The sequence below is a fragment of the Bradyrhizobium sp. 61 genome, from assembly GCF_023073075.1.
In the GTDB taxonomy this organism is placed as follows: Bacteria; Pseudomonadota; Alphaproteobacteria; order Rhizobiales; family Xanthobacteraceae; genus Bradyrhizobium; species Bradyrhizobium barranii.
This window is the reverse complement of sequence record NZ_JADPIU010000067.1, coordinates 341,757-442,777: the sequence shown is the minus strand read 5'-3', so window position 1 is coordinate 442,777 and position 101,021 is coordinate 341,757. Positions and strand designations below refer to the sequence as shown.

Genomic DNA, 101,021 nt, shown 5'->3' with positions numbered 1-101,021 from the left:
CTCCGTCCTCGAAATCGTCATACCACTTCTCCTAGGATTACCCCTAGGACCTGCAGCTATAACGTTCGTCAAACAAGGCGGCCTTCAATGGAGGGATACGGAAAAGGGCAGGATCGACATCCTGTACGCAAGCGCCGGCACGGGCGAAGCCGTCCCACTGAGCGAGATTACCGAGCAGCATTTCGATGCGGCCTTCGGCCTGAATACGCGCGGCACGCTGTTCACGGTTCAGAAGGCGTTGCCGCTGTTCAGCGATGGCGGATCGATCTTCATGACGGGGTCAGTTGCGTCGGTGAAAGGTTTTCCTGGGTACGGCGTGTATGCGGCGAGCAAGGCGGCGTTGCGCTCATTCGCACGCACGTGGCTCAACGAACTGAAGGGCAGGAATATCCGGGTGAACGTGCTGAGCCCGGGGCCGATCGCCACACCGATGCAGGACCAGGTTCTCACCGAGGAGGCGAAGCGGATGTTCGAATCCCTGATCCCGCGGGGAAAGATGGGACGTCCTGAGGAAATTGCGGCGGTCGCGCTGTTTCTTGCTTCAGACGATTCGAGCTTCGTGAATGGGGTGGAGTTGTCTGTCGACGGTGGCTTCTCGGCCATTTGAAAAACGGAGACGCATGATGAGCTACGCGATTATAGGATTCGGCAAGGTAGGCCAGGCCCTCGCCCATGCCTTCGCCCGCAAGAACATCGACGTGACAGTCGCGAGCCGCCGGCCGCCCGAGGTGTTGGCGCCACAGGCTCGGGCGATCGGACCCTCGGTCGTCGCCAAGTCGCTGCGGGAAGCACTCGAGGCCGACACGATCATCCTGGCGGTCCCGTTCGGGGAGCATCGCGAGGTTGCGAAGGCCCTGCCGAGCTGGGAAGGCAAGACCGTCATCGACGCGATGAACGCGTTGGTTCCCCCTGAGGAGCTGGACGGTCTCCCGTCCTCCGCCTTCGCCGCGAAGGCGTTCACCGGCGCCAGGCTCGTGAAAGCTTTCAATCATCTGGTTGCGGCCACCCTGGCTGCCGATCCGGTCGTCGAGGGCGGCCACCGGGTGGTCTTCCTGTCTGGTGACGACGAGGACGCGACCGCTCCCGTGGTGGCCTTGGCCAAACAACTCGGCTTCGCACCCGTCAAGCTGGGAAAGCTCAACGAAGGTGGCGCGCTGGTGCACGCACGCGGCCGCATCTGGGGCCAGCTCATCTTCCAGGATTTGTTCAAGAAGGAGCAGTAATTGATCTACGACCGTATGATTTGGCCCGAGGAGTAAAATCCTAAAACGTCGAGTTGCGGTGACAGTGCATTCGACTCGCAAGCTTTGGCGAACGATAGTTAAATGCACTTTCACCGTAATCCCTAGCAGTCAGTGATTGCGCTGGACACGAAGGCAAGCGCCAGAGAGGAACGCGGACCTCGTGCCATGGGGCAACGCGCACCTACCTCAATGCACTGTCTGGCACGCGCCCCGGAGCCGACAATCGTTGAGTTAGCCAAGAGATTGCTTCAGGATGCAACAGTCCGGAAATAAATATCGAATTCCAGTTGTTCTTGCTGCCATGCAATTCATCAAATGCTTGGCGTTCTTTGTGCAAGATTGCCTCGACCTCTCCTTCCTCTGACACATTCTTCTCTAACGCGCGAACTACCAAACTTGGCTTCAGAAAGAATTTACTCCAGCGCGCAGCCAAGTATCTTCTGATCGCCGATCGCTCGATAATCGTCTTCACATGGAAGGCAATAGCCGAATACTGCGGATGCGTATCTGGAACCATTAGCGCGATCGAGACGCGCGGAACATCTCCGAGATCGCCGAACTGCGCTCCAATGAGTCTCTCATCCAAACACGCATCGAAGTACGGGTGCAGCACGCGCTCGTTCGCGTCAGCACCCATTACGACTTCTCCGCGTCTGGTGTTGCACTTACACGCTGGAACAAGATTCTTTGAGAAGATTGCAAAGACCGGAAACGGCTCCTTCGGCAAATAATGATCAAGAGTGCCACTATGCATCGATCCACACATAGGACACACCAAGTGCTCGGACGATTCCCGCATCTTCGCAAGATGGGCTAAATCCTGTGGCGGGGACGCGTAGTGCCCCTTCAGTAACTTCGCGACAGCAGGGCTTACCGCCCAATTATGGACTAGCCCAGGCTGCCCGCCCACGGCTGCGTATTGCTCGTAGCCAGCCTGAACATCGGGCACCAGAGGTTGGAGGTGCGGATAACTTCGTAAACGCACGTTGTTCGACAGCGCGAGAAACGCCTCCGCATCATCAAAATCGGGCAATGGCAGCCTATTCACTTGCTTCCACGCCCTCAATCGCGGCTCGTAGAGAGTTGAGCATTTCTAGCGAGAGCTCATCCTTAAACCTCTCATAAATTTCTGCCCATGACGACTTTGTCGCAATTATTGCGCGCTCCACCTCAGACGCCAGCTTCGAGAATTCATCTTCCCCGAACACGAAGTACGAGATTGCCCCGACATCGGCGCCGAACGTTCGTAGAGTGGGTCTTTGCGCCAATACGACTCCGTCGTTATCGCTAAGAATCGTAACTTGCTCGCGGAATACCTCGCGAACGAAATAAGCGGAGTGAGTTGCGATGATCGCTGCGGACCCCGTAGCCTCCAGAAGATGATTCAAAAGTGCGACGAAGCGACTGATAAAATTAGGATGCAGATGAGTTTCTGGTTCATCGAGGAGCAATAGCGATCCGTTCTCAATGTGTAGACTCGCTTGGGCAGCAAATTTCAGAAATGAGAGCTCTCCACTGCTGAGCGGATAACCATCACCATCGATAAGGCGCACGGGCTCAGCTCGAACATTAATTGAGGCGAGCTTCTCTAGGACACTCTTTTCCGACCCTCGACTGAGACTAGACAGACGCACGTAGGGCTCGAAGGACAGAGAGCTCTCCAGATGAAGCTGCCTAGGTGCAGCAATTGCATCTAACGCCCCTAGAAATATCTCCCAGCGCGACTGCGACGCGATCGTTTGCGTTGAACGCGCGACTTGGATGATCAGATCCGACACGTATTCGTTCCGCCTCGAGCGGCGCGAGCGGTTCAATGAATAGCGCCGATACCATATACGAGGCCACTTCCTTTTATCAGACGGAAATACGGACTCGGCTTCATTTGTTGGCGCGAATGCCAACAGGCGATTGATGAGGGGCCGTCCACCGGGCACACCATCCGTCAGCAAATCCGAGCCTTCAATTGCCGCTCTAGCAATGCGATTTAAGGTTTGGCTCTTCCCAACTCCGTTCTTTCCGATAACGACCGCAATACGCTTTGGCAGCTCACCTTCATGGGCGAACCGAAACGCTAGCTCGTGCTCATTTTTACGTCCCGGCAGTTGAAATCGAATCGCCAACGTTGGCGACAGAATTCCCGTCTGCTCATTAGACAGGCCGCGGAGAATTGGACCCGCATTGTTGAAAGCAAAAAACGTGTCGGAACTGCGCATAAACGACAGAGAGAATACTTCCGTTTGCACGGCTCGCTTCAAAAGCTCGGACGCTCCTTTAAACTCGGAAAGAGCTACTAGATCATTTACGGCGATCAGAGCTTGGGCGGCGATGTCCGGCCCCAGTTCCTGCACCAAGGATCGATAGGCCTCGAGGCTTGGCAGCATCGTGAAGAACTGATCTTTATAATCAGCATCGACGGTAGATTGCCCCGCAGCTTGGACCAACTGGTCCAGCAAACTCCTATCGTTTCTACCGCTTTTGGGGGCGATAAAGCCAATCAGACCGCTTACTTCGGCGGGTCGACTTTCTGCGCGCGAACGAATTTGATAATCGACGCGCGTATAGTGACCAAAATCGTTCCAATTGTCAGCTGCCGCTATTAGGTAGACTGAATTCTGGGGGGTCTCCGACGGGTCGAAACGCCGACCGAACAGCACTCGCCAAGTGGGCTCCCTCTCCTCTGTTGGCTGTTTCTCCACCATGTGAGCCTACTCACCTCCAACTAGTGCGCAATCGGCCTTTCAACGCCCCGTCCTGCTCAGTGGCCACGTGGGTGAGGTCAACGGCTTTGACAACTACGTACCGCTTTGACGTGCTCGGAAGGCCTGAGCGGATGCTCTAACCTCAAGATTGATATCTAGCTCCAATCGCAGCAACAAGTGCCTAAGAGCGCCACCTCCTTTTGCTAGCCAGTCGCCTATCGTTCGAGCACGCAAGCTTTCGACGTCGGTCGAGGCCATCCTCACTTGCCAGGTCTTTTCACCGACATCACCAAGAAATGCAGGAAGGTGCGGACTCATTTGGCAGTATGCTCCGGCAGCAAGATCAGCCACCGCTGCAAGATCTTCGGACCAATAAGGAGCATCAGGCGTTTCAGTAGTCCCGAATATGTGGTTGGCGGGACACCTCCAACCAGTGACGCCAAACGTAAGATACGTCGACAGGCGCCCGAATAGCTCACGCTTCTCGTAGCTATCCAACGCCTCATCGTGGTCGCTTATCCAAAAAGACAATTGGTCTTCGCGACGGAATCCCGAGAGAATCATAGAAACGAAGCTTGCAAGGCGAAGCATCTTTTCGATCGTTCCGGCGCCAGCATTTGCGGGGAAGCAGTCAACAAATGCTTCTTTAGCGACACTAGGGCCGCCCAACATAAAGCTTCCGACGCGGCGATCGACCAAGATTGTGATGAGATTTCCTTCTAGATTGCCCGCCAGATCAAGAAACGACGGCAGCGCTCGCCAGCGAACGGGCTCATTAAGTTTCTTGAAGGAAATCCGGCGACCATCCGGCAGCCATCGATCACGAAACACCTTTAGCGAAGGGAGCCACGCGTTCAAGGCACCGTCCGTCGTAACGACAAACGAATAAGCCTCGTGGGTGGCTTCCTTGTGCTGACCAGAATAATCGCTGGCCACGATCATGCTGCCGCTACTTACAGCCACCAACAGATCAGGATGCCTAGCCTCTACGACAGCGATTGAATCGCTGAGGTCGAAGAGATAACCCGCACGCTGTTCACCGATGCGTCGCCATACGCTCATTTGACGAAGCAATCTTCTTACCCCCTACTCCCATTCAATCGTCCCCGGCGGCTTGCTCGTCACGTCATACACCACCCTATTCACGCCCTTCACCTCGTTGATGATGCGCGTGGCGGTCTCCCCTAAGAACTTCATGTCGAACTGGTAGAAGTCCGCGGTCATGCCGTCGGTCGAGGTGACGGCGCGCAGGCCCACGACGTAGTCGTAGGTGCGGCCGTCGCCCATGACGCCGACGGTCTTCACCGGGAGCAGCACGGCGAAGGCCTGCCAGATGTCGTCGTAGAGGCCGTGCTTGCGGATCTGGTCGATGTAGACGGCATCGGCCTTGCGGAGGATATCGAGCTTGTCCCTGGTGATGTCGCCGGGGCAGCGGATGGCGAGGCCGGGGCCCGGGAACGGGTGGCGGCCGACGAAGATTTCGGGAAGGCCGAGCTCGCGACCGAGCTTGCGCACCTCGTCCTTGAACAGCTCGCGCAGCGGCTCGACGAGCTTCATGTTCATGCGCTCAGGCAGACCGCCGACATTGTGGTGCGACTTGATCGTCACCGAGGGGCCGCCGGTGAAGGAGACGCTCTCGATCACATCGGGATAGAGCGTGCCCTGCGCCAGGAAGTCGGCGCCGCCGATCTTCTTGGCCTCCGCCTCGAACACCTCGATGAAGAGGCGGCCGATGGTCTTGCGCTTGGTTTCGGGATCGGTGACGCCTTCGAGCTCGCCCAGGAACTGCTTGGAGGCATCCACGTGCACGAGCGGGATGTTGTAGTGGTGGCGGAACAGGTCGACCACCGTCTTGGCTTCGTCGAGGCGGAGCATGCCGTGGTCGACGAAGACGCAAGTCAGCTGGTCGCCGATGGCTTCGTGGATCAAGACGGCCGCGACCGCAGAATCGACGCCACCGGAGAGGCCGCAGAGCACCTTGCGCTTGCCGACCTGGGCGCGGATCTTGGCGATCTCTTCCTCGCGGAAGGCACGCATGGTCCAGTCGCCCGAGAGGCCGGCGATCTTGCGGACGAAATTGCGGATCAGCTTGGTGCCGTCGGGCGTGTGCACCACTTCGGGGTGGAACATCAGGCCGTAGTACTTGCGCGTCTCGTCCTGGATGATCGCGAACGGCGCGTTCGGCGAGGTGCCGGCCACCGAGAAGCCCGGCGGCATTTTTGTGATGCGATCGCCATGGCTCATCCAGACCTGGTTCTTGCCGCCCGGCGACCAGACGTCCTCGAACAGCTTGCTCGGCGCCTTCACCTCGACATCGGCGCGGCCGAACTCGCGGTGATGGCCGCCCTCGACGGTGCCGCCGAGCTGCTCCGCCATGGTCATCTGACCGTAGCAGATACCGAGCACTGGCACGCCGGAGGCGAAGATCAGTTGCGGAGCGCGGGGCGAGCCGGCCTCATGCACCGACTCAGGTCCGCCGGAGAGGATCACCGCTTTCGGCTTCATCTCCTTGAAGGCCTCTTCGGCCTTGTTGAACGGGACGATCTCGCAATAGACGCCGTCCTCGCGCACGCGACGCGCGATCAGCTGCGTCACCTGGCTGCCGAAGTCGACGATGAGAATCTTGTCGTGCGCCGAGGCCACGGAGGGCGTCGACGCGGAGCGGTCGTTCTGTGCTGCTGTCATGGCCAGCAAATACGCGACCGTGCCCCTGCCCGCAACCGCGCGATGCGCGCGCCCACATTCTTCTTTGGGCATGGACAAATGGATATAGGTCAGTATTATTGACCTAATATGCCCTCACGCCAAACAAGGGGCAATCAGGGGAGAACGCCATGCCACAGCACCATCAGCCATCGACGCTCGCCGCGCTCGGCCGGACCTGGGTCGAGGCCTGGAACGCGCGGGATCTCGAGCGCGTGCTGACGCTCTACGCCGAGGACACCGTGATGACCTCGGACCGCATCCCCGCGATGGGGTTCGATGCCAGCGGCACCGTGCGCGGCAAGGACGCGTTGCGGGCGTATTGGGGCAAGGCGCTCGCCCTGCTGCCGGAGCTGCATTTTACACTGATCGACCTGTTCGTCAGCCCTGACAGCGTTGTGGTGTTTTACGAGAACGAGCGGGGGAAGAAGATCTGCGAGTATCTGCGGGTGAATGCAGCGGGGCTGATTTTGCAGGGGTCGGCGAACCATTTGGCGCAGTGACGCTTGCGCGCATTGCTGTCGGCCACGCGCTTATCGTGTGCAGACGGTGCCGCCCCACCCACCGCTGTCATTCCCCGCGCCAGCGGGGAATCCAGTACGCCGCGGCTTTTCCGCATCACGGCGCGGCCTCTGGAATACTGGATCGCCCGATCAAGTCGGGCGATGACACCGAGTATCGCCCGCAATGACGGAGACTGCCGGACGCGCGTGCGCTAACACTGCGTCCGCCGGCTCTGAGACAGGATCACCACCGATGAAACTCCCCGCCTCCCCCTTCACCGTCACCGACTGGAGCAAGGTCGAGGCCACGACGCATCCCGGCGAGACCGGGCAAGCCAAGTGGCGGACGCTCAACATCGGCGATCTCCGGGTGCGGATGGTCGAGTATTCGCCGGGCTATCTCGCCGACCATTGGTGCGACCGCGGCCACGTGCTCTACGTGCTCAAGGGCGAGCTCGACTCGGAGCTGCGCGACGGCCGCAAGTTCAAGCTGACGGCGGGGATGAGCTACCAGGTCTCGGACTTCGGCGACGCCGCGCACCGGTCCTCGACGGCCACGGGGGCGACGCTTTTCATCGTGGATTGAGGGCTGTCGGGCGGCTCATTTGCACCGCAAAATAGCAAAGCCGCGCCACATGCCGGCCCACGGGTGGTGCCTTGAAGTAGCCCCAAATTCTCGCTATATTGTGATCATCGATACTTGGCCGAACGACTGGGCCGCTTCGCTTCGTTGCAGACGGGCGCGCACGCTTCAGATGACTTCCCCAAACATCGACTGAACAGGATCATGGGCGCAATTTCGCGTACCGGTCCACGTGCGTATCCTCTCTAACTAACTAAAGGAAATTCCCATGGCTATGGGCACCGTGAAGTGGTTCAACACCCAAAAGGGTTATGGTTTCATCCAGCCGGATGACGGCCAGAAGGACGTGTTCGTTCACATCAGCGCCGTCGAGCGCGCTGGCCTCTCCTCCCTCAACGAGGGTCAGAAGGTCTCGTTCGACATCGTCGCCGACCGCCGCAGCGGCAAGTCGTCGGCTGACAATCTCCGCGTCGGCTAACGCCCACGCACCGTTCTGACCACGGACGTACCGGCAGAACGTCGAGTTAGAAAGCCCCGCGAGCTTCGGTTCGCGGGGTTTTTGTTTTGGGATGCAACCGGACCGCGGCACACGCGGTACCGTAGGGTGGATTAGCGTAGCGTAATCCACCAACGCCTGCTTCAGCGGACGGAGAAGCGGTGGATTACGCCGCGGACCGCGCTTCGCGCAGCCGCGGGCTAATCCACCCTACGAACCTACGTCTTCTTCAACACCGAGACAAAGAACCCGTCCGTCCCCGTTCGGCGCGGCGTCATCAGCCAGCCTTCATCCGACTGCAGCGCGGCCTTTGCGAAATCCTCCGCCTTGTCCCAGAGCACGCTTGCGGTCTGCTCCGGCGGCACGACCGCGAATTCGGGATGGCGCCCCACGAACGCCCTCACCTGCTCGCCGTTCTCTTCCGCCAGCACCGAACAGGTGATGTAGGCGATGCGGCCGCCGGCCTTGACCAGCGGCACGGCGCGCTCCAGCACCTCGGCCTGATCACGCAGGCGGATCTCCAGCGCGCCGGGGCGCATCCGCCATTTGGCGTCGGGGTTGCGGCGCCAGGTGCCGGTTCCCGTGCAGGGCGCATCGATCACGACGAGGTCGGCGGTGCCGTTGATGTCGGCCAGCGGATCGGCCTCGCCCTTGGGCGTGCGGACATCGGCATTGTGGACGCCGGCGCGCGACAGGCGTTCGTGGATCGGGGCAAGCTGGCGCTTGTCGCTGTCGGTCGCGATCAGCCGGCCCTTGCCCTGCATCAGGGCCGCGAGCGCCAGCGTCTTGCCGCCGGCGCCGGCGCAGAGATCGATCACCTGCTCGCCGGGTTTTGCCGCGGTGAAGCTGGCCGCAAGCTGCGATCCCTCATCCTGCACTTCAACGGCGCCCTTGATGAAATCCTCCTCCGCCTGGAGGCCGGGATTGCGCGCATCGGCCGAAAGCTCGATGCGCAGGCCGTTTGCGGACCATGGCGTCGGTTCCGCATGAAGATGAGCAAGCCCGCGCAGCACCTTGTCGCGATTGGATTTTAGCGTGTTGACGCGCAAATCGAGCGGCGCCCGGCTCGCCATCGCAGCCGCCTCCGCGGCGCGCTCCTCGCCGAACACTTTCGCAAAGTACGGGTCGAGCCAGTCCGGATAGTCGCCGGCGATCGCAGCCGGCGCGTCCTTGAGGGAACGCGAGGCCAGCGCGGCCTGCTCGGCCTCGGTCAGCGGCGCCGGTGCAAACCGGCTGCCGTCGAACAGCGCGCCCATGGTGGCCGCGTCCATGTTGCGCTCGAGGCGGAGCATGCCGATCAGCCGGGCGCGCGCGGTATCGGCGTCCATCAGGAAGGCACTCGAGGCATAGCGGCGCAGCACGTCCCAGACGAGGCCGGCGATGGCGGCGCGGTCGCCGGAGCCGGCGAAGCGGTGCGCGGTGCCCCACTCCTTCAGCGCCTTGGCCGCGGGCACGCGGTCCTTCTCGATGGTGTCGATCAGTTCGATGGCTGCGGACAGCCGGGCAGCGGGAGTCATTTGAATCTTTCAGGTCAGGAATGGCTATTTTTGTTTTGCGCATGATCTTGTCGGAAAACCGCTATCCACTTTTCCGGATCATGCGCGCGCCTAGATCAACAACAGCATCTTCAGCGCGAAGTAGATCCACATCGCGAGCAGCACAAGCACGCCCGCGAGCCAGATCGTGGAGCGCCGGCCGGGATCGTTGGAGGAGACGAACACGCCGGCATGGGCGAACCGCGTCACCACGAACACCCAGGACATCAGCACGATGAAGAGATCGGCATGGCGCAAGGGCAGCGCCAGCGCGATCAGCGCGTAGAACAGCACCGGCAATTCGAACTGCTCGCCCAGCGCAATGTCGCGGCTCTTGGTCTCGCCGGAGACCAGCGAGCGCCGGCGCGCCAGTACCATTCCGATCAGGAGTGCGAAGGTGAGACCGACCTGCACGAAGACAGGCAGCAAAACCATTTGGATGGACATCGGAACTTTCCCGTCAGGCGGAACACCGCGGACCGTCATTAGCCGCGACTGCTGGCGCTGACAATCAACGAGTTGAACCGGTGTTCCCGGTCCCGCGACCAAAGGCCGATAGTTAAAGCGATTTCGGCCCCTTGAGGCCGCAAGGCGAGCTAGCGCCAAGAGACTGACATGAACACCTTCTCCAGCCTTTTGACCGAATCCGCGGACGGCCGGCTCGGCGTCCTGATGTCGGCGCTGTCAGGCATGGCGGCGGCGCTCGCGGTCGCGCTGGCGATGACGGTGTACTTCCGCCTGAGATACCGGAGCTGGCGCGACGTCGTCAGGCATGGCCTCGCCACTCTGGCCGCCCTCGCCCTGTTCGCCTTCGCCGCCTACGACATTCGCCACGCCGCGCTGGCCTATCTCGGCCTCAACCCCTCCAAGCCGGCGGTCGAGTTCGAGATCCGGATGCCCAGGGAAACGCTCACGGCGGTCACCGACAGCCAGATCGAGCTGCACACCGACCGCAACCAGACGCTGGCGCTGGTCGACGGCGTGCGCGAACTCGGCGATGGCCGCTCCGTGCTGCGCGGCGCCGTGGCGCTCAACCACCGCACCGCCGACCGCGTGCTGGTCGTGAACCTGCCCGGCAAGGGCACGTTTGAATTCCGCCTCCGCCTGCCCGCCGAGCCGCACCGGTCCGAGCAGTTCGGACCCTGGCACCTCGCCGACCGCATCGCCTCGCCGGCCACCGGCAGCGTCGCGCCGCAGGACGCCTACACGATCCGCTATCGCGTGCTTTAAACTTTGTTTCATCGCAATGCATGCGCGCGCCGTCATCGTTCCGACGTGCGACAACGCGTATGCTCACCCCATGTCCGAATTTCGCCTCACGCAGATTTCCGACACCCATCTCGGCCGGCGCTTCCCCGGCCTGATCGCAAATTTCGATCGCGTCAGCGAGCATATCGACGCTGATAGACCCGACCTCGTCGTCAACACCGGCGACGTCTCCTTCGACGGGCCGACAAGTCGCGACGATGTCGAATTCGCCAAGAGCCGGCACGCCGCCCTGCCCGTCGCCTGCCGCTACATTCCCGGCAATCACGACATCGGCGACAATCCGACCGCGATCGGGCCTGCGCCCAAGCCGCCGTTCGAGGAAAAGCACCGCCAACAATTCCGCGACATCATCGGCGAAGACCATTGGTCGTTCGAAGCGGCCGGCTGGCACTTCATCGGCCTCAACTCGCTGGTAATGAATTCAGGGCTCGCCTTCGAGGCCGAGCAGTTCGACTGGTTGTCCCGGGAAATGGCGCGCATCAACGGCAGGCCGATCGCGCTGTTCGTGCACAAGCCGATGTTTCTCAACCTGCCCGACGACCCCGAGACGCCGGAGACCTCGATCCGCTACGTGCCGCAGCCGGCACGCGCGCGCCTGATCGAGATGTTCTCGACTGTGGACCTGCGCCTCATCGCCAGTGGACACGTGCACCAGCGGCGCGACTTCACCTGGCGCCACACCCGCCATGTCTGGGCGCCGTCAGCCGGCTTCAGGATCAACGACGCGCGCCAGGACCGGATCGCGATCAAGGAAGTCGGGCTCGTCGAATACCGCTTCCGGCCGAACAGTTTCGAAGTTCGTCACGTCAGGGCCGCGGGCCAGGTCGATGTCGATATCGAGGAGCTGCTCGCCCAGATGGGCGGCGAGCACTAGCCCAATTCACGGGCACAACACCTTACCTAATTACCTCACTGCATCGAATTCGCGCCAAGATTGGCTAGAATGCGCTAATGACAACGTTGTCATTCCGACATATCGTTCCCGAGCGGTCGAGGAACCGCTGAGGGAGCGGCGATGCAGTTCTTGTCCCGGTGGGAGAGCCAACGTCTTTCAACGACCACGCGGGGCATCCCCCTGGTCGATGGCCTGCCGATCGAGGAGATCGCCCGCCAGAATTGGCAGCCCTCCCGCGGCGATCTCGCTCTGCCCGCCCTCACCCTCGATGAAGCCGCCTTCGCAGCCAATCGCGACCTCTTCCTGCGCTGGTGCAAGAGCGCCGGCGTCACTGTCGCGCCCCACGCCAAGACGCCGATGTCGCCGGAGCTCGCGCGATCGCTGCGCGAGGCCGGGGCCTGGGGCACGACGGTTGCCAACATCCAGCAGGCCGCCGTGCTGCTCGCGAGCGGCGAGCGGCGCCTGCTGCTGGCCAACGAAATCGGCGGCCTCGCGGCCGGCCGGCGGCTCGGCGCGTTGCTCGGCGCCTATCCCGACGTCGAATTTCACGCCTTCGCGGATTCACCGGCGGCGGTCGCAGCGCTCGCTGAAGCGGCCCGGATTGGGGGCCGCAGCGAATTGTCCGTGCTGGTCGAGCTCGGTGCGGGCCGGGCCGGCGCGCGCGATCGCGCCGCGGTCGAAGCGACGATGGCCGCGGTGCTCGCGGCCGACGGCCTCCTGCTCGGCGGCGTCGCCACTTACGAAGGCGCGGTCGCAACGCCCGATGCCGACGAGACGATGCGCGCGATCGCGGCGCTGATGGAGCGCACCATCGCGGCCTTCGCGCTGGTACGTCATGCCGCCCCGAGCCGGCCGCTGATCATCAGTGCCGGCGGCTCGGCCTATTTCGACGTCGTCGCCCGCGCGCTCGCACCGAGCACGCAGGCCGACGGCAACGCCGGCGTCCTCTTGCGCTCAGGCGCTCTGTTCTTCGCCGATCACGGCATTTACGCGCGCGCTTTCGCCGAGCTCGACCGTCGCGGCGGTCTCGTCATCGACGGCGCGCGGCACTCGGCGGCCGAGGGTTTCCAACCTGCACTCAAACTTTGGGCCGAGGTGCTGTCGCTGCCGGAGGCAAGCCTTGCGATCGCCGGCTTCGGCATGCGCGATGCCTCCTTCGATCAGGGATTGCCGGTGCCGCTACACGTCTTCCGCGACGGCGTCGCGCAGCAGGGGCTCGCCGAGACCTTGTCGGTCACCCGTCTCAATGACCAGCATGCATTCCTGTCCGTTGTGCCGATGGCACGCTTACGGTCGGCGACGTCATCGCCTTCGGCATCTCGCATCCCTGCACCTGCCTCGACCGCTGGCGCGTCATCCTCGGCCTCGACGCCGACGGCGTGGTGACGCGCGCCCTCCCCACCCAGTTCGGCTGAGGCGGCTCGCGCGATGAATTTCCTGCCGCTGTGGCGTTATCAGAACCAGCTCATCGACGGCGCCATCGTCACGCTCGAGCTGACCGTGATCGCGGCCCTGGCCGGGCTTTTGATCGGCGTTGCCGGCGCGGTCGCGCTGAACGGCCGCATCACGCCACTGCGCTGGCTGGTGCGCGGCTACATCGAGCTGTTCCGCAACACGCCGTCGCTGATCCAGATCTTCATCGTCTTCTTCGTGCTGCCGAACTTCGGCCTGAAGCTGCCGGCGTTCGAAGCCGCTGCCGTCGCGCTGTCGCTCTATTTCGGCGCCTACTCGGTCGAGATCATCCGCGCCGGCCTCGACTCCGTGCCGAAGAACCAGATCGAGGCCGGCCAGTGCCTTGGCCTGTCGGGCTGGCAGGTGTTCCGTCACATCCTGCTGCCGCCGGCGCTGCGCAACGCCTATCCGGCCGTGACCAGCCAGTTCGTCCTGCTGCTGCTCGGCACCTCGCTCGCCTCGCAGGTCGCAGCCGACGAGCTGTTCCACGTCGCGGGCTTCATCGAAAGCCGCACCTATCGCAGCTTCGAGGTCTATGCGGTGATCTGCGTGGTCTATTTCGCGATGGCGATGTCGTTCAAGGCGCTGTTCGCCATCATCGGTCTGGCGGCCTTCCGCTGGCCGCGGCGGCGCTGAGGGGAAAGCGATGCGATCCTTCACCCTCATCGATTTCGTCTCGCTGTTCGCGGCGCTACGCTGGACAGTTGCGCTGGTCGTGCTCGCGCTCGCCTTCGGTGCGCCGCTGGCGCTGGCGCTCGCCACGGGCCGCATCAGCCGCTTCGCTGGGCTCCGCTGGACGATGGCGGCGTGCATCCAGATCGTCCAAAGCGTGCCGCTGCTCGGGCTGCTGTTCTTCTTCTATTTCGGCATGCCGATGTTCCTGGGCATCCAGGTGCCGGCCCTCGTTGCCGTCACCGTCGCCTACACGCTCTACACCGCCGCCTTCCTCGGCGAGATCTGGCGCGGCGGGCTGGAAGCCGTGAAGCAGGCGCAATGGGAGGCAGGCAGCTGTCTCGGCCTCTCCGCCTGGCAGCAATTCCGCCACATCATCGCGCCGCAGGCACTGCGGCTGTCGCTGCCGCCGACCGTCGGCTTCCTGGTGCAGCTCATCAAGGGCACCTCGCTCGCCTCGATCCTCGGCTTCGTCGAACTCGCCCGCGCCGGCCAAGTGGTGAGCGCGGCAACGTTCCAGCCGCTGCTCACCTACGCGCTCGTCGCCGCGATCTATTTCGCGCTGTGCCTGCCGCTCACGCTCTGGTCCCGCTCTCTGGAGGCCCGCCTCGATGGCTCTCGTTGAAATCCGCGACGTCCACAAGACATTCGGCAAGGTCGAGGTGCTCAAGGGCGTCTCGCTCGACGTCAAGGAAGGCGAGATCGTCACGATCATCGGCCGCTCCGGCTCGGGCAAGTCGACCCTGCTCCGCTGCATCAATGCGCTGGAGAGCGTCGATTCCGGCGAGATCCGCGTCGAGGGCGAAAGGGTCCACGCCAGGATGCCTGACCTGAAGGCATTCCGTCAGCGCGTCGGCATCGTGTTCCAGGCTTTCAATTTGTTTCCGCACCTGAAGGTCGAGCGCAACATCACGCTCGCCCCGCTCCTCACCGGCCGCACCGACAAAGCGAAAGCGCGTGCACTGGCGGAAGATGTGCTGACCCGCGTCGGCCTCGCTGACAAGATCGACGCCTGGCCGGAGCAGCTCTCCGGCGGCCAGCAGCAGCGCGTCGCCATCGCGCGCTGCCTCGCCATGGCGCCTCACCTCATGCTGTTCGACGAGGTGACGTCCGCGCTCGACCCCGAGCTCGTTGGCGAAGTGCTGAAGGTGATGGAGGCGATGGCGAAGCAGGGTATGACCATGATCCTCGTCACCCACGAGATGGGCTTTGCCCGCAACGTCGCCAACCGCATCGTCTTCATGCATCAGGGCCGCGTCTGGGAACAGGGACCGCCGGCAAAACTGTTCGCCAATCCTGAAACTCCCGAGCTCGCAAGCTTCATCGCGTCCGCCAAATGATCAACCAGCCATCCGCCACCAGGAGAGAGTCATGAGACAACTGAAGTCCCTCTTTGCGATCGCAGCCACCGCGCTCGCCGTGCTCGCTGCCCCGACCCTCGCACAGGCCGACAAGCTCCAGGACGTGCTCGGCGCGGGCAAGCTGCGCGTCGGCCTGCTGACCGATGCCGCGCCGTGGGGCTTCAAGGACGACAAGGGCGAGATCGCAGGCCTCGACGCCGATCTCGCCCGGCTGATCGCCGCCGACATGGGCGTGAAGCTCGAGCTCGTGCCGGTGACGGGCGCAGCGCGCATCCCGAGCCTGCTCTCGGACAAGATCGACATCCTGATCGCGGGCCTCGGCGCGACGCCCGAGCGCGCCCAGCAGGTGATGTTCTCGCAGCCTTACGCGGTGGTGAATCTCGGCGTCTATGGCGCCAAGGCAATTCCGGCCGCGACCGGCAAGAAGCCCGACAATCTCGACGGCCGCAGTGTCGCGGTCGCCAAGGGCTCGACGCTCGACATCTGGCTCACCGACAACGCGCCGAAGGTGAAGCTGGTGCGTTTCGAGGATACGCCGGCCGCGCTCGCCGCGTTTCTCGCAGGACAAGCCGACACCTTTGCCGAGAACAGCGCCATCGCGTTGAAGGTTCAGGACCAGAACCCGACCAAGGAGGTCGAGCTGAAATTCCTGATCCGCCAGTCGCCGGCTCATGTCGGCGTGCGCCAGGGCGAGCAGAACCTGCTCAACTGGATCAATACCGACATCTTCTTCAACAAGCTCAACGGCAAGCTCGGCGCGTTGCAACTGAAGTGGTTCAAGGAAGAGCAGACGCTGCCGACGCTGTGAACCAGCACACGGCTCCCGCACCAATGCGGGAGCCAAGCTTCACGAGGAGAATTTTGAGATGATCAAACGTTACGTCGTCGGCTCGCGCATGAGCCAGGCCGTCGCCGCCGGCGGTATGGTGCACATCGCCGGCCAGGTCGCTGACGACCGCAAGGCCGGCATCGTGTCGCAGACCCAGCAGGTGCTCGCCAAGATCGACGCGTTGCTGAAGGAAGCCGGCTCGGACCGCTCCAAGTTGATCGCGGTCAACGTCTTCCTGCCTCATATCACCGACTTCGACACCATGAACTCGGTCTACGATGCCTGGATCGATCCGGCCAACCCGCCGGCGCGCGCCTGCGTCGAAGCCCGCCTCGCCGATCCCGACCTGCGCGTCGAGATGACCGCGGTCGCCTTGCTCTAGGGCGCCGCCATCCTTTCAACCTTTGGCCGGCGCCGGCGACGGCGCGGCCGCGAGGCAAGCCATGCATACCGGACTTTTCCACGAGATCGATTTCGAGAAAGACCAGAAATGGTCGGGCCATCTCGGCATTCCCTTCTCGATCGATCGCTCCCCCTACTACCAGCTCAAGATCCCGATCTTCCGGATCAAGAACGGCACCGGGCCAAAACTGCTTTTGATGGCCGGCAATCACGGCGACGAATATGAGGGCGAGATCGCGCTGACGCGGCTGTATCGCCGGCTCGATGCAAAGGACGTCAAAGGCGAGATCACCATCCTGCCCTTCGCCAATTGGCCGGCCGTGATGGCGGCGCGGCGCCGCTCGCCGCTCGACGAAGGTAACCTCAACCGCGCCTTCCCCGGCGATGCCGCGGGCACGCCGACGTTCCGGCTTGCGCACTTCCTCGAGCACGAGCTGTTTCCGCGGCACGAAGTCGTCTTCGACATCCATTCCGGCGGCACCTCGATGGCGCATGTGCCTTGCGCGCTGATCGAGCGGCAGGGCACGCCCGAGATGTTCGGCCACGCGCTGCGCCTGATGGAAGGGCTCGGCATGCCCTTCGCCTTCGTCGCCGAAAACGGCGCGACCGCTCCGACCTCGATGGCCGCGGCTGCACGCGCCGGCGCGATCGGGCTCTCCGGTGAATTCGGCGGCGGCGGCACCGTCACGCCGCAGACGATGGCGCTCACGGCACGCGCGGTCGATCGGCTGTTGCTCGCACTCGGCCTTGTCCAGGCCCCGGTGCTCGGGCCGCATGCGCCGGTCGAGCGCGCCACCGAATTGCTGGCGCTGCAAAGCCACGCGCAGGCGGTGTTCGCGACCCGTCGCGGCTGGTTCGAGCCCGCCGTCATGGTCGGCACGCGCGTTGCGGCCGGCGACGTCGCCGGCTGGTATCATGATTTCGAGCGCCCGGAGCTGCCGGAGGAGGTGTTGCGCTTCCCGGCCGACGGCATCGTGATCTCGCAACGCCTGCACACCGACAGCCAGAGCGGCGACTGCCTGGTCCAGGTCGGCCGCGCGCTGTCACGCGACGAGCTGCCGGCGCGCTGAGTTTTGGAGACGATACCGACTGCGATTACACTCGGGATTCGATGACCGATCCGGCAAAGCCGACCTATGACGACGTGGTGCGCATTCCAGCGCCGCCCGGCCGCGCCAGCGCGAGCGGGCGACCGCCGCGCATCGAGGAGGTCGCGGAGCGCGCGGGCGTTGCGCCGATCACGGTGTCGCGGGTGCTGCGCCACCCCGAGAAGGTCAATCGCGAGACCCGCGAGCGCATCCTCGAAGTGATCGAGGCGACCGGTTACGCCTCCAACCCGCATGCGCGCGCGCTGCGCTCGGGGCGCTCGAACGTCGTCATGGCCTTCGTCTCCAACATTCTCAGCCAGCAGTTCGGCCTTGCGGTGCGCAGCTTTGCCGCCGCGCTGGAGCCGGAAGGCTTCGAGGTCCTGGTCGGCCAGACCTCCTACTCCTATGCCAAGGAAGTCGCGATGATCCAGTCGCTGCGCGGCATCCGCCCCGCAGCGGTGATGTTCACCGGCGTGATCGAGCTCGAGGAGAATCGCGCCGCGCTGCTCGAGCTCGGCATTCCCGTGATCGAGACCTGGGCGTTTCCGCGCGACCCCATCGACATGCTGGTCGGCCTGCCCAATGCCGATGCCGGCGCGATGGCGGCGCGCAGGCTGGCTGAAGCCGGACATCGCCGCGTCGCCTTCATCGGCCGCGGCAGCGGCCGTGGCGCACTGCGCCGCGACGGATTTCGGAACGCAGCGGCACAGCTGGGCCTCGAGATCGTCCACGAGATCGGTGTCGGTGAGATCACGGGACTGGCCGACGGCCGCGCCGCCTTCACCGCCCTGCTCGAACGCGGCGGCGACGTCGATGCGGTGTTCTGTGCCAACGATCTGCTCGCGACCGGCGCGCTGATCGAGGCCCGCGCCCGCGGCCTCTCGGTGCCGCGCGATCTGGCGCTGCTCGGCTTCGGCGACAACGACGTCGCCGACCAGATCACGCCCGGTCTCACCACCATCTCGTTCGATGCGGCGGCCGTGGGACGGATCGCGGGCGAACTGCTTCTGGCGCGGCTATCAGGCACGCCGCGCGCCGAGCAGCGGCTCGCGGTCGAGCTGTTCCTGGTCGAGCGCGGCAGCGTCTGAGGATCGCGGATCAGGCGATGGTCTTGAGATCCTGCTGGATAGCAGCCAGCAGCGATTGCAGCGCATCGCTGTTCACCGGCCTCGCCTCCGCCTTCGCAGGCTGGACCTTGTCAGGCTGCGCAGCTTTGCCCGGACGTTTCGGGAATGGCGGGAATGGCGGTGGTGGCGCCGGCATCGCGGCTGGCGTGAAATCGCCCTCCTCGTCGACGTGGACGAACTTGCCATGGATGACGTCGTCGCGACGGCCCATGACGAACAGGGTCGCCCAATAGCCGGCAGCCATAAGGATTACGCTGAAAATACCAATCTCTAACATCGCAGCACCTAAAATATGCGCGATGATTCAATGCCTTCGCTCAGCCGTCAATGAACCGACGGTCACACCTGCGGCTTTTGCGGGCAGGTGTGGCCGATCGGTCACTCTTTGTTAACCATCGATGTCCGGGGTGTGACGCCCTTGCAACTAGGCCTTGCAGCTAGAGCCCCATTCCGGGGCTCTAGCGTCTAGTCTGGCGCATTTCTTCACGCGCCCCCAAAACGCCTTACGCCTTATCTTGCCCGACCCGCACCAGCTGCTTGCCGAAATTGGCGCCCTTCAGGAGCCCCATGAAGGCGCCGGGCGCGCTGTCCAGGCCCTCGGTGACGAACTCCTTGTACTTGACCTTGCCGTCGCGGACCCAGGTGGACATGTCGCGCAGGAAGTCGCCATGGCGGGAGGCGAAGTCGGAGACGATGAAGCCGCGGAAGGTGAGCCGCTTGGTCAGCGTCGCGCGCATCATGTTGGCCGCCCATTTCGGCGGCTTGGACTCGGTGTCGTTGTAATGGGCGATCAGGCCGCAGACCGGCACGCGCGCGAACGGATTGAGCAGCGGGAACACCGCCTCGAACACGGCGCCGCCGACATTCTCGAAATAGACGTCGATGCCTTTCGGGCAGGCAAACTTCAGCTTCGCGGCGAAATCGATTTCACGATGATCGAGACACTCGTCAAAGCCGAGCTCTTTCACCACGTAGTCGCACTTGTCCTTGCCGCCGGCGATGCCGACCGCGCGCGCCCCCTTGATCTTCGCGATCTGGCCGACGGCCGAGCCGACCGCACCGGAGGCACCGGCGACGACCACGGTCTCGCCTTCCTGCGGCTTGCCGATGTCGAGCAGGCCCGTATAGGCGGTCATGCCGGGCATGCCGAGCACGCCGATGGAGGTCGAGATCGGACCGAGCTTCGGATCGACCTTGATCAGGCCCTTGCCGTTGGAGATCGCGTGCGACTGCCATCCGGTACGGGCTCGCACGATGTCACCCTTGGCGAAATCAGGATTGTTGGAGGCCGCGACCTCGCTGACCGCCTCGCCCTCCATCACGCCGCCGACCGGCACAGGTGCTGCGTAGGACGGACCGTCACTCATGCGCCCGCGCATATAGGGATCGAGCGAGAGCCAGATCGTGCGCAGCAGGACTTCACCTACACCGGGCGCCGGGACTGCGAATTCCTCGATGCGGAAATCGGACGGCTTTGGCTCGCCGACGGGACGCGCGGCGAGAACGATGCGTTTTGCTTGGGACATGGCTTCCTCCTGACTACTTGTTGCAGTCATCTAGGAGGTACGTGGGAATGAAGCAAATCCCAACACTCGCTGTCATCGCCCGCGAAAGCGGGCGATCCAGTATTCCAGAGGCGGCTGTGATTGAACCGAGAAGCCGCGGCGTACTGGATTCCCCGCTTTCGCGGGGAATGACACCGTCGTCGAGGCGAGCGCGCCGAAACCGACGCGCAGCCGAATGCGGAGCGCCTAACCCGCGCCCGGATAGTTCGGGCTCTCACGCGTGATCGTGACGTCGTGGACGTGGCTTTCGCGCAGGCCCGCGCCGGTGATGCGGACGAACTGGGCCTTGTCGTGCAGGTCCTTCATGTCCTTTGCGCCGACATAGCCCATCGCGGCGCGCAAGCCGCCGGCGAGCTGGTGCATGACGTTGCCGACCGGGCCCTTGTAGGGCACCTGGCCCTCGATGCCCTCGGGCACGAGCTTGAGCGTGTCCTTGATGTCCTGCTGGAAGTAGCGGTCGGCCGAACCGCGCGCCATCGCGCCGACCGAGCCCATGCCGCGATAGGCCTTGTAGGAACGGCCCTGCCACAAGAACACTTCGCCGGGGGTCTCGTCGGTGCCGGCGAGCAGCGAGCCGACCATGGCGATGTCGGCGCCAGCGGCGAGCGCCTTCGCAAGGTCGCCGGAGAACTTGATGCCGCCGTCGGCAATGACGGGAATGTCGGACTTCTTTGCAGCTTCCACCGCATCCATGATCGCGGTGAGCTGGGGAACGCCGACGCCGGCGACGATGCGGGTGGTGCAGATCGAGCCCGGGCCGATGCCGACCTTGATGCAGTCCGCGCCCGCATCGATCAGCGCCTGCGCGCCCTCGGTGGTGGCGACGTTGCCGGCAACGACCTGGACGGAGTTGGACAGGCGCTTGATGCGATTGACCGCATGCAGCACGTGGCGGGAATGGCCGTGTGCGGTGTCGACCACGACGAGATCGACGCCGGCATCGATCAGCCGCTCGGTGCGCTCGAAGCCGGTGTCGCCGACGGTGGTGGCGGCGGCGACGCGCAGGCGGCCCTGCGCATCCTTGCAGGCGAGCGGATGGGCGACCGCCTTCTCCATGTCCTTCACAGTGATCAGGCCGACGCAGCGATATTGCTCGTCGACCACGAGCAGCTTCTCGATGCGATGCTGGTGCAGCATCCGCCGCGCCTCGTCCTGGCTGACATTCTCGCGCACCGTGACGAGGCCGTCATGCGTCATCAGCTCGGAGACTTTTTGCCGGCGGTCGGTGGCAAACCGCACGTCGCGGTTGGTGAGGATGCCGACCAGCTTGCCGGGCGTATTCTTGCTCGCACCGGTGACGACGGGAATGCCGGAGATGCCGTGGTCGCTCATCAGCTTGAGCGCATCGTCGAGCGTGGCCTCGGGGCTGATGGTGAGCGGGTTCACCACCATGCCCGACTCGTAGCGCTTGACCTGCCGGACCTGGGCGGCCTGCCCCTCGGGGTCGAAATTGCGGTGGATGACGCCGAGGCCGCCGGCCTGCGCCATGGCGATCGCCATGCGGGCTTCGGTGACCGTGTCCATGGCGGAGGCCATGATCGGGATGTTGAGCGGAATGGCGCGGGTGACGCGGGAGCGGATGTCGACCTCGCCCGGCATGACGTCCGACAGGCCCGGCTTCAACAGCACGTCGTCGAACGTAAAGGCTTCGCGAATGCCTTGAAGTTGCACCGTGGCCATCTGCCAACTCCTTCCTGCGGCCCTGCCGCAAATAGCTATGGATGAGCGCCGCCCTCGGCGTGCCTTGCGGCATCGCCGGAGAATCGGAGCCCATCGGTGGGGTTGACGCGGGTCGATAGCACGGCCACGCGACGAATCAAAGCAAATCGGACCGCCGGCCAGCCATGCACAGGCTTTTTAAGTAAATTCCGCGTGGATGGCCGGGAGGCGGCCACCCCTTGGCATTCCCCGACGCGACGAAGTCGCGAGCCCGGAATCCATCCCGCAGCGGTCTGTGGGGCCCGATGGATTCCGGGCCCGCCAAGGGGCGCGCCCCGGAATGACGCGGGAGCGCGTGCAACCGCCGGTGAGGGTCACACCGTTGTTACGCAGGATTTAGGTGCTATGCGTTGATCCGCAATGGTCCCGGCGGAGCGGCGGTGATAAGCCGCAAGTCCACCTTTCCTTCTGATTTTCATTACCAATCCGTCATGGTCGACAAGCAACGCGTCATTCCGCTGATCGTGGCCACCGCTCTCTTCATGGAGAACATGGATTCGACGGTGATCGCCACCTCGCTGCCCGCGATCGCGGCCGACATCGGCACGAGCCCGCTGACGCTCAAGCTTGCCATCACCTCCTATCTGCTGTCGCTCGCGGTGTTCATCCCGGCGAGCGGCTGGACTGCGGACCGGTTCGGCGCGCGCATGGTGTTCGCGATCGCGGTCGGCGTGTTCATGGTCGGCTCGATCGGCTGCGCACTCTCGACCTCCGTCACCGATTTCGTATTCGCGCGCATCCTTCAGGGCATGGGCGGGGCGATGATGACGCCGGTGGGACGCCTGGTGCTGCTGCGCTCGGTCGACAAGAGCGCGCTGGTCAACGCGATGGCCTGGGTGACGGTCCCTGCCCTCATCGGCCCCGTGATCGGCCCGCCGCTCGGCGGCTTCATCACGACCTATGCATCATGGCACTGGATCTTTCTGATCAACATTCCGATCGGGCTGCTCGGCATCTTCATGGCCTTGCGCTTCATCGATCCGATCAAGAGCGAGACGCGGGAACCGTTCGATCTTTACGGCATGGTGCTCGCGGGCGTCGGCCTCGCCGGCATCGCGTTCGGTCTGTCCGTCGCCGGGCTCAACCTTCTGCCCTGGAGCACGGTCGCGGCCCTGGTCGTGGGCGGCGCAATCTCGATGACACTGTACGTCCTGCACGCGCGGCGGACAGGTTCGCCGGTGCTGGATTTTTCGCTGCTGAAGCTGCCGACGCTGCGCGCGGCCGTTTTCGGCGGCTTCATGTTCCGGCTCGGCATCGGCGCGCTACCGTTCCTGCTTCCGCTGCTGATGCAGATCGGCTTCGGGCTGTCGCCCTTCCATTCCGGCCTCGTCACCTTCGGCTCCTCGCTCGGCGCCATGGGCATGAAGACGCTGGCCGCGCGCATCATCCGCACCTTCGGCTTCCGCAACTTGATGACGGTGAACGCGGTCGTCAGCGCGTTCTTCCTCGGCGTCTGCGCGCTGTTCACGGTGACGACGCCGCTGCTCATCATCTTGGTGATCCTGGTGGTCGGCGGCTTCTTCCGCTCGCTGGAGTTCACCGCGATCAACACGGTGGCCTATGCCGACGTCGAGACCGCGCAGATGAGCCGCGCCACCACACTGGTCAGCGTCAACCAGCAGCTCGCCGTCTCCGCCGGCGTCGCGGTCGGCGCGGCCTGCGTGGAAACGACGATGTGGTTCAACCATGTCAGCGAGATCGACGCCACCGTGTTCGCGCCGGCCTTCGTCGTGATCGCGCTGACCTCGGCGGCGTCGAGCTGGTTCTTCTGGCAGATGCCTGCCGATGCCGGCCACGAGATCTCCGGCCGCAAGGCGGTCGAGATCGCCAGCCGCAAGGGGGCCGCAAAGAGCGCGGCGACCGCCGCCGTCAAGACGGCGACGGAGGATACGCAGGACGTGCGGGATCAGCGGCTGGGGTAAAGCGCTATCAGGTCCGAGCGACGTCGGTCAGAACCCGACGTCGTAAAATCGTCCACGATGTGGCGGGCACGGGCGGCGTCCGCCGGCCGATCGGCCCAGCACTCGTGCCCAGCCGCCTTGACCTAGCTCAAGGAGCGAAAGCCGGACATGAGCCTCGATGACACCTGCAAACGGTGATCGAAGACCAAGCCATGGCTCTATTGGGACCGGATACTCCGTTCGGGGACGTACTTGATCCGATGGAACGGATCTCGGAGACCTTGTTCGGGCTGATCATGGCCCTCACCTTCATCTGTTCGCTCGGTGTCGCGACCGGGACCAATATCAATATTCAAACAATGCTGATCGGCGCGCTCGGCTGCAATCTCGCATGGGGCATCGTTGACGGCGGTCTTTATCTGCTGGCGCGCATCAATGACCGGGGAGACAAGATTCTGACCCTCCGCGCGATACGGAAGGCGCCGGATCCCGAAGCAGCGCGCCGCGTCATTGCCGACGCGCTGCCGCCGGAATTGTCGGCCATGCTGCCCGTAGAGCAGTTGGAATCGATGCGGAAACGGTTGCAACAATTGCCTGAGCCGGCTCCCGGTCCAGGGCTAACGAAGCGCGACTGGATCGGCGCGCTCGGCCTTTGCCTGCTGAGCTTCCTGTCGACCTTCCCGGTGGTCATCCCGTTCCTGTTCCTGAGCGACGCCAGACTAGCGCTCCGCGTCTCCTACGCCGTCGCCATCGTGATGCTGTTCTGTTGCGGTTACGTGTTCGGGGTTCGTAGCGGGCTGCGGCCTTCGGTGGCGGGACTTGCGATGGTGGCTGTCGGTAGTACGCTGGTTGGCATCGCGGTCGCTCTGGGAGGATGATCGACTTGCGGCGACACGAAACATCGTTTCGGGGTGCAAGCGGCGCCTTATTTGCCGCGCTGGCCGGATTGTGGCTTGCACCCATGACCGGCGGTTTGGCGCTGGCCCAATCCTCGGCCGGGGCGCTCGGCCTCGGCAACCGCGGTTGGTCGGCGGCCGACACCACCCACGCAACGCCTGCCGACGAGCTCGAATTCAGCGCTCGCGCGGGGCTTGCATCCGACTACATCTATCGCGGGACCACGCTGTCCGATCATGGCCCCGCGGCTGGCGCAGCCTTCGAGACGAGATGGGGCCCGCTCTACGCCGGCACAACGGTCGCCACCGTCAAGCTGCCGACCCAACCGGCCGCCGAACTCACCTTTGCCGCCGGCATGCGCCCGCAGATTGCCACGATCGATTTTGATCTTGGGGCGACCTATTTCGCCTATCCCGGTGAAAGACTTCCTGGCGAGACCAACGGCATCAATTATTGGGAGATCGTTGTCCGCGGCGATCGACGCATCGGCGATCAAGTCCGCGTCGCTGGCGGTTACGCCTATTCTCCGAACGTCTCGAACACCGGCGCCTGGAGCCAATATGTGGCGGCCGGAGTCGGCTTCGACGTGCCGGAGCGGTTCCTGCTGAAGAACCTGACCGTGTCGTTCACCACCGCCGCCGGCTATTCCTGGTTTGGCAACCAGACCCCGCAACTCGGCGGCTTCCCGCTGCCTGCCTATCTCAACTGGCAGGCCGGCGTGACGTTCACGCATAAGGCGCTCAACCTCGATCTGCGCTACTACGACACCAATCTGTCGAAGGAAAACTGCTTCGTCTTTACAGGCGATCCAAATGCGCGGCCGGGCGGCCGTGTCAATCCGATCACCAACCCGGACGGCCTGGTCTCGAACTGGTGCGGCGCGACATTCGTCGCCAAGGTCTGGTTTGCGTTCAACTAACTTAGGGAACCACCGTCGGCGGCAATATGCGGTAGAGCACGACACCCAGCCCGAGCGCGTCGCCCGTCAGGACGAGCTTTCCGCTATGGATCGTTCGCTGCAGCAATATCCTCTGCAGGTTGGGATCGGGGTGGGTCGGATCGGAATAGAACTTCGCCAGGTTGCTGGTATTCGCATCGATCAGGTAGCGCTCAATCGTCACGGTCGAGCCGTCGCTGAACGGCAGGTTGTCAACCTCAAGCGAAATCCCCTCCGGCGTCTCGGTCGAAATGTTGTTGCCGAAGACACGTGTCGGATCATAGTTGTAGACCATGATGTTCGCGGTCGAGTTAGCGCCATCCCAGGTCGCGAACGCGTTGAGGCGGGAGCCCGCCCCGCCGGTGAGCGCAGCCTGCACCCGCTGGCCTGACATCTTGTTGTACATCTTGAAGAGGTTCGCGACCGGCTTCGGGTAGTAGTCGGCCGGCTTGTCGCCGTGCGGCACCTTGTGCAGCAGGCTGGCCTGGCCGAGGAAAGGTGTGATGTTCGGATCCCCCTGGCCGTCGCCGATAATGAGGTACGACCCCATTGATATCTTCTTTTTCACGGCTTCGGACAGGAACGCCGCCGTCCACGCCGCCCCCTTGTGCGAATAATTGACGTCAGTCGCCTCATAGGCCGTAGGGCCCCATTCCGACAGGAACAGTCTAACGTCGGGCATGTTGGCATTGTTCTTCTTCAAGGCGTCCAGCTTGGCCTTGGCCTTGTCGACCAGATTGTCGAAGAACGCGAAACCGCCGGTGCCGTCTGTCGAGCCGTAATAGTGGAACGAAAAACGATCGAGCCGCGCGTTGAATTTTGCCAAGTAGGTGTCTGCCAGCGGATTGAAGGTCTGGTCGAGGAAGACTTCCTCCAGCGTCGGAAGATTCTCCGCCGGATAATAGTTGAAGCTCAGTCCGACCAGGGCCGGCCCGGCCATTTCCAGCGTCTTGCCGTTATAACTCTGGTTGGCGGCGAGTTCGTTTCTGATGTTCACGATCGCCTGCGAGAAGACCTTCTGAACCGGCAAGAGTTGCCTGGGCAGACGGCGCGCATCGAGCCCGTAGGGGTACGACAAGGTCGGATCTTCGGCCTTGGACATCACGTGGGTCTGCAGCGGGGTCCACTGGTTGAGGACATACTTGGCCGGATCCATCCACCACAGCCAACGGCCCCATGACCCCAATGGCTTGAGCCTGTAGGCGGATGGATTGGTGTCACTCCAGTTCTCCGGGGCTGAATCGGCGATATCAGCCTCGTTGCTGACCTCGAAGATGACGGATGACGCCCCGCCGTCGAACGATTTCTTCGCGATATATCGCACGAGAGCGTTGGCGTATTTCTGGAAAAGTGCCGGAGCCGGCCCGTTCCGATTCCAACTCTCGCCAGGTCCGTATTGCACCAGGCGCGGCGGCATGAAGGCCGCGACCGCCACGTGAGGCGAGAGCCCGCGACCCAGGGCCCACTCAAGATGCCAGGCCAGAGGCTGGCAGTCGCCCGGATGGAAAACGCCGTCCTGCGTGTACCCGAACACATCGCCGGTCTGATCGACATCGCAATAGACATCACTGAGCAGCAGGCGCGTCCGCTTCATGCCGGTATCGGTGATGATCTGGTTGAACTGGTCGAGAGCCTGCTCGGACGGGCTGTTCGCGCTCTGGTAGATCTTCTTGAGATCACCGAGATCGTCGTTGCCGCTGAGGCCGATATTGTAAGGCCTCTGGGTGCTGACCGTGATCGACGTCCCTGCACGCGACGTCGTCGCCGAAGCAAAGCCGAGCGACGCCAACGCCAGAAAGGAGACCGAGGCAAGGGACAGGCGATGCTTGCAAACGCGCAAGCGTTGTCGATGAAGGCACGGCATGGATTGATCTCACCCGCTGGAATTGCAGATGATGTATCTATCAGCTCAAGATATTATCGATGTGAATGTCATGCTCATGTGAGCGTGACACGTCAGCCCGGGTCCGGCTGCCCGCCGCGAAACCCCGTCGCCAGCACATAGCGCTCGGAGGAATCCTGTCTGCTGGCCGCGGGCTTCACATGCCGCACTGTCGCAAAATCGCGCTTGAGCTGGGCCAGCAGATCGGCGTCGGCGCCGCTCTGGAACGTCTTGGCCAGGAATGCCCCGCCCGGTTTCAGCACGTCGCAGGCGAACGCGGCCGCCGTCTCGATCAGGCCGACAATGCGGAGCTGGTCGGTCTTGCGGTGGCCGGTGGTGTTGGCGGCCATGTCGGACATCACGATGTCGGCGCCGCCCCGGAGCATCGCAGTGAGCTTCGCGGGTGCGTCGTTGTCCATGAAGTCGAGCTGCGCGAAGTCGACGCCGGCAATCTCGGGCATGTCCAACAGGTCGATCGCGACCACCTTGCCCTTGCCGTCGACCGAGCCGACGCGCTTGGCGGCGATCTGGCTCCAGCCGCCCGGCGCAGCGCCGAGATCGACCACCGCCATGCCGTGTTTGAGCAGGCGGTATTTGTCGTCGATCTCGAGCAGCTTGAACGCGGCACGCGAACGATAGCCGAGCGCCTTCGCCTTGACGACATAGGGATCGTTGAGCTGCCGCTCCAGCCACAGCTTCGACGACAATTTGCGCTTGCCGCCGGTCTTGACCTGGACGTGCAAGCGGCCGGTGGTGTCCTTGGCCATCTCACCAGCTCCTGAGTGCGCCGTCCTCGCGCATCATCTCGACCAGCATGCCTTCGCGCAGGCCCCGGTCGGCGACGCGCAGGCGCGGCAGCGGAAAGGCGCGGCGGATAGCATCGAGGATGGCGCAGCCGGCCAGCACGAGATCGGCGCGCTCGACGCTGATACAGCTGTTGTTGGCGCGTTCCTCGTAGCTCATGCCGAGCAGCTTGCTGATGGTCGCGGTGATGTCGGAATCGTTCATCCAGATGCTGTCGATGCGGCGGCGGTCGTAGCGCGCGAGGTTGAGATGGATGCCGGCGAGCGTCGTCACCGTGCCTGAGGTGCCGAGCAGGTGCATGTCGGCGAGATCGCCGCCGTGCGCTTCGGCGAACGGCGCGACGTGGTTGGCGACCTCCTGCTCCATCGCGGCATAGATTTCCGGCGTGACGTCGCGGCCGCCGAATTGCTCCGCCAGCGTCACGACGCCGAGCGGGATCGACATCCAGGCCTTGATGCGCGGCTCCGGATTTTGCGGATCGCGCTCGATCCGCACCAGCTCGGTCGAGCCGCCGCCGATGTCGAACAGGATCGCGCCCCGGCCCCTGGGGTCGACCAGCGGCGCGCAGCCGAGCACGGCGAGCGAGGCCTCGGTCTCGCGGTCGATCACTTCGAGCTCGATGCCGGTCTCGGCCGCGACGCGGCTACGGAAACCTTCCGCATTCGAGGCGGCCCGGCAGGCTTCGGTCGCGATCAGCCGCAGCCGCTTGGCTTTGCGCAGATTGATCTTGTCGCGGCAGATGCTGAGCGCGGCGACGGCGCGCTCGATCGCGGCCTCGCTGATGCAGCCGGTCGCCGAGACGCCCTCGCCGAGCCGGATGATGCGCGAGAAGGAATCGACCACGCGAAAGCCGTCGCTGGTCGGACAAGCGATCAGGAGCCTGCAATTGTTGGTGCCGAGGTCCAGCGCCGCATAGACGCCGGTTCCCGGCGCTTGCGCGGCGACGGCCGGTTCGGGGGCCAACGCCACCGCCGCCATCGACCCCTCCAGCCCACCGTGCGGCGCATGGCCGTCGCGGAGCCGCGTGTGGTCATTCATACAAATTGTCTTTCCGCGGCCCGATGGGGCCGATCTGGAATTGCTTTTTCGCCTGAAACATTAGCAGCGCGGCAAGCCTGCGCAACAACGCATCACATGGGACCATGCCCATTCGTGCGTTGTCGTGAACGGGACCGTGGGTTATTTTTGGAGGGTCCGGTCCTCCAGGCGCCCCCCAAAACGCGCGATTGCCGGCTTTTCAGGTCAATTCCATGCAAGAACACACCAAATCGTCCACGCTCGAAAACGCTATTGCACTGCAAAAATACGGCGTCGGGCAGCCGGTCCGCCGCAAGGAAGACGATACGCTGGTGCGCGGCAAGGGCCGCTACACCGACGATTTCAACCTGCCCGGCCAGGCCCATGCCGTGGTCGTCCGCTCCACCCATGCCCATGGGCTCATCCGCGGCATCGGCACCGACGCCGCCAGGGCGATGCCGGGCGTGCTGGGGGTTTGGACCGGCAAGGACCTCGATGCCGCCGGCTACGGCCCCTTCACCTGCGGCCTGCCGCTGAAGAGCCGCGACGGCTCCCCCCTGCTCCAGACCAACCGGCAGCCGCTGGCGACCGACAAGGTCCGTTTCGTCGGCGATCCCGTCGCCTTCGTGGTCGCCGACACGCTGGCGCAGGCGCGCGACGCCGCCGAAGCCGTCGAGCTCGATATCGAGCCGCTGCCGGCGGTGACCGATCCCGAGGAAGCCACCAGGCCCGGTGCGCCGCTGCTCTATGACCACATCCCGAACAATGTCGCGCTCGACTACCACTATGGCGACATGGACAAGGTGAACGCGGCCTTCGCCAGTGCCGCCCACGTCACCAAGGTCGACATCGAGAACACCCGCGTCGCCGTCGTCTCGATGGAGCCGCGCGTGGGGCTCGCCTCCTACGACAAGAAGACCGAGCGCTACACCATCCAGATGCCGACGCAGGGCGTTGCGGGCAACCGCGCCAACCTCGCCAAGAACCTGAAGGTGCCGAACGAGAAGGTACGGGTCCTCACCGCCAATGTCGGCGGCTCCTTCGGCATGAAGAACGTCAATTACCCCGAATACATGTGCATCCTTTACGCGGCCAAGGAGCTTGGCCGCCCGGTGAAATGGCTGGACGAGCGCTCCACCAGCTTCCTCTCGGACAGCCACGGCCGTGCGCAGAAAATCCATGCCGAGCTGGCGCTCGACGCCGAAGGGCATTTCCTCGCGGCAAAGCTTGAAGGCTATGGCAATCTCGGCGCCTACATCACCGGCGTCGCGCCGGGACCGCTCTCGCTCAACACCGGCAAGAACTTTTCGAGCGTCTACCGCACGCCGCTGATGGCCGTCGACATCAAGACGGTGCTCACCAACACCACGCTGATGGGCGCCTATCGCGGCGCCGGCCGGCCCGAGGCGAACTACTACATGGAGCGGCTGATCGACCGCGCCGCCGACGAGATGGGCATCAACCGGCTGACCTTGCGCAAGCGCAACTTCATCAAGCCGAACCAGATGCCATTCCCGGCCTCCTCCGGCGTCACCTATGACAGCGGCGACTTCCAGGCGGTGTTCAACAAGGCGCTCGAAATCTCCGACCACGAGAACTTCACCAAGCGCAAGAAAGAGAGCAAGAAGATCGGCAAGCTGCGCGGCATCGCCGTCGGCTCCTATCTCGAGGTCACCGCGCCGCCGAGCCCCGAACTCGGTAAGATCGTGTTCGATCCCGATGGCTCGGTACAGCTCATCACCGGCACACTCGATTACGGCCAGGGCCACGCATCAGCATTCGCGCAGGTGCTGTGCGCGCAGTTAGGGGTGCCGTTCGACAGCGTGAAGCTGGAGCAAGGCGACAGCGACATCGTCCACACCGGCAACGGCACCGGCGGCTCGCGCTCCATCACGGCGAGCGGCATGGCGATCGTGGGCGCCGCCAAGCTCGTCATCGAGAAGGGCAAGCGCGCCGCCGCGCACATGCTGGAAGCCTCCGAGGCCGACATCGAGTTCGCCGACGGCAGCTTCACCATTGCCGGCACCGATCGCAGCATCGACATCATGGAGCTCGCCAGGAAGCTGCATGACGGCAAGGTGCCGGACGGCGTGCCTGACAGCCTCGACGTCGACCATACCAGCGAACCGGTGCCCTCGGCGTTCCCGAACGGCTGCCACGTCGCCGAGGTCGAGATCGACCCTGATACCGGCGTAGTGCAGATCGTGCGCTACAGCGCGGTCAACGATTTCGGCACGGTGATCAACCCGCTGCTGGTCGCGGGCCAGCTTCATGGCGGCGTCGTCCAGGGCATCGGCCAGGCGCTGATGGAGCATGTCCGCTACGACGAGAGCGGCCAGCCGATCACGGGCTCGCTGATGGACTACGCGCTGCCGCGCGCGGAGGACGTTCCGAACATGACGGTCGGCGATCACCCGGTGCCGGCCACGACCAATCCGCTCGGCAGCAAGGGCTGCGGCGAAGCCGGCTGCGCCGGCAGCCTGTCGACGGTGGTAAACGCGGTGCTCGACGCCCTCTCCGACTACGGCATCAAGCACATCGACATGCCGCTGACCCCGGAGCGGGTGTGGCGCGCCATCCAGGATGCTAAGGGGAACGCGGCGTAGGGGGAGTTCCGCGATCGTGACAACGCCGGGGGTTCGACCGGCATTCCGAAAGAGATCACTTGATCGCCGTTTCGGCGGCGATCAACTCCTTTCCCTCCGTGGTCGTGATCGTTAGCCGTATCTTTTCCCCGCTGCGGCCGTCGGCAATCGCTGCCGAAATGCGATTTCCGTTGTTCGGATCGGCGCTCACGACCCCGCTGAACAGAGCCGTGTCACCCTGTTTCAACGTGACAAGCAACGGGATGGCCGGTTCGACGCTGAAGAACTCGAGAACGGCGCGAGACGCCTCGGCCGAGAAATTGATCAGGATTTTCTCGTTCGCATGCGTCACGTTGCTCATGCCGACGGTCGGGCTGTAGGTTTCCGGAATCGACACCTCACTGCGTGCGGGAAAATCTGTGCTGTGGAAAAACTGGTCTGACACGCCCGCCCATAATTCGACATACGGCCGCCACTCGTTCGGATCCTTCCGGGCATCGGTTTCGCCGGTGAACGACGGAAACCCCCACGTCCACATTTTCAAGCCCCGCGTGAGGGTATTGTCCGCAATGCGAATAATTCCTTCTGCATTGTCATGGTTGATGACGCCCCAGAAATTCCCGCCCTGCATATCTGGTGCAGCATAGGCGATGCCCATCGTTGGCCAGTTCTTGAAGTAACGCAGGTTTTCGAAGCGCCGCCTGCCCATACCCGCGCTCTCGTCGCCGTCTGCCAGATTGGCCGACCAGGCAGGCGTCGTGTAAGTTCGGATCGGCGCGATGATTTCGGCGCCGCCCGTTGCCCTGGGATTTTTCGGCTCCGATCCCGGAGCGAGCGTCGTGCACGTCCAGTATTCGTATTGGACAGCCTCGTCGTTCGGATTCTTCAGCACCACGCGCGCATCGAGTGCGGCACGATCGGCCTTCAGCGTGACGTAGTAGTTCGCCTCGATGCCGGTCGCGCCCCTGAACTTGCTCGGCCGCGCGGAATAGTCGAAGTCATCCCGGAACGACATCACGACCGTGACTTCGTCGGCGCCCTCCTTCACCACCCGGAAAGTCCACGACTTCAGCCACGTCTTGCCGTGCTCGGCATCCGGGAACGTTGGGAAGATTCCGCCGTACACCATCAGCCAGTCGTAGTAGAAATTTCCGGCTTTCATGCCGTAGGGCACTCCGACGTCCGTTCGATAAAGCTGCTCGTGGCCGGTCGGCTTGTAGACCATGGAAAGAATACGCCCTCCGAATTCGGGCACGAGCGTTACCCTCAGATATCGATTCTCAAGCACGTAGGATTTGAAACTGCGTTCGACGATCACGCTCTTGTCGAGCGACCCGCTGACAAAGCCATTCTCCGCGTCGACGGCGAATTTGACGGTGCTCCACGTCGTCGTTTGCTCGCTGAGCGACACACCATCGGACACCGGTCCGGCGGCATGCACGACGCAAAGCGCCTGGAGTGACAAAAGGAGTGCTATTCCAAAACAAACGAGGGCGCGCAAGGAGACCTCAACTGGCTTTCAGGCCGCCGCGTGCTCGCGCGGCTGGTAGATCGCAGTATGCTGGCAGTGCGCCAGCGGCGTCGTGCCGTTGGCTACGACCAGCGCGTCGAGCTCGACGAAGCGGTGGCCCTTCTTCTCGTAATTCGCGATGACTTTTGCCCGCGCGATGATCTCGTCGCCGGCGCGCGCGGCCGACAGCAGCTGCATGCGGCTGCCGACATGGATCCACGGGCCCAAAATCGTGTTGTCGACGAGGACGCGGTTCATCACGCGCTGGATCAGGCCCGGATGGCCGAGCCCCTCGCGCGCGAAGATCGGATCGGCCTCCCTGATGTCGGCAAGATAGTCGGTCGCGTCCTGCCCGGCCCAGCGGCGCGGCATCGTGCCGAACCACTTGCCGGTCTCGAAAGTCGCGGGGCTGACCGGCTTGCGTTCGGCTACGACCGGCACCGCCACATAGTCGTTCAGCGACACCACGGGCGCGGCCACCGGCAGGGAGGCCGTGCCCGTGGCACAGAGCTCGGTGCGGCTGAACACCTCGATCGTGAGCAGGCCGTTGTGCTCGGTCGCGTCGACATCGGCGGTCTCGCCGTCATAGACCGGCTTGATGAAGCGGGCCTCGACCAGCCCGCGCGACAGGAAATCGCGGCCCCAGCGCGCCACCGGCACGTGCATCATGTAGGCGAAGACATCGACGCCGGGGACCAGTCCGCCGGAAAAGCCGAAGCGGCGCGCCACCGTGTCGTCATGCATCTTGTTTTCGGACTGTTTGGCGGTGTTGTAGGCCTCGACGCGGTAGGTTTCGAGCCGGTTCGGCATGGCGGGCCTTTCCCTGAATTCTTGTTGTTTCAGGGTTGATCGTAGGCCCCCGGGAACACCGGTCAATCCCCTCGCCTTTGCGGCCCGAATGGGGTACCACGCGGCGAATGACTGAGACCCCCACCCGCATCTATGTCGACGCCGACGCCTGTCCGGTGAAGGACGAAATCTACCGCGTCGCGCTCCGGCACGGCGTGCCCGTGAGCGTGGTCGCCGGCAACTTCATCCGCGTTCCGCAGGACCCGATGATCGAGCGGATCGCGGCCGGCGCCGGCATGGATGCCGCCGACGACTGGATCGCGGAGCGGGCCAAGCCGGGCGACGTCGTCGTGACATCGGACATTCCGCTGGCGAGCCGTTGCGTGAAAGCGGGCGCCGACGTGATCGCACCGAACGGCAAGCCGTTCACGGAAGAGTCGATCGGGATGACGCTGGCGGTGCGCAATCTGATGACGGATCTGCGCTCGGCCGGCGAAGTCACCGGCGGGCCGCGCTCGTTCGCGCCGCGCGACCGCTCCGCGTTCCTCTCCGCGCTCGACCAGACGCTGCGCCGGATCCAGCGCCGCCGTGCCGACCAGGCCGCGACGAGCCAGAATTTGAATCAAGGCTAGTCATGGCGCCGCCCCTGATCCAACTCAAAGACATCAAGCTCACCTTTGGCGGCACGCCGCTGCTCAGCGGCGTCGAGCTCAACGTCGCGCCGAGCGAGCGCGTCTGCCTGATCGGCCGCAACGGCTCAGGCAAGTCGACGCTGCTGAAGATCGCAGCCGGCCTCGTCGAGCCCGACGGCGGCACGCGCTTCGTGCAGCCGGGCGCGACCGTTCGCTATCTGCCGCAGGAGCCGGATTTCGGCGACCACAAGACTACGCTCGCTTATGTCGAGGCGGGCCTGGCGCCCGGCGACGATCCGTACCAGGCGCGCTACCTCGTGGAGCAGCTCGGGCTCACCGGCAACGAGAACCCGGCCAACGTCTCCGGCGGCGAGGCCCGCCGTGCCGCGCTGGCTCGCGTGCTGGCGCCCTCGCCCGACATATTGCTGCTGGACGAGCCGACCAACCATCTGGACCTCTCCACCATCGAATGGCTGGAAAAGGAGCTCGACAGCCGCCGCGGCGCGCTGGTGATCATCAGCCATGACCGCCGTTTCCTCACCAATCTCTCGCGCTCGACCGCATGGCTCGACCGCGGCAAGATCAAGCAGATCGACCGTGGCTTCGCCTCGTTCGAGAGCTGGCGCGACGAGGTGCTCGCCGAGGAAGAGCGCGACCAGCACAAGCTCGACCGCAAGATCGTCGACGAGGAGCACTGGCTGCGCCACGGCGTCTCCGGCCGCCGCAAGCGCAACGTCAAGCGGCTCGGCAATCTGCATGCACTGCGCGACCAGCGCCGCAATTATCGCGGCACGGCCGGCACCGCCAGTCTCGCTGCGTCCGAAGCGGAGCAATCCGGCAAGCTGGTGATCGAGGCCAAGGGCATCACCAAGGCCTTCGGCGACCGCGTGATCGTCGACAATTTCTCGACCCGCATCCAGCGCGGCGACCGGCTCGGCATCGTCGGACCGAACGGCGCCGGCAAGACCACGCTGGTCAACCTGCTGACCGGCGGCGCGGAGCCTGATTCCGGCATCGTGCGGCTCGGCGCCAATCTTGAGACGGCCACGCTCGACCAGCACCGCGAAAGCCTCGATCCCAAATCGACGCTGGCCGAGGCGCTAACCGGCGGCCGTGGCGACCAGATCATGGTCGGCGGCAAACCGAAGCATGTGGTCGGCTACATGAAGGACTTCCTGTTCGCCCAGGAGCAGCGCGGCACGCCTGTCGAGGTGCTCTCGGGCGGTGAGCGCGGCCGGCTGATGCTGGCGCGCGCGCTGGCAAAGCCCTCGAACCTGCTGGTGCTGGACGAACCGACCAACGATCTTGACCTCGAAACGCTTGACGTGCTCGAGGACATGCTCGGCGACTACGAAGGCACGGTGATCCTGATCAGCCACGACCGCGACTTCCTTGACCGCGTCGTCACGTCCGTGATCGCCCCCGAAGGCAACGGCAAGTGGACCGAATATGCCGGCGGCTACAGCGACATGCTGGCGCAGCGCGGTGCCGATCTCAAGCGCGACACGACGAAGGCGCAAGCCCCCGCGGAGAAGAAAGAGGAGCGGCTGGCTGCTCCGCCCGCCACGACAAAACGTCGGTTGAGCTTCAACGAGAAGCACGCGCTGGAAACGCTGCCGAAGAAGATCGAGACCCTGCACGCCGACATTGCCAAGCTGCAGCGCTTCCTCGATGATCCCAATCTCTACACCAAAGACCGCAAGAAATTCGACGACACCTCCGCCGCCATCGCCAAGGCGCACGACGAATTATCCGCCGCCGAAGAGCGCTGGCTCGAACTGGAAATGCTCCGCGAAGAGATTGAACAGGCTTAACTCATGACCACTCCCCTCGCCGCCAAGATCGCCCGTGAATATGGCACACCCTGCGCCGTCATCGACATGGACCGGGTCGAGCGCAACATCGCGCGGATCCAGAAGGCCTGCGACGATGCGGGTGTCGCCAACCGGCCGCACATCAAGACGCACAAGAACCCGACGATCGCGAAGCTGCAGGTCGCAGCGGGCGCCAAGGGCATCACCTGCCAGAAGCTCGGCGAGGCCGAGATCATGGCCAATGCCGGCATCGACGACATCCTGATCAGCTACAATCTGCTCGGCGAAGAGAAGATGGCACGCCTGGGCGCGCTGCAGGCGAAGGCGAACATGACGGTCGCTGCCGATAACTCGACGGTCGTCGCCGGCCTGCCCAAGGCAGCCGCGGCCTCGGGTCGTCCGCTCTCGGTCGTGGTCGAATGCGATACGGGGCGCAAGCGCGCGGGCGTCGAGACCCCGGCTGAGGCGATTGCGCTGGCCCGCGAGATCGCCGGGTCCAAGGGGCTCGAATTCGCCGGCTTCATGCTGTACCCGACCGAGACCGGCTGGGCCGACGCGCAGAAATTCTACGACGAGGCGCTGGCCGGCGTGCGCGCGCACGGATTGGACGCCAAGATCGTCTCGACCGGCGGCACGCCGAACCTGAAGAATCTCGGCAAGCTCAAGGGCGGCACCGAGCATCGCTTCGGCACCTACATCTACAATGACCGCATGCAGGTCGCCGCCGGCTCCGCCACCTGGGACGATTGCGCGCTGCACATCTATTCGACGGTCGTCAGCCGCGCCGCACCCGAGCGCGGCATTCTGGACGCCGGCTCCAAGACGCTGACGACGGACACCGGCGGCCTCGACGGCCACGGCCTGATCCTGGAGCACCCCGAGGCCAAAATTGCGCGCTTCGCGGAAGAACACGGCTTCCTCGACCTCTCACGCAGCAACACGCGCCCCAATGTCGGCGACGTCGTGCGGATCGTGCCGAACCACGTCTGCGTCGTCGTCAACATGATGGACGAGGTCGTGATGGTGCGCGGCGAGGAGATCATCGGCACGCTGCCGGTGGCGGCGCGCGGGAAGCTGCGCTAGGCGCGAATTAGAGTTTGCAGCTCCCGATCCAGTCCGTCGCGGAACAGGTTGATCGGGCGAGTCGGTCGCCCGGCCGGCGGGCGATGCACCAGCCATGCGCGCACGGCGGGATTGAACTCCCGCGCAGCGACCGGCTTGAGCTTGTCGCGAAATGCGCTGCGCTTCAGCCCGATCGGCGTGACCAGGCCGACGCCCAGACCGCGTGACACCAGCGACAGCCGAAGCTCGCTGTCCAGCGCCTCCACGGCGACGGTGAACGGTAAATGCTCTGCATCGAAGCGACGCTTGAGTGTGTCGCGAAATCCGCAACCGTCCTGGTTGATCACCCACGAGAGCTGCGACAGGCGCTCCAGGTCGACGGTGCGCGGAATCTTCATGTCGCGCGCGACGACGAACACCACCGGCTGCGACCCGAGATCGTCGGCGACGAGATCGGCAGGCGGCATTGCCCCGTCAGGCAGGCAGATCGCGGCGGCATCCAGCTCGTTGCGGCTGACCCGCTCGACTTGGTTGGGCGACCAGCCCGAGACAACGCGCACGCTCAGTGCGGGAAATTCGGCACGCACCGCGTCGAGCGGCGCGCTGAGTCCGGCCTCGGAGAGAAACGGCGTGAGGCCGAGCCTGAACTCGCCGCGCACAACGCCGTCATTGGCGACGCCTGACTTGAGGTCGTCCAGCATCCGAAGAAGGCGCCGGCCCTGCTCATAGGCCTCACGACCTGCGGCCGTGGGCTTCAACGGTTTCGACAGGCGGTCCAACAACTGCGCGCCCAGCATCTCCTCGAGATTCTGGATGCGCCGGGTTACGCCAGGCTGCGTGAGATTGAGGCGCGTCGAGGCGGCAACGATTGATCCGGTCTCGACCACAGCGACGAAGGCGACAAGGTCATGGGTATTCATAACGAACTCGCATATTCTTTATAGGCTTAATTGAATTGTAGCATATTAGTCACCCCGCTTAAAGGGGACCCCGTACCCTGCGCGAGGTCCCATGACCATCTCCGAAACCACCAAGCACGCATCCCCGAAGCAACTTGCCGAGCGATCCCTGATCTGGCTCGGCGCCATCACCACCGGCGTCGTCGTCACCAATTTGTTCGCGCCGCAGATCCTCGTTGGACTGATCGGCCGGTCGCTGGTCATGACCGCCTGGCAGGCTGGCCTCGTCAGCACGCTAACGCTGCTCGGCTATGCGCTCGGCCTGTTGTTGCTGGTGCCGCTGGTCGATCTCATCGAGAACCGGCGCCTGATCCTGCGCACGCTCGGCTGCGCGATCTTCGCGGCACTGGCAACGGCGCTCGCGCCGACGCCGTCGCTGCTATTGCTCGCCACGTTCATTCTCGGCGCCTCCTGCGCCGCGATCCAGATGATGGTTCCGCTCGTGGCTTCGATGGTGGCGCCCGAGCGTCGCGGCCAGGCCATCGGTGAAGTCATGAGCGGATTGATGATCGGCATCCTGCTGTCGCGGCCAGCAGCGAGCCTGATCGCAGATCTCTGGAGCTGGCGTGCCTATTATCTCGCCTCAGCCATCCTGATGACGTTCCTCGCAGGTGCGCTCGGCCGTTATCTGCCGACGCTGCGACCGGCAGCCCGCGTCGGCTACGGCGAATTGCTCCGCTCGTTCCCAAAGCTGCTGCGGGAAGAACCTGTGCTGCGCGTGCGGGCCTGGACCGCATCGCTGGTCATGGCCTCCTTCACCGCCTTCTGGTCGGCGGTCGCGCTGCGCCTGCCGGAGGCGCCATTCGGCCTCGACTCCAAGGGCATCGCGGCCTTCGCGCTGATCGGCGTCGCAGGCGCCGCGGCGACACCGCTCGCTGGCCGCTGGGGCGATAAGGGCTGGGCGCGCCCGCTGTTTCTTGTGGCGCATCTGCTCATCATCGGCTCGCTCGCGCTCTGCGCCGTGGCCGGTGCGATGGAGTCCCGCATGGCGGCTCTGCTGGTATTGAGCCTCGGCACGATCCTGCTCGACGTCGGCATCACCGCCGACCAGACGCTCGGCCGCCGCGCCATCAATCTGCTGCCCCCCGAGGTGCGCGGCCGCATCAACGGCCTGTTCGTTGCGCTGTTCTTCATCGGCGGCGGCGTCGGCTCCGCAGCGGCCTCGCTGGCCTGGAGTATTGGCGGCTGGACCGCTGTCTGCGTGGTCGCGGCGAGCTTTGGTGTGCTAGGTCTTCTCACCGATCTTCTGACCAGGACCGGCACGTCGTGATCAGGACGACGCGAGCCATCGCAACACGCCCCTTCCGGCCGCCGCCCCCGTCGCAAACGACGCCTGCAACAGATAGCCGCCGGTCGGCGCCTCCCAGTCCAGCATCTCGCCGGCGGCGCACACGCCGGGCAGCTTTCGCAGCATGAAGTGGTCATTGAGCTCGTCGAAGGTCACCCCGCCCGCCGTCGAGATGGCGCGCTCGATCGGGGCAACGCCGGTGAGCTGAACCGGAACGGCGTTGATCAGCTTCGCAAGCTCCGCCGGCGAGAACGTTGCCAGCGGCCGGCCGGATGCGATGGCGGCCTCCTGCATCAGGCCGATGCCGACCGGCGACAGCTGCGCCGCCTTGCGCAGGAAGTTCGCGAGCGATTGCTTGCCGCGCGTGCCCGACAGGCGCGTGGTCAGCGCATCAGCCTCGAGGTCGGGCCGCAATGCGATCGTCAGCATCGCCTGCCCAAGACCCAGCACCGCCTCGCGCAGCTCGGCCGACAACGCGTAGATGGCGCCACCTTCGATGCCGCTGCGCGTGATCATGGCTTCGCCGCGGACCGTATGCACCCCGATCGTCAGCGCCACGCCCTTGAGCGGCTGGCCCTCAAAGCGGTCGCGGAACACGTCGGACCATGCGACGGTGAAGCCGGAATTGGCCGGCCGCAGCTTCGAGATGGCAATACCTTTCGCGGCAAGGATATCGACCCAGCCGCCGTCGGAGCCCAGCCGCGGCCAGCTTGCGCCGCCGAGCGCGAGGACTGTGGCCTTGGCCGCGATGGCCTGCACGCCGTCGGCTGTTTTAAACCGAAGCCGTCCTTGGTCGTCCCAGCCGGTCCAGCGATGACGAAACGCGAAACGCACACCGGCGGCGTCGAGGCGTCGCAGCCAGGCGCGCAGCAAGGGCGAGGCTTTGAACGCCTTTGGAAACACGCGCCCGCTGCTGCCGACGAAAGTCGGCTCGCCCAGCGCCGCGCTCCAGGCGCGGAGCCCATCGGGCGAGAACGCCGCGATCGCCGCTTGCAGCATCGGCGCTGCCTCGCGATAGCGCGCCATGAACTGCGGCAGCGGCTCGCTGTGGGTGAGATTGAGCCCGCCACGACCGGCCATTAGGAGCTTGCGGCCCGCGGACGGCATGGCGTCGTAGACAGTGACGCGGGCGCCGCCCTGCGCCAGCACCTCCGCCGCCATCAACCCGGCGGGACCGGCACCGATGACGGCGACGTCAGTCAGAGCTTGATCCCCGCCCGTGCCGCGGCCTGCGCCACATACTTCTGCGTCTGCTCGAACGCGCCTTGCAGCGCCTTCGCCTTCGACATGTCGCTGATCTCGACGAAATGCGCGGCGACCGCATCCGGCGTCCATTCGGATTCCGGCAGGTTGATGCCTTCGCTCTCCAGGATCTTGATCACGGCGAAGGAGCCGGCGCCGGCGCCCATGATGGTGCGGGTCGGTGCGTCCTCGCTCAGCATGTACTCGACAGCGGGCGTGATCGCGTTCGGCTTCATCAGTTGCAGCGCTTGCGGCGGCAGCAGCTCTTCCGTCATGCGGGTCGCCGCGGTCGGCGAGATGATGTTGACGCGGATGTCGGTCTTGCGGCCTTCCTCGGCCAGCACGTTCATCAGGCCGACCATGCCGGACTTGGCCGCGCCGTAATTGGCCTGGCCGAAATTGCCGTAGAGGCCGGAGGACGAGGTCGTCAGCACGATGCGCCCGTAATTGCGGTCGCGCATGCCGGCCCAGGCCGCCTTGCAGCAATAGAAGGTGCCGACGAGATGCACGTCGAGCACCTTCTGGAAATCGGCGGCCTCCATCTTGCCGAACGACTTGTCGCGAAGGATGCCGGCATTGGCGCACATCAGGTCGACGCTGCCCCACTCCTTGGTGGCGCGCTCCACCATGGCGGTGACCTGTTCGAAATTGGAGACGTCGGCGCCGTCGGCCATCGCGGTGCCGCCGGCTTTGCGGATCTCCTCGACGACGGCTTCGGCCGGCGACAGCGAGCCGCCGCTGCCGTCACGCGCGCCGCCGAAATCGTTGACGACGACTTTTGCGCCGCGGCTGGCCAGCCCCAGCGCATGCGCGCGTCCGAGGCCATTACCCGCGCCGGTGACGATGGCGACACGTCCGTCGAACCTGATTGCCATGAGTGCTTCCTTTCTTCCTTCTCCCCTTGTGGGAGAAGGTGGCATAGGCGGCCTTCGGCCGCCGTCCTAAAAAGACGCCGACGCGTAGCGTCGGCTACGGCGCCGGATGAGGGGTATCTCTCGGCAGCCGAGCTCGTGGAGAGATACCCCTCACCCGGCTTCGCGTTCCGCGAAGCCACCCTCTCCCACAGGGGGAGAGGGTAAGAGCGCTCCGCACGAGATTTGGTCAGCTTTTGAGCAGCGATGGGTTGCCGGGTCAAGCCCGGCAACGACACATCGGGTCAGGCGAAATAGATCAACCCCAGCCAGTCGGCGACCAGCGCCGGCTTGTCCTCGCCCTCGATCTCCACCGTGACGTTGGTGCGGGACTGCAACTCGTTGGGCTTGCGCAGCTTGGCTTCGGCCAACATGAAACGGCCGCGGACGCGCTTGCCCGAGCGCACCGGCGAGATGAAGCGCAGCTTGTCGAAGCCGTAATTGACGCCCATCGTGGTGCCGGCGATGACCGGCATCACCTCGTACGACATGATCGACAGCAGCGACATCGTCAGGAAGCCGTGGGCGATGGTGGTGCCGAAGGCGGTCTCTTTCTTCGCGCGCTCCGGATCGACATGGATGAACTGGTGATCCTCAATCACGTCGGCATAGGTGTCGATGCGGGGCTGATCGACCAGGTGCCACGACGACACGCCGATCTCCTTGCCGACCATGGCCTGATAGGCTTCGAGGGAAATCGGCGGCTTCTTCCAGACTTCGTTCACTTAGGTCTCACTCCGTGTTTTCGGCAGCTCCGGAAAATCCTCTTCCCGGAATTCGCGACCGCGCAGGGGATCGTTGCGGTCGTCGTCGCGCTCCAGCCGTCTGAGCTGCACGCGGCGGATCTTGCCCGAGATCGTCTTCGGCAGCTCGGTGACGATTTCAAGGCGGCGGATGCGCTTGAACGGTGCAAGGCGCGTGTGCAGATGCCTGAAGATCGAGAGCGCGGTCTCGGGCGAGCGCTCCGCACCTGATGTCAGCAGCACAAAGGCCTTGGGGATCGCGAGCCGGATCGGGTCCGGGCTCGGCACCACCGCAGCTTCTGCGACGAGCTCATGCTCGAGCAGCACGCTCTCGAGCTCGAACGGGCTGATGCGATAGTCGGAGGATTTGAACACGTCGTCGGAACGGCCAACGAAGGTGAGATAGCCATCCTCGTCCGCGAACACGACGTCACCGCTGCGGTAGAGCGTGCCTTCCGCGCCCGAGAGCTTGCCGTCGTCGCCCTGATAACCCTGCATCAGGCCGGCCGGACGGTCAGCACCCAGCACCAGGGCCACCTCGCCTTCCTTCGCCGGATGGCCGTCGGCGTCGCTGACCTGTACGCGATAGCCCGGCAGCGGCCGGCCCATCGAGCCGACCTTGATCTTTTGCCCAGGCGAGTTGCCGGCTAGCGCGGTGGTCTCGGTCTGGCCGTAGCCGTCGCGGATGGTGAGGCCCCAGGCGGCCTGCACCTGGTCGATCACTTCCGGATTGAGCGGCTCGCCGGCGCCGCAGACCTCGCGCAAGCTCACCTTGAACGACGCAAGGTTCTCCTGGATGAACAGCCGCCACACCGTCGGCGGCGCGCACAGCGTGGTGACGCCGCAGCGGCCGATGGTGGCGAGCAGCCCCTTGGCATCGAAGCGCGGCTGGTTGACCACGAACACGGTCGCGCCCGCGTTCCACGGCGCGAAGAAACAGCTCCAGGCGTGCTTGGCCCAGCCGGGCGATGAGATGTTGAGATGGACGTCGCCCGGCTTCAGCCCGATCCAATACATGGTCGAGAGGTGGCCGACGGGATAACTGCGCTGGCTGTGCAGCACCAGCTTTGGTTTCGCCGTGGTGCCCGAGGTGAAATAGAGCAGCATCGGGTCGTCGGCATTGGTCGGACCGTCAGCCGTAAAGCTCTCCGACGCCTTCGTTGCGTCATCGTACGAAAGCCAGCCATCGGAGGACGTGCCGACGACGATGCGGACGATGTTCTCCGCACCAAGGCTCGCGAATTTCGCGACCTGGTCCTGGGCCGCGACCACCGCCTTCGCCTTGCCGCGATCGAGTCGGTCGCGCAGCTCGTCCGCGGTGAGCAGCGTGGTGGCGGGAATCACGACGACGCCGAGCTTCATCGCCGCCAGCATCGTCTCCCACAACGGCACCACATTGCCGAGCAGCAGCAGCAGGTGATCGCCGCGCTTCAGACCCTGCGCGCGCAGGAAGTTGGCGACCTGGTTGGAGCGCTGCGAGAGCGCCGCGAAAGACAGCTTGGTTTGCTTGTCCTGTGCGGCATCGACGATCCAGAGCGCGGGCCGGTCCTTGGCGTCCGCATCCTTCGCGAGCTCGTCGAACCAGTCGAGCGCCCAATTGAAGGGAACTGGATCGGGCCAGCGGAAGTCTTTGACCGCTGTCTCGTAATCCGTGCGGTGTTTTAGCAGAAACGCGCGCGCGTCCTGAAATGTCGTCATTAGGCTTTCCCGGCTAGCCCCCTAACGTGCTTGATAATTCCGGAAAAATCCACCCCGCCCTGCCCGGCGGCATCGAAGGACTGATAGATCTCCTGCGCATGCTTGCCGAGCGGCGTGGCCGCGCCCGCGGCCTTGGCGGCGTCCTGCGCCAGCGTCAGATCCTTCACCATCAGCGCCGAGGCAAAGCCCGGCTTGTAATCGTTGTTGGCGGGCGAGGTCGGCACCGGGCCCGGCACCGGGCAATAGGTCGTCAGCGACCAGCATTGGCCCGACGAGGTCGAGGCAACGTCGAACAGCGCCTGATGCGAGAGTCCGAGCTTCTCGCCCAGCGCAAAGGCCTCGCTCACCGCGATCATGGAGATGCCGAGGATCATGTTGTTGCAGATCTTGGCCGCCTGACCTGCGCCGGCGCCGCCGCAATGCACGATCTTCTTGCCCATCTTCTCCAGCACGGGCCTTGCCGCAGCGAACGCGCCCTCCTCGCCGCCGCACATGAAGGTGAGGGTCGCACCCTTGGCACCGCCCGTGCCGCCGGACACCGGCGCGTCGACCGAGAGCACGCCGTGCTTGGCCGCCAGCGCATGCGCCTGACGCGCGCTCTCGACGTCGATGGTGGAGCTGTCGATGATCAGCGCGCCCTTGGCCATGGCGGGAACGACCTCGCTCCAGACGCCGAGCACGTGTTTGCCGGCCGGCAGCATGGTGACGACGACATCGGCGCCCTTCACCGCACCCGCAGCGCTGTCGGCAATGCCGGCGCCATCGGCCTTGGCCTGGTTGCGGGAGGCCTCGGCGAGATCGAACGCCACCACCTTGTGGCCGGCCTTGACCAGATTGGCAGCCATCGGGCCGCCCATGTTGCCGAGACCGATGAATGCGATCGTGGCCATATCGATATCCTCCGCTAGACGTTTCGTTGATTAGTTGAACTTCAGTTCGTCGGCGCCGATCTCGGCGAAATACGGCGCAATCATCGCCGGCGTCACGTCCTCGATGCGCGGCGGCGACCAGGTCGGATTGCGGTCCTTGTCGATCACGGCCGCGCGCACGCCTTCGCGGAAATCATCGCTGCGAAAGACCTCCAGCGCGGCGCGATATTCGCGCACCAGGCACTCTTCCAGGCTCGATGCCGTGCGCGCGAGCCGCAGCAGCTTCAACGTCACCACCATGCCGCGTGGCGATTTCTCGTTGAGCGTCTTCAGCGTGGCCTGCGCGAACTCGGAGCCGTCGCGCTTGAGCGCAGCGACGATGTCCTCCATGCGGTCGAACCCGAACAGCGCGTCGATAACAGGCTCTTTCGCGGCGACCGGTCCCGCGGTCTCACCGGTCGCAAAGCCGTTGATGAGCTTGCTGACATCGGCTGCGGTCGCCCCAGAAGGAGTCCTTGTCAGAGCCTCGCGCAGTTCCGGCAATTTCAAGGCCGGCACGACAGCATCGGCGAACTTCGCATGGATCGCATCGGGCCCGTTCATGGTCTGACCGGTCAGGCCGAAATACGTGCCTATCTCCCCCGGCGAGCGCGACAACAGAAAGGTGCCGCCGACATCCGGGAAGAAGCCGAGCCCGACCTCGGGCATCGCGAGCCTGGTGCGGTCGGTGACGACGCGGTGGCTTGCATGGGCGGAGAGCCCGACGCCACCGCCCATCACGATGCCGTCCATGAACGCGACATAGGGTTTTGGGAATCTCTTGATCCGGGCATTGAGGATGTACTCCTCACGCCACAGGATCTTGCCGAGGTCACCGTTGACCTTCGAGCTTTCCCAGAGCGTGCGGATGTCGCCGCCGGCGCACAGGCCGCGCTCGCCGGCCCCCTCCAGCAGGATCACGGCGACGGCGGAATCGGCCTCGAAGCGGTCGAGCGCCTTTTCGATGTCGCGAAACATCTCCAGCGTCACGGCGTTGATGGCCTTGGGGCGATTGAGCCGGATCACGCCAGCTGCGCCCTCGACACGGGCGACCAGATCGCCTTCCTCCACTGAACTCATCGCGCGCCCTCGATCAATTTGCGCGCCACGATGAGCCGCATGATTTCATTGGTGCCTTCGAGGATCTGGTGCACGCGGAGATCGCGTACGATCTTCTCGATGCCGTATTCGCTGAGATAGCCGTAGCCGCCATGGAGCTGGAGCGCCTGGTTGGCGACCTCGAAGCCGACATCGGTGCCGAAGCGCTTTGCCATGGCGCAGAGCATGGTGGCATCGGGGTCCTTGCGGTCGAGCGCGGCGGCGGCGCGCCACAGGAAGGTGCGCGCGGCCTCGAGCTCGATCGCCATATCGGCGAGCCGGAATTGCAATGCCTGGAATTCGTCAAGACGTTTTCCAAAGGCCTTGCGCTCCTTCATGTAGGTGCGCGCCTTGTCGAGCGCGGTCTGCGCGCCGCCGAGCGAGCATGCGGTGATGTTGAGGCGGCCGCCATCGAGGCCGGCCATCGCAATCTTGAAGCCGATGCCCTCCTCGCCCAGCCGGTTGGCAACCGGCACGCGGGCGTTCTCGAACATCACGGCGCGGGTCGGCTGCGCATTCCAGCCCATCTTACGCTCATTGGCGCCGTAGGAGACGCCGGGCGTGTTGCCGTCGATCACGAGGGTCGAGATGCCGCCGGGGCCGTCACCGCCAGTTCGGACCATGGCGACAAGAAGATCCGTGCCGCCAGCGCCGGAGATGAACTGCTTCTGGCCGTTGAGGACGTAATGATCGCCGTCGCGCGCGGCACGGGTGCGCAGCGCTGCCGCATCGGAGCCGGCGCCCGGCTCGGTCAGGCAGTAGCTCGCAATCAGCTCCATCGAGCAGAGTTTTGGCAGCCATTTGTGGCGCTGGGTGTCGCTGCCGAAGGCATCGATCATCCAGGACGCCATGTTGTGGATGGAGATGAAGGCCGAGGTGGTCGGACAGCCCGTCGCCAGCGCCTCGAAGATCAGCGCCGCGTCGAACCGCGTCATGGCGGAACCACCGACATCCTCGCGGATGTAGATGCCGCCCATGCCGAGGGTCGCCGCCTCGCGCATCACGTCGACGGGGAAATGCTTTTCCTCGTCCCAGCGCAACGCGTGCGGCGCGATCTTCTCGGCCGCAAACGCCAACGCCATGTCGCGAACCGCGACCTGATCCTCGTTCAGAGCGAACTGCATCCCGGCCTCGCTCTTGAGAGGGTTACTTCATCAGCGGGATCGAGAACTCCGCACCTTCCTTGACGCCAGACGGCCAGCGCGAAGTCACCGTCTTGGTCTTGGTGTAGAAGCGCACCGAGTCCGGGCCGTGCTGGTTGAGATCGCCGAAGCCCGACTTCTTCCAGCCGCCGAAAGTGTAATAGGCGATCGGCACCGGGATCGGCACGTTGACGCCGACCATGCCGACATTGACCTTGGCCGCGAAGTCGCGCGCGGCATCGCCGTCGCGGGTGAAGATGGCGACACCGTTGCCGTAGTCATGGTCCGACGGCAGCGCCAGCGCCTCCTTGTAGTCGTGCGCGCGCACGACCGAGAGCACGGGCCCGAAGATCTCTTCCTTGTAGATCCGCATGTCCTTGGTGACGTTGTCGAACAGCGAACCGCCGAGATAGAAGCCCTTCTCGTAGCCCTGCATCTTGAAGCCGCGGCCGTCGACGGCGAGTGTCGCGCCTTCCTTGATGCCGATGTCGATGTAGCTCTTGACCTTCTCGACCGCCTCGCGCGTGACCAGCGGACCGTAGTCCGCCGACGGATCGATCGAGGTGCCGATCTTGAGCGACTCGACGCGCGGGATCAGCTTTTCCATCAGCCGGTCGGCGGTGGACTTGCCGACGGGAACGGCGACGGAGACGGCCATGCAGCGCTCGCCGGCCGAGCCGTAGCCCGCACCGATCAGCGCGTCGACCGCCTGGTCCATGTCCGCGTCGGGCATGATGATGGCGTGGTTCTTGGCGCCGCCAAAGCACTGGCAGCGCTTGCCGGTCTGGGCTGCGCGCTCGTAGATGTATTGCGCGATCGGCGTGGAGCCGACGAAGCCGACGGCCTTGATGTCGGGATCATCCAGGATGGCGTCGACAGCTTCCTTGTCGCCGTTGACGACGTTGAGTATGCCGGCCGGCAGGCCCGCCTCGATCATCAGCTCAGCGAGCATCATCGGCACGCCGGGGTCGCGCTCGGACGGCTTCAGGATGAAGGCGTTGCCGCAGGCGATGGCCGGGGCGAACTTCCACATCGGGATCATCGCCGGAAAATTGAACGGTGTGATGCCGGCGACGACGCCGAGCGGCTGGCGCATGGAATAGATGTCGATGCCGGGGCCGGCGCCTTCGGTGTATTCGCCCTTCATCAGATGCGGGATGCCGCAGGCGAATTCCGCGACTTCCAGGCCGCGCTGAATGTCGCCCTTGGCGTCAGGCACGGTCTTGCCATGCTCACGCGCGAGCAGCTCGGCGAGCTTGTCGTAGTCGCGCTGCACCAGTTCCACGAACTTCATCATGACGCGGGCCCGGCGCTGCGGGTTGGTCGCGGCCCATTCCGGCTGCGCGGCGCGGGCGTTCTCCACGGCAGCGCGGACCTCGGCCTTGGACGCCAGCGCCACCTTGGCCTGGACGTCACCGGTCATCGGCTCGAATACGTCCGCCGTCCGGCCTGAGGTGCCCTTGACCTCCTTGCCACCGATGAAATGTCCGATTGAACGCATGGAATGATCTCCTGAGGTCGAGCGTGAACGCTTTGACAAATCCTATCGACCTGCATTTTATAGGATTCAAGTCTGAGATAATGCACCATAGATGTGCGAAAATGCTGGATCAAGGTAGCATCGACTGGGACGACTTCCGCTTCGTGCTGGCCATCGTGCGGGGCGGCTCGGTTTCGGCTGCGGCTAAACAGCTCGGAGTGGACCACGCCACCGTGATCCGCCGTGTCGACCGGCTGGAGAAACACCTCTCGGCAAAGCTGTTTGACCGGCGCAAGACCGGCTATCTCCTCACCGAGGCCGGCCAGCGCGTCGCCGACAGCGCGGAAGCCATGGAATCGACCATCGTCGCCAACCAGGAGCAGGTCGGCGGCTCGGTGGCGCGGCTGACCGGAACGGTGCGGATCGGCGCGCCCGACGGGTTCGGCACCGCCTTCCTGGCGCCGCGGCTGGCGCCCTTCGCGGATCGTTATCCCGACCTCGATCTGCAACTTGTGGCCACCGCGCGGCTGTTCAGTCTCTCCAAGCGCGAGGCCGATATCGCGATCAGCCTGACCATGCCGAAGGAAGGCCGCATCGTCGGCCGCAAGCTCCTGGACTACCGCCTCGGGCTTTATGCGGCGCCGGCCTATCTCGACCGCTTCCCGAAGATCACCTCGCGGCAGGATCTGCCGCAGCATCGCTTCGTCGGCTATATCGAGGAACTCCTGTTCACGCCCGAGCTCGACTACCTCCCGCAGGTATCGCCGCGGATTTCGGCGCGCTTCCGCAGCGCCAATCTGATCGCACAGCTCAATTCCACGCTCGCAGGCTTCGGCATCGCCGTGCTCCCGCACTTCATGGCGAGTGATTATCCGCAGCTGGTGGCGGTGCTGCCGGAGGAGATATCGATCACGCGGACGTTCTGGATGCTGATGCACGCGGACAGCAAGGACCTCGCGCGGATCCGCGCGGTGGCCGATTACATCGGCGAGATCGTGGAGCGCGAGCGGGCGTTGTTTGCGGGGCGGTAATGACGGTCTCGTAGGGTGGGCAAAGGCGCCCTAGCGCCGTGCCCACCATCTCTCCACACTCACGGCTGCATGGTGGGCACGCTTCGCTTTGCCCACCCTACGGCACTGCCAAACCCTCATGGTGGGGAAGCGCGAAGCGCCGTCTCGAACCATGCAGGCCGACATCTCGCCCGCAGCCATCCTTCGAGACGACCGCTTCGCGGTCTCCTCAGGATGAGGTTCTGAGAGCGTAGTTGGCCTAATTCTGCTTCGCCTTCTTCGCCGCCATCACCTTCGGCTCGCGTTTCGCGCCATCGAGCGCGCTGTCCTTGCCCGCCTTCAGCACCTCGTCCGACAATTCGCTGGAGCCGGCAATGCGCGCCAGCAGCATGGTGCCGGCCATCGTGGCCAGCGTCGCGATCGCCTGCTTGCGCGCGGCCTTGCGCTGCAGGTTGGGGATGAAATCGGTCATCATCTCGACCATCTCGTCGAGCTTTCCGGCAAAGGCCTTGCGCGTCTTCGGGCTCTCGCGGGCGATCTCGGCGCCGAGCGCGGGAATCGAGCAGCCGTGGCCGGGATTATCCCGATGCAGCGCCGAAAGATAGGTCTCGACGATCTGGGTCAGTTGCTTTTCGGGCGCGACCTGATCGGACTGCTTGCGCCAGTGCTCCATCGAGCGGTCCATGGCATAGGCAAAGGCCTCGATCACCAGCGCCTCGCGCGAGTCGAAATGCGCGTAGAAGCCGCCATGGGTCAGGCCCGCCTCCTTCATGAGGTCGGCGACGCCGATGCCGTGAGCGCCCTTTTCGCGCAGCCGCACGGAGGCCTTCTTCACGATTCGGTCGTGGGTTTCCTGCTTGTGTTCCCGGGAATAGCGCATGCGGGTCTCATTGAATGTCGGAGATCATCTCATAACACAGAAATGGACCAGGCGGTGCATTAATTCATGTTAAGTTGTCGCGCCGATCATGGAAAAGGTTGCAGTTGCATGGACTGCGAGCGCACCCTTGCCGTCGCGCACGAAGCCTTCCGTGTAGCTGGCCTGGCGTCCCAGCTTGATGATCTTGCCTTCGGCCGAGATCAGCCCGGAACGGACCGACAGCGGGCGCAGGAACGTCATTTTCAGGTCGAGCGTCACTGACGACTGCCCGGCCTCCAGCCGCGTCGAGATCGCGCAGCCCATGGCGGTATCAATCAGCGCCGCGGCGGTCGCGCCGTGCAGGAGGCCAATGGTATTTTCGAGATCCTCGCGCGGCTCAAGTTCCATCACGATCCGGCCCGGCTCGACCACGGCCATGGTGAAACCGATCAATTTTGCGAAGGGCGGCGGCGGCAACCGGCCGTCGCGGATTCCCAGCATCGCGTCCATGCCTGAAAGCCCCATCGCTGCTTTTGCAACCGGCGCAGGCACCTGCCAGTCCACCACGCGCTCACGCCGCTGCGCGGGCGAAAACAGGTCGAGTTGATCGTTACAGGTCATGGCGGCCTCTTTGTATGATGTATGTCATACTATGTCACGAACTTCGCCATGGCAACTCCGCCCCCCACCCGCTTGACAAGCAGAGCGTTTCGGCACCGAAGTGATCCCGACCCGCGCGCCTCGCGCATGTCCACGAAACTCCGAGATGCTCCGATGGAAATGCTCAACAATCACTGCGGCGTGACGCGCGATGCGCGCGGCGTCGTTCATGTCGCGATCTGCAACGCCGGCTCGCTGAACATTCTGGGCTCGCCCGTCACCGATGCCGTGCGCGAAGGCCTGCAGACCCTCGCGACTGACGGCAGCATCCGCGTCGTGGTGCTGCGCGGCCAGAGCGAGAAGAGCATGATCGGCGGCGCCGACATCAAGGAGATGGCCAAGCTCGACCAGAGGTCGGCCGAAGCCTTCATCAGCCGCCTGCGTGATCTCTGCGAGGCCGTCCGCCAATTCCCGGCCCCCGTGATCGCGCGGATGCCGGGCTGGTGCCTCGGCGGTGGCCTCGAAGTCGCCGCCGCCTGCGATTTTAGGATCGCTGCACACGATGCGCATTTCGGCATGCCGGAGGTCCGCGTCGGCATCCCCTCGGTGATCCACGCCGCCCTGCTGCCGCGCCTGATCGGCTGGGCCCGCGCGCGCTGGCTGGTGATGACGGCGGAGAACATCGACGCGCCGACGGCGCTGGCCTGGGGGCTGATCGACAAGGTCGCGCCGGAGGGTGGATTGGACGCAGAGGTCGAAGACCTCGTGAAGGCGCTGCTCGAATGCGGCCCGGAGGCGCTGCGGTCGCAAAAGGCGCTGCTGCGGCAATGGGAGGAATTACCGCTGACGGAGTCGGTAAATCTCAGCGTCAAGGTGTTCGGCGAGTCATTCCTGACGGACGAGCCGACGCGGCTGATGCAGGCGTTCGTGAACAGGAAGAGGTAATCCAAAGACAGTGTCATGCCCCGCGATGGCGGGGCATCCAGTACGCCGCGGCCCCTCGATGCATCACAGCTGTCTCGGAGTACTGGATCGCCCGCCTTCGCGGGCGATGACAGTGTTTGGTGTGGCGGCTACCGCCCCCCTAGCCGCAGCCCAAGCCGCACCCCTCCTCCAATCGAACGACCAAATCTCATCCGAACCACGACAATTTCTCATGCCGGCCGCGGTTGCATTTTTTGCGCCGCATCATATGATGACCATAATCTTTTCCGTCATCGCTGGGAGTTTCATCATGGCCGAAGCCACCGATCCCGTCGTCATCGTCTCCGCCGCCCGCACCCCGCTCGGCCGCTTCATGGGCGAGCTGTCGCCGCTGGCGGCACACAAGCTCGGATCGCATGTGATCAACGCCGCGCTGGAGCGCGCCAAGCTTGCGCCCGCGAAGGTGGATGAAATTTTCATGGGCTGTGTGCTGCCGGCCGGACTAGGCCAGGCGCCGGCTCGCCAGGCGGCGCGCGCGGCCGGCCTGCCCGACGCCACGGGCGCGACCACGGTCAACAAGGTCTGCGGCTCCGGCATGAAGGCGACCATGCTGGCGCACGACATCATCCGCGCCGGCTCGGCCGAGATCGTCGTTTCCGGCGGCATGGAGAGCATGAGCAACGCGCCCTATCTGCTCGCCAAGGCGCGCGGCGGCTACCGCGCCGGGCACGACCGCATCATCGACCACATGATGATGGACGGGCTGGAGGATGCCTATGAGACCGGCCGCTCCATGGGCGATTTCGGCGAGGCCACCGCGGAGGCCTATCAGTTCACCCGCAAGGACCAGGATGCCTACGCGATGGAAACCCTCAGCCGCGCGCGCAAGGCGGTCGAGGGCGGCGCGTTCAAGGCCGAGATCGCGCCGATCACGCTCACCGAGAAAGCAGGCCCGCGCATCGTCGCCAATGACGAGCATCCGCTGAAGGTCGACCCGGCCAAAATTCCCGGTCTGAAGCCGGCGTTCCGCGCCAATGGCACCATCACGCCGGCGGCCTCGTCCGCCAATGCCGACGGCGCCGCCGCTCTGGTGCTGACGAAGCGCTCGCTCGCGGATCGCAACGGCCTGCCGGCAATTGCCGAGATCAAGGGCCACGCCACGCATAGCCAGGAACCGCAATGGTTCACGACGGCGCCGATCCCTGCAATCCGCAAGCTCCTCGACAAGGTCGGCTGGAGCGCCGGCGACGTCGATCTGTTCGAGATCAACGAGGCCTTCGCCGTGGTGGCGATGGCGGCGCAGCGCGACCTCGGCATCCCGCGCGAGAAGCTGAACATCAACGGCGGCGCCTGCGCGCTCGGCCATCCCATCGGCGCCACCGGCGCGCGGCTGATCGTGACGCTGCTGCACGCGCTCGAGGCGCACAACCTCAAGCGCGGCGTTGCGGCACTCTGCATTGGCGGCGGTGAAGCCACGGCCATCGCCGTGGAGCGTCTGACGCACTGACCTAGACACGTCCGAAAATGAGGGAACTCTGTCATTTTCGACAGACACGTCCCGTGCCATTCTACAAGCTCGTGCAGGTGTCTCAAAGCCTGCCCATCAAACATTGAGGCCCAATGATCTCGAACTGGCTCGCGGCGACACTCGGCCGCCGCAATATCCACTACGGCTGGGTGATGGTCGGCGTGACCTTCCTCACCGCGCTGATCAGCGCCGGCACGGTCGGCGCGCCCGGCGTGTTCATCGTCCCGCTTCAGCACGAGTTCGGCTGGAGCACGGCGCAGATTTCCTCCGCGCTGTCGATCCGCTTCATCCTGTTCGGGCTGATGGCGCCGTTCGCGGCCGCCCTGCTCAACCGCTACGGCCTGCGCAACGTCACGCTGACCGCCCAGCTCATCGTCGTCTCGGCGCTTGTGGCTTCGCTCGGCATGACGCAAGTCTGGCAGCTCGTGTTGCTGTGGGGCGTCGTGATCGGCATCGGCACCGGCATGACCGCGCTGGTGCTGGGCGCCACAATCGCGACGCGCTGGTTCGCCGCACGGCGCGGCCTCGTCGTCGGCATCATGACCGCGAGCGTCGCCACCGGCCAGCTCGTATTCCTGCCGCTGCTCGCAAGCCTGACCGAGCGTTACGGCTGGCGGCTCGCGCTCGGCTTCGTCTGCATCGCGCTCGGCGTCTCCGCCGTGGCGGTTCTCCTCGCGATGCGCGACCGACCGAGCGATGTGGGCCTGCGCCCGTTCGGCGACGAAGGCACCGAGCCCCTGCCGGCCCCGCCGTTCAGCCATGGCTCGATCACCGGCGTTGCGCTCGGCACGCTGCGCGACGCCTCGAAGTCGCGCGCGTTCTGGATCCTGTTTGCGACCTTCTTCGTCTGCGGCGCGTCGACCAACGGCCTCGTCCAGGTGCACCTGATCCCGATGTGCCTCGATTTCGGCATCCCGCAGGTACAGGCGGCAGGCCTGCTCGCCGCGATGGGTATCTTCGACTTCTTCGGCACCATCATGTCGGGCTGGCTGTCGGACCGCTACGACAACCGCTACCTCCTGTTCTGGTACTACGGCCTGCGCGGGCTCTCGCTGATCTTCCTGCCTTTCAGCGACTTCTCGTTCTATGGGCTGTCGATCTTCGCGATGTTCTACGGGCTCGACTGGATCGCCACGGTGCCGCCGACGGTGCGCCTCACCGCGCAGAAGTTCGGACCCGAGCGCGCCAATCTGGTGTTCGGCTGGATCTTTGCCGGCCATCAGCTCGGCGCAGGCACCGCGGCCTTTGGCGCAGGCCTGTCGCGGACGCTGCTTCAGAGCTACCTGCCCGCATTCTTCATCGCCGGCGCGCTCTGCGTGTTCGCCTCGCTGATCGTGCTGGCGCTGTCGCGGCAACCGAAGGCCGAGCCGAAGCCGGCGATGGCCTAATACCTGATCGTGGTGGTGACGCCGAAGACTGCGGCGTCACCGATCCGCGCCACGCCGGTCGGATCATTCGGATTGGGGATGCCGCCGGAGGGGCGGAATACGTATTGGAAGTAAGGCGCGATCAGCCAGCCCGGCTTGATATGCGCCTCGTAGATCATCTCGATCAGCGTCTCGTTGCTGCGCACCGGACTCTGGATGCCGGTGAAAGCCTGCGTATCAATGTCAAGATTGCGCGCGGTGTTTGAAATCCGCATATAAGCCATCGCCACGCCGAAGCGATCGAGCGGACGGCCTGGCGTGAAGCCCACGAAACCGATGCCGCCGTCCACATAAAGGTCGATCAGATTGCGGTCCGGCGGGCTGTAAGCGATGCGGCCGAACGCGGTGATGCCCGGGATCGAGGCTGACGTGGTGTTGTCCTTTACCTCCGGCGGGCGATAGAGCACCTGCTCGATCACGGCGAAGACACCGTAATTGCCGCGAAGTCTTGCAGGCACACCGCTTCCGCCAGGATCGGCGATCGACAGCCCCTCCGCCGTAAAGCGCTGGCTGTCGAACGAGCCGTAATGCTTCCAGGCGCCCGGCGTGAAATTGCCGGCGAGCGGCCGGCCGCCGATATCGATGTCGTAGTTGAAGCGGACCTGCCCGATCACCCACGGCAGATCGTTGACGCGGAACGCCAAGCCATGATGGTCGCGCAGCTGCGGATCCGCCTCGCCCGGACCCGACGGATCGCCGTTGAACACCGCACCGAACGCGGTGATGTTCTCGGTCAACGCCGCCTTGATGCGGATGCCGGGCACCGCGATCGGCGGTGCCGGGCCGCCGGCGGGAAGATTGCTTGCCTTGATCGCGGGCCAGCCGAAGGTGCCGTTGATGAAGAGGTCGTCGGTCTGGCTGTCGAAGAACTCGACGTCGGCGGCCTGCTGGCCGGCCCTGATGTTCAGGCGGTCGCCAAAGAAGCTCTGCTCGAAATAGGCGTTGTAGAGCCGCTGGTCCGGCAGTGCCTCGATCTCGCTGATGGTGGCGAGGTTCATCACGTAGTTGCGGGAGAGCCCCTGGCCGTAGATCACGAACGCATTGGCGTAGAAGCGGCCACCGGTCCAGCCCACGAGCTTGTCGAGATCGGCATCGACCGAGAGATCGAGGCGTCCGAAATGGATGGCGCCACGCTTCACGCCGCCGGAGACGTTGGCGATGTTGTCGGCGATATAGGTGGCGCCGAAATTCAGGCCCTTGTTGGCGAGCCCGTCATGCCATTCGTTGAACCATTTTGGCGCCAGCCATGCGGCCGCGCTTTCGTCCTTGGCGCCGGCGAGCGCGCCGGTGCTCGCGACCGTTGAGGCCAGCACGATCGCGGCCGCATTTCGCAGCGGAAATCTGTGGGACGTCCCGATCACGGCTGATACCGGCTGCGTACGCTACCTGAAGATACCCGTGCGCCGCATGAACAGATAGGCCGCCCCCACCGACGAGGCCATCAGAAGCGCCGCCCAGAGAAATCCGCTCTCGACATCGGTGAGCGGCAGGCCCTTGGTGTTCATGCCGAAGATGCCGGTGATCAGGGTCGGCGGCAGCAGCAGCGAGGTCACGATGGAGAGCGTGTGGAGGTGGTGGTTGCTCTCCTCCTCGTTCTTGAAGCGCAGCTCCTCCTCGAGCAGGCGGCTGCGTTCGCGGAGCTCGACGATGTCGTGATCGAGCCCGTCCAGCCGCTGCGCCAGCTTGCCGGCGTGGATGCGCAAGGCCGGCGCGAGATGATCGGTGTTCTTCTGATCGAGGCGGTGGAACAGCACGCGCAGGCCGGTGAGCTGGCGATGCAACCTGACGCAGGTCCGGCGCAGCCGGCCGAGATTGCGGCGCATCTCCGGCTTGGCGTCGTCGGCCAAAATCCGTTCCTCGATGTCGTCGATCTCCTGGCCGAGCTTGTCCGCCATCCGGTCCAGCGTATCGGCGACCTCGTCGACGATCTTCTCCAGGAGATGGGCGACGTTGTCGACGCGGTAGCCGCCTTCGAGCACGCGGCGCGTCGCATCGGCCGAGCATAGCGCCTGATGCCGGCCGCTGACGAGAAGATGCTCGGTCATGGCGAAACGCAGGAACGCGGTCTCTTCCGTCGCGCTGTCGATGTCGCGCACGAGATCGGAGAAGACGCCGTAGACGCAATGGTCGATGACGTGAAGCTGCTGGAACGTGTCGTTGGACAGCAGGAGGTCACGCGCGAGCGGCGGCAGCTGTGACGCTGCGATCCAGGGCCGTGCGCGCGCATCGGTCAGGTTGAAATGCAGCCAGAGCCGGCCGTCATGGCTGAACTCGATCGGCTGGTCGATCGGCAGCGCCTCGGCGCTGCCGTCGCCGTGCAGCCGGAACGCCCAGACCAGGCCGGGAATGGCGGGCACGGAATCCGATATCGCGCTGACAAGCTTCGCCGGCTCAGCCATGGCCAACCCCAACCGTCAACAAATGCCCCGTTTCCGGAAGATGGCTGACGGCATCTTCCGGACCTCTCACGGGTACTCAATTACGGCTTTGTTACAGTTTGATGATGGCCGCCCTACTCCGCGGCCAGCCCCGTCGCGGCCACCGCCTCGGCCTCCTTGACGTAGTCGTGCACGACGCGGCCGAACGGCAGCGTAAGATCGGCGATGTAGTGGTGCGCGCCCAGGCAACGGCGGACCGGGAAATCCGCGACCGGCGCGTTGACGTGCGGCACCAGATGCAGCCGGCCGGGCCCCATCCAGGAGCCCTTCGGCACGATGTCGATGAGGTTGATCGCGACGAGCTGACAGACTTCGAGACGGCCGTCGACGCCCGGGATCATCTTCAGATTGATCTGCGTCTTCGACAGCGTCGCACGGGTGCGATCGCCGTTGCCGGCCATGCTCTCGTGCTTGTAGCCCATCGTGCCCATGGCGACGAGCTGGCCGGCATATTCCAGCGTACCCGTCAGCGTGTCCTTGACGATCTCGAGTTTCGGATGGGCGTATTTCTTGGGAAAGCCCCAGATCTCGCGGCCCGCCGCGATCGGCGGATCATCATCCAGATACATCTGCGAGACGAAATTGACCTCCTCGCCGTTGAGGCGCGCCGGAATGACGAGGCCGGATTCGGTGTAGCTGCCGAAGCCTGAGGAGTCCGGCATCTTGATCCATTCGTAGTGCACGATCGGCTGGTCGATTGGCTCCAGCGGCTCAGGCAGGCCGGCGCGGATCAGCTCCGGATCGGTCTCGTAGGTGATGACGAGGAATTCGCGGTTGACGAAGCGATAGGGCCCGGCCGGATAGCTCGGCCCCGCCGCCGGCATGGACGGAAGTCTCAGCACGTCTTCCCTGCGCATCCTGATCTCCTGTGTGTGATGCCCGCCCGGCAGCGTCAGGCCTGGATCGCAAATTGCTAGCCGCCGTCATTGACTGCGATGTGAAGGATTTCCGTCAGGCGCACGACCTCCCGCCATTCCCGCTGCGGTCGACCTGCATGCAGACGATGCATCGGCGCTGAAATTGTCATCACGCCGTCACTGCCGGACGCAATCGTTTGGTCCACGCTAGGAGGCACCCATGGACGCCCGCACGTCGCAACCGGCTCATCAGACGCATCAGCCTCCCGCACGGGGCTGGCGCCCCGAACGCTGCGATCGCGTCGCGCTGGTGCTGCAAGGTGGCGGCGCGCTCGGCGCCTACCAGGCCGGCGTCTACCAGGCGCTGCACGAAGCCGGCATCGAGCCCGACTGGGTCTGCGGTGTCTCGATCGGTGCAATCAATTCCGCCATCATCGCCGGCAACAAGCCGGAGAAGCGGCTGGAGGCGCTGCGCATCTTCTGGGAGCGCATCACCAATCGCAAGATCTGGCATTACACGCCCGACGGCGACATCTTCCGCCAGTGGCGCAATCTCACCAGTGCGTGGATGACGTCGGCGATGGGCCAGCCCGGCTTCTTCACCCCGCACCAGGTCAATCCCTGGTTCAGCCCGGTCGGCGCGCGCACCGCCACCAGCTATTACGACACGATGCCGCTGAAGGAGAGCCTGCTGGAGCTCGTCGACTTCGACCTCATCAACGAGAAGAAGGTCCGCTTCGCGGTTGGCGCGGTCAACGTGCTCTCGGGCAACTTCATCTATTTCGACAACTCCCATGACGAGATCGAGCCGGAGCACATCATGGCCTCCGGCGCCCTGCCCCCTGCGCTGCCGATGGTGCGGATCGGAACCGATCATTTCTGGGACGGCGGCATCGTCTCCAACACGCCGCTCCAGCATCTGCTCGACCAGGAGGATGCGCTCAACTCGCTGGTGTTCCAGGTCGACCTGTTCAGCGCGCGGGGCGTGCTGCCGCGCTCGATCCAGGACGTGATGGCCCGCCACAAGGACATCATGTATTCCTCGCGCACGCGCCACAACACCGACGTCTACCGCCGCACGCATAATCTCAAGGTTCTGCTCTACAAGGCGCTGGCGAAAGTCCCGGACGAGCAACTCTCCGACGAGGATCGCCAGCTCAAGTCGAGCCTGCGCCGCATGCCCGAGATCGCGATCCTGCACCTGATCTACCAGCAGAAGGCCTATGAGGGTGACGCCAAGGACCACGAATTCTCGGGCACCTCGATGCGCGAGCACTGGACGAGCGGCTACGAGGACACCAAGCGCACGCTGAAGCGCCGCGACTGGATCAAGATGCCCGAGGAAGGCATGGGCCTCGTGGTGCACGACGTGCACCGGGAGACGGAGAGCGCGTAACGGCGCTCTTCAGACGGACCGCTCCAAACAAAAACTGCGAAAACAACCCCATGCACAGTAGCCGGGGCGTGGCGGATCAATGACTTACGTTTTACCGAAGTACACTTGACTCGTCGGGCAAAACAGGAGCATGATGGCATCATTGCAAAATCGCACGATGCATCCGCTCCAGGCCGATCGCGCCACATGGTCAGACTACGCCGCATCCCCTAAATTGCGCGCGGAATGACGTTGGGAGGCTGGCTTGCGCGCCATCAGCGAAGCCGCTTACTTCTTCGACAGCGACAGATTATTCCCTCCGCAGGAGCCTTCGGGGCGAGCTTGCGGAGCGAAGCGGCGTGCTCCGCCCGATCTGCTCCAGTCGTTGCTTGAAACGCCAGAACGGTCGTCGCGGCAGGTTGCCGTTCGCGTCGGCCGGATTGTTATGAAGTTCTAACCGCAAAACGATCAAGCAAATCGGAGGAGATCGCATGTCCAAAGGCAAAGTGCTCATTGTCGGCTCCAATGCCACCCGTATCGAAATCCAGGGCGGCGGCACCGGACCGACCGGCCAATACCTCAATGAAACCGTCGTGCCGGCAATGGCCGTGATCGACGCCGGCTACGAGGTGGTGCTGGCGACGCCGAACGGCAAGCAACCGTACATCGATCCGGCCTCCGATCATGCGGCCCATTTCGGCGGCGACGAAAAGGCCTACCGGCGGGGACGCGATTTCTTCGACAAGGACCCGTCGATGACCAACGTGCGCACGTTGCGCGCGATCGTGGACGGAGGACTGGATCAATATGCCGCCGTTTTTGTCCCCGGCGGGCAGGGTCCGGTCGTCGACCTCATGCAGGATCCCGAGCTCGGCAAGATTCTGCGATATTTCCACGAACGGAAGAAGATCACGGCGCTGCTCTGCCACGGACCGATCGCGACGCTGGCCGCCCTGCCCGACGCCAAGGCCTATCGCGCCGCCCTGATCGCCGGCGACAAGGCCAGGATCGCGGAGCTGGGCAAGGGCTGGCAGTATGCGGGATACAAGATGACGGTGTTCACCGCCTCGGAAGAGATACCGATCGAGGAGCAGTTCCTGCACGGCAAGATCTACTTCACCATGCCGGACGCGCTGGGAGCTGCGGGTGCAGAGGTCAGCCGAAGCGCCGTCGACTTCGAGCCTTACGTCGTCGAGGACCGCGAGCTGATCACCGGCCAGAATCCGCGGTCCGACCATCCCATCGCGGCAAAGCTGATCGCAGCGCTCGACCGCGCCACTGTGGCGGCGTAAGCGTTTACTCCAATGTCATCCGGCCCGGTGCGCAATTGCGCACAGGGGCCGGGAGGAAATCGGGACAGAAGCTTGCCTCAGCGGCATCCGGCTTCTTTCGACCGCGTTCCGTGAAACTAACAGGTCTTCTGCTGCAAGTGCTGCACGCAGGTGCAGGTCTTCGCCGCCGGATATTTCACATCGTAATAGGGAAAACTCGACGTGGCGGGGGTGTTCGTCGAGCAGCGGGGGAACAGGTAATAGCTGTCGGACAGCTTCACCGTGCCGGCGATCGTGAAGCCGAGGTTGGGCGCGTAGTCGTAGGACACCTCGCTCAGGATGAGTGAGATGTTGGCATTGCTGGTACCGCCCGGCGCGGTAAAGGACGACAAGGTCATCTGCTGACCGGCGGCCCTCGCCCCCGACGTACTGGTCGACTTGCTCCATTGCACCGTCGCGTTCCCATTGCTGTCGGTCGAGACCTCGGAGACCGTGATCGTCATCAGCGAGGTGCTGCCGTTCTTGATGGGATAGGGAGCCATGATGGAGCTCGCCGCAGCGAGAATGCCGTCCATCTGGGTCGACGTGACGGCCGTGTTCTGCGAGATCATGTCGGCAACGCTGTGCGCGGTCGCGCTGACCTTGACGTTCATGGCGAGCCCGTTCCCGAGCTCGACGCCGCCGACATAGAGCACCAGCATGAACGGCGTCACGATGGCGAACTCCGTCGCTGCAACAGCGCGTACATCGGTCAACATCTGCCGAGCGCGAGACGACAGGGCGGAGATCATCAGGTAGCTCCTGGCTCGTTCTGGAACGCGGCGGACGACATGAGCAGCCGGTTGCCATTGCTAAGGTTCGAGAGATTGAAGCCGAGCGGCCCGAGCACGACCGGCCAGACATACATGACGCGGAGAACGACGATATCGCCGGAATCGCCCGGATTGTATTGCCAGCTGTTGGTCACATTGCCCGAGCCGTCGAAGGTCAGCGTGGGCGTCGCCGTGTTCGCGGAAGACCAGGACGTTGCGACCTGCATGTCGACCATCAGACCGCTGCAATTGAACAGGATCACGATCTGATCGCAGACCTTCTGCTTGAAAACCGCCTGGTTCATCTGCGCCGACTGAACCTGCCCCGTCATGACGAGACGCGCCGACTGGCGCACCACGGTTTCAAGCATCTGCTGGGCAAAGAAAACCAGAAACGTCTGGATGAGCGCGATGATGAGGGCGAGAAACGGCGCGGCAACGAGCGCGAATTCGACGGCCGTGGCTCCGCGGCTATCGCCGGCGAAGGCGGCGCAGCGGTTGCGGCGTCTTTTCGTTGTCGTGACCTGTCGGGTCATGGCGCCTTCCCTACTGCACGAGGCTGGCCGTGCTGGACGCAACCTTGATGAAGAGGTTGGTCAGCGCCGCGGAAATGTCGCCACCTGTCTGCACGCTCGCATACAGACCGGGCGATGCGCACGATTGCAGCCGTGTCGCGATCGTGCCGGTTGACGAGGATGGATTGTTGAACTGCGAGATGCGGCTCGTGTACCAGCTGTCGCTCAGCTGCAGATACTCGGTGTAGAGGACCGCGATGCGAATGCCGCGGTTCTTGATCGTCGTGCAGACCGTCGTGTCGAGCGGTTGCTGGCACCGCAAGGTCGTCGAGTTGGCTGTCGGAAGCGCATAGGTGGCATTGGGGTCGCAGGAGCCCCCCGTCTTCGGGATGAGCTTGTCCTCGACGCCGTCGGTGACGAGGAAGACCACTTCCTGCGGCGTATCGCCCGCCTGATTGGTGCCGGTGCCTGGCGCAGGCATCACGGTGTTGACGCCCGTGAGCCCGCCCGAGATATCCGTGCCGTAGTCGGTGGTGTAGGTGCAGTTGCCCTTGCTATCGACAATGGGGCAGTTCTGGTGGTCGACCGTCAGGAGCTGAATGTTGTTGATCTTCGTGGCGGCGGTGTCCGGCGTGGTCAGCACCTGAATCGTGTTGAGGGCGTAGTCGAAGGTGTAGATGGCGGCCTTGTAGGTCGTGTTGTTGAGCGCCGACATGCACTGCATGACGCCGCCCGTCACACCCGCTTGCGGGCACGTCCAGGGTCCCTTCAGCAATTGCGTAACGGCGTTGGTCACGAGATCGATGCGCAGCGTGATGTTGTTTGCGCGTGCGACGGTGAGATTGTCCTTGTTCGTCGAGCTGGCAGTTGCGTTGTTGGGACGCGCCTCATGGCAGGCGAACGAGCAATTCTTCGCGTAGCTGGGCTGGTTCTTCGTGGCCGCGATCATGTTGGTGATGTCGGCCTGCGTCGCAGCAAGCGCCATCGACGGCGAGTCGTCCAGCAGCAGGTAGAAATTCATGTTGGGCGCACTCGACGCCTTCGCCGTTGAGGAGCCAGAGACGTCCCAGGTCTGCCTGCCGAGAACGCTGGGGAAATTATTGACGGACTGCGCGGTGTACGAAACCGTGATGCTTCGTGCGAGGCCGGAATCCGTGACGGTGATGGTCGGCGTCGGCGTCGCCGTCAGACCGGGAAGATTCGCCTTCGCTGCAAAGACGGCTGCGGCGGTCGCCTGGACGACCGTCTTGTCGGTCTGGGTCAGCATCGCCGGCCGCACGGCTGCGATCGCGGCCGCGTCGGCGGCTGCGTTCAATTGCTCCCGCTTGCGGACGGCCTGCGTGTAGTCGAGCGTCATGCCCAGGAGAAAGACGATCGGGACCATCGTGAGGGCGAAGATAACGGCGATGTTGGCCTTCCGGTCTCTTGCGAAACGGAGCACTACCCGGCGGAGCATGACCTTCATCCTGATTGCCGTCGTGGCGGCAGAGAGCAATTCCTAAAGTCTTTTGATCGGGGCAACCGGTGGGATTACCGCTGCCGGTCAGCCCGCCAATCGCAGGCTGGAATATGGATATGGCCTTCTTAATCAACACTTACGGGCAATCCACAAACAGGGAGTGCAACGGAGTGGGATGTTCCATATCGAGAAGACATCATTAACGTCGGTTAAACGCGATCGCAGAGATTGAGGGGTAAGCGGCCTCAGGTGCGGTCGATACGGCCTCAACGCCGGCGCTGGCGGGTGCGTCCGGTGGACTGCGCAGCATCACCGCGCAGCAGACACGTCGGTCTGGTTAAGGACGGCTATGGCACAGAGGCCAAGGCATCATGCCGTCATCGGGCATCTGCGCCATCGTCGTCTTCAACTTGCAGAATGGTGTCGGATAGCAGAGCGGCGGCCTTTTGAAGCGGCGCTATGAACCGGTCCAGTTCGGCGAAGCTCACGCGGGCCACCGGTACAGAGACGCCGAGGCAAGCGATCAATTCCCGATCCGGTGACAGAATGGGGACGGCGCACCCCACCACCCCCTTGACGTACTCTTCGTTTGTCTTGGCCCAGCCGCGTTGTCGCGTCTCCTCGAGAACCTTCATCAGCGCGTGGACATCGACGATCGTCGTTTCGGTGAATTTGGTCAGGGGTAGCGCGCGGCACAGCTTCGCCCGGATCCGCTCGGGCAGTCTGCTCATATAGATCTTTCCGGTCGACGTGCAGTGTAACGGCGCCGCTTCCCCCGGATTGAACTGAAGACCTTGCGGCTCCGAAACGCGAACGCTGTCGACATAGGCAACGACGTTGTCGCGTACGACGCCGATCTCACACTGTTCGCCGATTTCTCCCGCGACCGCCCGAAGCACCGCATGCCGCCGCGCAGTACGAAACGCAGCGCCGATGACGGTGGCCGACAGTGTGACGAGCTGGTTGCCCACAACGTACCGCTTGGTACCCAACGCCTTCTGAAGCAATCCGCGGTCTTCGAGGTTTCCGATCAACCTGTGTGCCGTTGGAAGCGGCAGCGAAAGAGCCTTTGCGATCTCCGCGGCCGAGACGGCTTTGCGCTGGTCGGCAACATGCCGAACGATCGCGAAAGCCCGATCCAACGGTCCATCCTTCCCAATTCGCTTCGTCATTTCCCACCCGGCCAAAACTGGAAGTGAAATCAAGATCAACGCCGAGTATTATCATTTTTCGGAATAAAACCTATTAAAATTCGACATAATCGATTGTCGAAATCCTGAAAGCTCATATTCTTGGCGTCACCGGCGATTGACCAGAAATTGTGCAGTGCGGTCTCGCCGTTCCGAAAATCGCGCTCCGCCGCTTGGCCGGGAGCCAAGTTCTGCCGGCGCGCTCAACAGGAGATGTGCATGTCTCGTCATTACGACGTGGACGCCGTGAGGAAGGAATTCCCCGCCGTCGAACGGATGGTCTATCTGGATTCCGGGTTTCAAACGCCGCTCGCGCGTCCCGTGAAGGCCGCGATCGAGCTTTTCCTTCGCGAGGGCTTCGAGACAGCCGGTCCGAAGAGCATCTGGCTCGATCGGGTCGAGCAGACCCGTGCCAAGGTCGCCCGCTTTCTCGGCGTGACGGCGGATGAGATTGCCTTCACGAAAAACACGTCGGAGAGCATGAACATTGCGGCAAACGCACTGCCGCTACAGGCCGGCGACAACGTCCTGATGATCCACGGCGATCACCCGAACAACGCCTACGCGTTCCTCAATCTGCAACGGAAAGGCGTCGAGGTCCGCTTCATCCCGATGACGGAAGTCGTCGACGCCGACAGCTTTGCTCCCTTCATTGACGAAAGGACGCGTGCGATCTCGATGTCGCATGTGACTTTTCACGCCGGTCACCGCTTTGACATCGAGAGCGTCGGCGCGATGTGCGTCAGGAACAAGCTCCACTTCGTGGTGGACGTGATGCAGGCCATCGGAGTCGTGCCTGTTGACGCCAAGGCGATCGGCGCAAGCTTCATCGGCTCCGGCAGCCACAAGGGATTACTGGTTCCGCAAGGGCTCGGGCTGCTCTATTGGGACAAGACGCTCAAAGAGCTCGAGCCGACCTATCTGGCGGCTGCGAGCCTCGCCGAGATCCCGAGCGATCTCATCGCGCGTGCCGACGGGATGGCGCCCTCGCCGGCCGCCAGGCGCTTCGAGCTCGGCAACTTCAATCTGCCCGCAGTCCACGCCCTCGGTGCTTCGCTCGACATGATCGAGCAGATCGGGGTGCAGAACATCCAGAACCACTGCTTCGATCTCGGCGATCACCTGATTGCGCGCCTGGACGAGCTGGGCGTCCGCCTCGTCGGTCCGCGCGAACGCAAGCATCGCGCTCCGCACATCTACGTCATCGCCCTGCCAGCGGCAGACTGGCTCGGCCATTTCGAGGAGAACGGCGTGCGCGTGTCGCCCGAACGAGATGGCATTCGCGTCTCGCTCGGCATGTTCAACACCGCCACCGACATCGATCGCCTGATCGACGTCATCCGCCGGCGAGGGCTCGGACGCCCGTCCGTCGCAGCTTGAATCTGACAAACGATGGGAAGGCAAGAACCATGAAGAAGCTCATTCAGCTATTGGGACTTCTCCCGGCACTCCTGGCTGTCAACGCAAGCCCGGCCGCGGCAGCCGACAGCCCGACGCTCGACAAGATCAAATCCAGCGGCTCGATCACGATCGGCTACCGTGAGGCTTCGATACCATTCTCGTACCTCGGGCCGGACCAGAAGCCGATCGGCTTCTCACTCGAGCTCTGCGCGGCGATCGTCGATCGCATCAAGGAGGAGCTGAAGTTGCCCAGTCTGAAGGTCAACTACACGCCGGTGAACTCCTCGAACCGGATACCCCTGATCCAGAGCGGGACTGTCGACATCGAATGCGGCGGCACCGCCAACGACAAGAAGCGGCAGGAACAGGTCTCGTTCTCGGTCGCAACGTTCGTCAGCCAGCCGCGCTGGCTCGTCAAGGCCGCCAGTGGCGTGAAGACCGCCGGCGATCTGAAAGGCAAGACGGTTGTCGCTACGCAAGGCTCCAACGCAGTAGGTTTCGCGCAGAGCGTCAACGCCAAGGAGCAGCTCGGCCTCAACATCGTCCAGGCCAAGGACCATGCGGAGTCCTTCCTCATGCTGAACACCGGCCGTGCCGTCGCCTTCATGGAGGACGATATCCTTCTCGCCGGGCTCAAGGCTGCGGCGCCGAATCCGGACGCGCTCCTGTTCCTTTCCGAGGGTTACGCGAAGATCTACTATGGGCTGATGTTCACGAAGGGCGACGCCGGCTTCAAGAAGCTCGTCGACGACGTTCTCTCCAAGCAGATGGCATCCGGCCAATTCGAGAAGACCTACGCGAAATGGTTCACCAGGCCGATCCCGCCCAAGGGTGAGAACCTCGCATTCCCGCTCACCGACGAGTTGATGGCGCGGATCGCACATCCCAGCGATGCCGTCGACTGATTGACGGAGCTGATCGTCCCGGAAAGTCATCCTCGTCCGCACCTGCAACCCGGAGGCTCGCGATGTTCGGAGTGCTTTTTGAACAGGCGGCAGACGGCCAGCGCTATATCGACTGGCTTCTGTCGGGTCTCGGTTGGACCCTGGCTCTGGCCTTCTTCGGCTGGTGGATCGCCTTCGGTATCGGCGTGTTCGTCGGCGTGGGCCGCACAGTCCAGAATCGTTTCATCTCGATTCCGGCCCGGCTCTACGTCGAGATATTCCGGAACATCCCTGTCCTGGTGCAGATGTTCCTCTGGTACTTTGTTTTCCCGGAGGTGGTGCCGGCCACGCTCGGAAATGCCATCAAGCAGATGCCGCCGCCTTGGGCATCGTTCTTCCCGGCACTCCTTTGCCTGGGACTCTACACGGCGTCTCGAATAGCCGAGCAGGTCCGGGCCGGCATCGAAGCGCTTCCTAAGGGGCAGATCGAGGCCGCCAATGCTCTCGGCCTCAGCGGCTACCTCACCTATCGCTACGTCGTCGTGCCACAGGCTCTGCGCCTGATCGTGCCGAGCCTCACCAGCGAGGTGATGGGAATATACAAGAACACCTCCGTCGCACTCACGATCGGCTTGATGGAGCTGACCGCACAGGCGCGCCAGATCAGCGAGGCAACGTTCCAGACATTCTCGGCATTCGGCGCGGCGACGATCATCTATCTTTGCCTGGCGCTGGTTGCGTATCAGATCATGACGCTCATCGACAAGGCCTTCAGGATTCCGGGTAGCGCCCCGGTGAAGCTCACTGCTGAACAGGATCTCGCCGCCGACATGCAGCAGGGCAGCGCTCTGCCTGGCGCCATGGAGACCGTGAAATGAATACCCTCGATTTCTCGATCGTCGCGCAGTCGTGGCCTTATCTCTGGTCGGGCCTGCTGTTCTCGCTTTCGCTCACGGCGGCCGCATTCGCCATCGGTATGGTCCTCGGAACCTGTCTTGCGCTGGTACAGCACTTCGAGGTCCCGGTGTTCGCCCAGATGGTCCGCGGCTATGTTGCGATCATCCGGTCGATCCCGTTGATCCTCGTCCTCTTCTGGTTCTTCTTCCTGGTGCCGATCGTGCTTGGGCACCTGAGCGGCAGCGGCCGCCCGATCCCGATCGGGGCGACCTACACGGCGTTCATCACCTTTGGCTTGTTTGAAGCCGCCTACTACTCCGAGATCATTCGCGTCGGACTGCGGGCCGTGAACAAGGGGCAGTTCGAGGCCTGCCAGGCGCTCGCGCTGTCGACCTACGACACCTACCGCCATGTCGTTCTGCCGCAAGTCCTTCGCGTGGCGAGCCCGATCATCCTGAGCCAGACGATCATCCTGTTTCAGGACACGTCTCTCGTTTACGTGCTGTCGTTGACGGATCTTCTGGGCGCGGCTTCCAAGCTCGCTCAGCTCAATGGACGTCTCGTCGAGATGTACCTCGTCGTCGCGGTGGCCTACCTCGTGATCAGCTCGGCGGCCTCCCAGTGCGTCGCCAGCCTTCGCAAGCGATATGGCCTTGCCACGGCACGATGATCATCGGGATACCAAACGGCCTCGTATTCGGGAGACGAACATGCCTCAAGAGACTGTCAGCAATGCCACGCAGCCCGGTGCAATCGTCCTCGTCGAGAACGTGATGAAGCGCTTCGGCGCATTCAATGCGCTGAACGACGTCAATCTCAGGGTCGGCAAGGGCGAGAAGATCGTGCTGTGCGGCCCCTCGGGCTCCGGCAAGTCGACGCTCATCCGGTGCATCAACCATATCGAGAAACACGACGGCGGCAGGATCGTCGTCGACGGTGTCGAATTGAGCAACCGCATGGCCGACATCAACAGCGTGCGCTGCGAGGTCGGGATGGTCTTTCAGAGCTTCAACCTCTTTCCGCACCTCACGGTCGCCGAGAACTGCATGCTGGCTCCGATCAAGGTTCGCGGCATGTCGCAAGCGGAAGCGCGCGATCGCGCACTCGGCTTGCTGCGGAAGGTCCGCATTCAGGATCAGGCGGACAAGTATCCCGCACAATTGTCGGGTGGCCAGCAGCAACGCGTCGCCATCGCGAGGGCGCTGTGCATGCAGCCCAAGATCATGCTGTTCGACGAACCGACGTCTGCTCTCGACCCCGAGATGGTCAAGGAAGTGCTGGACACCATGGTCGAGCTGGCGCGAGATGGAATGACGATGGTCTGCGTGACGCACGAGATGGGATTCGCCCGCGAGGTCGCCGATCGGGTCGTCTTCATGGATCGCGGAAGCATCGTGGAGGAAGCGGATCCGGAGACATTCTTCCGGGCTCCGCGCACGGAACGGGCGAAGGGCTTCCTGAACCAGATCATCCACTAGGATTCCGCCCGGCCGAGACCAAGCGCCGTCGGTGACGGCAGCTGCGACGCGTTCGTCCACGGTCCCCCGCTTCGAGACATATTGCCATTAGACTCCCCGCCGCAAACGTGGAGAATACCCCCGCACGTTACGTGCGCAGTGCACACCAAGATGCGCCAGGGGAAACAAAATGCCGGCTGCCTTCCCGTCCTCCCTACCCACCATCCCGACCGCTCCTTTGACTGCCCGGATGCGCGATGCGTTACGCGCGATCGTCGGTGAGAAGGGCCTGATCGAGGACGAGCACGGCAAGCAGCCGTTCGTGACGGATTGGCGCGGATTGCTGGTTGGCGGCGCGGGCGCCGTCGTTCGTCCTGGCAGTACCGAGGAGGTTTCGAAAGTCGTCCGGCTTTGCCATGAGCACGGCGTCGCGATCGTGCCGCAGGGTGGCAACACCGGTCTGATGGGCGGGGCCACGCCCTGGCCGGCGCACACCGGCATCGTGCTGTCGCTCGGCCGCATGAACCGCGTGCTGGACGTCGATGCCGTCGGTTACGCGATGACGGTCGAGGCCGGCTGCGTTCTCCAGACGCTTCAGGAGACCGCAAGCCGTCACGACAGGTTCCTGCCCCTCAGCCTTGGCGCCCAGGGCTCATGCATGATCGGCGGCAACCTGTCGACGAACGCCGGCGGCGTGCAGGTGCTCCGCTATGGCAATGCCCGCAATCTCGTCTTGGGGCTCGAAGTCGTGCTGGCCAACGGGGATGTCTGGGACGGACTGCGTGCGCTCAAGAAGGACAACACGGGCTACGACCTCAAGCACCTTTTCATGGGCGCCGAGGGAACGCTGGGCATCATCACGAAGGCCGTCCTCAAGCTATGGCCGGCGCCGAAGGACGTCTGCACGGCGTGGCTGGCGATCCGCGATCCGCGCGCGGCGCTGGAGATCCTGTCCGAAGCGCATGCGGCATCAGGGGACAATGTCGGCTCCTGCGAGCTGATGAGCCGCAGCGCCATCGACATGGTGCTGCGCCATATCCCCGGCACCCAGGATCCTCTCAAGGCGGACACGCCATGGTACCTCCTGCTCGAATGGTCTTCCTCGCGGGCCCGACAGGACGGGACCGAGGGCATGACCGAGAAGCTGGAGCAGTTTCTCGCCGATCAGCTCGAGGCCGGCCGCGTGCTCGACGCGGCGATCGCGCACAACGGAAATCAATCGCGCAACATGTGGCGCATCCGGGAAAGCGTCGCCGAGGCCTCCCGTGCCGAGGGGCCGGGACTGAGCTACGACGTGTCGGTGGCCATCTCCAGGATTCCCGGCTTCATCGACCAGGGGCTCAAGGCCGTGCTCGACATTCTCCCGACCATTCGCCCCTATCCTTTGGGGCACATCGGCGACGGCAATCTGCATTTCTCGTTCATGGGCCCCAAAGGCATGGATCAGCAGACGCTGACCCAATATTCGTCCGCCATCACGCGGGCCGTGAACGATCTCATCACCTCGATGGGCGGCTCGATCTCGGCGGAGCACGGCATCGGCATCGACAAGCTCGACGAGCTCAGTCACTACCGCTCGAAGACCGAGCTCGACATCATGCGCACCATCAAGCGGGCGCTCGATCCGCAAAACATCATGAATCCGGGCAAGGTGCTGCGGCTGTGATCGACGCCGGATAGCCTCGTCTACAACGATGCCTGCCTTCGCGCGACCTCCACGCGGGCGCCGTAGTCGGACTGGCCAACGGAGAAGTGAAAAAGACTGAGAGCGTCTCCGGTCAGGACCGCGTCGCCGGACGTGAGATGATTGAGGCCAACCCAGCCATCGCGCATCCAGACCACCCCGGGCTTGACGTCGTCGGTGACGCAGGCCTTTGCCGCGAACTCGCCCCGCTGATTGTAAATCCTGATCGCATCCCCGTTGCTGAGTTGACGCGCCTCTGCATCCACCGGCGATATCCAGAGTTGCGGGGCGACATTGTGCTTTGCCAATGCCGGGAGAGCCTGGCCCTCGTCATAGAACGAATGAAAATGTGTCAGCGTCCTTCCGAAGCTCAGCGACAACGGATAGGGTGAAGCCTGGTCGCCGCCGTGCACCGGAAGTGGCGGAAGCCCGAGCCTTGCCGCCTGCGGCGAGCAGAATTCGATCTTCCCGGACGGTGAATCGAATTTCCGATCCGCATAGGCGACCGCGGGCACGTTAAGAGGCAAAAAGCCACCGGCAGCGCGCAGCGACGCAACAGTCGCATGGCCGGTTGTCGTGTCATTCAAGATGACATCGATCACCTCTTCGATCGACGCCCACGGAAAGAAGTCAGCAAGCCCGAGGGAGTGTGCCAAAGAACTCAGGATTTCATAGATCGGGCGCGTCTCTCCCTCCCGCTCCAGTGCACGCTCCATCAGATAGAGGTGCGTGTTCGTCACCTTAAATCCCAATTCCTCGAGCCAGGCGGTTCCAGGCAACAACACATCGGCGAAACGCCGCGCCGTTTCATTCATGAACAGATCGACGCAAACGACCAGACCCGTCTTGTCGAGACCATGGGAGATTTCACCGGCGTCCGCGAAGGACGACAGCATGTTGGTCCCCAGCAGGAGCAAAACCTTGAGCTGCCCGTCGGACAAGGCCTTTGCGATGTCGGGCATTTGATTGGCAACATAATTGCCCGGCGCGCGTGCCACACCCGTATTCAGATTGCACATGGCCGCACTGTGGGCGCCATGACGTGGGCCGAGACCGCCGCCTGCAACCCCAAAATTGCCGGTCAACGCCGGCAGACAGCTGATCGCACGCGCCGCGCGCCAGCCGTTGGCACTCTTGTGCATGGAGCTGCCGCCGAGAAGGATCATGGCTGGTCGCGTGGACGCGTACGCTCTGGCGAACGACGCAATCTGGCCTTCCTCAAGACCGGTCTCGGCTGCTGCCCAGGCCGGCGTGAAGGGCAGAACGTGAGACGACAATTCCGCGAAGCCGACGGTATGCGCTTCGATAAACTCAGAGTCATAGAGCTTTTCAGTGACGATGACGTGCATCACGGCCAAAGCGAACGCAGCGTCCGATCCAGGGCGGATCAGGAAAACTTCATCCGATTGAGCCGCCGCTTCCGTTCTCCTTACATCGATCGTGATGACTTTTGCCCCGCGACGCCGAGCCGCGACGATATGACGGGCGGTATTGGGCTGACTCGAAATGTTCGCGCCCCAAAGCACGATCATGTTCGAGTTCTCAGCCATATCCTCCTTGGTATTGACCTTGAGCGCGCCCGTCAGACCCACTCCAAAACCGCCAAGCCCCCAACAGACCATTGCAGGATGCCAGTTCTGGCATCCATACACATGCGCGAAACGCTGCATCAACTGCACCGTCACGGCACTGCCCACGGTAAAGCCGCCATGCCCCGCCCATAGACCCACCGCCTCGGGCCCAGCCGACCGCATCCGCTTCGCCATGAAATCCAGCGCCTCGTCCCAGCTTACCCGGCGCCAGATGTCGGTGCGGCGATCGTCGCGAATCTGGGGGTAGAGCAGTCGCTTCGGATTGCCGAAGATCTCGCTGGTCGCGCGCCCGCGAACGCAAAGAAACCCGGCACTGTCCGGATTATCCTTGTCTCCGCTCAGCGTCTTGAGCCGACCGCTCTCGACCTCAACCTGCATTCCGCAAAACGTCGGGTGGCAGTTCATCGGACACATGGTGCGGACGATCTTCGCATCGACAGCCGACATGAGCGAGCCCTCCCGGTCTCATTCCCGAGATGATCTTATCAGAGACGGGATAGGTCGGCAGCCCCAATGAGTTCCCCGTTCGCGCCGCTACGGCCGTATCGTCATGTTCTCCGGCGGACGCCGATGACACACGACCAAGTCCGCTACGGCGCCTCCATCGCACTAACCCACGGCTTCATTCGCCGTTGTTATTCGACACGCCAGCGCTATTGTGCGCGGGCGGCGCAGCCGCGGCATTCATCCAATAATTCAGATTATGGGAGAATCGCATGAAATTCATTACAACCTGGAGTGTACCTCAAGGCACCTTCAACGCAGCCGTCAGCCGTTTTCTGGAAACCGGCGGAGCGCCACCCGAAGGCGTCAAGATGCTGGGCCGGTGGCATGGCATGAACGGACAGGGATTTGCGATCTCTGAATCGAGCGATCCAAAGGCGATGTATCGCTGGCTCGCGCAGTGGGCTGACCTGCTCCCATTGACCGTCACACCCTGTCTGGAGGATGGCGACGCGGGCGAAGTGATGGCTTCGCTGCCCAAGCGCTAATCGTCAATCCTCATGTCGCTGCCGCTGAAGACCGGCGGCAGTGACATCCCCGGCAGGTCTAAAATGTCGATCTGTCCGGCCGAAGGCCGTGGCCGTTTCCGTGGCGGCTTACAACGAATGTGTTTGCGGGTATTTCGATAGGGCCGTCAGTGACGGCCGCGATTCCTTTAGCGCTCAGGTGGTGGGCGTGGAATCACCCATTGCTCGAGGCGATCGATTGATGCCTCCCGTTCATGCTGGCCCAGCCAAATCGTAAAGAGAACCAGCGCGGCGGCGAGAGCCCCGATGCCGAAATACAGGTTCCTCATGCGCGTTTGAATGCACAGCGCCGGAAATGGTTCCACGCATCACGACTTGCACCGCGCCGCTCCACGAGGAGCGAAGCGACGAAACAATCCAGACGACCTCCGCGGGTAAAGTCTGGATTGCTTCGCGGAGCCCGTCATCGGGACTTCGCTTCGCGCGCCCCCGGTTGCTCGCCATGACCGCAACCTACGGCCTGATCGAAAAGTTCTCCGGCGGCCCCGCCTTCCGCAACGGCTCGGCCAGCCTCGCGAACTCGCACAGCAGCGACCTTGTCTTCCTGGGATCGATGATCTCCTCGACCCAGAATTTTTCGGCCGAGCGGAACGGCGAGCGCAGCTTGTTCAGCCGTTCCTGGATCTCGTTGAGCTTGCCCGCCTTGTCCTCGGCCGCATCGATGTCGGCGCGGTAGGCGGCTTCGATGCCGCCTTCGAGCGGCAGCGAGCCCCAGTAGGCCGAGGGCCAGGCGTAGCGGATCGAGAAGCGGTCGGCCGGCTGATGCACCACGCCGGCGACGCCGAAGGCGTTGCGGAGGATCACGGTGCACCAGGGCACGGTGGTCTGGTTGACCGCGGCCATGGCGCGGACGCCGTGGCGGATGGTGGCCGCCTTCTCAGCATCGAGGCCGATCATGAAGCCCGGGCAGTCCATGAGATAGACGATCGGCAGGTGGAAGGTTTCCGCGAAGTCGACCCAGCGCACCACTTTCTGGCACGCATCCGCGGTCCACGAGCCGCCGTAGTGAAAGCTGTCGCTCGCAAGCACCATCACCGCCCTGCCCTCGAGCCGGGCGAGACCGACGATGATTGGCTTGCCGAAATTCTTGGCGACCTCGAAGAACGAGCCCTTGTCGACGACCGATTCGACGATCGGCCGCATCTTGTAGACCTGCTTGCGGTTGCGCGGCACCGCATTCATCAGGGCTTCTTCGGTGCGCTCCGGATTGTCGGTGCAGGGCAAGGTCGGCGGCAGTTCGTAGACCGATGACGGCAGATAAGAGAGGAAACGCCGCGCGCAGGCGAACGCCTCTTCTTCCGTATCGACGGCGTGATCGACCGCGCCGGCGCGAGTCTGGATGTCGGCGCCGCCGAGCTCCTCCTTGGTGAGGTCCTGCCCCAGCGCCTTCACCACCGGCGGCCCCGCGACGAACATCGCGGACTTCCGGGTCATGATGGAATAGTGGCTGGCGGCAAGGCGCGCCGCGCCCAAGCCCGCGACCGAGCCGAGACCGAGCGCGACGACCGGCACGCGCGACAAATTCTCCGTCGTGAAGCGATACCAGCGCGTGCCGCCGATGCCGCCCGGCAGATTGGCCGCGCCCTTGGTCTCGATGGTCTTGACCGAGCCGCCGCCGCCGGAGCCCTCGATGATGCGGATGATGGGCAGACGGAAGTCGTGCGCCATCTCCTCCGCCATCAACGGCTTGGCCGAGATCGACGCATCGGCCGAGCCGCCGCGGACGGTGAAATCGTCGCCGACCACCACGACCGTGCGGCCGTCGACACGCGCGCGGCCGAACACACAGTTCGCCGGCGTCAATTTCTGCAACTCGCCGCCGGAATCGTACTCACCGATGCCGGAGACGGCACCGATCTCGTGAAAGCTACCGCTGTCGATCAGTCTGTCGATACGCTCCCGAACAGTCAGTCGGCCCTGGTCATGCTGACGCTTGACCTTGTCAACGCCGCCCATCTCCCGCGCGAAGGCTTCGCGCCGGGCGAGCTCGTCGAGTTCCGGCTTCCAGTTCATTCACTCCCTCCGAATTGATCGGCTTGTTATTGTTATGCACGGCCATTGCGACCGGTTTGCGCGAGATGCGGTTGTTGAAGACATCACCTTCGGCGCCCTCCATCAGGCTTCCGAGCGAGCGGCCGAGCGCGACCATCAACGGCGCGACTTCCGCATGCAGACGTTGCTCGTCATACATCGACGACAACAGCCCGATCGTGATGACGACGAAGGTCTGGTATTGCGGCGACCAGATCGGCACCGCGAGGCCGTTGATGTGCGGGCTCCACAGGCCGCAGGCCGTGACATAACCGCGCTCGAGCAACGACTGCCTGTTGGCCTCGATGCGGGGCCGCAGTATCTTTGCAGCTTCGGGCGCTTCCCGTTCCATGTCCGTAATGAAGGCATCGCCGACTTCAGGCGCTAGCGCCGCCGTGTAGGCCGCGCCCGCGGCCGTCGAGGCCATCGAGATGCGGCTGCCGGTGCCCTCGTGCAGGCCGAGCGCCGAGGCCGAGCGCGCGAACTGGAGATAGACCAGATGGAAGCGATCGGGGACGACGAAGCCGACAGTGCCAGGCAATTGCTCGGCGACTTCCTGGAGCCGCTGCCGGATCATGCTGCGCAGCTGCGCGCCCTTCATCATCGAGGCGCTCATCGCCACCGCGCTCGGGCCGATGCGATATTTCTGGTCGCGCGGCAGGTACACGAGTTGCCCCATCCGCGTCAGCGTGTGCGTGAGCCGCGACACCGTCGAGCGCGGCAGGCCGCAGCGATTTGAAATCTCGAGATTGCCGAGCCGTGCCTCGTGGCCCTCGAAGCATCGCAACACGTCGAACGCGCGCGACACCACCTGGATGACATCACCCTCGCCGGCATCGCCAGCGAGCGCACCTTGCCTGCTTAACCGCTCCGATCGTCGTCCCATGTTCCCTACCGTTCGTTCCGCTCTGCGGAATTAAATTCCACTTGCAGATGACGCTACCTCAGGCATTTTGCGACGACAACAAAAAGGCGATGGCATGCCAGAAATTAAGATCGTCACGGAGGTCGCCGGTCGCATCTGCGCAACTCCCGTGCAAGTTGGAGGAACCGTTGCGGATGGCGATGACGTTGTAGTCGTCGAAGCCATGAAGATGGAGATACCCGTGCCCTCGCCCGCGAGCGGCACGATCAAATCGCTGCTCGTCAAGCTCGACGATGTCGTCGCCGAAGGACAGGCGATCGCGATCGTCGCGAACTGACTGCATTATCCGTGGCTTCCGCGACAATCTGTCTGCCTCATCGCCGCGTTCGCGGTACGGCGTTGCCATCGCCTGATCGCGATGACATGATCTGTTTCAAACAAAAAACTGTTTCAAACAAAGAATGAAACTCTTCGCGGCAAACGCGAGGATCATTGGAGGGAAACATGCTTCGTGGGCTGACCATGCTCGCGCCTGCCTTGGTTGCGGGCATTTCTTTTGCGTCTACAAGCTATGCAATCGCCGAAGACATCAAGCTGCCGGCGACATTGACGTTCACCGCCTATGACACCGGTACCGCCGGCTTCAACATCGCGGTCGGCGTCGGCAAGATGATGAAGGACAAATACGGCACCGATGTGCGCGTGCTGCCCGCAGGCAACGACGTCGCGCGGCTTGCACCATTGCGCGCCAAGCGCGCGACGTCATCGGCGATGGGATCGGGTACCTATTTCGCGCAGGAAGGCGTGTTCGAGTTCGGCTCGAAGGAATGGGGCCCGCAGCCGCTCCAGATCATGCTCTCGAGCGTCGATTGCAATTGCGGTTCGCTTGGGGTCGCAGCCGATAGCGGCGTGAAAGATCTGAAAGACCTGAAAGGCAAGCGCGTCGGCTTCGTGGTCGGCTCGCCCGCGCTGAACCAGAACTCGCTCGCGGTGCTCGCCTTCGCAGGCCTGACACAGAAGGACGTCAAGGTCGTCGAGTTCGCGAGCTACGGCGCGATGTGGAAAGGCCTGATCAACAACGACACCGACGCCGCCTTCGGCACCACCATCACCGGCCCCGCCAAGGAAGCCGAAACCTCGCCGCGCGGCCTGGTCTGGCCGCCGCTGCCCGCCAAGGACAAGGAAGGCTGGGCGCGGATGCAGAAGGTCGGCTCGTTCTTCTTCCCGCAGACGGCAACCTGCGGCGCCGGCATCACGCCGGACAAGCCGATCGAGCTCGGCAACTACCCCTATCCGATCTTCGTCGCCTATGCCTCGCAAGCGGCAGACCAGGTCTATGCGATGACCAAGGCGATGATCGTCAGCTACGACGCCTACAAGGACTCCGCGCCCGGCGCCGGCGGGCTCGCCGCCGACCGGCAGACCAAGAACTGGGTGGTGCCCGTGCATCCCGGCGCGGTGAAGGCCTTGAAAGAAGCCGGGCAATGGTCTGACGCGCAGGACGCCCACAACAACAAGCTGTTCAAGCGACAGGAAGTGCTTGGCGCGGCGTGGGCGGATTACGGCAAGTCCAATCCGCCGTCGGACGAAAAGGCCTTCCTCGAGGGCTGGATGAAGGCGCGCGCCACGGCGCTGGCCAAGGCCGACATGCCGAACGGGTTTGACTGACCGTCAAGCTGCCTGCCGCAGAACTGTTTGAGGAGAGCGCCGATGTCAGAGACTGCGGCAGCGCCGGCGACGAAGGTTGAGTTCGCAGATCCGCATCTCGGCGCCGCCGCCGACTTGCAGGAAGCCGAGGTCACGCGCGTCCGCACATTGAACGGCGCGTGGCGCTGGGTGCTGATGGCGGCCACCGCAGCCACCATTCTGTTGTGTGTGAACCAGCAATTCTCGCTGCGGTTCTTCATCGACTACACCCAGCTCAACACCGAATATTTCTACCTGCTGATCGCGTTGATGCTCCCGTTCACCTTCCTGATCTTTCCGGGATCGGAGAAGGCGCCGCTCGACCGCATCCCCTGGTATGACCTGCTGCTGTTCGCCGCGACCTTCGGCTCGGCGATCTGGCTGATGCTCAACATCCGCAAGGCCGCGCAATTCGGCTGGGAGTTCGATGGCGCGCCTGGCAACGTCATCGCCGCCGGGCTCGTGATGTGGTTCGTGCTGATGGAGGCGCTGCGGCGCACCGGCGGCTGGAGCCTGCTGCTCAGCGTGCTGCCCTTCACGCTCTATCCGCTGTTTGCGGACTCTTCCTGGCTCGGGCCGTTCCGCGGCACGCAGTCGACGCTGCAGCAGACCACGTCCTATCACATGCTCTCCGGTGAGAGCCTGCTCGGGATTCCGATCCAGGCCTTTGCCGACACCGTGATCGGCTTCCTCGTCTTCGGCACCGCGCTGATGATGACGGGCGCGGGCAAATTCTTCATCAACATCGCCTTCGCGATGTGCGGCACCTTCCGCGGCGGCGCGGCAAAAGTCTGTGTGTTCGCCTCCGGCCTGCTCGGCACCGTCGGCGGCAGCATCGTCTCCAATGTTCTGACCGCCGGAACGATGACGATCCCCGCGATGAAGAAGACGGGGTTCACGCCGTCCTATTCCGGCGCGATCGAGGCCTGCGCCTCGACCGGCGCCGTGCTCGCGCCGCCGGTGCTGGGCGCCACCGCCTTCGTGATGGCGCAGTTCATGAACACGGGCTATGCCGACGTCGCGCTCGCCGCCACCATCCCCTCGATCCTCTATTATGTCGGCCTGTTCGCGCAGGTCGACGCCTATGCCGCCCGCCACAAGCTGAAGGGCCTGCCGCGCGCCGAGCTGCCGCGCTTCTGGGACGCTTTCAAAGAGGGCTGGTACTATCTCTTCGTGATCGTCGTGCTCGTGGTGATGCTGCTCTACTTCAAGCGCGAGAGCCACGCGCCGTTCTATGCCTCCGTGCTGCTCGTGATCCTGCATCAATGGTCCGGGCCGGCGCGCTGGAGGCTCGGCAATACGCTGGTGCTCGCCGGTTCGATCGCGGCAACGGCTGCGATGTTCTGGTTCGGCGTGCTCAACGCCGCGCTGTGGGGCATGTGCCTGCTGGCCGCGCTGAACGAATTCTTCCCCGGCAAGAACTGGGGCGGCGCGCGCTGGCTGCATTTCCTCGAACTCAACGGCAAGACCTTCGTCGAGCTGATCGCGATCCTCGCCGGTTGTGGCCTGCTGATCGGCGCCTTCTCGCTCACCGGCGTGATCTCGAGCCTCGCCAACGATCTGCTCAGCATCGCCGGAGGCGATGCCTTCCTGCTGCTGATCATGTGCGCCATCACCAGCCTGATCCTCGGGCTCGGGCTGACCACGACCTCCTGCTACATCTTCCTGGCCATTCTGGTGGCGCCGGCGCTGGAGAAGCTCGGGCTGAACAAGATGGCCGTGCACATGTTCATCTTCTACTGGGGCATGCTGTCCTCGATCACACCCCCGGTGGCGATCGCCTCCTTCGCGGCGGCCGGCATCGCCGGTGCGCCCGCGATGAAGACGGGCTGGGAGAGCATGTGGGTCGGTAGCATCATCTATTTCATCCCGTTCTTCTTCGTGCTCAATCCGGCGCTGCTACTTCAGGGCAGCAACCCGTATCTGGAGGCATTCGGGCTGACCGGACTTGCCTGCTTCGGCATCGTCTTCATCTGCGGCGGCATCCAGGGCTACCAGGCTTTTGTCGGCGACCTTCGCGGCGCCGGCCTGATGGAGTGGCCCTTGCGGGTGCTGCTGGTGATCGGCGGCTTCGTCGTGGCCACCCCCGGCGGCGGGATCATGCCGCTGTCGCAGATGCAGGTCACGCTGCTGGGCCTCGCGATCCTCGTGCCCACGGTCTTGATCGCCCTGCTGCTGGTCCGGCGGCAGGCTGTGGTGCCGGACGGGTTGCGCGTACCCTGATTGCGTTGCACAAAGACAGGCGATGACAACCCACTCGCCTGCCGCCTCCGCCTGGACCCGCTCGAAGCCGCCCCTGCTGCGGTTTCTGGGCAATTGTCTCAACGAATTCTCCGCCGAGACCTCCGGCGCCGTTGCCGATTACATCCCCGAGCTGAGCAAGGCCGACCCTGCCCATTTTGGCATCAGCCTCGCGACCCTGGACGGCCATGTCTACGAGGTCGGCGACAGCCGGGTGCCCTTCACCATCCAGTCGATGTCAAAGCCCTTCGTGTTCGCGCTGGCGCTGGACCTCCTGGGCGCCGGCCGCGTCGAGAGCGCGATCGGCGTCGAGCCCTCGGGCGATCCCTTCAACTCGATCCGGCTCAATTCCGACAACCATCCGTTCAACCCGATGGTCAATGCCGGCGCGATCGCCTGCACCGGGCTGATCTATGACAGCAAGGGCACGGACGCCTTCGAGCAGGTCCGGTTTGCGCTCAGCCGTTTTGCGGGGCGCGATCTCGCCGTGGACGAGGCCGTTTACAGCTCGGAGAGCCAGACCGGCGACCGCAACCGCGCCATCGGCTACCTCCTCAAGACCAATGCGGTGATCTCGGACAATGTCGCAGGCGTGCTCGACGTCTATTTCCGGCAATGCGCGGTGCTGGTCACGGCGCGCGACATCGCGGTGATGGCGGCAACGCTCGCCAACCGCGGCGTCAATCCCGTGACGGGCGAGCAGGTGCTGACGCCCTACGCGATCTCGCGCACGCTGTCGGTAATGACGTCGTCGGGCATGTACGACTACGCCGGCGAGTGGATCTACCGGATCGGCATCCCCGCCAAGAGCGGCGTCGGCGGCGGCATTCTGGCCGCACTCCCTGCCCGCCTCGGCCTCGGCAGCTATTCGCCGAAGCTCGACAAGCACGGCAACAGCGTGCGCGGCATCAAGGTCTGCGAGGCGCTGTCCTCGCATTACGACCTGCACATGCTCAACCGCAGCGACGACGCGCGCAACGCCGTCATCGCCGACTACGACATCGGCAAGAGCCCGTCGCGGCGCGTGCGCCGGCCGCAGGAGCGCGAGATTCTGGCCGGGCATGAGCAGGAGGTGCGGGTCATCGAGCTGGTCGGCACGCTGTCGCTGTCGGCGGTCGACTATGTCTCGCGCAGGCTGGCCGGACAGCCGCGGCCGCAAATCGTGATCTTCGATCTCCACCGCGTCACCTCCACCACGCGCGCCGGCGCGCGGCTCGTGGCCGAGGCGTTCGAGGAGCTGGCGGCGCTGAACGTGACCGTCGTACTGTCAGGGGTCAGGCGTGCGTCGAAGGAATGGGACAGCCTGCGGGAATGGACGGCGGAGCTGAAGAACGTCCGCGACTTCTATCTGCTCGACACCGCGATCGAATGGGCCGAAGACCAGATCGTCTACCGCTATGGCGGCTCGATCGATTTCCACGAGACCACCGAGCTTGCCGAACAGCCGCTGCTATCAGGCATGAGCGAGGAAGAGCTGACCGACCTCGCCTCGATCTGCACGATCCGGACCTTTCCATCCGGGGCAAAGATCATCACGACAGGCGACCCCGCCGATTTCCTGTTCTTCCTGCGCAGCGGCGCCGTGCATGTCACCCTGCCCGACGGCGTGCGGCTGGCGACGCTGACCGCCGGCATGGCCTTCGGCGAGATGGCGCTGCTGGAGCCGACGCGTTCGGCCGATGTTTACGCGGACATGGCAGCGACCGCATTCGAGGTGCCGCTGAAGGATTTCGAGCGCTTCCGCAAGCAGCACCCGCGCGCTTCCGAGCGCATTATGCGCAATCTGGCGCAGCTGCTCGCCGACCGCCTGATCGTCGCCAATGCCAAGGTCGACATTCTGACGTCGACGTGAGCGCGCTGATCCGGGTCAGCGGCTCGCGGCTTCGCTCAGTCGCCGCTTGATCTTGGCCGCGCTCGCCTTGAGCAATTCGGATGGCTGCTGGCCGGTCGCGGCGCACAGGCAAGCCCAGTAGTAGATGACGTCGCCGAGCTCATCGACGAGGCCCGCCTTGTCGAGCCAGTCATCGCGCAGCAGCTTCTTGATGTGGTCGGCGACCTCGCCGGATTCGCCGGCGAGGCCGAGCCCGAGATAGGACAGCCGCTCGTTGGACGGATGCTCATCGACTTTCGCAATGCTCGCGGCCCAGACCGCGTATTCATCGATCGTCATCGGCAGACCTCGCCACAGTTTTTGGATCAGCCCACCACTTCCGTGACAGGCTGGAGATCGATTTCAAAAGTCTCCAGAAATTTCGAGGTCATGATGTAGAAGCCGACCGAAAGCTGGAGCTCGACCAGCGCGGCCGGTGTCAGCTTCGATGCGATCGCCTTGAACGTCGCATCCGTCGGCTTCTTCAGCTTCACGATCTCGTCGGTGAAGGCGAGTGCGGCGCGCTGCACCTCGTTGAAGCAGGTCGCGGCCTGCCAGTTCTCCAGCGCTTCGTTCTGCTCGTCGGTGACGCCGACATTCTTGCCGATGCGCTTGTGCGCGACGATCTCATACGGTGCCTCGCACAAAATGCCGGTGCGGGTGATCGCGAGCTCGCGCACGATGGGATCGAGCTCGCCCTTGTGGCGGATGGCTCCGCCGAGCCGGCAGTACTGCTCAAAGTAGCTCGGCGAGTGCGCCATCATGCGGAAGATGTTGGCGTTACGGTTCTTGTCGAGAATTTCGCGGGTGCGGTCGGACGCCTTGAACGGGTCGCTGTAGTTGATGCGGGCCATCAGTCACCTTGGGTCTTGGTCTTGTTGTCGTTTTTTCGAGCACAGGTCCCAAGAGTATTCTCGCACCGGCCCAAGAGCAACATCGTCGCGTGAGGTCATCCCCCTTGTGCGGGGGCTTTCGGCACCGGGAATGGCGTCGAATCGGCGAAGCGCCCGACGATGTTGGTCACCAGCAGGGCTGCCACGTTGTTGTAGCCGTCGACCGGCAACGCGCCGATGAAATTCATCGAGCCGACGGAGAACACCGCGCCGCCATTCGGCGTCTCGAAAAAGGTCAGGTCGGAGCGGATGATGTCCTCGCGCGATGCCGGCCAGGTATGGTCGTAGCGCTCTTCGTTGACGGGCTGATAGGTCGGATCAGTGAGGACTGCGCGGCCGACGATGATCGCATGATGCGGGGTGCCAAGGCGCGTGTCCGCCCGATCCAGCTCGTGCCCCGCCGCGCCGCCGCCCATGAAGCCGCGCTCGCCAAGCTTGGCACCGGGCTTCGCCAGATCCTCGATCCCCTCGCGCATGAAGGCGACGCGGGAATCGAGAATGCCGTCGAGGAAGGTGTACGGGAAACCCATATACTCCCCTTGCGTGCTGAAGCCGACGCCGACCAGCGCCTGCGGCGGGCGGCCGAGCCGCCGCCAGAGGCCGCCATAGGACCCGTCGAACGCGTGATAGCTCTCGCCGGGCAGCGTTTCCCAGAGCCGGATGCCGCCCTCGGCGCGGCGCAGCTCGAAAGCCCAGGTGCCTGTCGCATGCGGCACCACTTTCCAGTAGAAGCCGTTGCCGCCGAGATACATGAAGCGGCCGCCATTGCCGAGATAGGCGCCGAGCGCGTCGAGCGTCTCGTGGGTGTGATATTCCGGATGCTGCCCGGTCAGAACCACAGAATATTTCGACAGCAGATCGACGCCTTCGGCATGGACGTCGTGATCGGTGATGACTTCGAAGTCGATACCCTTGCGGGTCAACAGATCGGTGATGGCGCTGTCGGCGGAGATCCAGTAGAGGCCGGAACCGTAGTCGCTGGGATCGACCAGATGGATCTGGTTCACACGCTTGTCGATCAGCGGCCGGCGCATCGTCGACATCACCACGCCGCTGCCGTCAGAGTGGAAGTTGTAGGGCGAGACGCCGTACTCGGGATGACCGTCCGGCGCCTGCGCCAGCGCGCCCCAGGCCAGCGAGCGCTCCGTGATCAGGGCTTGCCTGCCCTTCTTCTGGTACTGGCTGTAGACCGTGTAACTGAAGGTCGGCGCGAGAAAAGCCACCTTGGCCTGCGATCCCGGTATCCGGGCGCGGACATAGAAGACGATGTTGTCGCGCGTGCCATCCTTTTCGAGATGCAGTGCGTAGACGCCGCTCTTCCAGTCCTCCGGCACGGTGAAGGTCAGCGACGGCTGCCAGCCGGAATCGCCGATATCGTCGTCGTGGAAATGGATCGCACCCCAGAGCTTGGGTTCTTCTGTCCAGCGATGCGTCACGCCGCCGGTCCAGCGCGACCCCGTCATCGCGCGCGTCGGCAAGTTGATGCAGGTACCGTGCGCCTTGGCAGCGCCGATATCGGTCGCGGAGTCGGTCGGAATGCCGATGGAAAAATCCCATTCGGCGATGGACGGAGCCGCCGTTCCAGAAGCCTGCACGGCGATGGTGCCGTCAAGGCCGGTGCTGCCATCGGTGATGCGCGGCCGCTCGATCTTGCCGTTGAAATGGTGGACTACGCCCCGGCCTGCGCGCTCCGCCGCAATCGCCGCCGCCCCCGTGCCGGCCAACGCGGCCTTTGGCGCGCTCAGCGATTTCGTCGCGCGCTCGTCGCGATCGAGCCTGATCTTGCGCGGTGCCTGTGCAATCGCCAACGATCCGGTTGCCGGGTCGAACACGCACGCGATGTCGTGCCATGCCCGCTCGGTGAGCCCGACGCTGGTCTCGACCTCGATGGTGCCCCCGCCGGTCACGAGCCGGACGAAAGCGCCCGCCTTGCCGACGCCGAGCGTGAGCGAGCCGCCTGCGCCGGCCCAATTCAGCACGGCCTGCTGGCCCGCGGCGAGCAAGGTCGGCCAGACAGTCGCGGCAAAGCCGATCGGGCCCGCCGGCAGCGCCAGTGCTGATACATCGACCCATGAACCCTTGGCGATGGTCTGCTCGATGCCATCGTGCTGGCCTTCCAGGTCCCACTTGACCGGAATCTCGCGATAGCCTGGTCCCCTGGGATTCGGGTCGCCACAGATGATGCGGGCGATCCGCGCCGAATAGCGGCCGCCGCCCTTGACCGCAATCATGAAGTTGATGTCGTCGCCGGAGCGCACGCTCCAGCGGTCCGCATAACCGGTGATCGGAAGCATCGAAAATCCCTCTTCAGGCGCCGCGCACGTTCCAGAACAACGGCAGGCCCTTGAGCATGCCCGTCAGGCTCTTCTTGTAAGCCGTCGGCTGATAGAAGACACCAAGCGGAACATAGGGAACATCGATGAAGCACTGCTGCTGCATCTCGACGCCAATCTTCGTCTGCGTGGCGGCATCGGGCGCGGCGAACCAGGCATCCCGGAGCTGCTCCAGCTTCTCGCTCTTTGCCCAGCCGAAGGTCGCCTTGTCACCGCTGCCGCGGATGAAGTTATGCGCCGAGGGGTTCAGCTGCGTGACGCCCGCAGAATAAGTGCAGAAGGCGCTATATCCGCCCTTGTCCGGTGTCTCGCGGTTGCCCATGCGCCGCAGCATCGAGCCCCAGTCCATCGCCGCGTAGTCGACATTGAAACCGAGCTTGCGGAACAGATCGGCTGCGACTTCGCTCATCTGCCCGATGACAGGGAAATCGCCCGGCGCCATCAGCAGCACTTTCTCGCCTTTGTAGCCGGCGTCCTTGATGGCTTTGGCCGCGGCGGCGATATCCCGGGGGCCGTTCAGCGCGTCCATGCCGGCATCGTTCGCCATGATGCCGCCGGGCGCGAAGAAGCCGACCTTGTCGCGCCAGAGACTGGTGTCGTCGCCCGCAACCGCGGACATGAATTCCTTCTGGCTGATGGCGGAGAGCACCGCGCGGCGGATGGCCGGGTTGTCGAACGGCGGCTGCGTATGGTTGAAGCGCAGCACGCCGACATTACCGATGGGGTCGAGCAGTTCGACGGTCAGCATCTTGTTGCCCTTCAGCTTCGGCAACAGGTCGACGATGGGCTGATCCCACCAGTCGATCTCGCCCTGCTGAAGCGCAGCCGCGGCCGTCGCGGGGTCCGGGATGACCTGCCACTCGACCCGGTCGAAATGCGCGATCTTCGGACCGGCGAGCAGGCTCGGCGTCCCCTCGGGGCGCGGCACGTAGCCATCGAAACGCGTGTAGACCAGCCGCGCGCCGGGCACGTGCTGATCGGCCTGGAATTTGAACGGACCGGAACCGATCAGCTCCTTGACCGGCGTGACGCTATCGGTCTGCGCAAGACGTTCCGGCATGATGAAGGCGATGATGGCACCGACCTTGCCGAGCGCTTCCGGCAACAGCGGAAACGGTGACTTCAGACGCCAGCGCACGGTCTTGTCATCAGGCGCCGAGAGTTCATCCACCAAATTGAAGAGCGAATTGCCGAAGGCATCGCGCGCGGCCCAACGTTTCAGGCTCGCCACCACATCGCGCCCGCGTACGGGCTCTCCGTCGTGGAATTTCAAGCCGTCCCGCAACGTCATCGCCCAGAGCTTGCCGTCGTTCTCGACCGTGTGGCCGGCGACCATCTGCGGCTGAACCTGGAATTTCTCATCCACGCCGTAGAGCGTGTCCCAGATCAGGAAGCCGTGGTTGCGGTTGACGAGGCCGGTCGTGATCATCGGATCGAGGATGGCCGCATCGGCCTGCGGCACGAAGCGCAGCACGCGCGAACCTTGCGCGCGGGCCAGCCGCGGCATCGCAAGACTCGAGCCCAGGGCGACGCCGAGACCGGCGCCCAGTGTGGATCGGAGCAGGTCTCGACGGCGCATGCTATGGTCTCCTCAAGGGGTTACGCAGATGGACGTGTCTCGGCAAGCTTGGCCTCGGCGCTGAGCAAGGTCCGCGCGAACAGGTCGAGCGCCTCGTCAACTCCGGCTTCGTCGATGATCAGCGGCGGACAGAACCCGATCGTGTCGCCCATCGCGCGGATGATCAGGCCATTCTCGATTGCGAGCGCATCGAACATCGCGCCGACCTTCAGCGCGGGATCGAAGGCCTGCCGCGTCGCGGGGTCCGCGACCAGCTCGACCCCGATCATCAGTCCCTCGCCCCTCACCTGGCCGACGATGCGCGAATCCCGCGCGATCTGCTCCAGTCCGGCGCGGAGCCTCGAGCCCATGCGGCGGACGTGCGGCACCACATCCATCTCGTGATAGATCTTCAGCGTCTCGAGCGCGATCGCTGCGCCAACCGGGTGCCCGGAATTGGTGAAACCGTGGCCGAACAGCTCGCCGCCCTTGTTCATCTCGCTGAGCGCGTCGCGGATCGGACGGCCCAGCAACACAGCCGACATCGGGAAATAGGACGAGGTGATGCCCTTGGCGAGCGCCACCATGTCCGGCTTCATGCCGACCGTCTGGCAGCCGAACCAGTTGCCGGTGCGGCCGAAGCCGCAGACCACCTCGTCACCAAGCACCAGGATGTCGTGACGGCGCAGCACGGCCTCGATCCTCGCGAAATATCCCTTCGGCGGCACGACGATGCCGCGGCCGGCGTTGATCGGCTCGGCGATGAAGGCTGCGATCGTATCGGGCCCCTCGGCCATGATCATTGCTTCGAGATCGGATGCGAGCCGGTCGACAAACGCCGCCTCGTTTTCGCCTGGTCTGGTGCCGCGATAGGCGTCCGGGCAATGCGTATGCAGGAAGCCATCGAGCGGAAGACCGAATTCGCGGTGCATGCGGGGCAGACCGCACATCGAAGCAGCAACGATCGTCGAGCCGTGGAACCCGCGATCGCGGGCGATGATCTTGCGCTTTCCGGGCTTGCCGCGAACCGCGTGATACACCCAGGCGAGCTTCACCATCGTCTCGGTGGCTTCCGAGCCTGACGTTGCGAAATATGCTTGAGCATCCGGGATCGGCGAGATCTCGACCAGCTTCTCGGCGAGGTCGATCGTGGTGTCCGGCGTCTTGTGATTGAAGCTGTGATAGAAGCCGAATTTGTCGTAGGCCGCCGCTGCTGCCGCTTTCAGGCGCGTCTCGGAAAAGCCGAGCGAGGTACACCAGAGCCCGGCCATCGCTTCCAGATAACGCTTGCCGTTCGCGTCAAAGACATGGACGCCCTCGCCGCGCGCCATGATCAGCGGTCCGATTTCTGCATGTCGCTGGGGGTTGGTCTGCGAGTGCAGATGGAACGCGATGTCACGCGCCTCGGCTGAATTCGGCTTGCTGTCGAACACGCGCGCAGCCTCCATCGTCCCACCGACAGAGTATTCCCAACCCCGGTCGCGCGAAACTGGTCAGTCCAAATTGGTCTGACCAGCTTGGCTTTCGAGCGGCAGCTTGTCAAACTCAAAAAAAGGACTGATGAGCACGAAGATGTTGCACGATCCCCCGTCCAAGCCTGAACGCAGCTTCGAGATCGTTGCCCGGCGCATTGCTGCGATGATCCAGGCGAGTTACCGGATCGGCCAGCGCCTGCCGGCAGAGCGCGATCTCGCGAAGACGTTTGGCGTGTCGAGGCCGACGGTGCGCGAGGCCATCCTGTCGCTGGCAATGGCCGGCATGCTGAAGGTGCGCAGTAACAGCGGCGTCTATGTGATCAGTCGTCAGGAGGCACCTGACGTGCACGTGCTCGAAGGTTTTGGGCCATTCGAGAACCTGGAGGCGCGCCAGCTGATCGAACCGCAGATCGCGGCGATCGCGGCGCAGCGCGGCTCCGAGGCCGCCTTCGCGCAGCTCGCCGAAGCGCTCGCGATGATGCGCTGGGAACATGCGCAGGGACGCGAGGCCGACACGTCCGACCACCGCTTCCACATGGTGCTGGCCGAGGCGACCGGGAACGGCGCGCTGGTGTCGATCAGCGACTCGCTGTGGCGCGCACAGACCGAGTCCGGCATCTGGCAGGAGATTCACAACCACATGCAGATGGAGGACTACCGGCCCATGTGGCGCAGGGATCACGAGGCCATCTTCGAAGCCGTTCAAGCGAGGAACCCGCGCAAGGCGAGCCACGCCATGACGCGTCACCTCACCAACATCAGGGATGCGCTGATGGAGGCTTCGAAGGCCAAATCGATGGCCACAAAGAAACCCGCGAATTCTCGCGGGAAAATCCGATGATTTGTCGCGATTGAAGAAAGTTGCCGCAAACCCTGTGCTGCGCGACCGCAACAGCAACATCATCGAGTCAAAATGCCGCCGCATTGCTGATCGACCTTGGCACAGTCGATATTCGCCGTGTGGGGACAAATCACGGTGAATACTCGCAAGGGGTGTTCCGAGTAAAAACAATTGACCGTCGGGTGCGCAGTGCGCGCAACGATGAGTCACGCCCAAGTCTAGGGAGAATAGGCATGAAGGAAGCAACCAAGGGGGCGGCCTCGGGAGCGCTCGCGCATATGCTGGCGGTGACGGCGATGCTCGTCATCGCCAGCATCTTGTTCTACGGGCGTTAGCAAAAGAGTTGCGTAGAGTGTTTTCGTCATTCCGGGGTGGCTCTCGCACAAGCCAGGCCCAGAATCCCGTTCCAGGCTCGGTCCCTCGGACCGCCCCCGAATGACGGATCCTACTATTTCCTTCTGCTGAAAAACGGCACGAGCTTGCCGGCGAACGTCGGGAAGCTCGCGGTGACCTCATCGCCGATAGCTAGATTCGTCTCGCCGTGCGCCATCATGCGAAATCCCTCGGCGCAATCGACCAGCAGGATGTTGTAGGGCACGTGCGCACGGGTCTCGGGCGTGGCGGCGCGGCAGACCAGCGAGGTCGCATAGACCCTGCCCTTGCCGCTGGCGCGTGCATCGCGCGGATCGGGCGCGCCGCAAGCCGCGCAGAAAGCGCGATGGAAATACTGCACATGGCCGCATGCGCCGCAGCTCTGAAAGGTGATGGCCTGCTCGCCCTTGGTCCAGTCCGCGATTCGTTCGCTCATCGCACGCGCTCCAGAAACATGCTCACATGGGACGACAGCACGCCGCCGTCGCCGTGCAGCAGCGCGATCGATGCGTCGCGCACCTGGCGGCTCGCCGCCCGCCCCGTCATCTGCAAATGCGCCTCGACCAGATGCGCCATGGCGCCGCCGACGCCACAATGGCCATAGCTGAGCAGGCCGCCATGGGTGTTGAGCGGCATCGCGCCGTCGCGGCTGAAATGACCTGATCGCACGCGCGCAGCCGCCTCGCCGCGGCCGGCAAGGCCGAGGTCTTCCAGCAGCATGGCGAGCGTGATCGTAAAGCTGTCGTAGATCGCGGCGTAGCGCACGTCGGAGATCGCAAGGCCGGTGGCCTCCTTGGCGCGGGCGATGGAGATTTCAGCACCGAGCTCGCTGAGCGCGGGCACGGCCGTCACGTGCTGATGGGTATGCGCCTGGGCGCAGCCGTGGATGCGCACGCCGGCCTCGCCGGTCCGCTCACGGCTGATGACGAAGGCCGCGCCGCCGTCGGACACCGGGCAACAGTCCAGCAGCTTGAGCGGCATTGCCACCGGCTTCGAGGCCATGACGTCGGCGACCGTGATGAGATCGTGGAATTGTGCGCCGGGATGGGTGCAGGCATGCGCGCGCATCAGCACCGCGAATTCGGCGAGGTCCTCTTCCGTCACGCCGTATTCGTGCATGTAGCGGGTGGCGACCAGGCCGTAATAGGCGGGAATGGTCGGGCCGAGCGGCACCTCGTAGTCGGGATGGCCGACCTGCGCCAAAGCCTGGATCGAAGCGTCGCGGCTCTGCCCGGTGAGCCGGTTCTCGCCGGCGACGACGAGGACGTTGCGCGCGACGCCCGCCTCGACGAGGTGATGGGCCAGCATGGTCATAGCAAGGCCCGTCGCGCCGCCGACCTGCACGGCATGCGCGTAAGACGGGCGGATGCCAAAATGCTCGGCGAACACGGTCGCCAGCATGATGTGCGGCGAGACGGTGGAGTAGCCGCAGAGGATGCCGTCGATGTCCGAACGCTTCAGCCCGGCATCGTCGAGCGCGGCTTGCGCGGCCCGGCTCATCAGGTCGAGCGAGGATGAGCCTTCGTGCTTGCCGTATGGCGTGAGGCCGACGCCGGTGATGAAGCTCATGGTAACTTTCGTGCTCCTGCGATCTGGTAGCGGCGCGCTACTGCAACACCATCTCTACCCGGCGGTTCCGCGCACGGCCCACGTCGGTTGCGTTGTTACCGAGCGGCGCATAGCTGGCGACGCCGGCCGCCGACAGCCGCTTCAGATCGACCTTGTACGTCGTCGCCAAGGCATCCACGACCGTTTGCGCCCGTGCTTTCGACAGGGCCAGATTGGCGTCCAGCGCGCCCTGGTTGTCGGTGTGCCCGACAATATGGACCTTGAGAGATCCATCGGACTGGAGCAATTGTGCCATCTGGTCGAGCTGAGCTTTCGACTCCGGCTTGATGACGGATTTACCTGTATCGAAGTACAGGCCGTACAGCGCCACCTTGCCCTCTGCCTGCAAGCCCTTCGTCAGGGCCCTCACGTCCACCACCACCTTGTCGGACTCCATCGCCTTGGCCTCGACGATCTCCACGCTGGTGGCCACGTACTTGCCGGACAGTGCAACCGTTCCCGGCTTCGCCGTGACAATCGCGACATGCAGCATTGCACCGGATGCGTTCACGGTCCCGTACCAGTAGCGCTCGGTCCCGGGTTCCTGCCATTGCTGGAGCAAGGTGATGGGGGTCCACCCTTCAAGCTGGGCCTTTGGCAGCGACGGGTTAGCCGGCAGCCTGCGAAGCTGGCCGAAGTCGCGCGCCCCGCAGTCCTCGGCGCAGCTATCCTGCCTGGCCGCGCCAGCGCGCTCCAACGCCTGCTCATAGTTGCGCTGAACCTCCAGCGCCGATTTGCCGGCCGGGGCAAGGTAGAACAAGCGAGTGACACGGCCCTCGACTTTCACGACCTCGCCATTCTGGCTCCCCCGCGGCATCCCGACCTGGTCGAAGCCCTGGACGTCCTGCGCCACCAGCCAGGAGCCGGCATAACGACTGATCAGCGCGTGGTCGCGGGCATCGGGCGCATCGGCCGGCATCGCAGCACGAGCGACGGCAGGCGCGAGCACGATGCTGCACGCGATCATGAGCAGACGGGTGAAGACGATCATGAGAAGGTCCGTTTTACGAGTTCGGGGAGCGACGGCGCCTTGATGCAGGCCCACGGATCTTGTCCAACAATGGATACATATTCACGACTGCGCCGCCGCAGGGCACGAATCGACATAGCCAATCCCTACTGGCCGGCAATAGCCCCGGTGACACCGTCGCGCACCATGGCGGCGATCTCGTCCGGGGAGTAGCCGACCTCACGCAGAATCTCCGCGCCGTGCTCGTTGAGCCGCGGCGCGAGCCGTACCGGCTCCGCCTCGGTCTCTGACCAGGTCGCCGTCACCTTCATGCTGCGGATCGGGCCTTCGGTCGGATGGTTCACGACCGGGAAGAAGCCGGTGGCTTCCAGATGCTCGTCGTGCAGGATCGACGCGAGGTCGTGCATCGGCATCACGGGCACATCGGCCTTGGTCAGCAGGTCGATCCACTCGGCCGTGGTGCGGGTCTCGAAGATGCGCGCGAGCTCGGCATAGACGACGTCGATATTGGCGGCACGGCCGGCGAAGGTCGCGAATTTGGGGTCGGCGCGCAGATCGTCGCGGCTCGTTGCCTTGAAGAAGTTCTCCCACTGCTTGTCGTTGTAGACGATGACGCTGAGATAGCCGTCCGAGGTCTTGTAGGGCCGGCGGTCGCGCGAGAGGTGGCGGGCATAGCCGCCCTTGTCGAGCGGCGGCTCGTAGGTGAGCCCGCCCATGTGGTCGCCCATGACGAACCCGGCCATGGTCTCGAACATCGGGATGTCGACGCGCTGGCCGCGTCCGGTGCGATCCCGATGCACGAGGCTGGCGCAGATCGCGCCGACCGCAGTGAGACCGACGATGCGGTCGACCAGCGCGTTGGGCACGTAGCGCGGCACGCCGTCGCCGGTCTGCGCCATCAAGGCGGGGAGCGCCGTCGCACCCTGGATCAAATCGTCATAGGCGGGCTTTGCTGCATAGGGCCCGTCCTGCCCAAAGCCGAACACCCCGGCATAGACGAGGCGCGGGTTGATTGCGGAGACGACGTCGTAGCCGAGCTGAAGCCGCGCCATCGCCTGCGGGCGGACATTGTAGACGAGAACGTCGGCGTCCTTCAGCAGCCGCAGCACGGCATCGCGGCCGGCGGGCTTCTTCAGGTCGAGACAGATCGAGCGCTTGCTGCGGTTGGTATTGAGGAACACCGGGCCCATGCCGGCATGGCGCATCGGACCGATCAGGCGAGTGACGTCGCCGTCGAGCGATTCCACCTTGATCACGTCGGCACCGTAGTCGCCGAGCATCTGGGTCGCATAGGGACCCATCAGCACGGTGGTCAGATCCACGACCTTGATGCCCTTCAGCGGCCCCATCCGTTCGCTCCCGATTGCGCGGGCTCAACCTGGCCCTGCGATTTCGGTCCAGCTAAGGGCAGCGACGCCGCGCGCGCAAGGGCGGCCGGGGTATGGCCGCATGCGCGGTGCCGCGGCCGCTATTTCTTCTGGCGGGATTCGCGGATCTTGATGAGACGGTCGAGCTCATCGTTCTGCTGGTTGATCCGGTCGGCGATCCGCGACTCGTTCTGCTCGCCGGAGGCGGCCGCGGCCTGCTCGATGAGCTGCCGGATATTGTCCTCGAGGATCGCGATGCGATCGTTGAGTGCGTCTATCGACAGCGAGTCTTCGTAGTCATTGCCCATGATGCATTCCCTGCCAATCAATGAAGAGCCGCAGGATGGGCAAAGCGTAGCGTGCCCACCATGATCTAGCGCAACAAAAAGGTGGGCACGGCGCAAACGCGCCTTTGCCCACCCTACGAGAACTTACTTCAGCGGCTCCAGCACGGAAACGTAATTCGCCACCGCTGCGCCGCCCATGTTGAAGATGCCGCCAAGCTTGGCGTTCTTGAGCTGCATGCCCTCGGGCGCCTGGCCAGCGAGCTGCATCGCGGTCATCACGTGCATGGAGACGCCGGTGGCGCCGATCGGGTGGCCCTTGGCCTTCAGGCCGCCGGACGGATTGACCGGCAGCTTGCCGTCCTTGAGGGTCCAGCCTTCCTTGATGGCGCGGGCACCCTGCCCCTTCGGCGTCAGGCCCATCGCTTCGTACTCGATCAGTTCGGCGACGGTGAAGCAGTCATGGGTCTCGACGAAGGAGAGATCGGTGAGCGCAACGCCCGCCTTCTCCAGCGCGCGCTGCCAGGCGACCGTGCAGCCCTCGAACTGGAGGATGTCGCGCTTGGACATCGGCAGGAAGTCCTGGGCGTGCGCGGTGGCGCGGAAGCCGATCGACTTGCTCATGCCCTTGGCGGTCTCGGCATCAGCCAGCACCAGCGCCGCGGCGCCGTCGGAGACCAGCGAGCAGTCGGTACGCTTCAGGGGACCCGCAACGTAGGGGTTCTTCTCGCTCTCGGCGCGGCAGAACTCGAAGCCAAAGTCCTTGCGCATCTGGGCGAAGGGATTGGCGACGCCGTTCTTGTGGTTCTTGGCCGCGATCAGCGCCAGCGCATCGGACTGGTCGCCGTATTTCTGGAAATAGGAGCTGGCGATCTTGCCGAACACGCCGGCGAAGCCGCCGACGGTGTCGCCGTCTTCCGGCAGGTAAGAGGCCTTGAGCAGGTTCTTGCCGATCTCCGGACCCGGGGTGCGGGTCATCTGCTCGACGCCGACGACGAGCACGATCCTGGCCGCGCCTGCGTCGATCGCACGCAGACCCTGATGGACCGCGGCGGAGCCGGTGGCGCAGGCGTTCTCGACGCGGGTCGTCGGCTTGAAGCGCAGCTTCGGGTCGGCCTGGAGCACCAGCGAGGCGGTAAAATCCTGCGGCGAGAAGCCGGCGTTGAAATGGCCGAGCACGATCTCGTCGACGTCGGACGCGGAAATGCCGGCATCGGCCATCGCCTCATTGGCCACGCGGGTGACGAGGCTTTCGACGGTCTCGGTGTCGAACTTGCCGAACGGCGTATGCGCCCATCCGACGATGCTGGCGGTCATGGTCATCTCCCTGGGGTCTCTTACTGACCTAAGTCTTAGCCCACCAACCGCAAGACTTCACGTGGCTTTCAGGGCCTTGAGGGTGCGCTGGCAGATGGCAGTTATGCCGGCCCAGTTCCCGGCCTTGATCTCCGCCGTCGGGCATAGCCAGGAACCACCAACCGCGACCACATTGGGCTCGGCAAGCCAGGTCGCCGCATTCGCCTCGCCCACGCCGCCGGTCGGGCAGAACCGCACATTCGGGAACGGCCCGCCCAGCGCGCGCAGGCCCTTGATGCCGCCGGCCTGCTCGGCCGGGAAGAATTTTGCGACGTCGAGGCCGTAGGACAGCGCCAGCATCAGCTCGGACGCGGTGGCGATGCCCGGGGCGAACGGCAAGGAGCTGTCGGCGGCGACCTTCAGGAGATCGGGGGTCAGGCCCGGGCTGATGCCGAACGCGACGCCGAGCTTCTCGACGCGGACGAAATCGGCCGGATTGAGGATCGTGCCGATGCCGACGACCGCCTCGGGCACCTCGGCCATCATCGCCCTCGCCGCCTCGATCGCAACGGGGGTGCGCATGGTCACCTCCAGCGTGCGGACGCCGCCGGCAACCAGCGCTTTCGCCAGCGGCACGGCATCCTGGATGCGCTCGATGGTGAGGACAGGAATGACGGTCGCGGCCTTGAACAGCGCGACGAGGTGGTTCTGTTGGGCAGTCGTGGTCATCTTGGCTTTCGTTTCACTTGGTCGCTTGACGCGTGGTCGCCGGCCGGTGCCGCTTCTTTGGCGGCATGGCATAGCCCGGAATGATGGCGCCGGCATAGCAGATCACGAGGCTGGCGAGGCGGTGCCCGGCCTGGGCCGCCTCGACCGGATCGGATCCGGCGAGCCGGGCCGCGATATAGGCCGCCGCAAAGCTGTCGCCGGCTGCCGTGGTGTCAACGACCGGCTTGGTCATTGGTTCGGCGCGGACTTCGCTGGTGCCGCCGGGAAAGCGCAACAGGCTGACGGGCTCGGCGAGACGGAACACCAGCTCGGGCGTGGGAATGCGCGCCATCAACTGCTCGTGGCTTTCGCCGGGATAGAGCGCGAGCAGATCCTCGGTTGAGGTCAGCACGATGTCGGCGGTCGCAAACGCCGTGGCAAAGACCTCGCGGGCGACATCGCGGTCCGGCCATCCCCGCGCGCGGAAATTGGTGTCGAACACGAAGCGGGTGCCGAGCAGGCGCGCGCGCTTGATCGCCGCGAACAGGCGCTCGCGCCCGGCCGCATCGTAGATCGAGAGCGTGATCGCGGAGAGATAGACGATGTCGTAGCTCATCAGCGAGTTGAGCAGCTCATCCGTCTCCGGCAGGCTCATCAATTGGCGCGCCGCCGCACTGTCGCGCCAGTGGAAGAACTGCCGCTCGCCCTTCGCATCCGTCTGGATCATGTAGAGGCCGGGCAGCTTGCCCGGCAGCCGGGAGACGCGGCGGGTCCCGACGCCCTCCGCATTCCAGGCCGCGATCATCTCGTCGCTCAGGGCATCGTCGCCAAGCGCGGTGAGATAGTCGACCTTGACCTCGAGCCGCGCCAGATACACCGCCGTATTGAGGGTGTCGCCACCGAAGCCGCGCGAATACAGGCCGCCGCCCTGGCCATGCCCGCTGGACTGTCCAGCGGACTGTCCACCCTGGGCCTGCCGGAGCTCGACCATGCATTCACCGATGCAAGCAACGCTCGCCATCGTCATATCCACGCTGTTCATCGGTTGGATCAGGCGACGAAGTTGCCGCCGAGCTCGTCTTCGATGTGAATGCGGATGATGTCGTCAAAAGTCTTTTCTTCGGTGGTGAAGCCGAGCTCGCGCGCCCGCTTCGCCTCGAAATTGCGCGGCCAGCCGCCGACGATGCCGACGATGAACGGATCCAGCTCGTGCTTGATGCGTGCGGCGACCTTGTCGCCCGCAACACGACGGAGGGCTGCGATCTGCTCACCGACGGTGGCCGAGAAGCCGGGCATGGTCAGGTTGCGGCGCGGACCGACCTTGGCGAGGTCCATGGTGCCGGCATGGAGCAGGAAGCCGACGGCGGAACGCGGCGTGGCGTGCCAGTGGCGGACGTCCTCGGAGACCGGGAGGATCGCTTCCTTGCCGGCCAGCGGCTCGCGCAGGATGTTGGAGAAGAAGCCCGATGCCGCCTTGTTGGGCAGGCCGGGCCGGATGCAGATGGTCGGCAGACGGATGCCGATGCCGTCGAGGAAGCCGCGGCGCGAATAGTCGGCGAGCAGCAATTCACCGATCGCCTTCTGGGTACCGTAGCTGAGCAGCGGGGTGTGGAAGAACTCGTCGCCGATCGCATCCGGGAACGGCGCGCCGAACACCGCGATTGACGAGGTGAAGACCACGCGCGGCTTGTAGCCGCCGCCGACGAGCCTGACGGCATCGAGCAGCATCCGCGTGCCGTCGAGATTGATGCGGTAGCCCTTGTCGAAATCGAGCTCTGCTTCGCCCGAAACGATCGCGGCGAGATGGAAGATCACGTCGGGGCGGCCGGCGATCAGCTTTTCGGCTGCGCCCGGCACGGCGAAATCGCCTGACACGGTCTCGACGGGGAAACCGGCCTTTTCCGGCTTCTTGGGCTCGACCACGTCATGCATGGTCAGCTTGGTGATGTCGCTCTTGCCGAGCCGGCCGTCGCGCAACAGCCGTTCACACAATTTACGGCCGACCATGCCGGCGGCGCCCAGAACCAGAATGTGCAAGAGCCTACTCCTTCTTATTGGCCGGAGCGCGCCGCTCCTGACACGTTCTCCTGGCACGCTCTCAAGGCAGGCCCCGCGATCATTCCTTCACGGCGCCGGTCATCGCCGACACATAGTACTCCACGAAGAAGGAATAAAGGATAACTACGGGGACCGAGCCGATCAGGGCCGCCGCCATCAGCGCGCCCCAATGGTAGACGTCGCCGCTGACGAGCTCAGTGATGGCGCCGACGGGAATCGTCTTGTTCTCCGACGAGGAGATGAAGGTCAGCGCGTAGATGAACTCGTTCCAGGACAACGTGAAGGCGAAGATGCCGGCCGAGATCACCCCCGGGAGCGACAGCGGCAGCGTGATCTTGACCAGGATCTGGAGCCGCGTCGCCCCGTCGATCAGGGCGCATTCCTCCAGCTCGTAGGGAATGGTGCGGAAATAGCCCATCAGGAGCCAGGTGCAGAACGGGATCAGGAAGGTCGGATAGGTCAGGATCAGCGCCAGATTGCCATCGAACAGGCCGAGCTGGAACACGATCGCCGCCAGCGGAATGAACAGGATCGAGGGCGGCACGAGATAGCCGAGGAAGATCGCAAGGCCGACATAGCGCGAGCCCTTGTAGCGCAGACGTTCGATCGCGTAGGCGGCGCAGACGCTGGCGAACAGCGAGATGAAGGTGGAGGACACCGAGACGATCACGGTGTTCCACATCCAGAGCGGATAGTCGGTTTCGACCAACAGCTTCTTGATGTGCTCAATGGTCGGATTCACGATCCAGAACGGATTGTACTTCTCGTAATCGTACATCTCCGCGTCCGGCTTGAACGTCGCGACCGCCATCCAATAGAACGGGAACAGCAGGAAGAAGATGATCAGGCCGAGCGGAAAGTACACCCGCAAGAACTTCCGCGGGAAGCTCTCGAGATAATCCATTCCGACGCTTTGGTCGTCTGCGGTGCTCATGGTCAGTCCCTCCCGCCCTGCTGCCAGCGGGAGCGCTGAAGCCCGAAGAAGCTGAGCAGGATCGCTGCGACCAGGAACGGGATCATCGCGTTCGAGATCGCTGCGCCCTCCCCGAGATTGCCGCCGGTGATGGCACGCTGGAACGACAGCGTCGCCATCAGATGCGTGGCATTGATCGGCCCGCCCCGCGTGATGGTGTAGATCAGCTGGAAGTCGGTGAACGTCATCAGCACCGAGAATGTCATCACGACCGCGATGATCGGCGACAGCATCGGCAGCGTGATGTGGCGGAAGCGCTGCATGTTGGTGGCGCCATCGAGATTGGCCGCCTCGTAGAGCGAGGGCGAAATCGTCTGCAATCCCGCCAGCAGCGTGATCGCCACGAAAGGCACGCCACGCCAGATGTTGGCGGCGACGACCGACAAGCGCGCATTCCAGGGATCGCCGAGGAAGTCGATGTAGCGCGTGATCAGGCCGGCCTTGATCAGCACCCAGGAGATGATCGAGAACTGGCTGTCATAGATCCACCAGAACGCGATCGCGGACAGCACCGTCGGCACCACGAAAGGCAGCAGCACGATGGCACGGATCATCGACTTGAACGGCAGCCGCTCGTTGAGCAGCAGCGCGAGGTAAAGGCCGATGGCGAATTTCACGATGCTCGCGGTGAACGTATAGAAGATGGTGTTGAAGACCGAGAGCCAGAACACCGAATCCTTGGAGAGCGAGACGAAGTTCGCAAAGCCGATATAGCGCCCGGCCCCGCCGATCTTGGTGTCGGTCATGCCGAGCCAGAAGCCCAGCGCCAGCGGATAAGCCAGAAACAGGATGAGGATCGCGATCGCCGGCACCATGAACATCGCGCCGAGCCAATTCCGGCTCTCGAATGCTCTGGTCCAGAGGCTGGCGCGCTTGACCTGCGCGACAGCGGACTCGGCCATGACTGCCATGTCGGATTCCCCTCGGGAGAAAAGTCACG

The 101,021-nt window shown here is 64.1% G+C and carries 92 protein-coding genes and 1 pseudogene; 42 read left to right on the top strand and 51 right to left on the bottom strand.

Features of this window, described 5'->3' with window-relative positions:
• Positions 1-607: SDR family oxidoreductase (locus tag IVB46_RS25970; RefSeq protein ID WP_247343740.1), on the top strand; the 607-nt coding region annotated here is incomplete at its 5' end.
• Between the two features lie 16 nt (positions 608-623).
• The gene (locus IVB46_RS25965) at positions 624-1,223 is read left to right on the top strand and encodes an NAD(P)-binding domain-containing protein (RefSeq protein ID WP_247312245.1); all 600 of its coding nucleotides are present in this window, start codon (positions 624-626) and stop codon (positions 1,221-1,223) included.
• Between the two features lie 202 nt (positions 1,224-1,425).
• Here IVB46_RS25965 and IVB46_RS25960 read toward each other — a convergent pair whose 3' ends face one another.
• From IVB46_RS25960 to guaA, 4 genes are all read right to left on the bottom strand, one after another.
• A complete protein-coding gene (locus tag IVB46_RS25960) occupies positions 1,426-2,277 on the bottom strand; it encodes a hypothetical protein (protein ID WP_247312135.1) in 852 nt (283 codons plus the stop codon).
• 7 nt (positions 2,278-2,284) lie between these two features.
• The gene (locus IVB46_RS25955) at positions 2,285-3,943 is read right to left on the bottom strand and encodes an AAA family ATPase (RefSeq protein ID WP_247312131.1); all 1,659 of its coding nucleotides are present in this window, start codon (positions 3,941-3,943) and stop codon (positions 2,285-2,287) included.
• Between the two features lie 93 nt (positions 3,944-4,036).
• The gene (locus IVB46_RS25950; protein ID WP_247312128.1) at positions 4,037-5,005 is read right to left on the bottom strand and encodes a hypothetical protein; all 969 of its coding nucleotides are present in this window, start codon (positions 5,003-5,005) and stop codon (positions 4,037-4,039) included.
• A gap of 24 nt (positions 5,006-5,029) precedes the next feature.
• On the bottom strand, positions 5,030-6,628 hold the full coding sequence (guaA, locus tag IVB46_RS25945) for a glutamine-hydrolyzing GMP synthase (RefSeq protein ID WP_247312126.1): 1,599 nt from the start codon (positions 6,626-6,628) through the stop codon (positions 5,030-5,032).
• A 149-nt stretch (positions 6,629-6,777) separates the two neighbouring features.
• Here guaA and IVB46_RS25940 point away from each other — a divergent pair, with 149 nt between their 5' ends.
• From IVB46_RS25940 to IVB46_RS25930, 3 genes are all read left to right on the top strand, one after another.
• Positions 6,778-7,149 (top strand): nuclear transport factor 2 family protein, encoded by a 372-nt coding sequence (locus IVB46_RS25940; protein WP_063983784.1) that lies wholly within the window; start codon positions 6,778-6,780, stop codon positions 7,147-7,149.
• Positions 7,150-7,402: 253 nt separating this feature from the next.
• Positions 7,403-7,735 carry a DHCW motif cupin fold protein gene (locus tag IVB46_RS25935; RefSeq protein WP_247312124.1) on the top strand — a complete coding sequence of 111 codons (333 nt, stop codon included), beginning with the start codon at positions 7,403-7,405 and terminating at the stop codon, positions 7,733-7,735.
• Between the two features lie 265 nt (positions 7,736-8,000).
• The gene (locus IVB46_RS25930) at positions 8,001-8,210 is read left to right on the top strand and encodes a cold-shock protein (RefSeq protein WP_008141931.1); all 210 of its coding nucleotides are present in this window, start codon (positions 8,001-8,003) and stop codon (positions 8,208-8,210) included.
• Between the two features lie 236 nt (positions 8,211-8,446).
• On the opposite strand, the gene IVB46_RS25925 is transcribed toward IVB46_RS25930, so the two are convergent.
• Together IVB46_RS25925 and IVB46_RS25920 are read right to left on the bottom strand one after the other, a co-directional pair.
• On the bottom strand, positions 8,447-9,745 hold the full coding sequence (locus tag IVB46_RS25925) for an RsmB/NOP family class I SAM-dependent RNA methyltransferase (protein ID WP_247312121.1): 1,299 nt from the start codon (positions 9,743-9,745) through the stop codon (positions 8,447-8,449).
• A 90-nt stretch (positions 9,746-9,835) separates the two neighbouring features.
• A complete protein-coding gene (locus tag IVB46_RS25920; RefSeq protein WP_063986431.1) occupies positions 9,836-10,210 on the bottom strand; it encodes an MAPEG family protein in 375 nt (124 codons plus the stop codon).
• Between the two features lie 168 nt (positions 10,211-10,378).
• Between IVB46_RS25920 and IVB46_RS25915 the strand changes: the two genes are divergently transcribed.
• The 11 genes and pseudogenes from IVB46_RS25915 (at position 10,379) to IVB46_RS25870 (ending at position 18,819) form a co-directional block, all read left to right on the top strand.
• Positions 10,379-10,993 (top strand): acriflavin resistance protein, encoded by a 615-nt coding sequence (locus IVB46_RS25915; protein WP_247312119.1) that lies wholly within the window; start codon positions 10,379-10,381, stop codon positions 10,991-10,993.
• Between the two features lie 70 nt (positions 10,994-11,063).
• Positions 11,064-11,906: a metallophosphoesterase gene (locus tag IVB46_RS25910; protein WP_247312116.1), complete on the top strand. Its 843-nt coding sequence runs from the start codon at positions 11,064-11,066 to the stop codon at positions 11,904-11,906.
• A 141-nt stretch (positions 11,907-12,047) separates the two neighbouring features.
• Positions 12,048-13,142: pseudogene (locus IVB46_RS25905) on the top strand (alanine racemase); the annotation flags it as partial.
• A gap of 44 nt (positions 13,143-13,186) precedes the next feature.
• On the top strand, positions 13,187-13,342 hold the full coding sequence (locus tag IVB46_RS45125; RefSeq protein ID WP_346016142.1) for a hypothetical protein: 156 nt from the start codon (positions 13,187-13,189) through the stop codon (positions 13,340-13,342).
• Positions 13,343-13,355: 13 nt separating this feature from the next.
• Positions 13,356-14,015 carry an amino acid ABC transporter permease gene (locus IVB46_RS25900; protein WP_063983789.1) on the top strand — a complete coding sequence of 220 codons (660 nt, stop codon included), beginning with the start codon at positions 13,356-13,358 and terminating at the stop codon, positions 14,013-14,015.
• Positions 14,016-14,025: 10 nt separating this feature from the next.
• On the top strand, positions 14,026-14,676 hold the full coding sequence (locus tag IVB46_RS25895) for an amino acid ABC transporter permease (RefSeq protein WP_071914840.1): 651 nt from the start codon (positions 14,026-14,028) through the stop codon (positions 14,674-14,676).
• Entirely contained in the window at positions 14,663-15,391 is a 729-nt protein-coding gene (locus IVB46_RS25890; protein WP_247312108.1) for an amino acid ABC transporter ATP-binding protein, read from the top strand. Before IVB46_RS25895 ends, IVB46_RS25890 begins: the two co-directional genes overlap by 14 nt.
• Positions 15,392-15,422: 31 nt before the next feature.
• Positions 15,423-16,220: a transporter substrate-binding domain-containing protein gene (locus tag IVB46_RS25885; RefSeq protein WP_247312105.1), complete on the top strand. Its 798-nt coding sequence runs from the start codon at positions 15,423-15,425 to the stop codon at positions 16,218-16,220.
• A 58-nt stretch (positions 16,221-16,278) separates the two neighbouring features.
• Positions 16,279-16,623 (top strand): RidA family protein, encoded by a 345-nt coding sequence (locus tag IVB46_RS25880; protein ID WP_018645782.1) that lies wholly within the window; start codon positions 16,279-16,281, stop codon positions 16,621-16,623.
• Positions 16,624-16,684: 61 nt separating this feature from the next.
• On the top strand, positions 16,685-17,713 hold the full coding sequence (locus IVB46_RS25875) for a succinylglutamate desuccinylase/aspartoacylase family protein (RefSeq protein WP_247312102.1): 1,029 nt from the start codon (positions 16,685-16,687) through the stop codon (positions 17,711-17,713).
• Positions 17,714-17,754: 41 nt separating this feature from the next.
• A complete protein-coding gene (locus IVB46_RS25870) occupies positions 17,755-18,819 on the top strand; it encodes a LacI family DNA-binding transcriptional regulator (RefSeq protein WP_247312097.1) in 1,065 nt (354 codons plus the stop codon).
• Positions 18,820-18,829: 10 nt separating this feature from the next.
• Here the strand turns inward: IVB46_RS25870 and IVB46_RS25865 are convergent, their stop codons facing one another.
• From IVB46_RS25865 to guaB, 3 genes are all read right to left on the bottom strand, one after another.
• Complete coding sequence (locus tag IVB46_RS25865) at positions 18,830-19,135, bottom strand: hypothetical protein (protein ID WP_247312094.1); 306 nt, start codon at positions 19,133-19,135, stop codon at positions 18,830-18,832.
• A gap of 226 nt (positions 19,136-19,361) precedes the next feature.
• The gene (locus IVB46_RS25860; protein ID WP_247312092.1) at positions 19,362-20,384 is read right to left on the bottom strand and encodes an NADP-dependent oxidoreductase; all 1,023 of its coding nucleotides are present in this window, start codon (positions 20,382-20,384) and stop codon (positions 19,362-19,364) included.
• Between the two features lie 225 nt (positions 20,385-20,609).
• Complete coding sequence (guaB, locus tag IVB46_RS25855) at positions 20,610-22,103, bottom strand: IMP dehydrogenase (RefSeq protein ID WP_028150953.1); 1,494 nt, start codon at positions 22,101-22,103, stop codon at positions 20,610-20,612.
• Positions 22,104-22,573: 470 nt separating this feature from the next.
• On the opposite strand from guaB, the gene IVB46_RS25850 reads away from it, so the two are divergent.
• The 3 genes from IVB46_RS25850 to IVB46_RS25840 all read left to right on the top strand — a co-directional run bounded on the left by IVB46_RS25850 (position 22,574) and on the right by IVB46_RS25840 (position 25,859).
• Complete coding sequence (locus IVB46_RS25850) at positions 22,574-24,064, top strand: MFS transporter (protein ID WP_247343733.1); 1,491 nt, start codon at positions 22,574-22,576, stop codon at positions 24,062-24,064.
• A 173-nt stretch (positions 24,065-24,237) separates the two neighbouring features.
• On the top strand, positions 24,238-24,921 hold the full coding sequence (locus IVB46_RS44920) for a VIT1/CCC1 transporter family protein (RefSeq protein ID WP_247312085.1): 684 nt from the start codon (positions 24,238-24,240) through the stop codon (positions 24,919-24,921).
• A gap of 83 nt (positions 24,922-25,004) precedes the next feature.
• Positions 25,005-25,859 (top strand): TorF family putative porin, encoded by an 855-nt coding sequence (locus IVB46_RS25840; RefSeq protein WP_247312081.1) that lies wholly within the window; start codon positions 25,005-25,007, stop codon positions 25,857-25,859.
• A 1-nt stretch (position 25,860) separates the two neighbouring features.
• Here IVB46_RS25840 and IVB46_RS25835 read toward each other — a convergent pair whose 3' ends face one another.
• From IVB46_RS25835 to IVB46_RS25825, 3 genes are all read right to left on the bottom strand, one after another.
• Entirely contained in the window at positions 25,861-27,717 is a 1,857-nt protein-coding gene (locus tag IVB46_RS25835) for a hypothetical protein (protein ID WP_247343730.1), read from the bottom strand.
• Positions 27,718-27,833: 116 nt separating this feature from the next.
• Positions 27,834-28,526 carry an RlmE family RNA methyltransferase gene (locus IVB46_RS25830; RefSeq protein ID WP_247312075.1) on the bottom strand — a complete coding sequence of 231 codons (693 nt, stop codon included), beginning with the start codon at positions 28,524-28,526 and terminating at the stop codon, positions 27,834-27,836.
• 1 nt (position 28,527) lies between these two features.
• Positions 28,528-29,601, bottom strand: coding sequence for a Ppx/GppA phosphatase family protein (locus IVB46_RS25825; RefSeq protein ID WP_071914860.1), 1,074 nt, complete (start codon positions 29,599-29,601; stop codon positions 28,528-28,530).
• Positions 29,602-29,813: 212 nt separating this feature from the next.
• On the opposite strand from IVB46_RS25825, the gene IVB46_RS25820 reads away from it, so the two are divergent.
• Positions 29,814-32,186, top strand: a complete 2,373-nt coding sequence (locus IVB46_RS25820; protein ID WP_247312073.1) for a xanthine dehydrogenase family protein molybdopterin-binding subunit — start codon at positions 29,814-29,816, stop codon at positions 32,184-32,186.
• A gap of 55 nt (positions 32,187-32,241) precedes the next feature.
• Here the strand turns inward: IVB46_RS25820 and IVB46_RS25815 are convergent, their stop codons facing one another.
• Together IVB46_RS25815 and IVB46_RS25810 are read right to left on the bottom strand one after the other, a co-directional pair.
• Complete coding sequence (locus tag IVB46_RS25815) at positions 32,242-33,666, bottom strand: DUF5107 domain-containing protein (protein WP_247312070.1); 1,425 nt, start codon at positions 33,664-33,666, stop codon at positions 32,242-32,244.
• An 18-nt stretch (positions 33,667-33,684) separates the two neighbouring features.
• Positions 33,685-34,485, bottom strand: coding sequence for a hypothetical protein (locus IVB46_RS25810; protein ID WP_247312067.1), 801 nt, complete (start codon positions 34,483-34,485; stop codon positions 33,685-33,687).
• Between the two features lie 107 nt (positions 34,486-34,592).
• Between IVB46_RS25810 and IVB46_RS25805 the strand changes: the two genes are divergently transcribed.
• Genes IVB46_RS25805 through IVB46_RS25795 form a run of 3 tightly spaced genes read left to right on the top strand, consistent with a single transcriptional unit; the run spans position 34,593 to position 37,993 of the window.
• On the top strand, positions 34,593-35,096 hold the full coding sequence (locus tag IVB46_RS25805) for a YaiI/YqxD family protein (protein WP_247312065.1): 504 nt from the start codon (positions 34,593-34,595) through the stop codon (positions 35,094-35,096).
• A gap of 2 nt (positions 35,097-35,098) precedes the next feature.
• Entirely contained in the window at positions 35,099-36,910 is a 1,812-nt protein-coding gene (locus tag IVB46_RS25800; RefSeq protein ID WP_247312062.1) for an ATP-binding cassette domain-containing protein, read from the top strand.
• 3 nt (positions 36,911-36,913) lie between these two features.
• Complete coding sequence (locus tag IVB46_RS25795; protein ID WP_071914872.1) at positions 36,914-37,993, top strand: D-TA family PLP-dependent enzyme; 1,080 nt, start codon at positions 36,914-36,916, stop codon at positions 37,991-37,993.
• Here IVB46_RS25795 and IVB46_RS25790 read toward each other — a convergent pair.
• Positions 37,990-38,892 carry a LysR family transcriptional regulator gene (locus IVB46_RS25790; RefSeq protein WP_247343727.1) on the bottom strand — a complete coding sequence of 301 codons (903 nt, stop codon included), beginning with the start codon at positions 38,890-38,892 and terminating at the stop codon, positions 37,990-37,992. The genes IVB46_RS25795 and IVB46_RS25790 overlap by 4 nt on opposite strands.
• 91 nt (positions 38,893-38,983) lie before the next feature.
• On the opposite strand from IVB46_RS25790, the gene IVB46_RS25785 reads away from it, so the two are divergent.
• Entirely contained in the window at positions 38,984-40,201 is a 1,218-nt protein-coding gene (locus IVB46_RS25785; RefSeq protein WP_247343724.1) for an MFS transporter, read from the top strand.
• Here IVB46_RS25785 and IVB46_RS25780 read toward each other — a convergent pair whose 3' ends face one another.
• From IVB46_RS25780 to IVB46_RS25745, 8 genes are all read right to left on the bottom strand, one after another.
• Positions 40,202-41,422: a TIGR03862 family flavoprotein gene (locus IVB46_RS25780; protein WP_256468639.1), complete on the bottom strand. Its 1,221-nt coding sequence runs from the start codon at positions 41,420-41,422 to the stop codon at positions 40,202-40,204. It lies immediately after the preceding gene.
• Positions 41,419-42,336, bottom strand: coding sequence for an SDR family NAD(P)-dependent oxidoreductase (locus IVB46_RS25775; protein WP_247312049.1), 918 nt, complete (start codon positions 42,334-42,336; stop codon positions 41,419-41,421). Before IVB46_RS25775 ends, IVB46_RS25780 begins: the two co-directional genes overlap by 4 nt.
• A gap of 281 nt (positions 42,337-42,617) precedes the next feature.
• Positions 42,618-43,097 carry a MaoC family dehydratase gene (locus tag IVB46_RS25770; RefSeq protein ID WP_166095395.1) on the bottom strand — a complete coding sequence of 160 codons (480 nt, stop codon included), beginning with the start codon at positions 43,095-43,097 and terminating at the stop codon, positions 42,618-42,620.
• Entirely contained in the window at positions 43,098-44,813 is a 1,716-nt protein-coding gene (locus IVB46_RS25765; RefSeq protein ID WP_247312046.1) for an AMP-binding protein, read from the bottom strand. It abuts the gene before it with no gap.
• Positions 44,813-45,709: a 3-hydroxyisobutyrate dehydrogenase gene (mmsB, locus tag IVB46_RS25760; protein WP_346016141.1), complete on the bottom strand. Its 897-nt coding sequence runs from the start codon at positions 45,707-45,709 to the stop codon at positions 44,813-44,815. The genes IVB46_RS25765 and mmsB overlap by 1 nt, the downstream gene beginning before the upstream one ends.
• A 24-nt stretch (positions 45,710-45,733) precedes the next feature.
• A complete protein-coding gene (locus IVB46_RS25755; protein ID WP_247312040.1) occupies positions 45,734-46,801 on the bottom strand; it encodes an enoyl-CoA hydratase/isomerase family protein in 1,068 nt (355 codons plus the stop codon).
• Positions 46,798-47,943 carry an acyl-CoA dehydrogenase family protein gene (locus IVB46_RS25750; protein ID WP_247343721.1) on the bottom strand — a complete coding sequence of 382 codons (1,146 nt, stop codon included), beginning with the start codon at positions 47,941-47,943 and terminating at the stop codon, positions 46,798-46,800. Before IVB46_RS25750 ends, IVB46_RS25755 begins: the two co-directional genes overlap by 4 nt.
• 22 nt (positions 47,944-47,965) lie before the next feature.
• Positions 47,966-49,462: a CoA-acylating methylmalonate-semialdehyde dehydrogenase gene (locus IVB46_RS25745; protein WP_071914887.1), complete on the bottom strand. Its 1,497-nt coding sequence runs from the start codon at positions 49,460-49,462 to the stop codon at positions 47,966-47,968.
• 101 nt (positions 49,463-49,563) lie between these two features.
• On the opposite strand from IVB46_RS25745, the gene IVB46_RS25740 reads away from it, so the two are divergent.
• A complete protein-coding gene (locus tag IVB46_RS25740; protein WP_247312034.1) occupies positions 49,564-50,472 on the top strand; it encodes a LysR family transcriptional regulator in 909 nt (302 codons plus the stop codon).
• A 238-nt stretch (positions 50,473-50,710) separates the two neighbouring features.
• Here the strand turns inward: IVB46_RS25740 and IVB46_RS25735 are convergent, their stop codons facing one another.
• Entirely contained in the window at positions 50,711-51,331 is a 621-nt protein-coding gene (locus tag IVB46_RS25735) for a TetR/AcrR family transcriptional regulator (protein WP_247312030.1), read from the bottom strand.
• A 69-nt stretch (positions 51,332-51,400) separates the two neighbouring features.
• Positions 51,401-51,931, bottom strand: a complete 531-nt coding sequence (locus IVB46_RS25730) for a PaaI family thioesterase (protein ID WP_247312028.1) — start codon at positions 51,929-51,931, stop codon at positions 51,401-51,403.
• Positions 51,932-52,084: 153 nt separating this feature from the next.
• Here IVB46_RS25730 and IVB46_RS25725 point away from each other — a divergent pair, with 153 nt between their 5' ends.
• From IVB46_RS25725 to IVB46_RS25715, 3 genes are all read left to right on the top strand, one after another.
• On the top strand, positions 52,085-52,855 hold the full coding sequence (locus IVB46_RS25725) for an enoyl-CoA hydratase (RefSeq protein ID WP_247312023.1): 771 nt from the start codon (positions 52,085-52,087) through the stop codon (positions 52,853-52,855).
• Positions 52,856-53,144: 289 nt separating this feature from the next.
• Positions 53,145-54,341, top strand: a complete 1,197-nt coding sequence (locus tag IVB46_RS25720; RefSeq protein ID WP_247312020.1) for an acetyl-CoA C-acyltransferase — start codon at positions 53,145-53,147, stop codon at positions 54,339-54,341.
• Positions 54,342-54,454: 113 nt separating this feature from the next.
• On the top strand, positions 54,455-55,750 hold the full coding sequence (locus tag IVB46_RS25715) for an MFS transporter (RefSeq protein WP_247312018.1): 1,296 nt from the start codon (positions 54,455-54,457) through the stop codon (positions 55,748-55,750).
• On the opposite strand, the gene IVB46_RS25710 is transcribed toward IVB46_RS25715, so the two are convergent.
• The 3 genes from IVB46_RS25710 to IVB46_RS25700 all read right to left on the bottom strand — a co-directional run bounded on the left by IVB46_RS25710 (position 55,747) and on the right by IVB46_RS25700 (position 59,084).
• A complete protein-coding gene (locus IVB46_RS25710; protein WP_247312014.1) occupies positions 55,747-57,150 on the bottom strand; it encodes a carbohydrate porin in 1,404 nt (467 codons plus the stop codon). The two genes, IVB46_RS25715 and IVB46_RS25710, sit on opposite strands and share 4 nt — an antisense overlap.
• Before the next feature lie 21 nt (positions 57,151-57,171).
• Entirely contained in the window at positions 57,172-58,188 is a 1,017-nt protein-coding gene (locus IVB46_RS25705; RefSeq protein WP_028157684.1) for a transporter, read from the bottom strand.
• A gap of 113 nt (positions 58,189-58,301) precedes the next feature.
• Positions 58,302-59,084 carry an acetoacetate decarboxylase gene (locus IVB46_RS25700; protein WP_028153388.1) on the bottom strand — a complete coding sequence of 261 codons (783 nt, stop codon included), beginning with the start codon at positions 59,082-59,084 and terminating at the stop codon, positions 58,302-58,304.
• Positions 59,085-59,304: 220 nt separating this feature from the next.
• Between IVB46_RS25700 and IVB46_RS25695 the strand changes: the two genes are divergently transcribed.
• Complete coding sequence (locus IVB46_RS25695; protein ID WP_247312011.1) at positions 59,305-60,480, top strand: patatin-like phospholipase family protein; 1,176 nt, start codon at positions 59,305-59,307, stop codon at positions 60,478-60,480.
• Between the two features lie 470 nt (positions 60,481-60,950).
• Positions 60,951-61,751, top strand: coding sequence for a type 1 glutamine amidotransferase domain-containing protein (locus IVB46_RS25690; protein ID WP_247312008.1), 801 nt, complete (start codon positions 60,951-60,953; stop codon positions 61,749-61,751).
• Positions 61,752-61,867: 116 nt separating this feature from the next.
• On the opposite strand, the gene IVB46_RS25685 is transcribed toward IVB46_RS25690, so the two are convergent.
• From IVB46_RS25685 to IVB46_RS25670, 4 genes are all read right to left on the bottom strand, one after another.
• Complete coding sequence (locus IVB46_RS25685; protein WP_028157690.1) at positions 61,868-62,521, bottom strand: TadE/TadG family type IV pilus assembly protein; 654 nt, start codon at positions 62,519-62,521, stop codon at positions 61,868-61,870.
• On the bottom strand, positions 62,521-63,078 hold the full coding sequence (locus IVB46_RS25680; protein ID WP_135214335.1) for a TadE/TadG family type IV pilus assembly protein: 558 nt from the start codon (positions 63,076-63,078) through the stop codon (positions 62,521-62,523). The genes IVB46_RS25685 and IVB46_RS25680 overlap by 1 nt, the downstream gene beginning before the upstream one ends.
• Positions 63,079-63,088: 10 nt before the next feature.
• Complete coding sequence (locus tag IVB46_RS25675) at positions 63,089-64,513, bottom strand: pilus assembly protein TadG-related protein (protein ID WP_247312006.1); 1,425 nt, start codon at positions 64,511-64,513, stop codon at positions 63,089-63,091.
• A gap of 380 nt (positions 64,514-64,893) precedes the next feature.
• Positions 64,894-65,688 (bottom strand): IclR family transcriptional regulator, encoded by a 795-nt coding sequence (locus IVB46_RS25670; RefSeq protein WP_208089381.1) that lies wholly within the window; start codon positions 65,686-65,688, stop codon positions 64,894-64,896.
• A gap of 237 nt (positions 65,689-65,925) precedes the next feature.
• On the opposite strand from IVB46_RS25670, the gene IVB46_RS25665 reads away from it, so the two are divergent.
• The 6 genes from IVB46_RS25665 to IVB46_RS25640 all read left to right on the top strand — a co-directional run bounded on the left by IVB46_RS25665 (position 65,926) and on the right by IVB46_RS25640 (position 72,011).
• Complete coding sequence (locus IVB46_RS25665; protein ID WP_175618070.1) at positions 65,926-67,086, top strand: aminotransferase class V-fold PLP-dependent enzyme; 1,161 nt, start codon at positions 65,926-65,928, stop codon at positions 67,084-67,086.
• 29 nt (positions 67,087-67,115) lie between these two features.
• Entirely contained in the window at positions 67,116-68,012 is an 897-nt protein-coding gene (locus IVB46_RS25660) for an amino acid ABC transporter substrate-binding protein (RefSeq protein ID WP_247311996.1), read from the top strand.
• A gap of 62 nt (positions 68,013-68,074) precedes the next feature.
• A complete protein-coding gene (locus tag IVB46_RS25655) occupies positions 68,075-68,869 on the top strand; it encodes an amino acid ABC transporter permease (protein WP_247311993.1) in 795 nt (264 codons plus the stop codon).
• Positions 68,866-69,558: an amino acid ABC transporter permease gene (locus tag IVB46_RS25650; protein ID WP_247311990.1), complete on the top strand. Its 693-nt coding sequence runs from the start codon at positions 68,866-68,868 to the stop codon at positions 69,556-69,558. Before IVB46_RS25655 ends, IVB46_RS25650 begins: the two co-directional genes overlap by 4 nt.
• A 40-nt stretch (positions 69,559-69,598) precedes the next feature.
• Positions 69,599-70,366 carry an amino acid ABC transporter ATP-binding protein gene (locus IVB46_RS25645; RefSeq protein WP_276010583.1) on the top strand — a complete coding sequence of 256 codons (768 nt, stop codon included), beginning with the start codon at positions 69,599-69,601 and terminating at the stop codon, positions 70,364-70,366.
• A gap of 169 nt (positions 70,367-70,535) precedes the next feature.
• The gene (locus IVB46_RS25640; protein ID WP_247311987.1) at positions 70,536-72,011 is read left to right on the top strand and encodes an FAD-binding oxidoreductase; all 1,476 of its coding nucleotides are present in this window, start codon (positions 70,536-70,538) and stop codon (positions 72,009-72,011) included.
• A gap of 20 nt (positions 72,012-72,031) precedes the next feature.
• Here IVB46_RS25640 and IVB46_RS25635 read toward each other — a convergent pair whose 3' ends face one another.
• Positions 72,032-74,068 (bottom strand): molybdopterin-dependent oxidoreductase, encoded by a 2,037-nt coding sequence (locus IVB46_RS25635; protein WP_247311983.1) that lies wholly within the window; start codon positions 74,066-74,068, stop codon positions 72,032-72,034.
• A 269-nt stretch (positions 74,069-74,337) separates the two neighbouring features.
• Here IVB46_RS25635 and IVB46_RS25630 point away from each other — a divergent pair, with 269 nt between their 5' ends.
• Positions 74,338-74,613: a DUF3303 family protein gene (locus tag IVB46_RS25630; protein ID WP_038941960.1), complete on the top strand. Its 276-nt coding sequence runs from the start codon at positions 74,338-74,340 to the stop codon at positions 74,611-74,613.
• Positions 74,614-75,105: 492 nt separating this feature from the next.
• On the opposite strand, the gene IVB46_RS25625 is transcribed toward IVB46_RS25630, so the two are convergent.
• Entirely contained in the window at positions 75,106-76,665 is a 1,560-nt protein-coding gene (locus IVB46_RS25625) for a carboxyl transferase domain-containing protein (RefSeq protein WP_247343717.1), read from the bottom strand.
• Positions 76,595-77,569 (bottom strand): helix-turn-helix domain-containing protein, encoded by a 975-nt coding sequence (locus tag IVB46_RS25620; RefSeq protein ID WP_085401976.1) that lies wholly within the window; start codon positions 77,567-77,569, stop codon positions 76,595-76,597. Before IVB46_RS25620 ends, IVB46_RS25625 begins: the two co-directional genes overlap by 71 nt.
• A 94-nt stretch (positions 77,570-77,663) precedes the next feature.
• On the opposite strand from IVB46_RS25620, the gene IVB46_RS25615 reads away from it, so the two are divergent.
• The 4 genes from IVB46_RS25615 (at position 77,664) to glsA (ending at position 83,327) form a co-directional block, all read left to right on the top strand.
• Entirely contained in the window at positions 77,664-77,885 is a 222-nt protein-coding gene (locus tag IVB46_RS25615) for an acetyl-CoA carboxylase biotin carboxyl carrier protein subunit (protein WP_135214343.1), read from the top strand.
• A gap of 167 nt (positions 77,886-78,052) precedes the next feature.
• On the top strand, positions 78,053-79,216 hold the full coding sequence (locus IVB46_RS25610) for a TAXI family TRAP transporter solute-binding subunit (RefSeq protein WP_247311974.1): 1,164 nt from the start codon (positions 78,053-78,055) through the stop codon (positions 79,214-79,216).
• Positions 79,217-79,258: 42 nt separating this feature from the next.
• Entirely contained in the window at positions 79,259-81,457 is a 2,199-nt protein-coding gene (locus tag IVB46_RS25605) for a TRAP transporter permease (RefSeq protein WP_247311971.1), read from the top strand.
• Positions 81,458-81,479: 22 nt separating this feature from the next.
• Positions 81,480-83,327 (top strand): glutaminase A, encoded by a 1,848-nt coding sequence (gene glsA, locus IVB46_RS25600; protein WP_247311968.1) that lies wholly within the window; start codon positions 81,480-81,482, stop codon positions 83,325-83,327.
• Positions 83,328-83,342: 15 nt separating this feature from the next.
• Here glsA and IVB46_RS25595 read toward each other — a convergent pair whose 3' ends face one another.
• The 5 genes from IVB46_RS25595 to IVB46_RS25575 all read right to left on the bottom strand — a co-directional run bounded on the left by IVB46_RS25595 (position 83,343) and on the right by IVB46_RS25575 (position 89,577).
• Complete coding sequence (locus IVB46_RS25595; RefSeq protein WP_014495972.1) at positions 83,343-83,645, bottom strand: nucleoside triphosphate pyrophosphohydrolase family protein; 303 nt, start codon at positions 83,643-83,645, stop codon at positions 83,343-83,345.
• Positions 83,646-83,671: 26 nt separating this feature from the next.
• Positions 83,672-84,199, bottom strand: coding sequence for a carboxymuconolactone decarboxylase family protein (locus IVB46_RS25590; protein ID WP_028146557.1), 528 nt, complete (start codon positions 84,197-84,199; stop codon positions 83,672-83,674).
• A 95-nt stretch (positions 84,200-84,294) separates the two neighbouring features.
• Positions 84,295-86,532 carry a N,N-dimethylformamidase beta subunit family domain-containing protein gene (locus IVB46_RS25585; protein WP_247311965.1) on the bottom strand — a complete coding sequence of 746 codons (2,238 nt, stop codon included), beginning with the start codon at positions 86,530-86,532 and terminating at the stop codon, positions 84,295-84,297.
• Positions 86,533-86,545: 13 nt separating this feature from the next.
• A complete protein-coding gene (locus IVB46_RS25580) occupies positions 86,546-88,150 on the bottom strand; it encodes an ABC transporter substrate-binding protein (RefSeq protein ID WP_247311962.1) in 1,605 nt (534 codons plus the stop codon).
• Positions 88,151-88,170: 20 nt separating this feature from the next.
• Positions 88,171-89,577 carry an aspartate aminotransferase family protein gene (locus IVB46_RS25575; RefSeq protein WP_247343714.1) on the bottom strand — a complete coding sequence of 469 codons (1,407 nt, stop codon included), beginning with the start codon at positions 89,575-89,577 and terminating at the stop codon, positions 88,171-88,173.
• Between the two features lie 112 nt (positions 89,578-89,689).
• On the opposite strand from IVB46_RS25575, the gene IVB46_RS25570 reads away from it, so the two are divergent.
• Positions 89,690-90,445: a FadR/GntR family transcriptional regulator gene (locus tag IVB46_RS25570; protein ID WP_208086263.1), complete on the top strand. Its 756-nt coding sequence runs from the start codon at positions 89,690-89,692 to the stop codon at positions 90,443-90,445.
• A 448-nt stretch (positions 90,446-90,893) separates the two neighbouring features.
• On the opposite strand, the gene IVB46_RS25565 is transcribed toward IVB46_RS25570, so the two are convergent.
• The 11 genes from IVB46_RS25565 to IVB46_RS25515 all read right to left on the bottom strand — a co-directional run bounded on the left by IVB46_RS25565 (position 90,894) and on the right by IVB46_RS25515 (position 100,992).
• Positions 90,894-91,253: an OB-fold domain-containing protein gene (locus IVB46_RS25565; RefSeq protein WP_247311954.1), complete on the bottom strand. Its 360-nt coding sequence runs from the start codon at positions 91,251-91,253 to the stop codon at positions 90,894-90,896.
• The gene (locus IVB46_RS25560; RefSeq protein WP_247311951.1) at positions 91,250-92,386 is read right to left on the bottom strand and encodes a thiolase family protein; all 1,137 of its coding nucleotides are present in this window, start codon (positions 92,384-92,386) and stop codon (positions 91,250-91,252) included. The genes IVB46_RS25565 and IVB46_RS25560 overlap by 4 nt, the downstream gene beginning before the upstream one ends.
• A 37-nt stretch (positions 92,387-92,423) precedes the next feature.
• Positions 92,424-93,416 carry an OmpA family protein gene (locus IVB46_RS25555; protein WP_247311948.1) on the bottom strand — a complete coding sequence of 331 codons (993 nt, stop codon included), beginning with the start codon at positions 93,414-93,416 and terminating at the stop codon, positions 92,424-92,426.
• A 125-nt stretch (positions 93,417-93,541) separates the two neighbouring features.
• The gene (locus IVB46_RS25550; protein ID WP_247311942.1) at positions 93,542-94,744 is read right to left on the bottom strand and encodes a CoA transferase; all 1,203 of its coding nucleotides are present in this window, start codon (positions 94,742-94,744) and stop codon (positions 93,542-93,544) included.
• 119 nt (positions 94,745-94,863) lie between these two features.
• Positions 94,864-95,070, bottom strand: a complete 207-nt coding sequence (locus IVB46_RS25545) for a hypothetical protein (protein ID WP_014495977.1) — start codon at positions 95,068-95,070, stop codon at positions 94,864-94,866.
• A 123-nt stretch (positions 95,071-95,193) separates the two neighbouring features.
• Positions 95,194-96,363 (bottom strand): acetyl-CoA acetyltransferase, encoded by a 1,170-nt coding sequence (locus IVB46_RS25540; protein ID WP_063983845.1) that lies wholly within the window; start codon positions 96,361-96,363, stop codon positions 95,194-95,196.
• Between the two features lie 57 nt (positions 96,364-96,420).
• Complete coding sequence (eda, locus tag IVB46_RS25535) at positions 96,421-97,071, bottom strand: bifunctional 4-hydroxy-2-oxoglutarate aldolase/2-dehydro-3-deoxy-phosphogluconate aldolase (protein WP_085401986.1); 651 nt, start codon at positions 97,069-97,071, stop codon at positions 96,421-96,423.
• A 13-nt stretch (positions 97,072-97,084) separates the two neighbouring features.
• On the bottom strand, positions 97,085-98,071 hold the full coding sequence (locus IVB46_RS25530) for a sugar kinase (protein ID WP_071917523.1): 987 nt from the start codon (positions 98,069-98,071) through the stop codon (positions 97,085-97,087).
• 29 nt (positions 98,072-98,100) lie between these two features.
• On the bottom strand, positions 98,101-99,087 hold the full coding sequence (gene denD / locus IVB46_RS25525) for a D-erythronate dehydrogenase (RefSeq protein WP_208086257.1): 987 nt from the start codon (positions 99,085-99,087) through the stop codon (positions 98,101-98,103).
• A 79-nt stretch (positions 99,088-99,166) separates the two neighbouring features.
• Positions 99,167-100,042: a carbohydrate ABC transporter permease gene (locus IVB46_RS25520; RefSeq protein ID WP_014495982.1), complete on the bottom strand. Its 876-nt coding sequence runs from the start codon at positions 100,040-100,042 to the stop codon at positions 99,167-99,169.
• Between the two features lie 2 nt (positions 100,043-100,044).
• A complete protein-coding gene (locus IVB46_RS25515; protein ID WP_063983847.1) occupies positions 100,045-100,992 on the bottom strand; it encodes a sugar ABC transporter permease in 948 nt (315 codons plus the stop codon).
• Positions 100,993-101,021 lie beyond the last annotated feature (29 nt).

Excerpts from the sequence above, each read along its gene's own strand:
- IVB46_RS25965 (WP_247312245.1), top strand. The coding sequence starts at position 624 with ATGAGCTACGCGATTATAGGATTCGGCAAGGTAGGCCAGGCCCTCGCC.
- IVB46_RS25955 (WP_247312131.1), bottom strand. The coding sequence starts at position 3,943 with ATGGTGGAGAAACAGCCAACAGAGGAGAGGGAGCCCACTTGGCGAGTG.
- IVB46_RS25950 (WP_247312128.1), bottom strand. The coding sequence starts at position 5,005 with ATGAGCGTATGGCGACGCATCGGTGAACAGCGTGCGGGTTATCTCTTC.
- guaA (WP_247312126.1), bottom strand. The coding sequence starts at position 6,628 with ATGACAGCAGCACAGAACGACCGCTCCGCGTCGACGCCCTCCGTGGCC.
- IVB46_RS25940 (WP_063983784.1), top strand. The coding sequence starts at position 6,778 with ATGCCACAGCACCATCAGCCATCGACGCTCGCCGCGCTCGGCCGGACC.
- IVB46_RS25935 (WP_247312124.1), top strand. The coding sequence starts at position 7,403 with ATGAAACTCCCCGCCTCCCCCTTCACCGTCACCGACTGGAGCAAGGTC.
- IVB46_RS25930 (WP_008141931.1), top strand. The coding sequence starts at position 8,001 with ATGGCTATGGGCACCGTGAAGTGGTTCAACACCCAAAAGGGTTATGGT.
- IVB46_RS25925 (WP_247312121.1), bottom strand. The coding sequence starts at position 9,745 with ATGACTCCCGCTGCCCGGCTGTCCGCAGCCATCGAACTGATCGACACC.
- IVB46_RS25920 (WP_063986431.1), bottom strand. The coding sequence starts at position 10,210 with ATGTCCATCCAAATGGTTTTGCTGCCTGTCTTCGTGCAGGTCGGTCTC.
- IVB46_RS25915 (WP_247312119.1), top strand. The coding sequence starts at position 10,379 with ATGAACACCTTCTCCAGCCTTTTGACCGAATCCGCGGACGGCCGGCTC.
- IVB46_RS25910 (WP_247312116.1), top strand. The coding sequence starts at position 11,064 with ATGTCCGAATTTCGCCTCACGCAGATTTCCGACACCCATCTCGGCCGG.
- IVB46_RS25900 (WP_063983789.1), top strand. The coding sequence starts at position 13,356 with ATGAATTTCCTGCCGCTGTGGCGTTATCAGAACCAGCTCATCGACGGC.
- IVB46_RS25895 (WP_071914840.1), top strand. The coding sequence starts at position 14,026 with ATGCGATCCTTCACCCTCATCGATTTCGTCTCGCTGTTCGCGGCGCTA.
- IVB46_RS25890 (WP_247312108.1), top strand. The coding sequence starts at position 14,663 with ATGGCTCTCGTTGAAATCCGCGACGTCCACAAGACATTCGGCAAGGTC.
- IVB46_RS25885 (WP_247312105.1), top strand. The coding sequence starts at position 15,423 with ATGAGACAACTGAAGTCCCTCTTTGCGATCGCAGCCACCGCGCTCGCC.
- IVB46_RS25880 (WP_018645782.1), top strand. The coding sequence starts at position 16,279 with ATGATCAAACGTTACGTCGTCGGCTCGCGCATGAGCCAGGCCGTCGCC.
- IVB46_RS25875 (WP_247312102.1), top strand. The coding sequence starts at position 16,685 with ATGCATACCGGACTTTTCCACGAGATCGATTTCGAGAAAGACCAGAAA.
- IVB46_RS25870 (WP_247312097.1), top strand. The coding sequence starts at position 17,755 with ATGACCGATCCGGCAAAGCCGACCTATGACGACGTGGTGCGCATTCCA.
- IVB46_RS25865 (WP_247312094.1), bottom strand. The coding sequence starts at position 19,135 with ATGTTAGAGATTGGTATTTTCAGCGTAATCCTTATGGCTGCCGGCTAT.
- IVB46_RS25860 (WP_247312092.1), bottom strand. The coding sequence starts at position 20,384 with ATGTCCCAAGCAAAACGCATCGTTCTCGCCGCGCGTCCCGTCGGCGAG.
- guaB (WP_028150953.1), bottom strand. The coding sequence starts at position 22,103 with ATGGCCACGGTGCAACTTCAAGGCATTCGCGAAGCCTTTACGTTCGAC.
- IVB46_RS25850 (WP_247343733.1), top strand. The coding sequence starts at position 22,574 with ATGGTCGACAAGCAACGCGTCATTCCGCTGATCGTGGCCACCGCTCTC.
- IVB46_RS25840 (WP_247312081.1), top strand. The coding sequence starts at position 25,005 with ATGACCGGCGGTTTGGCGCTGGCCCAATCCTCGGCCGGGGCGCTCGGC.
- IVB46_RS25830 (WP_247312075.1), bottom strand. The coding sequence starts at position 28,526 with ATGGCCAAGGACACCACCGGCCGCTTGCACGTCCAGGTCAAGACCGGC.
- IVB46_RS25825 (WP_071914860.1), bottom strand. The coding sequence starts at position 29,601 with ATGAATGACCACACGCGGCTCCGCGACGGCCATGCGCCGCACGGTGGG.
- IVB46_RS25820 (WP_247312073.1), top strand. The coding sequence starts at position 29,814 with ATGCAAGAACACACCAAATCGTCCACGCTCGAAAACGCTATTGCACTG.
- IVB46_RS25810 (WP_247312067.1), bottom strand. The coding sequence starts at position 34,485 with ATGCCGAACCGGCTCGAAACCTACCGCGTCGAGGCCTACAACACCGCC.
- IVB46_RS25805 (WP_247312065.1), top strand. The coding sequence starts at position 34,593 with ATGACTGAGACCCCCACCCGCATCTATGTCGACGCCGACGCCTGTCCG.
- IVB46_RS25800 (WP_247312062.1), top strand. The coding sequence starts at position 35,099 with ATGGCGCCGCCCCTGATCCAACTCAAAGACATCAAGCTCACCTTTGGC.
- IVB46_RS25795 (WP_071914872.1), top strand. The coding sequence starts at position 36,914 with ATGACCACTCCCCTCGCCGCCAAGATCGCCCGTGAATATGGCACACCC.
- IVB46_RS25790 (WP_247343727.1), bottom strand. The coding sequence starts at position 38,892 with ATGAATACCCATGACCTTGTCGCCTTCGTCGCTGTGGTCGAGACCGGA.
- IVB46_RS25785 (WP_247343724.1), top strand. The coding sequence starts at position 38,984 with ATGACCATCTCCGAAACCACCAAGCACGCATCCCCGAAGCAACTTGCC.
- IVB46_RS25775 (WP_247312049.1), bottom strand. The coding sequence starts at position 42,336 with ATGGCAATCAGGTTCGACGGACGTGTCGCCATCGTCACCGGCGCGGGT.
- IVB46_RS25765 (WP_247312046.1), bottom strand. The coding sequence starts at position 44,813 with ATGACGACATTTCAGGACGCGCGCGCGTTTCTGCTAAAACACCGCACG.
- IVB46_RS25755 (WP_247312040.1), bottom strand. The coding sequence starts at position 46,801 with ATGAGTTCAGTGGAGGAAGGCGATCTGGTCGCCCGTGTCGAGGGCGCA.
- IVB46_RS25750 (WP_247343721.1), bottom strand. The coding sequence starts at position 47,943 with ATGCAGTTCGCTCTGAACGAGGATCAGGTCGCGGTTCGCGACATGGCG.
- IVB46_RS25745 (WP_071914887.1), bottom strand. The coding sequence starts at position 49,462 with ATGCGTTCAATCGGACATTTCATCGGTGGCAAGGAGGTCAAGGGCACC.
- IVB46_RS25740 (WP_247312034.1), top strand. The coding sequence starts at position 49,564 with ATGCTGGATCAAGGTAGCATCGACTGGGACGACTTCCGCTTCGTGCTG.
- IVB46_RS25735 (WP_247312030.1), bottom strand. The coding sequence starts at position 51,331 with ATGCGCTATTCCCGGGAACACAAGCAGGAAACCCACGACCGAATCGTG.
- IVB46_RS25730 (WP_247312028.1), bottom strand. The coding sequence starts at position 51,931 with ATGACCTGTAACGATCAACTCGACCTGTTTTCGCCCGCGCAGCGGCGT.
- IVB46_RS25725 (WP_247312023.1), top strand. The coding sequence starts at position 52,085 with ATGGAAATGCTCAACAATCACTGCGGCGTGACGCGCGATGCGCGCGGC.
- IVB46_RS25720 (WP_247312020.1), top strand. The coding sequence starts at position 53,145 with ATGGCCGAAGCCACCGATCCCGTCGTCATCGTCTCCGCCGCCCGCACC.
- IVB46_RS25715 (WP_247312018.1), top strand. The coding sequence starts at position 54,455 with ATGATCTCGAACTGGCTCGCGGCGACACTCGGCCGCCGCAATATCCAC.
- IVB46_RS25705 (WP_028157684.1), bottom strand. The coding sequence starts at position 58,188 with ATGGCTGAGCCGGCGAAGCTTGTCAGCGCGATATCGGATTCCGTGCCC.
- IVB46_RS25700 (WP_028153388.1), bottom strand. The coding sequence starts at position 59,084 with ATGCGCAGGGAAGACGTGCTGAGACTTCCGTCCATGCCGGCGGCGGGG.
- IVB46_RS25695 (WP_247312011.1), top strand. The coding sequence starts at position 59,305 with ATGGACGCCCGCACGTCGCAACCGGCTCATCAGACGCATCAGCCTCCC.
- IVB46_RS25690 (WP_247312008.1), top strand. The coding sequence starts at position 60,951 with ATGTCCAAAGGCAAAGTGCTCATTGTCGGCTCCAATGCCACCCGTATC.
- IVB46_RS25685 (WP_028157690.1), bottom strand. The coding sequence starts at position 62,521 with ATGATCTCCGCCCTGTCGTCTCGCGCTCGGCAGATGTTGACCGATGTA.
- IVB46_RS25680 (WP_135214335.1), bottom strand. The coding sequence starts at position 63,078 with ATGACCCGACAGGTCACGACAACGAAAAGACGCCGCAACCGCTGCGCC.
- IVB46_RS25675 (WP_247312006.1), bottom strand. The coding sequence starts at position 64,513 with ATGCTCCGCCGGGTAGTGCTCCGTTTCGCAAGAGACCGGAAGGCCAAC.
- IVB46_RS25670 (WP_208089381.1), bottom strand. The coding sequence starts at position 65,688 with ATGACGAAGCGAATTGGGAAGGATGGACCGTTGGATCGGGCTTTCGCG.
- IVB46_RS25665 (WP_175618070.1), top strand. The coding sequence starts at position 65,926 with ATGTCTCGTCATTACGACGTGGACGCCGTGAGGAAGGAATTCCCCGCC.
- IVB46_RS25660 (WP_247311996.1), top strand. The coding sequence starts at position 67,116 with ATGAAGAAGCTCATTCAGCTATTGGGACTTCTCCCGGCACTCCTGGCT.
- IVB46_RS25655 (WP_247311993.1), top strand. The coding sequence starts at position 68,075 with ATGTTCGGAGTGCTTTTTGAACAGGCGGCAGACGGCCAGCGCTATATC.
- IVB46_RS25650 (WP_247311990.1), top strand. The coding sequence starts at position 68,866 with ATGAATACCCTCGATTTCTCGATCGTCGCGCAGTCGTGGCCTTATCTC.
- IVB46_RS25645 (WP_276010583.1), top strand. The coding sequence starts at position 69,599 with ATGCCTCAAGAGACTGTCAGCAATGCCACGCAGCCCGGTGCAATCGTC.
- IVB46_RS25640 (WP_247311987.1), top strand. The coding sequence starts at position 70,536 with ATGCCGGCTGCCTTCCCGTCCTCCCTACCCACCATCCCGACCGCTCCT.
- IVB46_RS25635 (WP_247311983.1), bottom strand. The coding sequence starts at position 74,068 with ATGTCGGCTGTCGATGCGAAGATCGTCCGCACCATGTGTCCGATGAAC.
- IVB46_RS25630 (WP_038941960.1), top strand. The coding sequence starts at position 74,338 with ATGAAATTCATTACAACCTGGAGTGTACCTCAAGGCACCTTCAACGCA.
- IVB46_RS25625 (WP_247343717.1), bottom strand. The coding sequence starts at position 76,665 with ATGAACTGGAAGCCGGAACTCGACGAGCTCGCCCGGCGCGAAGCCTTC.
- IVB46_RS25620 (WP_085401976.1), bottom strand. The coding sequence starts at position 77,569 with ATGGGACGACGATCGGAGCGGTTAAGCAGGCAAGGTGCGCTCGCTGGC.
- IVB46_RS25615 (WP_135214343.1), top strand. The coding sequence starts at position 77,664 with ATGCCAGAAATTAAGATCGTCACGGAGGTCGCCGGTCGCATCTGCGCA.
- IVB46_RS25610 (WP_247311974.1), top strand. The coding sequence starts at position 78,053 with ATGCTTCGTGGGCTGACCATGCTCGCGCCTGCCTTGGTTGCGGGCATT.
- IVB46_RS25605 (WP_247311971.1), top strand. The coding sequence starts at position 79,259 with ATGTCAGAGACTGCGGCAGCGCCGGCGACGAAGGTTGAGTTCGCAGAT.
- glsA (WP_247311968.1), top strand. The coding sequence starts at position 81,480 with ATGACAACCCACTCGCCTGCCGCCTCCGCCTGGACCCGCTCGAAGCCG.
- IVB46_RS25595 (WP_014495972.1), bottom strand. The coding sequence starts at position 83,645 with ATGACGATCGATGAATACGCGGTCTGGGCCGCGAGCATTGCGAAAGTC.
- IVB46_RS25590 (WP_028146557.1), bottom strand. The coding sequence starts at position 84,199 with ATGGCCCGCATCAACTACAGCGACCCGTTCAAGGCGTCCGACCGCACC.
- IVB46_RS25585 (WP_247311965.1), bottom strand. The coding sequence starts at position 86,532 with ATGCTTCCGATCACCGGTTATGCGGACCGCTGGAGCGTGCGCTCCGGC.
- IVB46_RS25580 (WP_247311962.1), bottom strand. The coding sequence starts at position 88,150 with ATGCGCCGTCGAGACCTGCTCCGATCCACACTGGGCGCCGGTCTCGGC.
- IVB46_RS25575 (WP_247343714.1), bottom strand. The coding sequence starts at position 89,577 with ATGGAGGCTGCGCGCGTGTTCGACAGCAAGCCGAATTCAGCCGAGGCG.
- IVB46_RS25570 (WP_208086263.1), top strand. The coding sequence starts at position 89,690 with ATGAGCACGAAGATGTTGCACGATCCCCCGTCCAAGCCTGAACGCAGC.
- IVB46_RS25565 (WP_247311954.1), bottom strand. The coding sequence starts at position 91,253 with ATGAGCGAACGAATCGCGGACTGGACCAAGGGCGAGCAGGCCATCACC.
- IVB46_RS25560 (WP_247311951.1), bottom strand. The coding sequence starts at position 92,386 with ATGAGCTTCATCACCGGCGTCGGCCTCACGCCATACGGCAAGCACGAA.
- IVB46_RS25555 (WP_247311948.1), bottom strand. The coding sequence starts at position 93,416 with ATGATCGTCTTCACCCGTCTGCTCATGATCGCGTGCAGCATCGTGCTC.
- IVB46_RS25550 (WP_247311942.1), bottom strand. The coding sequence starts at position 94,744 with ATGGGGCCGCTGAAGGGCATCAAGGTCGTGGATCTGACCACCGTGCTG.
- IVB46_RS25545 (WP_014495977.1), bottom strand. The coding sequence starts at position 95,070 with ATGGGCAATGACTACGAAGACTCGCTGTCGATAGACGCACTCAACGAT.
- IVB46_RS25540 (WP_063983845.1), bottom strand. The coding sequence starts at position 96,363 with ATGACCGCCAGCATCGTCGGATGGGCGCATACGCCGTTCGGCAAGTTC.
- eda (WP_085401986.1), bottom strand. The coding sequence starts at position 97,071 with ATGACCACGACTGCCCAACAGAACCACCTCGTCGCGCTGTTCAAGGCC.
- IVB46_RS25530 (WP_071917523.1), bottom strand. The coding sequence starts at position 98,071 with ATGGCGAGCGTTGCTTGCATCGGTGAATGCATGGTCGAGCTCCGGCAG.
- IVB46_RS25520 (WP_014495982.1), bottom strand. The coding sequence starts at position 100,042 with ATGAGCACCGCAGACGACCAAAGCGTCGGAATGGATTATCTCGAGAGC.
- IVB46_RS25515 (WP_063983847.1), bottom strand. The coding sequence starts at position 100,992 with ATGGCAGTCATGGCCGAGTCCGCTGTCGCGCAGGTCAAGCGCGCCAGC.